Annotated in this window: 108 protein-coding genes, 3 tRNA genes and 1 other RNA gene (2 of these 112 running past the window's edge); 61 read left to right on the top strand and 51 right to left on the bottom strand. The window is 61.7% G+C overall.

The window, feature by feature from the left end:
* A protein-coding gene (locus tag JYU29_RS01365) for a c-type cytochrome (RefSeq protein WP_213982991.1) crosses the window boundary here: on the bottom strand, positions 1-60 show its start. The gene continues 924 nt to the left of window position 1, outside the view; only the first 60 of its 984 coding nucleotides appear in the window; its start codon is at positions 58-60; its stop codon lies off the left edge, out of view.
* A 196-nt stretch (positions 61-256) separates the two neighbouring features.
* On the opposite strand from JYU29_RS01365, the gene JYU29_RS01370 reads away from it, so the two are divergent.
* A complete protein-coding gene (locus JYU29_RS01370) occupies positions 257-988 on the top strand; it encodes a 3-deoxy-manno-octulosonate cytidylyltransferase (protein WP_213982992.1) in 732 nt (243 codons plus the stop codon).
* 5 nt (positions 989-993) lie between these two features.
* Positions 994-1,857 carry a prephenate dehydratase gene (locus tag JYU29_RS01375; RefSeq protein ID WP_213982993.1) on the top strand — a complete coding sequence of 288 codons (864 nt, stop codon included), beginning with the start codon at positions 994-996 and terminating at the stop codon, positions 1,855-1,857.
* Positions 1,858-1,872: 15 nt separating this feature from the next.
* Here JYU29_RS01375 and nudC read toward each other — a convergent pair whose 3' ends face one another.
* Both nudC and JYU29_RS01385 read right to left on the bottom strand, forming a co-directional pair.
* Positions 1,873-2,814: an NAD(+) diphosphatase gene (gene nudC / locus JYU29_RS01380; protein ID WP_213982994.1), complete on the bottom strand. Its 942-nt coding sequence runs from the start codon at positions 2,812-2,814 to the stop codon at positions 1,873-1,875.
* 20 nt (positions 2,815-2,834) lie between these two features.
* Entirely contained in the window at positions 2,835-3,257 is a 423-nt protein-coding gene (locus JYU29_RS01385) for an HIT domain-containing protein (RefSeq protein WP_213982995.1), read from the bottom strand.
* A gap of 179 nt (positions 3,258-3,436) precedes the next feature.
* On the opposite strand from JYU29_RS01385, the gene ffs reads away from it, so the two are divergent.
* The 5 genes from ffs to JYU29_RS01410 all read left to right on the top strand — a co-directional run bounded on the left by ffs (position 3,437) and on the right by JYU29_RS01410 (position 7,789).
* An RNA gene (gene ffs / locus JYU29_RS01390) (signal recognition particle sRNA small type) lies at positions 3,437-3,532 on the top strand.
* Positions 3,533-3,678: 146 nt separating this feature from the next.
* Positions 3,679-5,508, top strand: coding sequence for a DNA polymerase III subunit gamma/tau (locus tag JYU29_RS01395; RefSeq protein ID WP_213982996.1), 1,830 nt, complete (start codon positions 3,679-3,681; stop codon positions 5,506-5,508).
* Positions 5,509-5,543: 35 nt separating this feature from the next.
* Positions 5,544-5,867 (top strand): YbaB/EbfC family nucleoid-associated protein, encoded by a 324-nt coding sequence (locus JYU29_RS01400; RefSeq protein ID WP_213982997.1) that lies wholly within the window; start codon positions 5,544-5,546, stop codon positions 5,865-5,867.
* A gap of 64 nt (positions 5,868-5,931) precedes the next feature.
* Positions 5,932-6,537: a recombination mediator RecR gene (gene recR / locus JYU29_RS01405; protein ID WP_213982998.1), complete on the top strand. Its 606-nt coding sequence runs from the start codon at positions 5,932-5,934 to the stop codon at positions 6,535-6,537.
* Positions 6,538-6,556: 19 nt separating this feature from the next.
* The gene (locus JYU29_RS01410; RefSeq protein WP_213982999.1) at positions 6,557-7,789 is read left to right on the top strand and encodes a lytic murein transglycosylase; all 1,233 of its coding nucleotides are present in this window, start codon (positions 6,557-6,559) and stop codon (positions 7,787-7,789) included.
* Here the strand turns inward: JYU29_RS01410 and JYU29_RS01415 are convergent.
* The gene (locus JYU29_RS01415; protein ID WP_213983000.1) at positions 7,773-8,978 is read right to left on the bottom strand and encodes an AI-2E family transporter; all 1,206 of its coding nucleotides are present in this window, start codon (positions 8,976-8,978) and stop codon (positions 7,773-7,775) included. The genes JYU29_RS01410 and JYU29_RS01415 overlap by 17 nt on opposite strands.
* A gap of 105 nt (positions 8,979-9,083) precedes the next feature.
* Entirely contained in the window at positions 9,084-10,088 is a 1,005-nt protein-coding gene (locus JYU29_RS01420; protein WP_213984194.1) for an LLM class flavin-dependent oxidoreductase, read from the bottom strand.
* A 137-nt stretch (positions 10,089-10,225) separates the two neighbouring features.
* Between JYU29_RS01420 and JYU29_RS01425 the strand changes: the two genes are divergently transcribed.
* Entirely contained in the window at positions 10,226-10,684 is a 459-nt protein-coding gene (locus JYU29_RS01425) for a Kazal-type serine protease inhibitor domain-containing protein (RefSeq protein WP_213983001.1), read from the top strand.
* A 98-nt stretch (positions 10,685-10,782) separates the two neighbouring features.
* Here the strand turns inward: JYU29_RS01425 and JYU29_RS01430 are convergent, their stop codons facing one another.
* Complete coding sequence (locus JYU29_RS01430) at positions 10,783-11,817, bottom strand: LLM class flavin-dependent oxidoreductase (protein WP_213983002.1); 1,035 nt, start codon at positions 11,815-11,817, stop codon at positions 10,783-10,785.
* A 204-nt stretch (positions 11,818-12,021) separates the two neighbouring features.
* Between JYU29_RS01430 and JYU29_RS01435 the strand changes: the two genes are divergently transcribed.
* Positions 12,022-12,426: a DUF6481 family protein gene (locus JYU29_RS01435; RefSeq protein WP_213983003.1), complete on the top strand. Its 405-nt coding sequence runs from the start codon at positions 12,022-12,024 to the stop codon at positions 12,424-12,426.
* A gap of 53 nt (positions 12,427-12,479) precedes the next feature.
* Here JYU29_RS01435 and JYU29_RS01440 read toward each other — a convergent pair whose 3' ends face one another.
* Complete coding sequence (locus JYU29_RS01440) at positions 12,480-13,757, bottom strand: DNA recombination protein RmuC (RefSeq protein ID WP_213983004.1); 1,278 nt, start codon at positions 13,755-13,757, stop codon at positions 12,480-12,482.
* Positions 13,758-13,859: 102 nt separating this feature from the next.
* On the opposite strand from JYU29_RS01440, the gene def reads away from it, so the two are divergent.
* Genes def through truA form a run of 3 tightly spaced genes read left to right on the top strand, consistent with a single transcriptional unit; the run spans position 13,860 to position 16,110 of the window.
* On the top strand, positions 13,860-14,405 hold the full coding sequence (def, locus tag JYU29_RS01445; protein ID WP_213983005.1) for a peptide deformylase: 546 nt from the start codon (positions 13,860-13,862) through the stop codon (positions 14,403-14,405).
* The gene (gene fmt, locus JYU29_RS01450) at positions 14,405-15,340 is read left to right on the top strand and encodes a methionyl-tRNA formyltransferase (RefSeq protein WP_213983006.1); all 936 of its coding nucleotides are present in this window, start codon (positions 14,405-14,407) and stop codon (positions 15,338-15,340) included. Before def ends, fmt begins: the two co-directional genes overlap by 1 nt.
* 5 nt (positions 15,341-15,345) lie before the next feature.
* Complete coding sequence (gene truA, locus JYU29_RS01455; protein WP_213983007.1) at positions 15,346-16,110, top strand: tRNA pseudouridine(38-40) synthase TruA; 765 nt, start codon at positions 15,346-15,348, stop codon at positions 16,108-16,110.
* On the opposite strand, the gene JYU29_RS01460 is transcribed toward truA, so the two are convergent.
* The 4 genes from JYU29_RS01460 to dapD all read right to left on the bottom strand — a co-directional run bounded on the left by JYU29_RS01460 (position 16,094) and on the right by dapD (position 19,170).
* Positions 16,094-16,687 (bottom strand): transporter, encoded by a 594-nt coding sequence (locus JYU29_RS01460; RefSeq protein ID WP_213983008.1) that lies wholly within the window; start codon positions 16,685-16,687, stop codon positions 16,094-16,096. The genes truA and JYU29_RS01460 overlap by 17 nt on opposite strands.
* A gap of 2 nt (positions 16,688-16,689) precedes the next feature.
* A complete protein-coding gene (dapE, locus tag JYU29_RS01465) occupies positions 16,690-17,877 on the bottom strand; it encodes a succinyl-diaminopimelate desuccinylase (protein WP_213983009.1) in 1,188 nt (395 codons plus the stop codon).
* Between the two features lie 67 nt (positions 17,878-17,944).
* The gene (locus tag JYU29_RS01470) at positions 17,945-18,316 is read right to left on the bottom strand and encodes a DUF805 domain-containing protein (protein WP_250157230.1); all 372 of its coding nucleotides are present in this window, start codon (positions 18,314-18,316) and stop codon (positions 17,945-17,947) included.
* Positions 18,316-19,170, bottom strand: coding sequence for a 2,3,4,5-tetrahydropyridine-2,6-dicarboxylate N-succinyltransferase (dapD, locus tag JYU29_RS01475; protein ID WP_213983011.1), 855 nt, complete (start codon positions 19,168-19,170; stop codon positions 18,316-18,318). The genes JYU29_RS01470 and dapD overlap by 1 nt, the downstream gene beginning before the upstream one ends.
* Positions 19,171-19,346: 176 nt before the next feature.
* On the opposite strand from dapD, the gene JYU29_RS01480 reads away from it, so the two are divergent.
* Positions 19,347-20,210: an LOG family protein gene (locus JYU29_RS01480; RefSeq protein ID WP_213983012.1), complete on the top strand. Its 864-nt coding sequence runs from the start codon at positions 19,347-19,349 to the stop codon at positions 20,208-20,210.
* 104 nt (positions 20,211-20,314) lie between these two features.
* Complete coding sequence (locus JYU29_RS01485) at positions 20,315-20,500, top strand: hypothetical protein (protein WP_213983013.1); 186 nt, start codon at positions 20,315-20,317, stop codon at positions 20,498-20,500.
* A 10-nt stretch (positions 20,501-20,510) separates the two neighbouring features.
* Here the strand turns inward: JYU29_RS01485 and JYU29_RS01490 are convergent, their stop codons facing one another.
* Complete coding sequence (locus tag JYU29_RS01490) at positions 20,511-21,218, bottom strand: pyrimidine 5'-nucleotidase (RefSeq protein WP_213983014.1); 708 nt, start codon at positions 21,216-21,218, stop codon at positions 20,511-20,513.
* 112 nt (positions 21,219-21,330) lie between these two features.
* Here JYU29_RS01490 and JYU29_RS01495 point away from each other — a divergent pair, with 112 nt between their 5' ends.
* Positions 21,331-22,236: an EamA family transporter gene (locus tag JYU29_RS01495; RefSeq protein WP_213983015.1), complete on the top strand. Its 906-nt coding sequence runs from the start codon at positions 21,331-21,333 to the stop codon at positions 22,234-22,236.
* Between the two features lie 3 nt (positions 22,237-22,239).
* Here JYU29_RS01495 and JYU29_RS01500 read toward each other — a convergent pair whose 3' ends face one another.
* From JYU29_RS01500 to argB, 3 genes are read right to left on the bottom strand one after another with little or no spacing between them, the layout of a single operon-like run.
* The gene (locus tag JYU29_RS01500) at positions 22,240-22,491 is read right to left on the bottom strand and encodes a DUF2442 domain-containing protein (protein ID WP_250157133.1); all 252 of its coding nucleotides are present in this window, start codon (positions 22,489-22,491) and stop codon (positions 22,240-22,242) included.
* Complete coding sequence (locus JYU29_RS01505; protein ID WP_213983017.1) at positions 22,475-22,726, bottom strand: DUF4160 domain-containing protein; 252 nt, start codon at positions 22,724-22,726, stop codon at positions 22,475-22,477. The genes JYU29_RS01500 and JYU29_RS01505 overlap by 17 nt, the downstream gene beginning before the upstream one ends.
* A gap of 4 nt (positions 22,727-22,730) precedes the next feature.
* A complete protein-coding gene (argB, locus tag JYU29_RS01510) occupies positions 22,731-23,621 on the bottom strand; it encodes an acetylglutamate kinase (RefSeq protein ID WP_213984195.1) in 891 nt (296 codons plus the stop codon).
* Positions 23,622-23,773: 152 nt separating this feature from the next.
* Between argB and JYU29_RS01515 the strand changes: the two genes are divergently transcribed.
* The 4 genes from JYU29_RS01515 to msrB all read left to right on the top strand — a co-directional run bounded on the left by JYU29_RS01515 (position 23,774) and on the right by msrB (position 26,369).
* The gene (locus tag JYU29_RS01515) at positions 23,774-24,313 is read left to right on the top strand and encodes a sigma-70 family RNA polymerase sigma factor (protein ID WP_213983018.1); all 540 of its coding nucleotides are present in this window, start codon (positions 23,774-23,776) and stop codon (positions 24,311-24,313) included.
* Entirely contained in the window at positions 24,310-25,032 is a 723-nt protein-coding gene (locus JYU29_RS01520) for an anti-sigma factor (RefSeq protein ID WP_213983019.1), read from the top strand. The genes JYU29_RS01515 and JYU29_RS01520 overlap by 4 nt, the downstream gene beginning before the upstream one ends.
* 93 nt (positions 25,033-25,125) lie before the next feature.
* Positions 25,126-25,677: a fasciclin domain-containing protein gene (locus JYU29_RS01525; protein WP_213983020.1), complete on the top strand. Its 552-nt coding sequence runs from the start codon at positions 25,126-25,128 to the stop codon at positions 25,675-25,677.
* Between the two features lie 182 nt (positions 25,678-25,859).
* Positions 25,860-26,369, top strand: coding sequence for a peptide-methionine (R)-S-oxide reductase MsrB (gene msrB, locus JYU29_RS01530; RefSeq protein WP_213983021.1), 510 nt, complete (start codon positions 25,860-25,862; stop codon positions 26,367-26,369).
* Between the two features lie 13 nt (positions 26,370-26,382).
* Here msrB and yihA read toward each other — a convergent pair whose 3' ends face one another.
* The 5 genes from yihA to rpmH all read right to left on the bottom strand — a co-directional run bounded on the left by yihA (position 26,383) and on the right by rpmH (position 30,159).
* A complete protein-coding gene (gene yihA, locus JYU29_RS01535) occupies positions 26,383-27,036 on the bottom strand; it encodes a ribosome biogenesis GTP-binding protein YihA/YsxC (RefSeq protein ID WP_213983022.1) in 654 nt (217 codons plus the stop codon).
* A complete protein-coding gene (locus tag JYU29_RS01540; protein WP_250157231.1) occupies positions 27,033-27,644 on the bottom strand; it encodes a CatB-related O-acetyltransferase in 612 nt (203 codons plus the stop codon). Before JYU29_RS01540 ends, yihA begins: the two co-directional genes overlap by 4 nt.
* 93 nt (positions 27,645-27,737) lie before the next feature.
* A complete protein-coding gene (gene yidC, locus JYU29_RS01545; RefSeq protein ID WP_213983024.1) occupies positions 27,738-29,585 on the bottom strand; it encodes a membrane protein insertase YidC in 1,848 nt (615 codons plus the stop codon).
* Positions 29,569-30,003, bottom strand: a complete 435-nt coding sequence (gene rnpA / locus JYU29_RS01550) for a ribonuclease P protein component (RefSeq protein ID WP_213983025.1) — start codon at positions 30,001-30,003, stop codon at positions 29,569-29,571. Before rnpA ends, yidC begins: the two co-directional genes overlap by 17 nt.
* Positions 30,004-30,024: 21 nt before the next feature.
* Positions 30,025-30,159: a 50S ribosomal protein L34 gene (gene rpmH / locus JYU29_RS01555; RefSeq protein WP_189503577.1), complete on the bottom strand. Its 135-nt coding sequence runs from the start codon at positions 30,157-30,159 to the stop codon at positions 30,025-30,027.
* 417 nt (positions 30,160-30,576) lie between these two features.
* On the opposite strand from rpmH, the gene JYU29_RS01560 reads away from it, so the two are divergent.
* The gene (locus JYU29_RS01560; RefSeq protein ID WP_431192820.1) at positions 30,577-32,073 is read left to right on the top strand and encodes an ATP-binding protein; all 1,497 of its coding nucleotides are present in this window, start codon (positions 30,577-30,579) and stop codon (positions 32,071-32,073) included.
* Between the two features lie 22 nt (positions 32,074-32,095).
* On the opposite strand, the gene JYU29_RS01565 is transcribed toward JYU29_RS01560, so the two are convergent.
* From JYU29_RS01565 to JYU29_RS01575, 3 genes are all read right to left on the bottom strand, one after another.
* Entirely contained in the window at positions 32,096-32,557 is a 462-nt protein-coding gene (locus JYU29_RS01565; RefSeq protein ID WP_347879828.1) for an NUDIX hydrolase, read from the bottom strand.
* 71 nt (positions 32,558-32,628) lie between these two features.
* Positions 32,629-33,633: an inorganic phosphate transporter gene (locus JYU29_RS01570; RefSeq protein WP_213983027.1), complete on the bottom strand. Its 1,005-nt coding sequence runs from the start codon at positions 33,631-33,633 to the stop codon at positions 32,629-32,631.
* Complete coding sequence (locus JYU29_RS01575) at positions 33,634-34,275, bottom strand: DUF47 domain-containing protein (protein WP_213983028.1); 642 nt, start codon at positions 34,273-34,275, stop codon at positions 33,634-33,636.
* 241 nt (positions 34,276-34,516) lie between these two features.
* Between JYU29_RS01575 and JYU29_RS01580 the strand changes: the two genes are divergently transcribed.
* From JYU29_RS01580 to JYU29_RS01595, 4 genes are all read left to right on the top strand, one after another.
* A complete protein-coding gene (locus JYU29_RS01580) occupies positions 34,517-35,035 on the top strand; it encodes a DUF3597 domain-containing protein (protein WP_213983029.1) in 519 nt (172 codons plus the stop codon).
* 245 nt (positions 35,036-35,280) lie between these two features.
* Complete coding sequence (locus tag JYU29_RS01585; protein ID WP_213983030.1) at positions 35,281-38,418, top strand: autotransporter outer membrane beta-barrel domain-containing protein; 3,138 nt, start codon at positions 35,281-35,283, stop codon at positions 38,416-38,418.
* 116 nt (positions 38,419-38,534) lie between these two features.
* Positions 38,535-39,506 carry an ABC transporter substrate-binding protein gene (locus tag JYU29_RS01590; RefSeq protein ID WP_213983031.1) on the top strand — a complete coding sequence of 324 codons (972 nt, stop codon included), beginning with the start codon at positions 38,535-38,537 and terminating at the stop codon, positions 39,504-39,506.
* Positions 39,507-39,662: 156 nt separating this feature from the next.
* A complete protein-coding gene (locus JYU29_RS01595; RefSeq protein ID WP_213984197.1) occupies positions 39,663-41,264 on the top strand; it encodes an ABC transporter permease in 1,602 nt (533 codons plus the stop codon).
* A gap of 1 nt (position 41,265) precedes the next feature.
* Here the strand turns inward: JYU29_RS01595 and JYU29_RS01600 are convergent, their stop codons facing one another.
* The 3 genes from JYU29_RS01600 to JYU29_RS01610 form a co-directional block, all read right to left on the bottom strand.
* Positions 41,266-42,315, bottom strand: a complete 1,050-nt coding sequence (locus tag JYU29_RS01600) for an ABC transporter ATP-binding protein (protein WP_213983032.1) — start codon at positions 42,313-42,315, stop codon at positions 41,266-41,268.
* A gap of 171 nt (positions 42,316-42,486) precedes the next feature.
* A complete protein-coding gene (locus JYU29_RS01605) occupies positions 42,487-42,729 on the bottom strand; it encodes an Atu4866 domain-containing protein (RefSeq protein WP_213983033.1) in 243 nt (80 codons plus the stop codon).
* A 12-nt stretch (positions 42,730-42,741) separates the two neighbouring features.
* Positions 42,742-43,482, bottom strand: coding sequence for an SDR family oxidoreductase (locus tag JYU29_RS01610; RefSeq protein WP_213983034.1), 741 nt, complete (start codon positions 43,480-43,482; stop codon positions 42,742-42,744).
* A 94-nt stretch (positions 43,483-43,576) separates the two neighbouring features.
* Here JYU29_RS01610 and JYU29_RS01615 point away from each other — a divergent pair, with 94 nt between their 5' ends.
* Together JYU29_RS01615 and bla are read left to right on the top strand one after the other, a co-directional pair.
* Positions 43,577-44,467: a LysR family transcriptional regulator gene (locus tag JYU29_RS01615; RefSeq protein WP_213983035.1), complete on the top strand. Its 891-nt coding sequence runs from the start codon at positions 43,577-43,579 to the stop codon at positions 44,465-44,467.
* A gap of 87 nt (positions 44,468-44,554) precedes the next feature.
* Positions 44,555-45,421, top strand: a complete 867-nt coding sequence (gene bla / locus JYU29_RS01620) for a class A beta-lactamase (protein ID WP_250157135.1) — start codon at positions 44,555-44,557, stop codon at positions 45,419-45,421.
* 28 nt (positions 45,422-45,449) lie between these two features.
* Here bla and JYU29_RS01625 read toward each other — a convergent pair whose 3' ends face one another.
* Both JYU29_RS01625 and JYU29_RS01630 read right to left on the bottom strand, forming a co-directional pair.
* A complete protein-coding gene (locus JYU29_RS01625; RefSeq protein ID WP_213983036.1) occupies positions 45,450-46,961 on the bottom strand; it encodes a helicase HerA domain-containing protein in 1,512 nt (503 codons plus the stop codon).
* A gap of 219 nt (positions 46,962-47,180) precedes the next feature.
* A tRNA-Arg gene (locus JYU29_RS01630) sits at positions 47,181-47,257 on the bottom strand.
* A gap of 528 nt (positions 47,258-47,785) precedes the next feature.
* Between JYU29_RS01630 and JYU29_RS01635 the strand changes: the two genes are divergently transcribed.
* The 3 genes from JYU29_RS01635 to JYU29_RS01645 all read left to right on the top strand — a co-directional run bounded on the left by JYU29_RS01635 (position 47,786) and on the right by JYU29_RS01645 (position 51,911).
* Positions 47,786-49,765: a glycosyltransferase family 2 protein gene (locus JYU29_RS01635; protein WP_213983037.1), complete on the top strand. Its 1,980-nt coding sequence runs from the start codon at positions 47,786-47,788 to the stop codon at positions 49,763-49,765.
* Positions 49,766-49,843: 78 nt separating this feature from the next.
* Complete coding sequence (locus tag JYU29_RS01640) at positions 49,844-50,299, top strand: DUF2231 domain-containing protein (protein WP_213983038.1); 456 nt, start codon at positions 49,844-49,846, stop codon at positions 50,297-50,299.
* Positions 50,292-51,911: a PQQ-dependent sugar dehydrogenase gene (locus tag JYU29_RS01645; RefSeq protein ID WP_213983039.1), complete on the top strand. Its 1,620-nt coding sequence runs from the start codon at positions 50,292-50,294 to the stop codon at positions 51,909-51,911. Before JYU29_RS01640 ends, JYU29_RS01645 begins: the two co-directional genes overlap by 8 nt.
* Before the next feature lie 48 nt (positions 51,912-51,959).
* On the opposite strand, the gene ppk2 is transcribed toward JYU29_RS01645, so the two are convergent.
* Positions 51,960-52,862: a polyphosphate kinase 2 gene (ppk2, locus tag JYU29_RS01650; RefSeq protein WP_213983040.1), complete on the bottom strand. Its 903-nt coding sequence runs from the start codon at positions 52,860-52,862 to the stop codon at positions 51,960-51,962.
* A 109-nt stretch (positions 52,863-52,971) separates the two neighbouring features.
* On the opposite strand from ppk2, the gene JYU29_RS01655 reads away from it, so the two are divergent.
* The 3 genes from JYU29_RS01655 to JYU29_RS01665 all read left to right on the top strand — a co-directional run bounded on the left by JYU29_RS01655 (position 52,972) and on the right by JYU29_RS01665 (position 55,869).
* Complete coding sequence (locus JYU29_RS01655) at positions 52,972-54,252, top strand: ATP-binding protein (RefSeq protein ID WP_347879829.1); 1,281 nt, start codon at positions 52,972-52,974, stop codon at positions 54,250-54,252.
* Between the two features lie 100 nt (positions 54,253-54,352).
* Positions 54,353-55,078: a phosphate signaling complex protein PhoU gene (phoU, locus tag JYU29_RS01660; protein WP_213983041.1), complete on the top strand. Its 726-nt coding sequence runs from the start codon at positions 54,353-54,355 to the stop codon at positions 55,076-55,078.
* Between the two features lie 137 nt (positions 55,079-55,215).
* A complete protein-coding gene (locus tag JYU29_RS01665) occupies positions 55,216-55,869 on the top strand; it encodes a response regulator transcription factor (RefSeq protein WP_213983042.1) in 654 nt (217 codons plus the stop codon).
* Here the strand turns inward: JYU29_RS01665 and JYU29_RS01670 are convergent, their stop codons facing one another.
* Positions 55,870-59,358, bottom strand: a complete 3,489-nt coding sequence (locus JYU29_RS01670; protein WP_213983043.1) for a PAS domain-containing hybrid sensor histidine kinase/response regulator — start codon at positions 59,356-59,358, stop codon at positions 55,870-55,872.
* Between the two features lie 149 nt (positions 59,359-59,507).
* Between JYU29_RS01670 and mscL the strand changes: the two genes are divergently transcribed.
* Together mscL and JYU29_RS01680 are read left to right on the top strand one after the other, a co-directional pair.
* A complete protein-coding gene (mscL, locus tag JYU29_RS01675; protein ID WP_213984200.1) occupies positions 59,508-59,939 on the top strand; it encodes a large conductance mechanosensitive channel protein MscL in 432 nt (143 codons plus the stop codon).
* Positions 59,940-60,046: 107 nt separating this feature from the next.
* Complete coding sequence (locus JYU29_RS01680; protein ID WP_213983044.1) at positions 60,047-61,222, top strand: pyridoxal phosphate-dependent aminotransferase; 1,176 nt, start codon at positions 60,047-60,049, stop codon at positions 61,220-61,222.
* A gap of 1,050 nt (positions 61,223-62,272) precedes the next feature.
* On the opposite strand, the gene hemA is transcribed toward JYU29_RS01680, so the two are convergent.
* Both hemA and JYU29_RS01690 read right to left on the bottom strand, forming a co-directional pair.
* Positions 62,273-63,550, bottom strand: coding sequence for a 5-aminolevulinate synthase (gene hemA / locus JYU29_RS01685; RefSeq protein ID WP_213983045.1), 1,278 nt, complete (start codon positions 63,548-63,550; stop codon positions 62,273-62,275).
* A gap of 231 nt (positions 63,551-63,781) precedes the next feature.
* A tRNA-Thr gene (locus JYU29_RS01690) sits at positions 63,782-63,856 on the bottom strand.
* 135 nt (positions 63,857-63,991) lie between these two features.
* On the opposite strand from JYU29_RS01690, the gene JYU29_RS01695 reads away from it, so the two are divergent.
* The 12 genes from JYU29_RS01695 to JYU29_RS01750 all read left to right on the top strand — a co-directional run bounded on the left by JYU29_RS01695 (position 63,992) and on the right by JYU29_RS01750 (position 74,046).
* Complete coding sequence (locus JYU29_RS01695) at positions 63,992-64,165, top strand: hypothetical protein (protein WP_213983046.1); 174 nt, start codon at positions 63,992-63,994, stop codon at positions 64,163-64,165.
* A 152-nt stretch (positions 64,166-64,317) separates the two neighbouring features.
* Positions 64,318-65,607 carry a UDP-N-acetylglucosamine 1-carboxyvinyltransferase gene (gene murA / locus JYU29_RS01700; protein WP_213983047.1) on the top strand — a complete coding sequence of 430 codons (1,290 nt, stop codon included), beginning with the start codon at positions 64,318-64,320 and terminating at the stop codon, positions 65,605-65,607.
* Between the two features lie 105 nt (positions 65,608-65,712).
* Positions 65,713-66,144 (top strand): DUF2948 family protein, encoded by a 432-nt coding sequence (locus JYU29_RS01705; RefSeq protein WP_250157137.1) that lies wholly within the window; start codon positions 65,713-65,715, stop codon positions 66,142-66,144.
* Positions 66,145-66,151: 7 nt separating this feature from the next.
* Positions 66,152-67,441 (top strand): histidinol dehydrogenase, encoded by a 1,290-nt coding sequence (hisD, locus tag JYU29_RS01710; protein ID WP_213983048.1) that lies wholly within the window; start codon positions 66,152-66,154, stop codon positions 67,439-67,441.
* Between the two features lie 2 nt (positions 67,442-67,443).
* Positions 67,444-67,923 (top strand): UPF0262 family protein, encoded by a 480-nt coding sequence (locus JYU29_RS01715; protein ID WP_431192821.1) that lies wholly within the window; start codon positions 67,444-67,446, stop codon positions 67,921-67,923.
* A gap of 4 nt (positions 67,924-67,927) precedes the next feature.
* Positions 67,928-68,431, top strand: a complete 504-nt coding sequence (locus JYU29_RS01720) for an arsenate-mycothiol transferase ArsC (RefSeq protein WP_213983049.1) — start codon at positions 67,928-67,930, stop codon at positions 68,429-68,431.
* A gap of 82 nt (positions 68,432-68,513) precedes the next feature.
* Positions 68,514-68,732, top strand: coding sequence for a translation initiation factor IF-1 (infA, locus tag JYU29_RS01725; RefSeq protein WP_189503489.1), 219 nt, complete (start codon positions 68,514-68,516; stop codon positions 68,730-68,732).
* A 94-nt stretch (positions 68,733-68,826) separates the two neighbouring features.
* On the top strand, positions 68,827-69,450 hold the full coding sequence (locus JYU29_RS01730; protein WP_213983050.1) for a Maf-like protein: 624 nt from the start codon (positions 68,827-68,829) through the stop codon (positions 69,448-69,450).
* A gap of 112 nt (positions 69,451-69,562) precedes the next feature.
* Positions 69,563-69,772 carry a DNA gyrase inhibitor YacG gene (gene yacG / locus JYU29_RS01735; protein ID WP_213983051.1) on the top strand — a complete coding sequence of 70 codons (210 nt, stop codon included), beginning with the start codon at positions 69,563-69,565 and terminating at the stop codon, positions 69,770-69,772.
* Positions 69,773-69,992: 220 nt separating this feature from the next.
* Positions 69,993-70,068 (top strand) — tRNA-Phe (locus JYU29_RS01740).
* A gap of 643 nt (positions 70,069-70,711) precedes the next feature.
* Positions 70,712-71,881 carry an FkbM family methyltransferase gene (locus JYU29_RS01745; RefSeq protein WP_213983052.1) on the top strand — a complete coding sequence of 390 codons (1,170 nt, stop codon included), beginning with the start codon at positions 70,712-70,714 and terminating at the stop codon, positions 71,879-71,881.
* Positions 71,882-71,886: 5 nt separating this feature from the next.
* Positions 71,887-74,046: a glycosyltransferase gene (locus JYU29_RS01750; protein ID WP_213983053.1), complete on the top strand. Its 2,160-nt coding sequence runs from the start codon at positions 71,887-71,889 to the stop codon at positions 74,044-74,046.
* 74 nt (positions 74,047-74,120) lie between these two features.
* Here the strand turns inward: JYU29_RS01750 and rfbD are convergent, their stop codons facing one another.
* The 5 genes from rfbD to JYU29_RS01775 all read right to left on the bottom strand — a co-directional run bounded on the left by rfbD (position 74,121) and on the right by JYU29_RS01775 (position 79,649).
* Positions 74,121-74,996, bottom strand: a complete 876-nt coding sequence (gene rfbD / locus JYU29_RS01755; protein ID WP_213983054.1) for a dTDP-4-dehydrorhamnose reductase — start codon at positions 74,994-74,996, stop codon at positions 74,121-74,123.
* On the bottom strand, positions 74,993-76,057 hold the full coding sequence (gene rfbB / locus JYU29_RS01760; RefSeq protein WP_213983055.1) for a dTDP-glucose 4,6-dehydratase: 1,065 nt from the start codon (positions 76,055-76,057) through the stop codon (positions 74,993-74,995). The genes rfbD and rfbB overlap by 4 nt, the downstream gene beginning before the upstream one ends.
* 12 nt (positions 76,058-76,069) lie before the next feature.
* Positions 76,070-76,624, bottom strand: a complete 555-nt coding sequence (gene rfbC, locus JYU29_RS01765; RefSeq protein WP_213983056.1) for a dTDP-4-dehydrorhamnose 3,5-epimerase — start codon at positions 76,622-76,624, stop codon at positions 76,070-76,072.
* Positions 76,625-76,828: 204 nt separating this feature from the next.
* On the bottom strand, positions 76,829-79,228 hold the full coding sequence (locus tag JYU29_RS01770) for a pyrroloquinoline quinone-dependent dehydrogenase (protein WP_213983057.1): 2,400 nt from the start codon (positions 79,226-79,228) through the stop codon (positions 76,829-76,831).
* A 34-nt stretch (positions 79,229-79,262) separates the two neighbouring features.
* Positions 79,263-79,649 (bottom strand): hypothetical protein, encoded by a 387-nt coding sequence (locus JYU29_RS01775; RefSeq protein ID WP_213983058.1) that lies wholly within the window; start codon positions 79,647-79,649, stop codon positions 79,263-79,265.
* A 255-nt stretch (positions 79,650-79,904) separates the two neighbouring features.
* Between JYU29_RS01775 and JYU29_RS01780 the strand changes: the two genes are divergently transcribed.
* The gene (locus JYU29_RS01780) at positions 79,905-80,210 is read left to right on the top strand and encodes a DUF982 domain-containing protein (protein WP_213983059.1); all 306 of its coding nucleotides are present in this window, start codon (positions 79,905-79,907) and stop codon (positions 80,208-80,210) included.
* A gap of 181 nt (positions 80,211-80,391) precedes the next feature.
* Here the strand turns inward: JYU29_RS01780 and galE are convergent, their stop codons facing one another.
* Positions 80,392-81,411 (bottom strand): UDP-glucose 4-epimerase GalE, encoded by a 1,020-nt coding sequence (galE, locus tag JYU29_RS01785; RefSeq protein WP_213983060.1) that lies wholly within the window; start codon positions 81,409-81,411, stop codon positions 80,392-80,394.
* 569 nt (positions 81,412-81,980) lie between these two features.
* Between galE and JYU29_RS01790 the strand changes: the two genes are divergently transcribed.
* From JYU29_RS01790 to JYU29_RS01805, 4 genes are all read left to right on the top strand, one after another.
* Entirely contained in the window at positions 81,981-83,723 is a 1,743-nt protein-coding gene (locus JYU29_RS01790; RefSeq protein ID WP_213983061.1) for a GumC family protein, read from the top strand.
* A gap of 115 nt (positions 83,724-83,838) precedes the next feature.
* Complete coding sequence (folD, locus tag JYU29_RS01795; protein WP_213983062.1) at positions 83,839-84,732, top strand: bifunctional methylenetetrahydrofolate dehydrogenase/methenyltetrahydrofolate cyclohydrolase FolD; 894 nt, start codon at positions 83,839-83,841, stop codon at positions 84,730-84,732.
* A 54-nt stretch (positions 84,733-84,786) separates the two neighbouring features.
* On the top strand, positions 84,787-85,749 hold the full coding sequence (locus JYU29_RS01800) for a GlxA family transcriptional regulator (RefSeq protein WP_213983063.1): 963 nt from the start codon (positions 84,787-84,789) through the stop codon (positions 85,747-85,749).
* 151 nt (positions 85,750-85,900) lie between these two features.
* Positions 85,901-86,668, top strand: coding sequence for a hypothetical protein (locus JYU29_RS01805; RefSeq protein ID WP_213983064.1), 768 nt, complete (start codon positions 85,901-85,903; stop codon positions 86,666-86,668).
* Here the strand turns inward: JYU29_RS01805 and JYU29_RS01810 are convergent.
* A complete protein-coding gene (locus JYU29_RS01810) occupies positions 86,619-87,947 on the bottom strand; it encodes an NAD(P)H-dependent oxidoreductase (protein WP_213983065.1) in 1,329 nt (442 codons plus the stop codon). The genes JYU29_RS01805 and JYU29_RS01810 overlap by 50 nt on opposite strands.
* A 135-nt stretch (positions 87,948-88,082) precedes the next feature.
* Here JYU29_RS01810 and JYU29_RS01815 point away from each other — a divergent pair, with 135 nt between their 5' ends.
* Complete coding sequence (locus JYU29_RS01815; protein ID WP_250157139.1) at positions 88,083-89,387, top strand: lipopolysaccharide biosynthesis protein; 1,305 nt, start codon at positions 88,083-88,085, stop codon at positions 89,385-89,387.
* Here JYU29_RS01815 and JYU29_RS01820 read toward each other — a convergent pair.
* From JYU29_RS01820 to JYU29_RS01830, 3 genes are read right to left on the bottom strand one after another with little or no spacing between them, the layout of a single operon-like run.
* Complete coding sequence (locus tag JYU29_RS01820) at positions 89,384-90,295, bottom strand: DUF6492 family protein (RefSeq protein WP_213983066.1); 912 nt, start codon at positions 90,293-90,295, stop codon at positions 89,384-89,386. The two genes, JYU29_RS01815 and JYU29_RS01820, sit on opposite strands and share 4 nt — an antisense overlap.
* Complete coding sequence (locus JYU29_RS01825; RefSeq protein WP_347879831.1) at positions 90,292-91,074, bottom strand: WecB/TagA/CpsF family glycosyltransferase; 783 nt, start codon at positions 91,072-91,074, stop codon at positions 90,292-90,294. Before JYU29_RS01825 ends, JYU29_RS01820 begins: the two co-directional genes overlap by 4 nt.
* Complete coding sequence (locus tag JYU29_RS01830; protein ID WP_213983067.1) at positions 91,071-92,246, bottom strand: glycosyltransferase; 1,176 nt, start codon at positions 92,244-92,246, stop codon at positions 91,071-91,073. The genes JYU29_RS01825 and JYU29_RS01830 overlap by 4 nt, the downstream gene beginning before the upstream one ends.
* 226 nt (positions 92,247-92,472) lie before the next feature.
* Here JYU29_RS01830 and JYU29_RS01835 point away from each other — a divergent pair, with 226 nt between their 5' ends.
* From JYU29_RS01835 to proC, 3 genes are read left to right on the top strand one after another with little or no spacing between them, the layout of a single operon-like run.
* Positions 92,473-93,465 (top strand): glycosyltransferase family 2 protein, encoded by a 993-nt coding sequence (locus JYU29_RS01835; protein ID WP_213983068.1) that lies wholly within the window; start codon positions 92,473-92,475, stop codon positions 93,463-93,465.
* Positions 93,434-94,753 (top strand): O-antigen ligase family protein, encoded by a 1,320-nt coding sequence (locus JYU29_RS01840; RefSeq protein ID WP_213983069.1) that lies wholly within the window; start codon positions 93,434-93,436, stop codon positions 94,751-94,753. The genes JYU29_RS01835 and JYU29_RS01840 overlap by 32 nt, the downstream gene beginning before the upstream one ends.
* A gap of 52 nt (positions 94,754-94,805) precedes the next feature.
* On the top strand, positions 94,806-95,621 hold the full coding sequence (gene proC / locus JYU29_RS01845) for a pyrroline-5-carboxylate reductase (protein ID WP_213983070.1): 816 nt from the start codon (positions 94,806-94,808) through the stop codon (positions 95,619-95,621).
* Between the two features lie 9 nt (positions 95,622-95,630).
* Here the strand turns inward: proC and edd are convergent, their stop codons facing one another.
* From edd to zwf, 3 genes are read right to left on the bottom strand one after another with little or no spacing between them, the layout of a single operon-like run.
* Positions 95,631-97,457, bottom strand: a complete 1,827-nt coding sequence (gene edd, locus JYU29_RS01850) for a phosphogluconate dehydratase (protein WP_213983071.1) — start codon at positions 97,455-97,457, stop codon at positions 95,631-95,633.
* Complete coding sequence (gene pgl / locus JYU29_RS01855; protein WP_431192832.1) at positions 97,454-98,170, bottom strand: 6-phosphogluconolactonase; 717 nt, start codon at positions 98,168-98,170, stop codon at positions 97,454-97,456. The genes edd and pgl overlap by 4 nt, the downstream gene beginning before the upstream one ends.
* 9 nt (positions 98,171-98,179) lie before the next feature.
* Positions 98,180-99,652, bottom strand: coding sequence for a glucose-6-phosphate dehydrogenase (gene zwf / locus JYU29_RS01860; RefSeq protein WP_213983073.1), 1,473 nt, complete (start codon positions 99,650-99,652; stop codon positions 98,180-98,182).
* Between the two features lie 212 nt (positions 99,653-99,864).
* On the opposite strand from zwf, the gene JYU29_RS01865 reads away from it, so the two are divergent.
* Positions 99,865-101,340, top strand: coding sequence for an aldehyde dehydrogenase family protein (locus JYU29_RS01865; RefSeq protein WP_213983074.1), 1,476 nt, complete (start codon positions 99,865-99,867; stop codon positions 101,338-101,340).
* A gap of 54 nt (positions 101,341-101,394) precedes the next feature.
* Here JYU29_RS01865 and JYU29_RS18250 read toward each other — a convergent pair whose 3' ends face one another.
* From JYU29_RS18250 to JYU29_RS01890, 5 genes are all read right to left on the bottom strand, one after another.
* Complete coding sequence (locus tag JYU29_RS18250) at positions 101,395-101,892, bottom strand: hypothetical protein (protein ID WP_250157141.1); 498 nt, start codon at positions 101,890-101,892, stop codon at positions 101,395-101,397.
* Between the two features lie 60 nt (positions 101,893-101,952).
* Positions 101,953-103,236: an NAD(P)/FAD-dependent oxidoreductase gene (locus tag JYU29_RS01875; protein WP_213983075.1), complete on the bottom strand. Its 1,284-nt coding sequence runs from the start codon at positions 103,234-103,236 to the stop codon at positions 101,953-101,955.
* 43 nt (positions 103,237-103,279) lie between these two features.
* Positions 103,280-103,654, bottom strand: a complete 375-nt coding sequence (locus tag JYU29_RS01880; protein ID WP_213983076.1) for a four helix bundle protein — start codon at positions 103,652-103,654, stop codon at positions 103,280-103,282.
* A gap of 70 nt (positions 103,655-103,724) precedes the next feature.
* Entirely contained in the window at positions 103,725-105,158 is a 1,434-nt protein-coding gene (locus JYU29_RS01885; protein ID WP_213983077.1) for a glutamine synthetase family protein, read from the bottom strand.
* A 132-nt stretch (positions 105,159-105,290) separates the two neighbouring features.
* The gene (locus tag JYU29_RS01890; protein ID WP_213983078.1) at positions 105,291-105,740 is read right to left on the bottom strand and encodes a hypothetical protein; all 450 of its coding nucleotides are present in this window, start codon (positions 105,738-105,740) and stop codon (positions 105,291-105,293) included.
* Between the two features lie 422 nt (positions 105,741-106,162).
* On the opposite strand from JYU29_RS01890, the gene JYU29_RS01895 reads away from it, so the two are divergent.
* The 4 genes from JYU29_RS01895 to JYU29_RS01910 all read left to right on the top strand — a co-directional run bounded on the left by JYU29_RS01895 (position 106,163) and on the right by JYU29_RS01910 (position 110,320).
* Entirely contained in the window at positions 106,163-107,254 is a 1,092-nt protein-coding gene (locus JYU29_RS01895) for a polyamine ABC transporter substrate-binding protein (RefSeq protein WP_213983079.1), read from the top strand.
* Between the two features lie 120 nt (positions 107,255-107,374).
* Positions 107,375-108,523 carry an ABC transporter ATP-binding protein gene (locus JYU29_RS01900; protein WP_250157142.1) on the top strand — a complete coding sequence of 383 codons (1,149 nt, stop codon included), beginning with the start codon at positions 107,375-107,377 and terminating at the stop codon, positions 108,521-108,523.
* A 46-nt stretch (positions 108,524-108,569) separates the two neighbouring features.
* The gene (locus tag JYU29_RS01905; protein WP_213984207.1) at positions 108,570-109,502 is read left to right on the top strand and encodes an ABC transporter permease subunit; all 933 of its coding nucleotides are present in this window, start codon (positions 108,570-108,572) and stop codon (positions 109,500-109,502) included.
* Positions 109,499-110,320 (top strand): ABC transporter permease subunit, encoded by an 822-nt coding sequence (locus tag JYU29_RS01910; protein ID WP_213983080.1) that lies wholly within the window; start codon positions 109,499-109,501, stop codon positions 110,318-110,320. The genes JYU29_RS01905 and JYU29_RS01910 overlap by 4 nt, the downstream gene beginning before the upstream one ends.
* 16 nt (positions 110,321-110,336) lie before the next feature.
* Here the strand turns inward: JYU29_RS01910 and JYU29_RS01915 are convergent, their stop codons facing one another.
* Positions 110,337-112,199: an AsmA family protein gene (locus JYU29_RS01915; RefSeq protein ID WP_213983081.1), complete on the bottom strand. Its 1,863-nt coding sequence runs from the start codon at positions 112,197-112,199 to the stop codon at positions 110,337-110,339.
* 202 nt (positions 112,200-112,401) lie between these two features.
* On the opposite strand from JYU29_RS01915, the gene JYU29_RS01920 reads away from it, so the two are divergent.
* On the top strand, positions 112,402-113,311 hold the start of the coding sequence (locus tag JYU29_RS01920; RefSeq protein WP_213983082.1) for an acetoacetate--CoA ligase. The gene runs 1,049 nt beyond the window's last position; 910 of the gene's 1,959 nt are visible here — the first part of the coding sequence; the start codon lies at positions 112,402-112,404; the stop codon falls past the right edge of the window.

Below are 113,311 nucleotides of genomic sequence, written 5' to 3' on the forward strand. Positions count from 1 at the left end.
GACGATGAACACGGTCCCCAGCAGAGCGCCGATGATCTTGTTCATTTCAAAAGAATCCATGCGGATACCGCTCCCTGCCTCGATCTCCCGGTCGGCGCATTTTTGTTGCCCGCGCCGAATCCCCATACCGGCAGCAAAGCCGGTAAAATCGGCGGGAAACTAGGTCTTTTGCGGAAGGGTTGCAACACCTATAAGAACGCCGCCGCATGTGGCGATTTGACACTTTCATGCCCTCGAACCGGACTGTTCAGCTTCCATGTCGATCCTTGTTCTGATCCCCGCGCGACTGGCTTCCACCCGCCTGCCGGGCAAGCCTTTATCCGACATAGCTGGAAAGCCGATGGTCGTGCGCGTCGCCGAACAGGCCACTTCGGCCAATCTCGGCCGTGTGGTTGTGGCGGTGGATGCGCAGGAAACCTTCGATGTTGTGACCGCGCATGGCTTCGAAGCCGTGATGACGCGGATCGACCATGAATCCGGTTCTGACCGCATTTTCGAGGCGCAGACCCTTCTCGATCCTGACGGCAGCGTCGACACGATCGTCAATGTTCAGGGCGATCTGCCGACGGTGGAACCGGAGATCATCCGCGCCGCCGTCGATCTTCTGCAGGACGCGGCCGTGGACATCGGCACGCTCGGCGTGGAAATCACCCGCGAAGAAGAAAAGACCAACAAGAACGTCGTGAAGATCGTCGGCTCGCCCAACACACAGGGCGGATTGCGCGCGCTGTATTTTACCCGCGCGACGGCGCCCTGGGGGCAGGGACCGCTTTACCACCATGTCGGCCTTTACGCTTACCGCCGCCGCGCTCTGGAGCGCTTCGTGTCCTTGCCACCCTCTACCCTTGAGCGTCGCGAAAGCCTGGAGCAGCTGCGTGCGCTGGAAGATGGCATGCGCATCGATGTCGCGCTCGTGGATGCCGTACCGCTTGGCGTGGACACCGCCGAAGATCTCGAACGCGCCCGTGAACTCCTGTCCCGGAACTGATTGATATGATTGCTCGAACCAACCGCATCTCGTTTCAGGGCGAGCCCGGCGCCAATTCGGATACTGCCTGCCGTGACATGTTTCCGGACATGGAGCCGCTGCCGTGCCCGACCTTCGAGGATGCGTTCAACGCCGTTGAATCCGGCGCTGCCGATCTCGCGATGATCCCGATCGAAAACACGATCGCGGGCCGCGTCGCCGACATCCACCATCTTCTGCCTGAATCGCGGCTGCATATCGTCGGCGAATATTTCCTGCCGATCCATTTTCAGCTGATGGTGCTGCCCGGTGTGGCGCGCGAGGAGATCAAATCGGTCCACAGCCATATTCATGCGCTGGGCCAATGCCGCAAATATATCCGTTCCAACAGCTGGAAGCCGGTGATTGCCGGCGATACGGCGGGTGCGGCCAAGCTCGTGGCTGAAACGGCGGATCGTACGATGGCCGCCCTGTCGCCTCGGCTTGCCGCAAGCCTTTATGGTCTCGATATCCTTGAAGAGAATGTCGAAGACACCGACACCAATGTCACCCGCTTCGTGGTGCTGTCGAAGGAAGACAAGCGCGCGCCGCGCCTTGCTGCCGACGAGCGCATGATGACGACGTTCATGTTCCGCGTCCGCAACGTGCCGGCCGCCCTTTACAAGGCGATGGGTGGCTTTGCGACCAACGGCGTCAACATGACCAAGCTCGAAAGCTACCAACTCGGCGAATTCACCGCGACGCTGTTTTACGCCGATATTGAAGGGCATCCCGACGATTACAACGTGACGCTCGCGCTGGAAGAGCTGCAGTTCTTCTCGCGCGAAGTGCGCATTCTCGGTGTTTATCCGGCCAGCCAGTCCCGCGACGAGTGGAAGCTGGCCGACTAAGCGCCGGGCAAGACTTCAATCCTGATCCGCCCAGAAGCGGATCAGGTGGCTGGCGATCGCACCTTGCGGCGGCACGAGCAGACCCTCGGGGTGGCCCCCGGCAATCATGGCGCGGACCTCCGTCCGGCTGAACCAGCGGCAGTCCTCCAGTTCCGTCAGATCGGGCTGAATGTCGTCGTTCAAGGCTTCACCGAAGCAGCCGATCATCAGCGAATGCGGAAACGGCCAGGGCTGGCTTGCATGATAAGCGACGCGCCCGATCCGGATACCGGATTCCTCCAGCGTTTCGCGCCGCACGGCATTCTCGATCGTTTCGCCCGGCTCGATGAAGCCCGCCAGTGTGGAAAACATGCCGGGCGCGAAATGTGGGCTGCGGCCTAACAGACAACGATCATCCCTGACGGTCAGCATGATCGCCACGGGATCGGTGCGCGGGAAATGCTCGGCAGCGCAGTTTGAACAAACACGCTTGTAGCCGCCGATGCGGCTTTCGGTCTGATGGCCGCAACGGCCACAAAAGCGATGCGTGCGGTTCCAGATGGCCAGCGAAGCGGCCTGTGCCAGAGCGCCGAGCGTAGCTGAATCGAGCAGGCCTTGCGAATAGATCGAGCGATGATCGATCGCCTTGAGGTTGGCCGGCAAAGTCTCGGGATCAAGCTCGGTGTCCAGCGCAAGCAGTGGACCTCCATCGTCATGCCCGAGCAGGATCGCGTCGGCAGGCTTCTGTTCAAGCGCCTCGACTTCCTGACGTGTGAAGAAGGGTGCGACCGTCTCGCCTTCCAGGCGCAGCACCAGCCTTGAGCCGGAAAGCAGCATCAGCCGTGTATGCGGGTCCTGCAGGGCACGTGGAACGCAATCATCGTCGCGTGTTTCGGATTGCCGGTCGAGCACATTGCCGGCAAAGCCGACAAAGGCGCTGGGCTCACGCTCGGGGCGGTCGAACAGAAAGAAAGCCATAGGTGCTCCGGCTCGAGATTTCAGAGTGCGGCCTGCACCCGAGCCGACAGGTCGTGAATGGCTTCGCGACGATAGGGTTCGCGCAGACCATGGCCCCAAACGGGGCCGGGCCAGGCGGGATCGCCGGGGTTGCGTGCAATCACATGGATATGCAGCTGGCGCACGATGTTGCCCAGCGCGCCCGTATTGATCTTTTCGCAGCCGGTAAGCTTCTTCAGCCCTTCCGCAACCATGTTGGTTTCGAAGGTGAGCATGGTTTGGTCGAGCGGGGTGAGCTCGTGCACCTCGGCGATCCTTTGCCGCTGCGGAATGAGGATCAGCCAAGGCCAGCGACTGTCGTTCATGAGCCGCAGCTCGCACAGGCTCAGCCACATCACGTGCTCGCTATCGCCTTCAAGACGCGCGTCGAGCGCAAACCCGACCGTGCGGTGCGGCGTGTCCATGAAACAATCCCCGTAAACTGCAAAGAGCTTGAAACAATGAGGCTAGTCCCGCCCGTGAAAGCTCGCAAGCCATGGCGCGGCATGGGGTAAAGATTCATTTTCTGCATCACACATTTGCCACGCCGCGATCGACACTCACCGCTTGCAAAACCCGTTCTGATTGACGATATGAGCCCCGGGAGGTTGGCTGGTGGACGATCCACTCGCCAACCGGGTCAGGTCCGGAAGGAAGCAGCCCTAACGATTCTGGAACGGGTCATCGTGTCAGCCTCCCACCGTCTTGCCCTTCAAGGTCGGGCAAGCATCGTCCGCATTGACGCGGCGTATCAAAGAATGTCCGCGTTGACGCGGCGTATCTGGCGCAGGACAATCGGCGCGCCGTGAGTCGAACAGCCCGTTTCAAAAGGAAGAGCGCGAGCGCATGAGCGAAGCTGGACAAGGGTCGTCGAGCGCCGCGGGCTACCGCGTTCTTGCCCGCAAGTACCGGCCGGCCGATTTCACCACGCTGATCGGCCAGGAGCCGATGGTGCGCACCCTCACCAACGCTTTCGACACTGGCCGCGTCGCCCAGGCCTGGATGCTGACAGGTGTGCGTGGTGTCGGCAAAACTACCACCGCCCGCATTCTCGCCCGTGCGCTGAACTACAAGACAGCTGAGATCGATCGGCCATCCGTGGCACTGGAAGCGCTGGGCGAGCATTGCCAGGCCATTATGGAAGGCCGCCATGTCGACGTGATCGAGATGGATGCGGCGTCTCATACCGGCATCGACGATATCCGCGAGATCATCGAGCAGGTGCGTTATGCGCCGGTTTCCGCGCGCTACAAAGTCTACATCATCGACGAAGTTCACATGCTGTCGACGCAGGCCTTCAACGGCCTGTTGAAGACGCTTGAAGAACCGCCGCCGCATGTGAAATTCATCTTCGCGACAACTGAAATCCGCAAGGTGCCGATCACGGTGCTGTCGCGCACGCAGCGCTTCGACCTGCGCCGCGTCGATGCCGCATTGCTGACGGGCCACCTCGGCTCCATTGCTGAGAAAGAAACGATCACCGTCGAGCCGGAAGCGCTGGCGATGATTGCACGCGCGGCTGAAGGCTCGGTGCGTGACTCGCTGTCGATCTTCGATCAGGCGATCGCCCATGGCTCCGGCACGGTGACGGCAGAGGCTGTTCGCGCCATGCTCGGTCTGGCCGACCGTACGCGCGTGATCGACCTGTTCGAGCACATCATGCAAGGCGATGTCGCGGCGGCTTTGGGCGAGCTGCGCGCGCAATATGACACCGGCGCTGATCCGGCGACCGTGCTCACCGATCTCGCCGAGTTCACCCATCTTGTGACGCGCCTGCGCTATGTGCCGGAAGCGTCAGAAGATGCCTCGCTATCCGAAGCGGAGCGCATGCGCGGTTCGGCGCTGTCGCAGACCCTGTCGGTGCGGGTGTTGTCGCGCGCCTGGCAGATGCTCTTGAAGGGCATCACGGAGGTTCAGACTGCCGCTCGCCCGGTGAGTGCGGCCGAAATGGTGTTGATCCGCTTGGCGCATGCCGCCGAACTGCCGACGCTGGATGACGTGCTCAAAGGCAATGGCGCTGCGCCGTCTGAAACGCGACCGTCCGGCAATGGTGGTGGACGCCCGTCGCTTCCTTCCGGCGGCAATGGCGGTGGGGGAGCGGCTTCGGCTGTATCGACCGCGCGCATGATGCCGGCAGGTGGTGGCGCGCAAACGATGCGGCTGGTGCAGACCGAGGCATCGCCAGCACCGGCGATGCAGACGGCTGTTCAGCCTGCGCCTGAGCCGACCGTCAAGGTTGCCTCGCTCAACGATATCGTTGCGCTGGCCGAAGCGGCGCGCGACATGCCGTTCAAGATCGGCGTCAAGGGTTGCGTTCGGCTGGTTCGCATCGAGCCGGGCAAACTCGAGATCAACCTCACCGAAGATGCGCCGCGCACGCTCCTGACCGACATCCAGAATCGTCTGTCGAAATGGACGGGTATGCGCTGGCTGGTCACGGTTTCGCGCGAAGAAGGCGGTCAGACGCTGGCCGAGATCGAAACGCAGAAGCGCGAAAGCGCAAGGATGGAAGCGGAGGCGGATCCGACCGTGGCCGCCATTCTCGCCGCGTTCCCGCGTTCCAAGATCATCGATATCCGCATTCCGGAAGCCGCAGACGATGTCGAGCTCGATCTGGACAATCCCGTGATCGATCCGGGGATTGATCCGGGCCTCGACGATCCCGACGAACTCTAGAAACAAGCCTCACGAACTCTAACAAGGATGTCCGTATGAAGGATCTCATGGGCCTTATGAGCAAGGCCAAGGAAATGCAGGCCAAATTCCAGACGATGCAGGAAGAGATGGCGACGATCGAGGCGACCGGTCAGTCCGGTGGCGGCCTCGTTTCGATCACGCTGTCGGGCAAGTCCGAGATGAAGGCGCTCAAGATCGATCCGTCGCTCATCAAGGCTGAGGAAGCCGAGATTCTCGAGGACCTGATCCTTGCCGCGCACAACGACGCGCGCGCCAAGGTCGAGGCCATCACGCAGGAAAAGACCCGCGAGATGACGTCCGGCCTGCCGCTGCCGCCCGGCATGAAGCTGCCTTTCTAAGCTGAAACGCTTGATTTTTTTCGGGGCTGGCATCTGCCGGCCCCTTGGCTTTTGGTGACGCACCATGTCGAAACGTATCGTCGGACCCGAGATCGAGAAGCTGATCCAGCTCCTGGCCAAAGTGCCGGGGCTCGGGCCTCGCTCGGCCCGCCGTGCGGCCCTGCACCTGATCAAGAAGAAGGAGCAGCTGCTCGGACCGCTGACGGTTGCGATGGGCGATGCACTCGAGAGAGTGCGGATCTGCTCGCGTTGCGGCAATATCGATACGGTCGATCCCTGCATGATCTGCTCCGATCCGCGCCGCGATACCGGCACGATCATTCTGGTTGAAGACGTGTCGGATCTCTGGGCGCTGGAGCGGGCAGGGGCCATGAACGCGCAGTTTCATGTTCTGGGCGGCACGCTGTCGCCGCTGGATGGTGTCGGACCGGACGATCTCAACATCCGCGGCCTTGTTTCGCGTGTGGCAGAAGGCGGGGTGAGCGAGGTCATCATCGCCGTGAATGCCACGGTCGAAGGCCAGACCACGGCGCATTACGTGACTGATCAGCTGGCTGACATGAACGTGAAGATCACGCGGCTCGCGCATGGCGTACCGGTGGGGGGCGAGCTGGATTATCTCGACGAAGGCACGCTGACGGCGGCGCTGCGCTCGCGAACAGCATTCTGAACGCTTGGAGGATAGATCGATGAAGACACGGCTTTCCATAGTCATCGCATTGATCCTGTTGAGCTTTTCGGGTGCGGCGCAAGCGCAGAGCGTTGATGCGCAGTATCGCACCTGGCTCGATCAGAGCCTTTGGCCGGATGCCAAGGCGGCGGGTGTGTCGCGCGCGACCTTCGATGCGGCCTTCAAGGGTGTCACGCCGAACCTGAAGCTGCCGGACCTCGTTTTGCCAGGGCAGAAACCGGCAACGCCGAAAAACCAGCATCAAGCGGAGTTCGGTGCGCCCGGCGCATATTTCGCTGAGAAAACAATTGGTTCGGTGCAGGCCGGTGGGCGGGCGCGGGCAAGCGAACATGCGCGGACGCTGCGTGCGGTGGAACAGCGTTTCGGCGTTCCGTCTGGTATCGTGCTGGCGATCTGGGGGCGTGAATCCGGTTTCGGGCGCGCCAAGATCCCCTATGACGCCATCGAGGTTCTGAGCACCAAGGCGTTTTTGTCGACCCGTAAGGACTTGTTTCGAAAGGAAACTCTGGCGGCGCTCCAGGTTCTGGAGAAGGGTTGGGCGGCCAAGTCCGACATGAAATCCTCATGGGCCGGCGCACTTGGGCAGCCGCAGTTTCTGCCGTCATCCCTGATCAACCATGCGGTGGATATGGATGGCGACGGTAGGCGCGATATCTGGACTTCGGTGCCGGATACGCTGGGTTCGATCGCCAATTACTTGGCACATCATGGCTGGCAGACAGGGCGCGACTGGGGTTTCGAAGTCACGCTGCCGCGGTCGATTGCGTGCTCTTTGGAGGGGCCGGACCGGGGTAAAAGCTTCGCAGATTGGGCGAAACTTGGCGCAAAACGGGTGAGTGGCAGCGCATTTCCGGCAAAAGAAATGTCCAAAGAGGGCTTTTTGCTGCTTCCAGCGGGCACCAACGGGCCAGCTTTCATCGTCACGCCGAACTTCTACGTGTTGAAGGACTACAACACGAGCGACCTGTATGCGCTCTTCGTCGGCAACGCTGCCGATCGAATCACGGCAGGCGGCAGCGCCTTCAAAGGCAAATGGGGGAGCGTGGACAAACTATATCGCTCCGACGTCGCCGCCATGCAGCGCGGGCTCGAAAAACAGGGCTACGATGTCGGCGGTGCGGATGGCTTACCGGGCTACAAGACGCGGCGCTCGATCGGCGAGTGGCAGGCCAAGAACGGCATGACGCCGACCTGCTTCCCGAGCGCCGATCTCGTCAAGGCTGTGCACTAGTCACCACATCGAGAACGGCAGGACCGGATTTGGGCGCCTCGGGCAGCGCTGGATCCGGTGCCGTTTCCGCCGGCTCCATGCTCTGCTGCGCGGCAAGGAAATTGCCCATCGACTGCAGGCTTTCGAAGTTGTCGCAGAAGACCTTGATCACCACCAGCAGCGGCACGGCGATCAGCGCGCCGACGAGGCCCCAGAGCCACGACCAGAAGGCAACGGCGATGAAGATGGCGACGGCATTCAGTTCCAGCCGGCGTCCGAGGATCAGCGGTGTCAGCAGCTGACCTTCCATGAGGTTGCAGAACAGAACGAAGCCCGGACCAAGCAGCGCGTAAGACAGCGAGTCGAAGCTGACGATCGAAATCACGCCCACAACCAGCATGGTGGTCAGCGCGCCGATATAGGGCAGGAAGTTGAACAAGGCGGCCATGACGCCCCAGAGGATGGCGTTCGGCACGCCGATGATCCAAAGGCCGGTACCGATGGCGACGCCGAGGCCGCTGTTGATCAGAGCGATGGTCAGAAGGTAGCGCGAAATCTCGCGCTCGACGTCATAGACCACGCGCAAGGCGCGCTTCTTGTCGGACATGCGGCCGAAGGACTGGACGATCTTTTCGTAGAACATCTGGCCCGAGGCCAGGAGAAACAGCGCCAAAACGAGCGTGATACCGATAGAGGTTCCGATCGACAGCACCGACCCGGCAGCACGGCTGACGACGCCGGGTTGGGCGAGGGCGACCTGCTCGATGTTCGGATCGGTGACCTGACCGGTCATCGTGTCGAACTGCTGCATGATGTCGTTGATGCGCTCGATCGGCCGCTGAAGCTGACGCAAACGTTCCGCCAGGGTGCGGCCGATGCTCGGCGCATCGTTCACCAGCGTAATGGCGGGACCGCTGACCACATAGGCGAGCAAGCCGAACACGGTGGCGAATGCCACCACGAGCAGGGTTGCCGAAAGAGCCGACGGCACACCACGCTTGCGCAGGAAGCGCACGATCGGCGTGAGCGTCATGGCAACGAGAAAGGCCAGAACCACTGGCATGAAAAAGTCGCGGGCGAAATACAAGGCACTGCACGCGGATATGAGGAACAGACCCAACACGAGCCGGCGCAGTTTGGCGAGGTCACTCGATGCAGTTTCGGCGATCGAGGCTTCATCCGTAGAAACCGCGGCTGGCGTATTGCTCATAAAAGATCCCGGCCCCCGCTTGTCGCGAAATGCGAGCGCCGGGATTGGCACCTAACGCAAAGCGTCCCTGCAGGTTCCCCTGGAGGAGCCTGCAAGGACCGATGATCAGGCGGCTGCGGCCGGCAGAGCTTGGTAAAGGTCCGACATAAGGCCGAACGAGCGCTTGCGCGCCTCGTGATCGTGGATCATCGCGGTGACCATCAGCTCATCGGCACCGGTGCGCTGGATAAAGGCTTCCAATCCGCGCTTCACCGTGTCCGGCGAGCCCACAAGGGCGGCTGCCAGTGCATGATCGAGCACCATGCGGCCGTTCATGTCGAGCTGGTCTTCGTAATCGCGCACGGGTGCCGGCAGAAGGCCGGGGCGACCGGAGCGCAGATTGACGAATGACTGTTGCTGCGAACTGAACAGGTATTTCGCTTCCTCATCCGTGTCGGCCACCACGACGTTGACGCCAAGCATCAGGTAAGGCTTCGCCAGGGTTTCGGACGGCTCGAAGCGCTGGCGGTAGATGGCGATCGCGTTGTCGAGTTCGGCCGGCGCGAAATGCGAGGCGAAGGCATAGGGACGACCCAGCATGGCGGCGAGCTGCGCGCCGTAAAGGCTGGAGCCGAGGATCCACACTGGTACATCGAGCCCGGCACCGGGCACGGCCTGAACGCGCTGGCCTTCCTGTACGGGCTGGAAATAGTTCATCAGTTCCACGACGTCGTTCGGGAAGCTGTCGACGCCATTTTCGAGATTGCGGCGCAGAGCGCGGGCAGTCAGCATGTCCGTTCCCGGCGCGCGGCCGAGACCGAGATCGATGCGCTCGCCATACAGCGCGGCCAGCGTGCCGAACTGTTCGGCAATTACCAATGGCGCATGGTTCGGTAGCATGATGCCGCCGGCGCCCACGCGAATGGTGGACGTGCCGTTGGCGATGTGGCCGATCACCACGGCCGTCGCCGCGCTGGCGATGCCCGGCATGTTGTGATGCTCGGCCAGCCAATAGCGGTTGTAGCCAAGCGCCTCGGCATGACGGGCGAGATCGAGTGAGTTTTTCAGTGACTGGGCGGCAGTGCTGCCGGACGGCACGGGCGAAAGATCGAGAACGGAGAGCAGGGTCATGCTGCTGATATAGGTATGCCGGATTTCAGGTCCAAGATGGGTAGGCAATCGCGCCGCATTGCCTTGTTGATGGTCATCCGGCAAAGTGTGGCAACGAAGCTGCGCAGTCTTGCAGCCGATTCTTTGAAGGAGACGGGATGTCGCTCAACGGAAAAGCTGTTGCACGCTGTGCGCGGATTGCTGTGCTTGGACTGGCTGCGTTTGCAGCAAGCTGCACGGCGGGCGGCGTTGTTTACGAGGCTCACACTGTGCCGGTTCGTCCCGGCCCTCCATCGCGTCCGGATCAGGTCTGCACGCGTGAATTCGCACCGGTCTGCGGCGAGCGCCGCGGCGATCGCCGGACCTTCCCCAATGCCTGCGTCGCCGATACGTCCGGCTTCCGCGTCGCTTACGGCGGCGAATGCCGTCGTGGACCGCAAAGCGGACCGCGCCCCGGCTTTGGACCGGGACCATCGCGTCCGCCGCAGTCCGACCGTTTCTGCACGCGCGAGTTCAAGCCTGTTTGTGCGCGTCGCGGTGGCCGCGAACGGACCTTCCCGAATGCTTGCGAAGCCGACAATGCAGGCTTCCGCATCGTCGATCGCGGACCTTGCTGATCGGCTGAAACAAAGTGAAAAGGGCTTCGCCTCAAAGCGGAGCCCTTTTTTGTTGCCGGCCACGGGAGCATGGCCTTGCCAATCGGTGCCGCGCCGCCTCAGCCTGCGGAAACGGCCTTGCGCACTTCCGGTGCGACCTTGGTTCCAAACAGCTCGATCGCCTTCATGATCTGGTGATGCGGCATCAGGCCGATCGCCATCTGGATCAGGAAACGATCGAACTTGAACAGCGCGTGGTTGGCGAGGATCTTGTCGACCACCTCGGCTGGACTGCCCACGAAGGCCGCACCGCGTGGTGACCGGGCCGCTTCGAAATGCTCGCGGTTTGTCGGACCCCAGCCGCGTTCGCGACCAATGCGGTTCATCACCTCGGCCTGCGGACCATACCACTCATCGGCAGCCGCCTGACTGGTTTCGGCGACATAGCCATGCACGTTGATGCTGGTGGGCAAGGACGCGGCGTCGTGGCCGGCGCGCTGGGCGGCCTGACGGTAGAGGTTGAACAAGGGCGCGAAGCGATGCGGTTCCCCACCGATGATGGCGAGCGCCAGCGGCAGAGCGAGATGACCGGCGCGCGCCACCGACTGCGGCGTGCCGCCAACGGCAATCCAGATCGGCAGCTTTTCCTGCAAGGGGCGGGGATAAACGGCGCGGCCATGGATCGACGGCCGCATCTTGCCTTCCCAGGTGATCTCGACTTCGTCGCGCAGCTTGATCAGGAGATCGAGCTTTTCGGAATACAGCTCGTCGTAGTCTTCCAGCTGATAACCGAACAAGGGAAAGGACTCGATGAAGGAACCGCGTCCGGCCATGATCTCGGCGCGGCCGTTCGACAGAAGATCGAGCGTGGCATATTGCTGGAACACCCGCACCGGATCGTCGGAGGACAAAACGGTAACCGCGCTCGAGAGGCGGATCTGCTTCGTGCTGCGCGCTGCGGCGGCGAGGATCACGGCGGGCGCGGAGGCCGCGTAGTCAGGCCGGTGATGTTCGCCCAGGCCGAACACGTCGAGACCGACCTGATCGGCCAGTTCGATCTCCTCCATCAGGTTCTTCAAGCGCTCGGCCGGTGCTTCGCCGGAGTTGGCGCGGGCGGGATCGACATCGGCGAATGTGTAGAGACCAAGCTGCATGGCGCATCTCCTTCTTGTCGTGCCAGATCTATGATGCCGGCTTGGCAGAGGCCAGATGGTGCTGGTGAACAGTCTTTCTTGCGATTCAAAGCGCAACAAAGCGGCAGTGTGACCCAAAAGCCGCGTCTAGGGTCTTGAAACTGACGGCGCGAGTCCTCATTACACACCTATCCCCAAGATAGATTGTATGGAGAGGCGGCGGCATTGGCTCGCTTTAAGGAACAGGATTTCGCGGATCGTCAAAAGGCAGCCAACGAGGCAAAGCAGGCTATGCTTGCGCGCTTCAAGGCAAAGCCGGCTGAGGACGATCCGGCAGTACAGGCTCGCAAGGCCGAACGACAGGCAATCGTTGAAGCCCGCGCCAAGCGCGAGGAAGAAAAAGCGCGCATGAAGCGCGAGCGTGAAGAGCAGGAAGCAGCCGAGCGCGTCGCGCGCGAAGCAGCCGAAGCCGAAGCGCTGCGCCTGGCCGAGGAAGAAGCCCAGCGCGAAGCGCTCGCAAAGGCCGAAGCCGAGAAGGACCAGATCGCACGCCTTCTGGCCGACGAAGCCGATCGCAAGGCCAAGCGCGATGCGAAATACGCAGCCCGCAAGGCTCGCGTGAACCGCTAAACGGTTCTCAGAAGATAAGAAAAAAGGCGGTCCGATGGGCCGCCTTTTTTTGTTCAGTCTTCATCCACCACGCGCAGATGCAGCTGCGCCGATCGCACATCGCTGCCGGCTCTTGGCTCCGGGCCCGATTTCGGCTCGTGAATGGTGCGCCCCTGGCGCGGCGGCGCGGGCGCGTCCTCGCCGACGGTCTCGCTGCCAAGCTCGAGCGCTTCGATCTTCGCGCCGCGGCTGGTGAGCTTCTTGGTGGATACGAGGATGTCGTCAATGTCCTTTGTTGTTTGGCCGAAATGGCCCTGCAGCTTGCGCACGCGATCGTCCAAGCGACCCACATCTTCCATCAAGCGCACGACCTCGCGCTGGATGAGGTGGGCTTGTTCGCGCATGCGGGCATCCTTCAGGATCGCCTGCACGACCTGGATCGACAGCATCAGGAGCGAGGGCGACACGATCACCACGCGGGCACGATGCGCCTTTTGCACGATCGCCTCAAAGTGCTCGTGGATCTCTGCGAAGATCGATTCCGAAGGCACGAACATGAAGGCTGTGTCCTGCGTTTCCTGCGGGATCAGGTACTTGTCGGCGATCGCGCGCACATGGATCTCGATGTCGCGCCGGAACGCCTGTGTGGCCATGCGCTTTGCCGTGTCGTCTTCGGCCGCGCGGATCGCGTTCCAGGCTTCCAGCGGAAACTTGGCGTCGATCACGAGCGACGGCGTGTTGTTGGGCATGCGGATGAGGCAATCCGGGCGGTTGCCGTTGGAGAGCGTCGCCTGAAACTCGTAGCCGCCTTGCGGCAGCCCATCGGCCACGATCGCTTCCATGCGGCTTTGGCCAAAGGCGCCGCGCGTCTGCTTGTTGGACAGGATCGCCTGCAGCTGCACGACCTGGCCGGCGAGCGACTGGATGTTGTTTTGCGCTGTGTCGATCGCCACCAGCCGCTCCTGCAGGCGGGCGAGGTTTTCGTGCGTGGCGCGGGTTTGTTCGGTGAGCGAATGGCCGAGCCGGTTGGTCATGCCGTCGAGCCGCTCGCCGATCGAGCGGTTGAGCTCGGCCTGACGGGAAGAAAACACCTCCGCCAGCGCGCCCATGCGGCCCTGCATCTCGGATTGTGCTTGAAGAAGGGCGGCCATGCGCTGTTCGTTCTGCCGCGCGCGCTCCAGCGCTTCGGCCTGCAGCGCGGCCTGTCCGCCGGTGGCGCGGCGCAGAGCGAGCACGAACAGGAACACCAGAACGCCCACCAGAATGGCACCCACAACCAGCGCCATTCCCAATGAAACGGTGCTGGCGCCCAGGCGAAACAGCGGTGTGGACAGGTCGGGAACACGGTTCATCGGAGAAGCCTATGCGATTCGAAGGATCTGCATAAGATCAAAACATGAACATTGCGTTTGGGATCGTTGACGGCGATGATGCGAAGACTTAGGTGAACACCCATGTCTCTCCGTCCTCTTGTTATCCTTCCCGACCCGTTGCTGCGCCAGGTTTCCACGCCGGTGGAGCGTTTCGACGCCGACCTGAAACGCTTTTCCGACGATATGTTCGAAACCATGTATGACGCGCCGGGCATCGGGCTCGCCGCCATCCAGGTTGCCGAACCGATCCGTATGCTGGTGATCGACCTTGCCAAGGAAGACGAGCCGAAGCTGCCGCAGGTCTTCATCAACCCGCAGATCCTCACGCGTTCGAACGAGATCAACGTGCATGAGGAAGGCTGTCTTTCAATCCCCGACTACTATGCCGACGTGGAGCGCCCCGCCGCCATCACCGTCGCGTATCAGGATCTCGACGGCAAGAAGCACGAGATCAACGCGGACGGCCTGCTCGCGACCTGTTTGCAGCATGAGATCGACCATCTCGATGGCGTTCTGTTTATCGACCATATCTCGCGCCTGAAGCGCGACATGGTGGTGCGCAAGTTCAAGAAGCTCGCCAAGGATCGCCCGCCGGTGGCCCGCTCATCGTCGCCCATGGTTGGCTGATGGCGCTGCGCCTCATCTTCATGGGCACGCCGGTTTTTTCGGCGGCCACGCTTGAGGCGATTGCCGAGGCCGGGCACGTGATATCAGCCGTTTATACCCAGCCGCCGCGGCCTGCCGGTCGTCGCGGTCTGGAACTGGTTGCTTCCCCCGTGCAGACCGTGGCCGAGCGCCTCGGGTTCGAGGTTCGCAGCCCCGTATCCCTGAAAAGCGAGAGCGAACAGGCGGCCTTTGCCGAACTGAAGGCCGATGTCGCCGTGGTGGTGGCGTATGGCCTTCTTTTGCCGATGCCGATCTTGCTCGGCACGCGGCTCGGCTGCTTCAACGGCCATGCCTCGCTTCTGCCGCGTTGGCGCGGGGCGGCTCCGATCCAGCGTGCGATCATGGCGGGCGATGCGCAAACCGGCATGATGATCATGAAGATGGATGAAGGGCTGGATACCGGCCCGATTTGTCTGGAACAGCGCGTTCCGATCACGCCCGAAATGACGGCCGGCGATCTGCATGACCGCTTGATGCAGGTTGGCGCGCCCTTGATGGTGGACGCGCTGAAACAGCTCGAAGCGGGCACGCTGCCGATGCGCTCGCAGCCCGCCGAAGGCACGACCTATGCCGCCAAGATCTCGAAGACCGAAACGCGTATAGACTGGACGCGTGCGGCAAGCGAGATCGACGCCACGATCCGTGGTTTGGCGCCTTTCCCCGGCGCGTGGTGCGAGGTGGAGCTCGGCGGCAAGGTCGAGCGGCTGAAACTGCTGCGCTCGGTAAAGGCTGATGGGTCGGGCGCGCCCGGCACGATCTTCGACGGCGACGGTCTCGTTGCCTGCGGTGACGGTGCGGTGCGCTTGATCGAGGTGCAGAAAGCGGGCGGCAAGCCGATGGCGGCGCGCGATTTCCTCAGCGGTCATCGTTTCGGTGCCGGCACCCGGCTCGTTTGACGGCGATGCCGCGCTACCGCCTCGATATCGAATATGACGGCAGCGCCTTTGCCGGCTGGCAGATGCAAACGGGCCTGCCCAGCGTTCAGGGCGCGATCCAGGACGCGATCCAGGCTTATTCCGGCGAAGAGGTGCGCATTCAGGGTGCAGGGCGCACCGATGCCGGCGTGCACGCAACGGGACAGGTCGCGCATGTCGATCTGAGCGAGCCGTGGCCGGCGCGCACCGTGATGGGAGCGATCAACGCGCATCTGCGCATGGCCGGCCACCGGGTCGCGATCCTCAGCGCAACAGAGGTGGATGAAAGCTTCAACGCGCGCTTTTCCGCAACCGGACGGCATTACCGCTATCGCATCATCAACCGTCGCGCGCCGCTGGCGCTCGATGTCGGTCAGGCCTGGCTCGTGCCGCGCATGCTGGATGCGGACGCAATGGCGCAGGCTGCGCAGCGGCTCGTCGGCCGGCACGATTTCACGACCTTCCGATCCGTGCATTGCCAGGCCAAGAACCCCGAACGCACGCTGGACAGGCTGGATGTGGTGCGCAGCGGCGAGGCGATCGACTTCATCGTGTCCGCGCGCGCCTTTCTTCATAATCAGGTGCGCTCGATGGTGGGCACGCTGAAACGCGTGGGCGAGGGTGCCTGGACGGCCGACATGGTTCAGGATGCGCTGGAAGCGTGCGACCGCAAGCGCTGCGGGGCGATGGCGCCGGCAGACGGGTTGTTTCTGACCGGGGTGGATTACGACGCGGTCACGCCGGGATCGTAAGACCGAGCATCGGCTGCAACAGGATCACGAGCAGGATCGACAAGAAGGTCATTCCCACGAAAACCGCGATCGTGGTGCCGACTTCGGTGTTGAGCGACGCCTGGGTGATGCGCCAGGAAAACAGAAGCGATGCGAGAAACAGCATGAAGCCGAGCACATCGGCGAAGCTCCTCGAATCCGGCGAAAACAGCGACATCAGCATGATCGGCAAACCGAGCCACATCATGATCAGCGTGCCCCAGTTCGACACCACGACATAAGGCGCAAAGCGCTTCGAGATGCCGATAGGGCGGGCAATCAGCGCCAAAGCGATCAGCGGCACCAGCCAGTTGGCGAAATCAACAAAAGCGAGCCGCAGGACGATCGAGAGCTTGCTCTGGTCGATACCGCCCTCGGTCAACATCGCGGCACTCGTGACCCAGGCTAGAAGCAGAGGTGGGAGGGTCAGCGGGATCGCCCAGAAGGAATCCCAAAAGCCGTCGGCCGATACGTCGAGACGGTTCAGCGCATCCTTGCGGCCGAGCATGACGGACCAGGCGCCGGCAACCGAATTCTGGATTGCCTCGCCGCTCAGCATGATCAGGCAAACCAGTCCTGGAGGAAGCGTTCGTAGATCTTGGTGAGACCTTCAAGGTCGGACAAGGCGACGCGCTCATCCACCATATGCATGGTCTTGCCGACGAGGCCGAATTCCACGACCGGGCAATAATCCTTGATGAAGCGCGCATCCGACGTGCCACCGGACGTGGACAGAACGGGCTTGGCACCGGTCACGGCCTCGATCGAACCGGACAAGGCGGCAATCAGCTTCTCGTCACGGGTAAGGAAGACGTGGCTTGGCCGGTCGGTCCAGGCGAGATCGAAGGAAACGGGATCTTCCTTGCCGGGGCGCAGCCGCAGGTCTTCGGCAGCACGATCGAGCCGGTTATGCACTTCGGCCTGCAGGCTTTCGGCGCTCCAAGTGTCGTTGAAGCGGATGTTGAAGGATGCGATGGCGCGCGCCGGAATGACGTTGGTGGCACGGTTGCCGACATCGATCGTGGTGATTTCCAGATTGGTTGCCTGGAAGTCGGTTGTGCCTTCATCGAAGGCGGGATCGAGCAGGGCATCGCACAGCGTGACGAGGCCGCGAACCGGATTGTCGGCGAGATGGGGATAAGCGGCGTGGCCCTGGCGGCCATGAACGGTGATCGTGCCCGAGATCGAGCCGCGCCGGCCGATCTTGATCATGTCGCCGAGCGCGTCGGGATTGGTCGGCTCGCCAACAATGGCGGCATCCCAGGTCTCGCCCTTGGCGGCCGCCCATTCGAGCAGCTTGCCCGATCCGTTGATGGACGGGCCTTCCTCGTCGCCGGTGATCAACAGCGAGACCGAGCCCTTAGGTGCGCCATGGCGCTCGATGTGACGGGCAAGGGCTGCCACGAAACAGGCGATGCCGCCCTTCATGTCGACGGCGCCGCGGCCATACATCTCGCCACCGGCAATGGCTGCCGCGAAGGGCGGATGCGTCCAGTCGGCTTCATCGCCCACCGGCACGACGTCGGTATGCCCGGCAAACATCAGATGCGGTCCGTTGCCGGACAAGCGCGCATAGAGATTTTCGACATCCGGCGTGCCGGCTTCCGAAAAGACCGGGCGTTCCACGCCGAAGCCCATCGGCGCGATCATGGCTTGAAGCGCGCTCAGCGCGCCGCCTTCTGCCGGCGTGACAGACGGGCAGCGGATCAGGGTTGCGAGATTGGCGACGGGATCAGTGGGCAGGCTCATAGACCGATGGAATATGGAAGAGCCTGCCCGCCTGCAAGAGGCTGCCTGGTTGAAAGATGCAGGCGTGTCAGTTCGGCAGATTGGTGGTCGGGCCGAACCGGTTTTCACCGGGCGTGCCTTTCAGGATGCACAAGGCGATGAAGGCAAAGAAGTTCAGGATTGGCACGAACATGCTGACGGCCCAAAAGCCGGGCTGATCCATGTCATGAAGGCGCTTGGCGGCAAGCGCTGCCTGGCACCAAAGCGACACGAACACGACAACAGCGAGGATCGTGCTCCAGAAATCCAGACCCCGCGCCAGTTCCTGGGCGATGCTGACGCGATACAGCACGAACATCGTGACCACCACCATCGCAAGGCCGCCGAGAAGAAAGGCCTTGCGATTGATGCGGCCACGAAAGCCGAAAAACAGCCAGAGAATAGAGGCGTCGCTGCCCATCACGCGCGCAGCAACTCGTTGATGGATGTCTTGGAGCGGGTCTTTTCATCGACGCGCTTGACGATCACGGCGCAGTAAAGAGCCGGGCCGGGCTCGCCATTGCCCATCGCCTTGCCGGGCAGGGCGCCTGCGACAACCACCGAATAAGGCGGCACTTCGCCATAGGTGATCGAACCGGTTTCGCGGTCCACGATCTTCGTGGACTTGCCGATGAAGACGCCCATGCCAAGGACGGATCCCTCGCGGATGATGCAGCCTTCCACGACTTCGGAGCGCGCGCCGATGAAGCAGTTGTCTTCGATGATGGTGGGGCCAGCCTGCATCGGCTCCAGCACGCCGCCGATGCCCACGCCGCCCGACAGATGGACGTTCTTGCCGATCTGGGCGCAGGAGCCGACGGTTGCCCAGGTGTCGACCATCGTGCCTTCACCGACATACGCGCCGAGATTGACAAAAGACGGCATCAGGATCGCGCCCGGTGCAACGAAAGCGGAGCGGCGCACGATGGCGCCGGGAACGGAGCGGAAGCCGGCTTTCTCGAATTCGTTGGCGCTCCAGCCGTCGAACTTGGATGCGACCTTGTCCCACCACACGGCTTCGCCCGGACCACCCCGGATGATCTCCATCGGGTTGAGGCGGAATGACAGGAGCACGGCCTTCTTCAGCCACTGGTTGACGGTCCAGGAGCCGTCGGCCTGACGCTCGGCGACGCGGGCTTCGCCGCGATCAAGCAGATCGAGCGCTTCATTCACGGCCTCGCGAACGGGGCCGCGCGTTTCTATATGAACGGTGTCGCGGGCCTCGAAAGCCTGTTCGATCGTGGTTTCAAGACCCGACAAGTCGGCTTTCGTCATGGCGTCAACTCCGTTACACCAGCCCTATGAAAGACGCTGGCACTGGTTCTGCAGGAAGGCGCGCGGAACCTATGGCAAGGCACAACAAGGGTCAATCACGCGCATGCCCGCAGGGTGGCGCTATCCAAAACAAGCGGTTCAACCAGCGAAACCGCAGCAAAGGCTAGAACGAGACGATGACGCCCAAAGAAAATGCGGGTTGGACCGCGCTTGCCCATTCCGATGAAGATCTGCAGCGGATGAAGTCCACCCCGGACACGCCTCAAACGCGTGCGCCGAGCTTCCGCCTTGCCTGGAACGATCAGGACTTCCTCACCAAGCGCGATCTGCGCTCCGTTCGCCTGCAGCTGGAATTGCTCAAGCCGGAAATGATCCTGGCGGAAGCCGGTATCTGCTCGACCGTGATCCTGTTCGGCGGCGCGCGAATTCCCGAACCGGGTGGCGACGCCTGGGCGGCCAAGAACGAGACGCAGAAAGCCAACCTGCTCGCCAACGCCAAATACTACGAGGAAGCGCGTGAGTTCGCGCGGTTGGTGTCGCAGCATTCTGCGAGCTACGATCATACCGAATATGTCGTGGTGACAGGTGGCGGCCCAGGCGTGATGGAAGCGGGCAACCGTGGTGCGGCGGATGTCGGCGCGCCCTCGATCGGCCTCAACATCGTGTTGCCGCATGAACAAGCACCCAACCTTTATGTGACGCCGGAGCTTTGCTTCAACTTCCATTATTTCGCTGTTCGCAAGATGCATTTCATCATGCGCGCCAAGGCGGTTGCCGTGTTCCCCGGCGGTTTCGGCACGATGGACGAACTGTTCGAAACGCTGACGCTGATCCAGACCGGCCGCATGGAGCGCGTGCCGGTTATCCTGTTCGGCAAGGAGTTCTGGAAGAACGCCGTCAACATCGACTATCTGGCCGAACAAGGCACGATCTCGCCCAATGACGGCGATCTGCTGACCTTTGTGGATACGGCACAGGAAGCGTGGTCCGTGATCAGCGATTTCTATAAAGATGAAGACAAGGAACGAGCCGCGGAATAAGAACCCGCGCGCTTGGTGGGCCTGTTTGCCAAACGGCAAGGCTTTCTTCACCGGAACCAGGCTTGGTGTCCGGCATTGGCCCTTTGGTAGAAGGAAAGGTTTCGATGTCTGAAGGAACGAACCGGGATAGCGGGTCAACCGGCCGGCAGGATGGCGAACACAGCGCTTCGGCCGATCGCAAGGCCGAACCAGCCCCGTCTTATGGCCGCAGCCGCGGCCTGCATCCGCAAACGCGCGAAGCTTTGGCGCAAGCCGTAAAGCGCGCGGCCACGCAGTTCAAGCGGCGCTGATCAGCGCCGTTCAGTCGAGCTGAGGCAGCAGATCCCGCAGAAAGCTGCCGAGATCGTCGGTGACGAAATCGACGTCATCCGTTTGGTCGGGATCGCGCTCCCAGACTTCCGCAAAGGTCGGCTCGAAATTGTTGGGCACGATCAGCACCGTGGTCATGCCCATAGCCTTCGGAACATGGAGGTTGCGCGCGATGTCCTCGAACATCGCGGCATTGCTGCCTGCGATCTTGTGCAGGCCGACAAAGGCGTCATAGGGCTTGCGATCGGGCTTGGGTGTCAAACCGCCGGCCACGATGTCGAAGATATCCTCGAAATGCTCGAGAATGCCGAGCTGGGTCGCGGTGCGTTCGGCATGGCGGCGATCGCCATTGGTGAAGATGAACTTGCGCCCCGGCAGCGCCTTGATGGCTTCGCCGAGATCGGGATCGGGCTTCAGCCCGGAATAATCGATGTCGTGCGCCTTGGCGAGGAAGTCGTCGGGATCGATGTCATAGCGCGCCATCAAGCCGGCGAGCGTCGTGCCGTAGTCGCGATACAGATCCTTCTGCAGCTTGCGCGCTTCGTCACGCGGCAGGTTTACGAGCGCCTGCACATAAGCTGTCATGTTCACGTCGACCTGCGCAAACAGGTTCGAGTGATGCGGGTAAAGCGTGTTGTCGAGATCAAACACCCAGTCACGGATGTGGGCGAAGCGGGCGGGATCGGGCTGTGTGGACATGGGGGATGTCTAGCCGAACAAGCCGCCGCCTGAAAGCCGCATCTTCGCTGGCCCAAGACCTTGCCGCCGAAACGCCTTGCCGATCGGCCGGGCGTGGGACTAGGGGTGGCTCATGGAACTCTGGATCCCCATCACGCTCGTCGCGGCCTTTTTGCAGAACCTGCGCTCGGTCGGGCAGAAGCATCTCAAGGCGTCGATGGGAACGCTCGGCGCAACCTTCGTGCGCTTCGCCTTCGGTTTGCCCTTCGCGCTCGTCTTCGTGGCCATTCTGCACTGGGGCATGGATATGCGGCTGCCCGCTCTCAACGGCAGCTTCGTTTTGTGGGCCAGTCTGGCAGGGGGCAGCCAGATCCTGGCGCAGTTCCTGCTGATCCACCTGTTTTCCTTCCGCAACTTCGCGGTGGGAACCGCTTATTCGCGCACCGAACCGGCGCAGGCCGCCTTGTTTGGCCTCCTGTTTCTGTCTGAAACGATCAGCTTCGGCGTGCTGGTGGCGATCGCAATCTGCGTCATCGGTGTGATGCTGATTTCGGTTGCACATACGCCGGTCAACCCGCGCTCGCTCGTCACCTCCGTGTTCCAGAAGACTTCGCTGATCGGCCTTGCTTCCGGCATGGGGTTCGGCGTTGCCGCCGTTGGCTACCGCGCCGCGTCCTTGTCACTAGGCGGGCCGAATTTCATGATGCAGGCAGCGGTGACGCTCGTTTTCACGCTCACCATGCAAACGCTGGTGATGTTTGCCTGGATGATCTTCGTTGATCGCGGCGAATTCGAGCGGATGCGCCGGGCCTGGAAGCCCGGTCTATTCGTGGGCGCAACGGGCGCCACCGCATCCTTCGGCTGGTTTTCGGCCATGACCCTGCAGCAGGCCGCCGTGGTGAAGGCGCTGGCGCAGGTGGAAATGATCTTCGCCTTTGCGGCGGCCGTGTTCTTCTTCCGCGAGAAAATCAACCGACTGGAAGTCGCCGGCTGTTTCCTGATCGTAGCGGGGATCGTGGTGCTGGTGCTGTTGGGCTGAAGCTCAGGCCGCGTGCTCGCTTTTGCGAGGCCGTGTGCGATCGCCACGCCCCTCCAACAGCCCTTCAACCAGGATGTCTTCGTCGAGATCTTCCCAATGCAGCCCGCGCGTACTGAGCGTAACAGCTTCGCGCTGCGACTGTGACGCCTTGAGAAGACGGGGGAACCAGGCAAGCGGAACGCCGATCACGCGACCATCCGACAAGGACACCCAGAAGCTGTCCTCATCAAACCTGACCTCAGTTGCTTTCACCAAAGAACGCATTCCACTCGCTCGCAATCAATTGCCGACGATGGGTGATCAATTCGATCAACTCACGCAAGGTTCTCGCGCTGTAGCCATCATTATACGCGACGGAGACTTCAGGCCAAAGCCAGAATTTGGCATCAAGTCCGTCTTTGAGCGCGTGAACATGCATCGGCTCACGAGGGTCGCCTTCGTTCGAATAGAACAGGAACCGAAATCCCTTGTGTCGGAAGACGACCGGCATGGTCTCACGGCACGATCAGCGTGCCGGCACCGTGTTCGGTGAAGAGTTCCAGCAGCACCGAATGGGCGGTCTTGCCGTTGAGGATGACGACGCCCTGAACGCCGCGCTTGATGGCGTCGATGCAGGTTTCGACCTTGGGGATCATGCCGCCCGAGATCGTGCCGTCTTCGATCAGCCGCAGCGCTTCCGCCACCGTCAGTTCGGGGATCAGGTTCTTGTCGGCATCGAGAACGCCTGGCACGTCGGTCAGGAACAACAAGCGCTTTGCCTGCAGCGCGCCGGCGATGGCGCCCGCGAAAGTGTCGGCGTTGATGTTGTAGGTGTTGCCGTCGCGTCCCGGCGCCACCGGCGCAATCACGGGGATCATTTCGGAACGGGCGAGGAGGTCGAGCAGCGTGCGGTCGACTTCAACCGGTTCGCCGACAAAGCCGAGATCGAGCAGTTCGGTTTCGCCCGTTGCCGGGTTGCGATGGGTTTTGGCCGCCTGTTCGGCGAACACCATGTTGCCGTCCTTGCCGGACAGGCCGATCGCCCACTCGCCTTCCTTGTTGATGAGGGCGACGATTTCCTTGTTGATCGAACCGGCCAGAACCATCTCGACGACTTCAACCGTTTCCTTGTCGGTCACGCGCAGGCCGCCGCGGAATTCCGACTGGATGCCGAGCCGCGTCAGCATGGAGCCGATCTGCGGACCGCCGCCATGCACCACGATCGGGTTGACGCCCGATTGCTTGAGCAGGGCGATGTCGCGCGCAAAGGCCTGGCCGAGCGCTGCGTTGCCCATGGCATGGCCGCCATATTTCACGACAACGGTCTTGTTTTCGTAGCGCTGCATGTAGGGCAGGGCTGCCGAAAGAAGACGGGCCTGCTCTTCGGGATTGTTATCCATCGTGATGCTCTGTTTCGCGTGACCGTTGGGAGCGGCTTCTAGCCTTGAAACCGCAGGCGATCAAACCGTTCTGTAATTGTCATGGTGGATGCCGAGCGGCGTTGCCAAAAAGCATAGTGGCTCTATAAATACCTCATGCGCCTTCAGGACCTTGGCGGATGACGCCACAAGACATCACCAAGCTCATTGTTCGGACCTCGATGCGGGATCGGGAGGCGTTTGATCTTCTTTACCGCAACACGTCCGCGAAACTTTTCGGCGTTTGTCTGCGTGTCTTAGGTGATCGTGCGGAAGCCGAAGAGGCGCTTCAGGAAGTTTTCGTCAAGATCTGGACCAAGGCGGATCGTTTTGCGGTTTCCGACCTGAGCCCGATTTCATGGCTGGTTGCGGTTGCGCGCAATCATGCGGTGGACCGGGTGAGGGGACGCAAGCACAAAACGACCGACATCGACGCGGCACTCGACGTGGCTGATCCCAGCCCGACGCCGGAAGCCATGGTCGTCGCCGGCGGACAGCGCGAGCAGGTGTATGTCTGTCTCGATGAGCTGGAAGCGGATCGTGCGGCGGCTGTTCGTGGGGCCTATCTCGATGGCGACAGCTATCTCGATCTGGCGGCGCGCCATAACGTGCCGCTCAACACAATGCGGACCTGGCTGCGGCGCAGCCTTATGAAGTTGAGAGAGTGTCTGGAACGATGAGCGGCGCAGGCGAGATGGAGCGGGAACCGGAGGGCGACGACGTGCTCGCCGCCGAATATGTTCTCGGCCTCCAAACGGCTGAAGAACGCGCTGCTGCCCAGCGTCGCGTGGAGGAAAGCCGCGACTTCGCCCGTCTGGTGGACGGGTGGGAGATGCGGTTCTGGCCATTGGCCGCCGAATTTGTTGAAGTGACGCCGCCGGCCGGCATCAAGGCGCAGATCGACAGGCGGCTGTTTTCGTCGAGCGCGCCAGCCACTGTAAAGCAGGGCTCCGGCTTCTGGAGCAGCCTGGCCGTGTGGCGCACGCTGGCGCTTGGTTCGTTGGCCGCGCTCGTTGCCTTTGTGGCACTGCCCTTTATCGATCCGCCCGCTCCGCAAAGCCGCGAGCAGATGGTGGCATCGCTCGCCGCAGAAGGCAGCAATGTCCAGTATATCGTGATGTATGACAGCCAGACCGGCGAGGTCGGGCTTTCCCACCTGTCGGGTGAGCCTGCGACCGGTCGCGATTTCCAGCTCTGGGTCATCAAGGGAACGAACGCGCCCAAGTCCGTCGGCATCGTGCCGGGCGGCCAGACGGCGCGCATCGCTCTGCCCGACGCCATGACAAAGGCCATGGAAATCGGCGACGTTTTTGCGATCAGTGTTGAACCAGCCGGTGGTTCGCCCACCGGGCAGCCAACCGGACCGGTTGTTGCTGCTGGCGGTTTGACAGAAATCTAGAATAAAAATTTGCGTGGGTGAAACTCACAGCGAAACATCCTCGTATTTCCCTGTACCTTGCCCAATAAAGGGAAAGTGAGAGGAGACTACAAGATGCGTAAGATCACCGCTTCTATCATGACGGCTGCTGTTCTATTTGCCGGCACCGCCTTTGCGCAAGACAATCCGATGGTCGGCGGCGCTCCGATGTATGCTGAAAAGAACATCGTCGAGAATGCCGTTAATTCCAAGGACCACACCACGCTCGTTGCCGCAGTGAAGGCAGCCGGTCTGGTCGACACGCTTTCCGGCAAGGGGCCGTTCACCGTTTTCGCTCCGACCAATGCCGCTTTCGAAATGCTTCCGGCCGGCACCGTCGACACGCTGCTGAAGCCTGAAAACAAGGAAAAGCTCACCAAGGTCCTGACCTGCCACGTCGTTGCCGCTGACGCGATGTCGTCGGCCATCGGCAAGATGATCAAGGACGATGGCGGCGAGCACGACGTGAAGACGGTTGGCGGCTGCGTGTTGAAGGCCAAGATGGACGGCGACAAGCTGACGCTGACCGACGAAAACGGTGGTGTCGCAACCGTGACCATCGCCGACGTGAAGCAGTCCAACGGTGTGATCCACGTGATCGACCACGTTCTTCTGCCAAAGATGTAAGCTTGTAAGGCTTCCTGATGCGCGCGGCTGTTTTGTAAGCTCGCCGCGCGCCCCTTGCCCTGCAGGCCGCCAATGGCCTTGCAGGGTTTTTTGTGTTTCGCGTTATCCTCACCACATGAGAGGGGAGCGGCGAACACGCTGCGCGCATACGTGCCGTCCCCAATGCTTCAGCGAGGTGTCCCATGCCACGACGCGATTTTCTCAGAGGAACCGCAGCCTTTGCTCTTCTGGCTGCTGCCGGATCGTCGCTTTACGCACGCTTCACCGGTGCAGCCAGCGCAGCGGAGCCCCGTTCAAGCTTTCCCGTGCAGAAAAGCGAGGCTGAATGGCGGTCGCAACTGACGCCGCAGCAGTTCACCGTCTTGCGCAAGGAAGGCACGGAGCGTGCTTATACGAGCCCTTTGAACGATGAGCATCGCCGTGGCACGTTTTCATGCGCCGGCTGCGGTCAGGCGGTTTATGCCTCGGACACAAAGTTCGATTCCGGAACGGGCTGGCCGAGCTTCTGGGACGCGGTGCCGAATGCGGTGGGCACGAGCGTGGATCGCTCCTTCATGATGGTGCGCACCGAATGTCATTGCTCCCGCTGCGGCGGGCATCTCGGCCATATCTTCGACGATGGACCGCAGCCCACCGGCAAGCGCCATTGCATCAACGGCGTTGCCATGAGCTTCAAGCCGGCAGCGGCTTGAAGGTCTCGCGGGCTTAGCTGCGCGCGGCGGTCAGGATGGCGTCGCGCACCTCGTCGAGACCCTCGCCCTTTTCCGAAGAGGTCGCGAGCACGCCGGGAAACGCGGCCGGATGCTTCTTGACCTTTTCCGTGGTTTCGCCGAGCAGGCGCCCGACGCCGGGCGTCTTCAGCTTGTCGGCCTTGGTCAGCACGACCTGATAGGACACGGCGGCCTTGTCGAGCAGCGCCATGACTTCCTCGTCGCGCTTCATGATGCCGTGACGGCCGTCGATCAGAAGATACACGCGCTTCAGCGTCACGCGGCCCTTGAGATAATCGAACACGAGCTTGGTCCAGCGATCGACCTGCTCCTTCGGCGCCTGGGCAAAGCCATAGCCGGGCATATCCACCACCGCGATCGGGGGCAGGTTGCCGTTTTCGCCCGAAAAGCCTTCCGGCACGAAGTAGTTGAGCTCCTGCGTGCGGCCGGGCGTGTTGGACGTGCGCGCCAGGCCCTTCTGTTCCAGAAGCGCATTGATCAGGGAGGACTTGCCGACATTGGAGCGGCCGGCAAAGGCCACTTCCGGCGGACCTTCCGGCGGCAGGAACTTCATGTCCGGCACGCCGCGAATGAACACCCAGGGCCGCTTGAACAGGCCGGGCTCGAGGGTGGCGACGGTTTCGGTCATTGTGCGGCCTCCAGGCGGTCGAGGTCGGCGCCTCGGATTGCATCCAGGTTTCGGCTGATCTTGTCGAGCGGCCAGTCCCACCAGGCGATTGCCAGCAGCCGCTCGATCACGGTGTCGTCGAAACGCTGCCGGATCGGCCGGGCCGGATTGCCGCCAACGATCGTGTAGGGCGCAACGTCGGAAACCACAACCGCGCGGGCAGCAATGATCGCCCCGCTGCCGATCGAAACACCCGGCATGATCATGGCCTGCGTGCCGATCCAGACATCGTGGCCGATCGTGGTGTCGCCGCGGTTCTCGGCCGTCCACGTCGCGGGATCGAAGCCGTCTTCCCAGCCATGGCCGAAGATGTTGAACGGGAAGGTCGAAAAGCCCGCCATTGCATGATTGGCGCCGTTCATGATGAAGCTGACGCCTTCGGCCAACGCGCAGAAGCGGCCGATCACCAGCCGGTCGCCGACAAACGGGTAGTGGTAAAGAACGCAGCGCTCGCGGAAATGCTCGGGACCTTGCGGATCGTCGTAATAGGTGAAGTCGCCGATCTCAATGTTCTCGGCGTCTTCCAGCAACGGCTTGAGGAAACCGACGCGCTTATGCGCCGGCGCCATCGGATGCTTGATGTTGGGATTGGGACCCGTCACGGCACGTGTCTCCCTGGCTTGAAAAAGGAAAAGGCCGGTCGGAACCGGCCTTTCGCATGCTTATTCCGCTGCTTTGGGTTTTCGCTTGAACAAGCCGGTGAGATTGTCCCACAGCTCGATCTTGGCGCCCTGGCGCTTCATGATGATCGCCTGCTGGGTCACCGACAGCGTGTTGTTCCAGGCCCAGTAGATCACGAGACCCGCGGGGAAGCCGGCCATCATGAAGGTGAAGATGATCGGCATGTAGTTGAAGATCATCGCCTGGGTTGGATCGGGCGGGGTCGGGTTCATGCGCATCTGCAGGAACATCGTGATGCCCATGATCAACGGCCAGACGCCGATCATCAGGAAGGCAGGCACGGCGTAGGGCAGCAAACCGAACAGGTTGAACACCGAGGTCGGATCGGGTGCCGCCAGATCCTGGATCCAGCCAAAGAACGGCGCATGGCGCATTTCGATGGTGATATACAGAACCTTGTAGAGCGCGAAGAACACCGGGATCTGGATCAGCACCGGCCAGCAGCCCGCCAGCGGATTGATCTTTTCGGTCTTGTAGAGCTGCATCATCGCCTGCTGCTGCTTCATCTTGTCGTCCGCATACTTCTCGCGGATCTCAAGCAGCTTCGGCTGCACCTTCTTCATGTTCGCCATCGACTTGTAGCTCTTGTTGGCGAGCGGGAAGAAGATGGCCTTGACGATCACGGTGGTCGCCAGAATGGCGAGGCCGAAATTGCCGAGCAGCTTGAACAGGTGGTCGATCAGCCAGAACATCGGCTTGGTGATGAAGTGGAACCAGCCCCAGTCGATCAGAAGATCGAAACGGCGAATCTGGCGATCTTCCTCATAGGCGTTGATCGTCTCGACCTGCTTGGCGCCGGCGAAAACGAGCGTTTCCTGCGTGTCGGTGGCGCCGGGCGCGATCGTGACGGCGTCAGACAGGAAGTCCGACTGGTAGCTTGGACGGCCGCTGTCGAAATAGGCATAGCGCGGCTGGAAGGCCTGCTTGCTCGACGGCACCATGGCCGTTGCCCAGTATTTGTCGGTGATGCCGAGCCAGCCATCCGTGGACTTGCCGGGCACGAACTGCTTGTCGTCTTCGAGCGCGGCGTATTTGTGCTCCTGCAGGCCTTCTTCGCCGGTCACGCCGATCAGGCCTTCATGCAGAACATAGGTGCTGGCAACCAGCGGCTTGTCGAAGCGCGTGACGCGGCCATAGGACGCCAGGCTCACCGGCTCGCCGCCATTGTTGGCGACCATGTCGCTGACGGTGAACATGTAGTTCGGGTCCACCGAGATCGTGCGGCGGAAAACCAGACCCTGGCCGTTGTCGTAAACGAGCGTAACGGGCGTTGACGGGGTCAGCGAAGCGTTTCCGCCTTCAACCTGCCAGATCGTGTCGGCACCCGGAAGCGGGCCGACATTGCTGTTTGAAGGTGCGCTGTAGCCGAGTTCAACGAAATAGCCGTTGGGCAGACCGGCGGGGTTCAACAGCTCGATCAGCGGTGAGCTGTCGTCCACCGTAAGATGGTAATCCTTGAGCTTGACGTCATCGATGCGCGCGCCGCGCAGATTGATCGAGCCGCTGAGGCGTGGGGTGTCGACGGGCACGCGGGCGGTGGCGGCGAGCGCCTGTTCGCGCGTCTGCGGCGTTGCACCATCGGTGCCTGGAACGGCCAGATTGCCGCCTGTGGTCGGCGCCAAGGCCGCGCCGCCGATGCCGGTGCCCGATTGCGGAACATTGTCGACCGTGGAGGCCGGCTGACCCTGCTGCACGGCCTGCTGTTCAGCCTCGATCTGGGCGGCCTCGCGCTGCGCTTCCATGCGCGGGTTCATGTAGAACACCTGCCAAAGCGTCAGGATCAGCACCGAAAGGGCGATCGTGATGAAGAAATTACGATTTGTTTGCATGGGAGGTCCTGACCCTGGCTCCGCCCGGATGGGTGCCGGATTGCGGATAATCGCGCGTGGCACGCGAGGCTGGCTTGGCGATACGGCGCGACAGTTCGCCAGCGAGGTCTTCAAAGGGTGCGGCAAGACAATCCTGCCGTCCAACGATCACATAATCGGTGCCGGGCGCCATGCCTTGTGCGGCATGAACCCGAACCGCTTCGCGCAACCGGCGCTTGACCCGATTGCGCACCACGGCATTGCCGACCTTCTTGGTCACCGTGAAGCCGACCCGGGGTGGTTGATCACCCCTGTGGGTCAGCACTTCGAGCAGGAAAAAAGGCCCGCGGCGCTTTTCTCCCTGGCGCACGGCCAGGAATTCGGCGCGCTTCTTGAGCCGAACCGGCGCCGTAGCTCCGGCCCGACCTTTGCCGGACATGGTTTGCCTGCTCTTAGCTGATTAAGCCGAGAGACGTGCGCGACCGCGATTGCGGCGAGCAGCAACAACGGCGCGACCACCCTTGGTGGCCATGCGCGCGCGGAAACCGTGACGACGCTTACGAACGAGCTTGGACGGCTGATAGGTACGCTTCATTTTTTTAATACCGCGGTGTGCGGCCCTTCTTATGGTCCATCATGGATACGAACACCGGTCGTTGCCGGCGCCGCTTAACACGCAATTCTCATTGTTGCGGCGAACCGCATATGAAAAAGGGCAAAGCCACCGGCGCACGAAAATGCGTCGGAGCGAAGCCCGAGCGTTGCGCGCCTTCTAGGGAAGGCCTCCCGTTAAGTCAATCCGCCCGCAGCCTTCGCGGGCATTTGCACAAGCGGTTTTGCAGGCGCTCTGTGGTAGTTTCGGTGGCATGCGAAATTGGCAAATGCGCGGCACTCGCCTATTTTGTTTCTTGAACGCGCAAGCCTGCTTGGTGTCTATCCGCCTGGCGGAGCGGACCTGTCGGCCTGGAGCGCTGCCGCAGGCACCAATCGTCGCGCTGGGAAAGGGATCTTGATGGCGGATGTCGCCGCCGACACCGGGATGGTTGATGCCGCCGGCGCCGCTGCCGCCGAGCGCATTCCTTTTCTGCGTCGTTTGTCGACCAAGCTCCTCGTTCTGACGATCCTGTTCGTGATGACGGCCGAAGTGCTGATCTTCCCGCCCACCATCGCCAGTTTCCGCATGCAATGGTTCGAGCAGCGCTTGAGCACGGCCGCCGCCGTCAGCCTGGTTCTTCTGCGCGCCGATCCCGGCCCGCTGGAAGATGCTGCGCAGGAAGACGTGCTTCGCTCCGTAGGCGCGATCGCCATTGCCGTTCGCGAAGAAGGCGAGTCGCAACTTCTTCTGGCCTCCGAAATGCCGACCACGGTGGATGAGCATGTCGACCTCGATACGCTGGGTCCCGTGGCTGCGATCAGCCGGGCCTTCGACACGCTGCTCTTCGGCGGCAACCGCGTTTTGCGCGTTTATGGCCATGTCGGTGAAAGCGAAAAGCAGTTCGAGCTGATCATCCGCGACAAGGATCTGCGGCGCGCGATGCTGGTTTACGCGCGCAACATCGTTCTCCTGTCCTTGCTGATCTCGGTGTTCACCGCCGGTCTCGTGTTCTTCACCATCCTGCAGATGATGGTGCATCCCATTCGCCGCATGCGCAATTCGATGCGCGACTTTGCCGACCAGCCCGACAATCCCGGTCGCATCATCCAGCCACGTGAGCGCGACGACGAGCTGGGATCGGCCGAACGCGGATTGTCGGCCATGCAAAGCCAGTTGCAGCGCCAGCTCGGCGAGCAAAAGCATCTGGCCGATCTTGGCCTCGCCGTGTCGAAGATCAATCACGACATGCGCAACATCCTGGCATCCGCGCAGCTGATGTCGGATCGTCTTCGCGGCGTGGATGATCCAGCCGTGCAGGCCTTTGCGCCCAAGCTGGTGCGCACGCTGGACCGCGCGGTGTCTTATTCCGAGGATGTGCTGGCCTATGGCCGCGCCCAGGAAGCCGCGCCGACCCGTCGCCTCGTTCGCCTGCACCAGCTGGTGGAAGATGTCAGCGAATTGCTCGGCATCGAGCCGGATGGTCAGCTCGACTTCATCAATGCCGTCGACCCCGCCTTTGAAGTCGATGCGGATGCCGATCAGCTGTTTCGCATCCTCAACAATCTTTGCCGCAATGCCGTGCAGGCCATGGCGGCCGATGCGTCGGCGGCGGTTGTTTCACGGCTGACGGTTTCGGCCGAGCGTATCGGGACCGTGTCGCGCATCATCGTTGCGGACACAGGACCCGGCCTTCCGGAAAAAGCACGGCAGAACCTGTTCGCCGCTTTCCGCGGGTCTGCACGCAGTGGCGGCACAGGCCTCGGCCTCGCCATTGCGCAGGAACTGGCGCGCGCCCATGGCGGCGCGATCGAACTGGTGGAAAGCCTGAGCGGGCGCACCGTGTTCGCCATCAGCATTCCCGACCAGCCGGTGCGGCTGCACGATGTGCGCGCGGCCCTGCGCAACAGCGGCTAGGCCCACGGTTCATAAGGGGAGATCAGGCCGCTTGGCCGGCCAGCTGCTCTTCGAACAAGGCGATCAAGCTGATCAGATGCGGCTCGTCCACCAGCATGCGCGCTTGTTGCGGCGTCACCCAGGCGCGCTCGCGCTGGTCTTTCTCGCGAAACTCAGCCAGTTCCTGCGTGACGCGCAAACCATAAACGGTCACGGTCACGGGTATGAAGATGGTCTTCAAGCGTTTCCAGTAGGAATAGCTGCCATAAGGCTTATCATCGACCTTGCCGACAAGGCCGGCTTCCTGCTTGGCTTCAACAACGGCCGCTTCCCAATCGGACAGGCCTTTCATCGGCCAGCCCTTGGGAATTACGAAGCGCTTCGTTTGGCGCGACGTCAGCAGAAGCACCTGCAGATCACCGTCGCGCTTCCGATATGGAAGCACGGCCACCTGCCGGATCGTCTTGCCTTTCTTGACGAGCGCCTTGGCCCGTTTCTCTTTCATGCTCGCCATCGAATCTTAACCGGCTAAGGACTCCTTCTCGCGATCTTGTGTGTGTCTTGCAAGCGTTCATGTTAAACGATGAATGCGGTGACCGCGTAAAAAATTGCGGCAATCAGGGCGGTAACCGGAATGGTGATCACCCATGCGATCACGATGTTGCCTGCAATGCCCCAGCGCACCGCCGAAACGCGTCGCGCGGCACCGACGCCGACGATCGCGCCGGTGATCGTATGGGTGGTGGAAACGGGAATGCCGAGCCAGGTTGCCATGAAGATGGTGATCGCACCGCCGGTTTCCGCGCAAAAGCCCTGCATGGGGTTCAGCCGCGTGATCTTCGAGCCCATCGTGTGCACGATGCGCCAGCCGCCGAACAGGGTGCCCAGCGCCAGAACGCTCTGGCACGACAGAACGACCCAGAGCGGCACATAGAAAGTGTCGCCGAGCAGCCCTTGCGAATAAAGCAGCACGGCGATGATCCCCATCGTCTTTTGCGCATCATTGCCGCCATGGCCCAGCGAATAAAGTGAGGCGGAAATGAACTGAAGGATGCGGAAGGTGCGGTCCACGGCAAAGGGTGTGCTGCGCACGAACACCCAGGCGACGATCAGAACAAGCGCCAGCGCCAGAACGAAGCCGGTGGCGGGCGAAAGCACGATGGCGGCCGAGGTCTTCAACAGGCCCGACCAGACGATCGCGCCACCACCGGACTTGGCGACGCCGGCACCCACCAGGCCACCGATCAGCGCATGCGAACTGCTCGAGGGAATGCCGAGCCGCCAGGTCAAGACGTTCCACACGATCGCACCCATAAGGGCTGCAAACACCACGGTCGCATCGATCGTGTCGGCATCGATGATGCCGGTGCCGAGCGTTTCGGCCACATGCAGGCCAAAGAACAGGAAAGCGATGAAGTTGAAGGTCGCGGCCCAGAACACTGCATATTGCGGCCGCAGCACGCGGGTCGAAACGATCGTTGCGATCGAGTTGGCGGCGTCATGCAACCCGTTCAGGAAGTCGAACAGAAGCGCGACGCCGATCAGGCCGACCAGCAAGGGGAAAGCGAGTGTGGCGTCCATCTAGACGTTCTCGATGACGATGCCGCTGATCTCGTTGGCGACATCCTCGAACCGGTCCGCCACCTTTTCCAGCTGGCTGTAAATCTCGTTGCCGATAAAGAAGCGCATCGGTTCGGTGCGGCCATAGGTCTGGTAAAGGAGCTTGAGGCCACGATCCTGCAGATCGTCGGACTCGCCCTCGGCCGCCAGGATCTGTTCGGCCAGTTCATTGAGCCGCTGCGCATTGGCGCTGACATTGTTGAGGAGCGGGATGGCTTCGGCGGTGAGTTCGGCGGCCCGAACGATGGTCTTGCCCATGTCCTGCATCAGCGGCTCGAACGAGCGCTGCTCGAACAGCGTGACGGTCTTCACCGTCTTGCGCATCGTGTCGATCGCGTCATCCATGGCCTGGATGAGATCCTTGATGTCGTTGCGGTCGAACGGTGTGATGAAGCTCTTGCGGGTGGCTTCCAGCACGTCATGGGTGATGACGTCGGCTTCTTCTTCGAGCCGCATGATTTCCGCGCAGTGATGGTCGATATCGTTGCCGGACAAAAGCGCGTCGAGCGACTTGGCCCCGCCAATCAGGGTTCGCGAATGCGCCGCAAAGAGATCGAAAAAGCGATCTTCCCGGGGAAGAAGGCGTCTGTACCAGCTCAGCATCGGCATTCAGTCCTTGTGTGGTCGGCCTGTGGTTTGGCCGCCCCATGTTTTTTGCTGTCGTGTTCTGCAATGCGAGGATAGCGTCAAGCCGGAACACACCTCAAACTCATTTTCCGGCTAAATTCTTGCTTTCTGCAGGCAAAGACCTTGGTTCGCGCTGTTTGCAGCGAACCCTTTCCGTCTTGTTGCGTTCTTCTGCCGACCGATCCGCATCGGACAATGCAAGTTGAGGAAAAACGCCATGAGTGTTTTCGACAAGATCAAGAACGCAATCTGGGGATCAAAGGCTGAAGCAGCCCCCGCACCGAAGCCCGCTGCTGCTCCGGCGCCCGCCACACCATCTGCCGCACCGGCAACGCCAAGCGCCGCACCATCAGCAGGCGCTGGTTCTGCCGCCGCTACACCGGCAGCTGCCCCCGCCGCTCCAGCAGCCACGCCTGCCGCCGCTCCGAGTGCAGCACCGTCTGCCGCACCGCAGGCGGGTGGCGCATCGCAGCATGAACAGGTCGATGTCGCGGCGATCCTGGACTCGGCCGTTGCCGCCAAGGGCGAGAAGCTCGATTGGCGCCATTCGATCGTCGACATGATGAAGGCGCTCGATCTCGACAGCAGCCTGGCGAACCGCAAGGAACTCGCCAAGGAGCTGAACTACACCGGCGACACCAATGATTCCGCCACGATGAACATCTGGCTGCACAAGGCGCTGATGAAGAAGCTCGCCGACAATGGCGGCAAGGTTCCGGCCGATCTGACGGACTGATCCCGTCATAGCCAAGCGTTGAACACGCGGGCGTGGCCATCGAGGTCGCGCCCGCTTTTCGTATGGTGAAACCACGGCAAGGAAGTGTTGGCGCAAGCTTTGGCAGGTACAACCGCGTTCGATCAGGCATGCGGTGGCGCGAACTTTGATAAAGTTTTCATCACTTCCTGATTTGAGGAGGATGGCGCTGCAGGGGTGAACCTGCGTCGTGCGACATTGAGTGGAACTCTGTTCTGGGCGAAGCGATGCACAAGGTGGTTCAGCCTGCCGGTCCTGTCGACCGCCGCGTGCCTTTCCGTGCCGTTCTGCTTGCCTGCACCAGCCTTGCCGCGCTGAACGTTTCCGGCTTCAGCGCAGCACGTGCCGAACCTTTCACGATGCTGCCTTCCGACAGCCAGACAACTGCGGCCGCACCAGCCGCGATGATGCCCTTTGCCATGCAGGCCTCCGATGTATCGGTGATGGCTGCGGGCACCGAGACGATCTATCAGGGCACCGACTCTGCCGGATCGGCGTCGCTGGCGACAAGCGGCGACGACGCCGTGATCTTCCGCGACCAGGCGACCGCGTCTTCCGCAGAAATCATCAACAATGGCGGGTCCACCCGCTTCGAGGATAACAGCACCGCGGCATCGGCTGCGCTAACAGCCAACGATACGGGCGCGATCCGCTTCAATGACGCCGCCACGGCGGCCGACAGCCGGATCGTCGTGAATGGCGGCGGTTCGCTCGGCTTCGCAGATCAGGCCACCGCGGGCGACGCTTTCGTGACCACCAATGATGCCGTGCGCTTCGATAACCAGTCCACGGCCGGCAATGCGCAGATCACCGTTAATCAAAGCGGCACCGTGACGTTTGCAGACCAGGCTGACGGTGGCATCGCGCGCATCGCCAACAGTGGCGCGACCGTTTTGGAAGGCAATGCCTCGCTGGCGGGCGGGCAGATCACCAACAACGAGACGGGCAGCGTCACCTTCCGCGACCAGGCAAGCGCCGGCACGACAGCCTTTATCGGCAACTCCGGTTCGGTGCGCTTTGAAGACGCAAGCACGCTCGGCACGGGCTCGCTGACCAACAACACGGCCGGTTCGATCGCCTTTACCGGGACCTCCACGGCTGCGGACGGCTTCATTTCCAACAGCGGCGCGCTGTCTTTCGCGGATGCGAGTTCGGCAGGCACGTCGGAAATCGTCGGCAATGCCAGTGGTGCGATCAGCTTTGCCGGCAACAGCACGGCCGCGCAGGCGGTAATCGCCAGCGCAGGTAATGTCAGCTTTTCCGATCAAGCAACGGCAGGGGCGGCGTCGATCACGATCGGCGATGGCGCAACCGTCGCTTTCTCGGACGCGACATCCGGCGGAACGGCGATTGTGCAGCTCGACGACGGCGCGACGCTCGACATCCGCAATGCGCAAAATACGATCGGCCTCAACCAGCTGACGGGCGCGGGCGATGCAAGGCTCGGCGCCAACACGCTGGCGCTGGGCGACGCCACGCCGCTCACCAATTTCGACGGTACGATCACCGATGACGGTGCCGGCGGTGGATTGATCAAGCGCGGCACCGGAACGCTCAACCTGTCCGTCACCAGTGCCTATCGCGGTGCGACCCTCGTGCAGGACGGCACGCTTGAAGCCGGCCGCGAAAACGCCTTTGCCGCGCAATCCGCCTTTACGGTCGAAGCACCGGCAACACTGGCCTTGGCAGATTTCGACCAGACGATAGGCTCGCTGGCAGGTGCCGGCACGGTTGATCTCGTGAATGCCGTTCTGACCACCGGCGGCAATGATGGCTCGACCACCTTCTCCGGTGTTCTGTCCGGCACTGGTGGCGTGGTGAAGGATGGCACGGGCATCTTCACCCTGTCCGGCATCAACTCCTATTCCGGCGAAACGCTGGTGCGCGCCGGCCGCTTGACCGTTGATGGCAGCATCGCGGCGTCCGACGTCACCGTGGACGCCGGTGCCAGCCTGTCCGGTCTTGGCACGGTTGGATCCGCCGAGGTGGCCGGTACGCTGGTGGCGCAGGCTGCCGGGCCGTTCACGGTTGCCGGCGATTTGACGCTCGATCCCGGCGCGATCTTTGCCGTGGAACTGGATGGCGCGCGCGCAGGCCTCGTGAATGTCGGCGGCGATGTTTTCGTCAATGGCGAGCTGCAGCTCACCAACGAGAACCGCGCAGCCGCCGGGGATTACCGTTTTCTTGCAGCAGGCGGCACGATCAGCGGCAGCTTCGACACGATCACGGCCAGCTTCGCTTTTCTTGATCCAAGCGTGCTGTATGGCGCGTCCGATCTCACCTTGCGCCTCGAACGCAATGCGATCGCCTTCCCCGATGTGGCGCGAACCCGCAACCAGCGCGCGACCGCCCGGGCGATTGAGGCCGGCGGTGTCGGCAATGGGCTCTACGATGCCACCGTGGCGTTGACGGAAACGGAGGCGCTCACCGCGTTTGATCTCCTGTCGGGCGAAGCGCATGCGCAGGTGCTGGACACAATTGCCGGCATTCAGCGCAACAGCCGCTGGGCGGTGCGCAGCCATCTGGCACAGGCCGACGGACCGGGCCTATGGGGCGAAAGCGGGTATAGCCGCGATGAGGTTTCGGGCGATGGCAATGCTGCGGACGCACGCTCGCGCGGTCCCTGGCTGACGGCCGGCGTGGATTTCCAACCTGTCGAAGATGTCCGATTGGGTGTCGCCGGGCATTACAACAGTACCGACTTCGACAATCGCGCCCGCGTCAGTTCCGCTGACATTACCAGCATCGGCATCACCGCTTATGGCGACTGGCGGCACGGCCCCTGGCGCTTGTCGGGCGGTGCCGATTACACCAACCACGACATCGACCTGAAACGCTTCACGGCGGTTGGCGACCTGTCAGGCACGGCTCGCAGCGACACTTCCAGCTGGACGGGCGGCGCCTTTGGCGAGCTCGCTTACACGGCAGAGCTCGGCGGCGTTGATGTGGAGCCCTTTGTCGGGGTGTCCTGGACAACGGCGCAGGGCGGCAGCTTTGCCGAAACCGGCGCCGGTGCCGCCAACCTGGTTTCCGGTGGCTCGGATATCGATCGGACCGATACCGATATCGGCCTACGCATCAGCCGCGCCTGGCAGATGAACAGCGATCTGGTGGTCAAGCCCAGCCTTTATGCCGCCTACAGCCGGCGCTTGAGCGGCGATGCGCCATTCAGCACGCATGCCTATGCGGCCGGCATGCCGTTCACGGTTTACGGGAGCGACAGCAACGAAAATGCCGGAACGGTGGAAGCCCGTCTCGATCTCGCCTTCCGCCAGCAGGTCGATGCCGCCGTGTTTTATCGCGGCAGCTTTTCGGGCGATGACCAGCTGCATACGGTCGGTGGTGCGCTCAAGATCGGCTTTTAGCCGACAGACTAATCGTTCCCATCTGTCATGAAATCGTGTTGAAGCGGCGGTAGGAGAACCTATCCGGCTTCTGTATGGTCAAGCCGCCATTGCCACCGATGACATGGATATTACCGATGCGTCTGCTTCTCGCCACTGCCTTTCTCGCCGCCGCAGCGCTGCCCGCCTTTGCCGCAGACGGCAAGCTCGTGCTGTATACAAGCCAGCCGAACACGGATGCACAGGAAACGGTTGATGCCTTCAAGGCCGCCAATCCCGGCGTCGAGGTTGAATGGGTGCGCGACGGCACGCCGAAGATCATGGCCAAGCTGCGCGCCGAAATCGAAGCCGGTCAGCCGCAGCCCGATCTGCTCTTGATCGCCGATGTCGTTACGATGGAAGGCTTGAAAGAGGAGGGCCGCTTGATGGCCTATCCGCAAGCCAAGACCGACGGTATCGATGCGTCCCTGATCGACGGGGACAAAACCTATTTTTCCACCAAGCTGATCACCACCGGCATCGTTTACAACACCAACGCGCCGATGAAGCCGACCAGTTGGGAAGACCTGACCAAGCCGGAAGCCAAGGGGCAGGTCGTGATGCCGAGCCCGCTGACCTCGGGTGCGGCCATGATCCACACCGTCACGCTCACCGGCAATCTCGCCGAGGGCTGGGACTTCTATTCCGCTCTGGCTGAAAACGGCGCACAGGCGGCCGGCGGCAATGGCGACGTCTTGAAGTCGGTTGCGGGCGGCGACAAGCTCTACGGCATGATCGTCGACTACATGCCGATCCGCGAAAAGGCCAAGGGCGCACCGGTGGAGTTCGTGTTCCCGAGCGAAGGCGTGTCGGCTGTGACCGAGCCGGTTGCGATCCTGTCCACCGCCAAGAACCCCGATGCCGCCAAGGCCTTTGTTGATTTCATGCTGTCGGAAGACGGCCAGAAGCTTGCCGTTAGCCAGGGCTATATCCCGGCGCGTGCCGATGCCGGTTTGCCGGATGGTTATCCGGATCGCGCTTCCATCAAGGTGTTGAATTACGACGCCGCTGCCGCCCTCAAGGACGACATGGCGAACAAGGAAAAGTTCAGCGACGTGATGAGCCAGTAAAGCGGAATCGCGGCTCTGTCACAGGCGTCTTCCCCCGTTGAAACGGGCGCTGTTTCATCGCAGCGCCCCTCCGGCTTTTCTGCATGGTCGCGGCTGGGCGGCTGGGCGCCGGTGGTGCTCGTGCTGCTTGTTGTCGGCGTTCTCAGCATCCTGCCAATGGCGCGGCTTGTTGTGGCAGCCATCGCGCCCGGTGGTGAGCTCGACCTTACCGCCTTCTGGGAGCGCCTGACCAAGACGGCGACGCAGCGCGCCTTGTGGCGCACGCTGGACACGGCCTTTTTCGGTGCCGTTGCCGCCATGGTGATCGGCGCGCCGTTTGCGGTGGCCATTGCGCTGACCGACATTCCCGGGCGCAAGATCCTCGGCTTCCTGCTTCTCCTGCCCTTGATGATCGCGCCGCAGGTGACGGCTTTGTCGTGGCTGCATCTGTTCGGCCCGTCTTCGACGCTGCTCGGCATGTTGGGTCTGGCGCCGGAACCGGGCACGCAGAATCCGATCTTGGGCCGCAACGGCATCATTCTCCTTTACGGCGTGCAGCATGCACCGATCGTGTTCGTGACGCTGCGCGCGGGTCTCTCCCGCATTCCCGGCGACCTGGTTGAAGCGGGACAGGCATCCGGTGCGGCGCAAGGGCGCGTGCTGATGACGATCGTCTTGCCCCTTATGCGGCCTTATCTGCTGGCGGCGGCAGCGCTCGCCTTTGTGTCGGGCGTTGGAAATTTCGGCATTCCGGCGCTGCTTGGCATGCCCGTGAACTACCTGACCTTGCCCACCTTGATCTACCGACAGATGGCGAGCTTCGGGCCCGGCGTCCTGCCGCAGATGGCAAGCCTGTCCGTGCTGATCGCTGGACTTGCCTTGGCTGGCGTCGCCCTGCAGGCGCTGGCCTCGCGCCATCGCGCGGCTCGCTATGCCGGCGGCAAGCCAGCGCGGTTCGCGCTCGGCCGATGGCGGGTTGCCGCGGCAGTCTTTGCCTGGCTGGTGATCGCGGCCATTCTCGTTTTGCCGATGCTGGCGCTGATCACCACCGCGCTCGTTCCCGCTTTCGGCGTGCCGCTGACGGCGGAAACTGCGACGCTCGCCAATTTCGCGGAAGTGCTGACGCGGCAGGCTTCCACCATGCGGGCTTTTCGCAATTCGGTTCTCCTGTCGGGTGCTGCCGCTTTCTTGCTGGCGCTCGGCGTCATCCCGGTTGCGCTGGTGATGGAGCGGTTCAGTCGCGGCAAACAGCGTGTTCTGCAAGGCGCGATCGACCTGCCTTATGCCGTGCCTGGCATCGTACTGGCGATTGCCTGCATTCTGCTTTTCCTGCGCCCGCTGCCCTTGATCGGCAGCTTGTATGCGACGGCCGCCATCATCCTCATCGCCTATCTCATGCGCTTCTTCACCTTGGCGCTAAAGCCCGTCACCACCGCCGTTGCCCAGATCCCCGCCGATCTCACCGAAGCTGCAGCCAGTGCGGGTGCGGGATCGCTGCGAAGGCTGATCACCATCGTCGTGCCGCTGGTGGCACCGGCGGCCGTTGCCGGCGCGCTGCTCGTGTTCATGAGCGCCTTCAACGAGCTGACGGTGTCGGCCCTGTTATGGTCGAGCGGCAATGAAACGCTGGGTGTGGTGCTGTTCAGCCTGGAAGAAGCGGGTCTGGGTACGCATGCGGCGGCGGTTGCGGTCGCCAGCATCGTGATGGTGGTGGCGATGCTCGTTGCGCTGGACCGGTTCGCTAGGCGTCTGCCGGCCGGCGTTCTGCCCTGGCGCTGATCTAGAGGCGTGCCGCCGGGATGATCCAGGCGTCCTGAACCGCGATCTTCACGACCGTTCCCGGTGCGATCGCCGTGCGGTGATCCACCGTGACCTCGCCGCCATCCTTGGCAAGCTTGATCCTGAGTTCATGAACAGGGCCGCGATAGGTCGAGGCGAGAACGGTGCCCGGCACGCCATCATCGGCAAGCGCCAGTCCTTCGGGCCGCAGCAGAACATTCACGGCCCCTTCCGGCACGCCGCTCGAACGGGCAACGATCGTGTGCCCGCCGATTTGAACACGGCTTTGGGTCTGGTCGCTATCCCAGGCAAAGGTCGGCACGATCGCGCCACGGCCGACAAAGCGCGCCACGGCGACATCGGAAGGCTGGTGGTAGACGTCGGTGGGTGCCGCAAACTGCAGCACGCGGCCTTTGTCCAGCACCGCGACGCGATCCGCCATGGCGAGCGCTTCCGCCTGATCATGCGTGACATAAACAATGGTTGCGCCGGTGCGCTGATGAATGTCGCGAAACACGTCCACCATCGTTGCGCGCAGATGCATGTCGAGATTGGCGAGCGGCTCGTCGAACAGGATGATGCCGGAATTGGCGATCAAGCAGCGTGCCAGCGCCACGCGCTGTCGCTGACCGCCCGAAAGCTCATCGATGCGCCGGCTTTGGAACCCGCCGAGGCCGACGATGTCGAGCACCTCGGCCACCCGCGTCTTGATCGTGTCGCGCGGCGCACGTTGGGTTTGCAGGGGATAAGCGACGTTGCCTGCCACATCCATATGCGGCCACAGCGCATAGGACTGAAACACGATGCCGATGCCGCGCTGTTCCGGCGGCACCATCGTCTTGGCGTCGGCGATCACCTTCCCATCGAAGGAGATGGAGCCCTCATCCGGTGCTTCGAACCCGGCGATCAGCCGCAGCAAGGTCGTCTTGCCGCAACCGGACGGACCGAGCAGGGCCGTAAACGAGCCGGGCGCCAGCGCCATCGAAACATGATCAACCGCCCGGGTCGTTCCAAAGATGCGCGTCAGGCCATCGAGGCGAAGTGTCGTCAAAACGGATCCATCCGGCTGAAAGAAAGGTGCAGCTATGACCGCCGCGTTTGACGGTCACATGACAGGAGGCGATGCCGCAGCGTTGCGGCGGCATCGGTCGCGTCCTGCACTTAATCTTGGCAGAGACGGTTGTCGACGTTGGACACACTGCGCTCATGCCAGCCAGGCTGCTTATCGCTGTCGGCGCAGAACCATGCCGGCGTGGTGGAGGGTGTTCATATCAACGAAGTCGCCATCGGCCGTGAAGCCGGTGTCGTCCCAATAGTCGATATGCGTGCCGCGAACTTCGTAACGGCCCTGATATACGCTATGGCGCGAGCCGCGTGCTTCGTCGTAGCGATTGTCTGCAAGGAGTTCGTGGCGAATATGACCGTCCGCCGTGACCCACATGCCGACATAAGGATGATGAGACATTGCTCGCCTCCATCAATGCGGCGAGCGCGTCGGGCGTACGACGATCTCGCTGACGTCAACATCTTCCGGTTGTTCCAGGACAAAGCGAACAGTGCGGCCGATCGCGTCGGGGGTCAGCGCCACGGAACGAAAGGTTTTCATGGCGTCTGCGGCTACGGGATCGGTGATGGTGTCGGCCAATTCGCTTTCAACCACGCCCGGATGAATGCAGGTGACGCGAAGATCAGGTGATTCCTGTCGCAGCCCGTCCGAAATGGCGCGCACCGCAAATTTGGTGGCGCAATAAACCGCTGCAGTCGGCGACACGGTCAGCGCGCCGACCGATGCGATATTGATGATGTGGCCCGAGCGCCGTGCGGTCATCTCCGGCAAAACGGCGGCAATGCCGTAAAGGACGCCCTTGATGTTTACATCAACCATGCGGTCCCATTCCTCCACTTTGAGCGAAGCCATGAGGGAAAGCGGCATGATGCCCGCATTGTTGATGATGGCGTCGATTGGACCGAACGCATCCCGCGCCGCCGCGGCAAAGGCTTCAACGTCTGCGCGGCTGGTGACATCGAGCCGGTGAGTGAGAACCTTTGCACCGGTGGCGCGCAACTCTTCGGCCAAGGCTTCTAGCCGATCTGTGCGGCGTGCGCCGAGAACGAGCGTTGCGCCTGCAGCCGCCAACTCCCTTGCGATGCCCGCGCCGATGCCGCTCGAAGCACCTGTGATGAGGACTGTTTTGTTTGAAAGAACCGAGTTGGTCATGATGATCTCCTGTTGGTGAGCACAGGAGGTAGACCAAACAGGGTGGTGCAACTATTTGCCGGATCGTGACGTCACTGGTAACATGTGCTTACCAATGAACATCGATCTTGCAGGCATAACCACCTTTCTTGCCGTGGCTGAAGCTGGCAGCCTCACCGCTGCCGCCAAACGACTTGGCGTGTCGCGCCCGGCCGTCAGTCAATCCCTGCGTCGCCTTGAAGATCGGCTTGGCATAACGTTGGTTCAGCGCACCACGCGAAGCGGCAGCCTGACCGAAGCGGGCGCAGAACTCTACGAGCGTCTGACGCCGGCGATCGCCGATGTCACGCTGGCGCTGGACGATGCCCGAGATAATCTGAAGCGGCCGAACGGGCTTCTGCGCCTTGCCGTGTCGTCGATCGCCGAGCGCTTCCTCTCAGGTCCGCTGCTGGCTGACTTCGTAGAAGCTTATCCGGACATTCAGGTCGACGTAACGGTGACGGACGAGGAGTTCGATATCGTGGCGCGCGGCTTCGATGCCGGCGTGCGGCTGGGCGAGGTGCTTGAACAGGACATGATCGCCATTCCGGTTTCAGCCGATCAGCGCCATGTCGTAGTCGCCGCGCCGTCTTACCTTCAACACCATGGCACCCCCGTGCATCCGCGTGATCTCGCGGATCATCGTTGCATCGGGTGGCGGCCGCAGCCGGACATTGCACCCTATCGCTGGGAGTTCACGGAAAATGGGCGCGACTTCGATGTTACGGTTGCGCCTACGATCACCACCAACGACATGGGGCTGATGCTGCGCACTGCCCGCGCCGGTGGCGGCCTGACCTTCGGCGTCGAAGAAACCTTCCGGCCTCATCTTCAGAGCGGCGAGCTCGTCGCCATTATGGAAGAGTTCTGCCCGCCCTTTCCGGGCTTCTTTCTGTATTTTCCGCAACGCCGCAATCTCGCACCCAAACTGCGCGCGCTGGTGGATCACATGCGCTTCCGGGGATGAGGAGGAGCGGCCCCGCTGCTGACATAATGAACGGGAAAGGCGGTTGGCGGGGCCGGTGGGGATCGTCGGCTGGAATGGAGAGAGTGCATGAACCGTTTAGCTTCACTCGTTTGCGCAGCCATGATGGCGCTGTCGTTCAACACCGCCGCGCAGGCTGCCGACGATGCGGTGGTGAGCAAGGCGCGTGAGATCGAGGGGCGCTTGCAGGCGCGGGTCGGTGTGGCGATCGTCGACACAGGAAGCGGAAAGAGCTGGAGTTACAAGGCTGACGAGCGGTTCCCGATGGCGAGCACGTTCAAGGTGCTTGCTTGCGGTGCTTTGCTGCAGAAGGCGGACAAAGGCGAACTGAAGCTGCGTGATACGGTCACTATCAAAAAGGCCGATATGGTGCCTTATGCGCCGGTGACGGAAAAGCTGATCGGCGCAAAGATCAGCCTCGGCGATTTGTGTGCCGCGACCATGCGCACCAGCGACAATGTCGCGGCCAACAAGGTGCTGGAGGCTATCGGCGGTCCTGAAGCCGTTACGGCCTTTCTGCGGGACACGAATGATCAAATTACGCGGCTTGATCGCAATGAGCCGGAGCTGAACGAGGGCAAACCGGGTGACGAGAAGGATACGACCACGCCGGCCGCCATGGCCGACACCTTGCGCAAGCTGGTTCTGGGCGACGCGCTGTCTTCGGGGTCGCGCAAGCAGCTGACCACCTGGCTGGTCGAGAACGAAGTCGGTGGACCGCTCTTGCGCGCCGGCCTGCCGAAAAGCTGGCGCATCGGTGACCGCACTGGAGCGGGCGGTTATGGCACGCGCGGTGTGGTGGCGGTGATCTGGCCGCCAAAGCATGAGCCGATCGTGGCGGCTATCTACATCACGCAAACGAAGGCCACGATGGACGAGCGCAACGCAGCCATTGCCGAACTTGGCAAAGTGATCGCGTCAGCCATCGCCGAGTAAAATTTGCGGCTGGAGGGGTTAGGGAAGCCTACTCCGCCGCATCGCGCTGAACGTCGTCCGGCGCGTCGGGATGGCCCGGTGCCGTCTCGCAGTCGAGATCGGGGAAAGCGAGCACGCGGCGGTTGTGGAAATCGGTGCGCACCACCAGCAAGCCGCGCTCCTCGAAATAGCTCAGCAAGCGTCGTGCCCGTCGCGCCGAATGGGTGCCATAGGCGCGGGCAAGGGTGGCGTCGGACGGGGAGGGGTCCTTGTTGACGGCTGCGCGCGCGATCATCAGGAACACGCCCTGCAGATCGTCGGGCAGTCCTTCCGACAAGGTCAGCGCCGTTGCCCAGGCTTCACCGCCCGAACGTTCATCGACGCCAGCGCGTGCCACCGCAAGCCGCCGGCGGAAGCCCGACAGCGGCAAGGGTTCGCCGGGGACGCGGCGGATGCGGCAGCGCACAAGGAAATCCTGGTACAGAACCGCATCGGAGCGGAAGGCGGCGTCCGGGTCTTCGATGATTTCGCGCAGCACTGTTTCGAGGCCTGCTTCGCGTTCGGCCTCGTCGATAATCGCGAACACCGGCTCGGCAACCGGTTCCGGCGCAGGCTTCGGCCGCGACAGCTGCGCCAGAAGGTCGGCGGTGGGGATCGGCTTCGGGGGCTGTTTGCGCAGGATCGGGCTGGCTTCATCTGGCCCGGGCGTAAAGATCAGATCGCTCGCATCTTCCGGCGCTTCCGGCAGCGGCGTCAGCTTCGGGCTGGAGGAGCGTGCCGAGGTTTCCACGGCGCCGATGGTGATCGGCAGCGGGCGGCGCGACAAAGCCGGTCCGAGCGCGATGAAATTGCCGCGCGCCAGATCGCGGAACTGCTCGGCCTGACGACGATCCATGCCCAGAAGATCGGCGGCACGCGCCATGTCGATATCGAGAAAGGTGCGGCCCATCAGGAAGTTCGAGGCTTCCGCCGCAACGTTCTTGGCGAGCTTGGCCAGACGCTGGGTGGCAATAACGCCGGCGAGACCACGCTTGCGGCCGCGGCACATCAGGTTGGTCATGGCGCCGAGTGAAAGCTTGCGCGCTTCGTCGGACACCTCGCCGCCAACGGCCGGTGCGAACAGCTGCGCTTCGTCCACCACAACAAGTACGGGATACCAGTGATCGCGCTCGGCATCGAACATGCCGCCGAGAAAGGCAGCTGCGGCACGCATCTGCTGGTCGACATCGAGGCCTTCCAGATTGAGCACCACGGAAACGCGGTGTTCACGCACGCGGCCGGCAATGCGGGTCAGTTCGGCTTCGGTGCGCGCGGCATCCACGACCTGATGGCCGAATCGCTCCGCCAGCGTCACGAAGTCTCCTTCGGGATCGATGATGCACTGCTGCACCCAGGGCGCGCTTTGTTCCAGCAAACGGCGCAGAAGATGCGACTTGCCGGAGCCGGAATTGCCCTGCACCAGCAGGCGCGTCGCCAGCAGTTCTTCGAGATCCAGTTCGGCAACGGGCCCACGAGCCGCAGAACCGCGAACCGCAGATCCCAAATCGATGTTGACCTTCATCCAGCGCCCTTTCCGAGACCGGTCTTTTAGCACCGCGAGCCGACAAGGCGAAAGCTCGCTGCGGGATTCCCACAGGCACGATGGCGCAGGGGGATGCTGACCTGTTGACGGGAGGATCTGCATACCCGGTGTGCAGCGCCGTTCAAGCGACGCAGGGATCCTGCATCAGACCAAAGCGTCAGATGATTCCTGAAGTCAGCGATGTGAACGAGAAGAAAGTGGCGCGCCCGAAGAGATTCGAACTCCTGACCCCCAGATTCGTAGTCTGGTGCTCTATCCAGCTGAGCTACGGGCGCGCATCAGGCAAAGCTGCCTGCCGACGAAGGAGATCGCTCCGTCGTCGTTGGGCGCTAACTAGCCACTTGCTGGAGGAAAGGCAAGCGCTTCCTCGACGATTTTGTCATGAATTTGCAATGCTGCAGCGATGATCCACAACCAGCTGCAATCAACGTGCGGCATGAGGGATCAAAGCGCCTGGTTGGATGCATCTTGGTGAAACGGCGCCGCCTTTTAAGTGGACAGTGCGTGTGCTCGGTGGATGTCAGCAAGCTGATCAGGCACCAGGCCGAAAGGCCATAAGGCAAGTCGCATCTTCTTTTCGCAGGACGATTGCGCATTCGTCGCGATCAACTACAATCGGGATGGGGATTGTAAGTTGTGCGGCGTTGTGGGGAAGTTGCGTTCATGGATTACGCAGCGGGGAGTGCGATCCGGTCGAGATCGAAAAAGCATACCATTGTCGGGATGCTTTTGACGGCAAGGGATAGTCTTTCGGCTTACTCTGATTTGGGCCGGCGTTGTCTTTGCCGATTGAGCGTGCTCTCATGAGCGCCGTCGAGAAGATCCGAGAGCCGGACCTGAACGACAATAGCCCGCAGCGGCAGCCGCAAGCGCTGGAGCATCGGGGTTCACGGCTCGATCCGTTCGAGGAAGCCTGCGAGTGGCTGCCGATCTTGCATCGCCTGGGCATCCAGGTGGATCGTCTCGTGCCGATCGCCACCCGGGCGCGTGCCAACAAGACATCGTTTCACGTCGAGTTTCTTGCGGCCGATCTGTGCTCTGAAGACCAGCTTTACCGCGCGATCGCCGATGATCTGCAGCTGACCTTTTTGCCTGCCGTCGAACCCGCGCGGCTGGCTGTTCGCGATAACGACAGTTTCAGGCTTCTCGGCTCGTCCTTCGCTACCAGGCAGGCGCGGCCGATCCTTTATGTCGAGCCGGACCGTGCGCCCACGCAGCTTGTTGGCGCAGTCGTGCTTGATCTTCGCGGGTTGCGCCGGATGCTGCGGGAACATCCCGAGCGCGCAGGCCGCATGGCCGTGGCGGCACCTTCCGTGTTGCGCCGGGCGCTGATTGCGCGCAACGAACCGCGCCTGACCACACGCGCCTGCGATGCGCTTGCAAACAACGTGCCCGATTGCTCCGCTAACATCGTCGCAACCGTGAGCCAGGGCTTTGCCATCGGCGCAGTGCTTGTGTCTCTGCCGCTTGGATTTGTGCTGTGGCCAAGCGCAACGATGCTCGCTCTGCATCTCGTGTTCTCGCTTTTCTTCCTCGGCTGCGTGACCTTGCGCATGCTGGCTGCGCGTCACGCCGAGCCGCCTTACCTCGCCAAGCTGCCGCCCGTCATACCCGCCGAACTGCCGACCTATACGATCATGATCGCGCTTTATCGTGAGGCCGTGGTCGTGCCTGAGTTGCTGGCGTCGCTCGGGCGGATCGTCTGGCCGCGCGCAAAGCTCGAAATCAAGCTTGTGTGCGAAGCCGATGATGCGGAAACGCTCGCAGCTCTTCGCGCGCATACCTTACGGCCCTGGGTGGAGGTCATCGAAGTGCCCGCGCAAGGGCCGCGGACCAAGCCGAAGGCGCTGACCTATGCATTGCCGCTGACCTCTGGTGCGTTGGTGGCGATCTATGATGCCGAGGACAAACCGCATCCGTTACAGCTGCTCGAAGCCTGGCAGACCTTCCGCGATGCTCCGCCGGAGCTTGCCTGCCTGCAAGCGCCGCTCGTGATGACCAATGCGGGCGAAGGCATGATCCAGCGGCTGTTTGCTTTCGAATATGCTGCCTTGTTTCGCGGGCTGCTGCCCTGGCTGTCGAGCAAGGGGCTTGTTCTGCCGCTTGGCGGCACGTCGAATCATTTCCGCCGCGATGCGCTGGAAGCGGTGGGTGCCTGGGATCCGTTCAACGTCACGGAAGATGCTGATCTCGGCTTGCGGCTGACGCGCTTCGGCTATCGCTGCGGCACCATCACCTATCCAACCTTCGAAGAAGCGCCGCATCGGCTGGGTGACTGGGTGCCGCAGCGCACCCGCTGGTTCAAGGGCTGGCTGCAAACCTGGCTCGTTCATATGCGCAATCCCTTGCAGCTGCGCCGTGAGATCGGCACCGCTTCCTTTCTGATCGTGCAGGTTCTTTTCGCGGGCATGGTGATTTCGGCCTTGGCGCATCCGCTGATGCTGGTCACGCTGGTTGGCATCGTCCTGGAGATGCTTGATCCAGCCACGCCGCAGGCGCATTCGGCTTTGTTTGCGATCGATGCGGTGAACATCGCCTGTGGCTACGCGGCTTTCCTCGTTCTCGGCGCGGCCACGCTGGTGAAGCGTGAACGCAAGAGCTTGTGGAAGACGGTGCTGGCTACGCCGGTGTACTGGATGATGATCTCCTACGCCGCCTGGCGCGCGGCCTGGCATCTCTATTCCAAACCATTTCATTGGGAGAAAACACCCCATCGCATAAGTGGCAGCCGCTGGGTGAAACGCGTGCGGCAGCTCCGCGAGCAGGGATCCGTAGAAGCTTAATTCTCGATGTGATGGAACAAGTCGAGCTGGCGTTTGTATCGTTACGTCATTCCGCTTTCATCCGATTGAGGTTCTCCAATGGATACGACCCATCCCACAGCGGTTGCGTTGGCGGTTGAGCGGCCTTTCTACACCGCCTTCTCGCAGTTTCCCGCTGTTTGCTTCACGCTCACGCTTCTGACGGATATCGCTTACTACCTGTCGGCCAATCTGTTGTGGCAGAACTTTTCCTCATGGCTGCTCTTTGCCGGACTTGTGTTCGGCGGCTTTGCATTGGTCGTGGCGATCATAGAATTCCTGGCACGTTCGGGCTTGGCTTTGCTTCGACCCACATGGCCGGTGATCGTCGGTTATCTTGTTGTGCTGCTGTTGGCCCTGTTGAACAGCTTCATCCACGCGGGCGACGGATGGACCGCCGTTGTGCCCTACGGTCTCGCAACATCCGCGGTGACCTTTGTCGTGATGCTGGTCGTGGCCGGCATGAACCGGTCGATGAAAACCCGCCGCCTCGTGGGAGTGAACCATCATGCATAATCGTTCCGCATTCGGGCGCCGCAGCGCGCTCATGGGCAGCGCCTTGGGTCTTCTCCTTCTTGCCGGTTGCAGCGACAACGGCGGCGATTTCGATACGACGCAGCAGATCGGCCCCGATCCTATGCTGCCTGAGCCAAGCTCCTCGCTTCTGCCCGACCTGAAGGTAGCCAGCGTGATTGGCTGGGACGAGGGTGCCACGCCGAAGGTGCCGAACGGCCTCACCATCACCGCTTATGCCAAGGACCTTGCCAATCCGCGCACAGTCCACACGCTGCCCAACGGCGATGTCCTGGTTATTCAGGGGCGCGGGCCGGGGGTGGAACCCTTGTCGCGGCCCAAGGACATGATCCGCGGCTGGATCATGTCGATCGCGCATGGCGGCGGCGGTGGCGAGCAGAAGGAAAGCAACCTCATCACGCTGCTGCGCGACACCAATCGCGATGGGCAGGTGGACGAACGCAGCGATCTCCTGAAAGGCCTCAACTCACCATTTGGCGTGGCCTTTGCAGATAACACGCTTTACGTGGCCACCACGGATGCAATCCTGGCTTATCCCTATGAGCTTGGCCAAACGGAGATCACCGCTGAGCCCAAGCTGCTGACGGCGCTGCCCGGTGGCCCGATCGACCATCACTGGACGAAGGATCTGGCGCTCAGCCCCGATGGCCGCATGCTTTATGCCTCTGTTGGCTCGAACTCCAACATCGTGGAAAACGGTCTCGAGGCCGAAAAAGGCCGCGCGGCGATCTGGCAGGTCGACCGTCAGACGGGCGCCGCACGCGTTTACGCGTCTGGCCTGCGCAACCCCAACGGCCTGGCCTTCAATCCGCAGTCGGGCGCCTTGTGGACCGTCGTGAACGAACGTGATGAGCTCGGACCCAACCTTGTGCCGGATTACATGACGTCGGTGCAGGACGGCGCATTTTATGGCTGGCCATGGAGCTATTATGGCGGCCATGTCGATGAACGTGTGTATCCGCAGCGGCCCGACATGATCGAAAAGGCCATTGCGCCGGATTATGCGCTGTCGAGCCACGTGGCAGCACTCGGCCTGACCTTTTCCATGAACTCGGCCATGCCGGCCGCCTTTGCCAGTGGCGCCTTTATTGGTGAACATGGCAGCTGGAACCGCAGCGCCTTCAACGGCTACAAGGTGGTTTACGTGCCCTTCGTGGATGGTGCTCCGGTGGGCAAGGCGCAGGACTTCGTCACAGGCTTCATTGAAGGCGATGAGGCGCATGGCCGTCCGGTTGGCGTCGGCATCGACGGGACTGGAGCGCTTCTGGTGGCCGATGATGCCGGCAACACAGTCTGGCGCGTTGCGGCCGCCGATGGATCGGTCTCGCCCCAGCCGATCGGCACCGACCAGATGCCCGGCGGCAATGCGACCGCCAGTACGGCATTGCCTGCCGATAACAGAACGCTGCCGAATGCCGGAACACGCGGCGATGCGCCTTCGCAAGACGGTGGCGCATCACCCTCTACCGACGAACAGCTGACTGGGCAGGAGCCTAGCCCGTCGTCGCAGCAAGGACAGTCTGGAACGGCGTCACCATCCCAGACCCAGATTGCGCCGGCCGTGCTGCCGGGTGCGACAGGGCAGCAGAACTAGCTGGCGAAAGCTGAAGCCGAGGTCAGGACCGTTCGCCCGGTTCTGACCTCACGGCGTCAGAAGCTTCGGCCCTTCGCCGACGATCTTCTTGTCCGGCTCGCCGATCGCATCGAGGTCGCGGCCGGTGTAAGGGATCGCCAGGAGCACATGGCGGATCGCTTCAATACGGGCGCGGCGCTTGTCGTTGGAGCGCACCACGACCCAGGGCGCGTGTTTGGTATGCGTGGCCTCGAACATCTCGTTGCGCGCGCGGGTGTAGGCATCCCAGCGGCTCAGGCCGGCAATGTCGATCGGTGAGAACTTCCAGCTTTTCAGGATGCTGTGACGCCGGTCGTGAAAACGCTTGAGCTGCGTTTCCTGGCCGATATCGAGCCAGATCTTGAAGAAGTGGATGCCGTCATTGACGATCATCTGCTCCAGCAAAGGCGCTTCGTGAAGAAAGCGCTCGTGCTCTTCTTCGGTACAAAAGCCCATCACGCGCTCCACGCCGGCCCGGTTATACCAGGAGCGGTCAAAGGTCACGAATTCGCTGTGGCTTGGAAACTGCTGGATGTAGCGCTGGAAATACCATTGCCCGCGTTCGGTTTCTGTCGGCTTGGGAAGCGCGACGTTGCGGGCCGTGCGGGGATTGAGGTTCTCGCGAAAGGCATGGATCGTGCCGCCCTTGCCGGCCGCATCGCGCCCTTCAAACACGATCATCACGCGCTTGCCGGTTGTCGCCAACCAGTCCTGCAAGCGTACCAATTCAACCTGAAGCTTGTCGAACTCTTCCTTGAAGGCCTTCTTCTTCATGGCCTTGTCGTACGGATAGTCGCCTGCGCTGAGTTCGTTGTCCTTGATCCAATCGGCCAGATCCGGCTCATCGATATCGAACAAACGGGTCGTGCCATCGATATCGAGCGTCACCGCCGCGGTATCGGGAAAATTTGCCGGCGCTATTTTTTCGCTCATCCCGTTCTCCTGCAATCAGCCTGTCATGATATCTGATGCAATGGAGATAGTTCCTGAGCCGGTTTTGGAAACAGGACTTGGCGCAACGGCAAAAAGAGGAGGGTGCATCGTGGCAGCCGAAGGGCTTGAAAGGCGGCAGGACCGACCTTCGCATCTGTCGATGCTGGCCATCCTCATCGTCGCCTTGCTGGCCATTGCAGTCCTGTGCGCGCTGCAGCCGGTGCTGTTGTGGCCGGGGCTCGGCTTTGCATTGGCGCTGATCGTGGTAGCTCTGGTGACATCCGGCCGGGCTGCCGAGCGCATCGCCTTGCCCGATAGCGGCCCCTGGTCGAGACAGGATGTTCAAACGCCGCCGAGCTTTTCGCAGCTCGATCTTGCGCGCGCCGTCGCTGATCCCCTGATCGTCTTCGATCGCAACGGCGTCGTGGTTCATGCCAACCCGGCGGCCTTGTCGGCCTTTGATCCGGTGACCCCCGGGACGATGCTTCAGCTGCGCTTTCGCGCACCCGAACTGCAAAGCCTTGTTGAGCATGCGCTCAACGGCACCGATGATCGCGAGCCCGTTGATTATGCCGAGCGCTTTCCGGTGGAACGAATGTACCGCGTCAGCGTCGCCCGGCTCGACACGACACGCGGTCTGTTTGCGCTGATCTTTCGCGATCACAGTGAAGCGCGCCGCATCGATCGTATGCGGGCCGACTTCATCGCCAATGCCAGTCACGAGTTGCGAACTCCCCTGGCTTCCATCTCGGGCTTCATCGAAACGCTACGCGGTCCGGCTCGCAACGACGCCGCGGCGCGCGATCGCTTTCTCGGCATCATGCAGGACCAGACCGGGCGCATGGCGCGGCTGATCGACGATCTTCTGTCCTTGTCGCGCGTGGAAATGAAGCCGATGTTGAAGCCCGGTGAAACGGCCGACCTGCGTCCGATCCTTGAAGCGGTGATCGCCACCATCGGCCCTCGCGCCAAGGAAGCCGGTGTGACGATCGAAACGGATTTGGAGGAAGGCGAGGCGAAGGTTCTGGGCGACCGCGACGAGCTCTTCCAGGTGTTCGAGAACCTGCTGGAGAACGCCTGCAAATATGGTCGTTCCGGTAAGCAGGTGGATATCGGCCTGCACCGGATCACAGATGGCGGCCAGACGGGCATTGCTGCATCGGTCCGCGATCACGGGCAGGGCATTCCCGCCGAACACATTCCGCGCATCACGGAGCGTTTCTATCGGATCGATGCCGAAGCCAGCCGCAACCAGAAAGGAACGGGATTGGGCTTAGCGATCGTCAAGCACATCGTGACCCGTCACAATGCGCGCCTGCTGATCCGATCAAAGATCGGCGAAGGCACGGAATTCACCGTTTTCTTCCCCGACCAGCCTGCTATGTCCTAGGAACGGGCCGGATCGGTCCTGATATTCGTCGTTTTGTCATGCAAAACAGGTATTTCACAGGGAATCATCGGACTTCCCTCTGCATCGGACAAGAACCGCAATGGTCGCTCAGCAGCATATCGTTCGCGCCTATGACGAGGAACTGAAGTTCCTTTCGGCGCGCATTGGCGCGATGGGCGGCCATGCCGAGCGCATGGTGGAGCGCGCGGTTCAGGCGCTGGTGACCTCGGACACGGCGCTGGCACAGCGCATCATCGTTGACGACAAGATGCTGGACGACGCCCAGCGCGAGATCGACGAAAAGGCGATCATCATCATCGCCCGACGCCAGCCCCTGGCGCATGATCTGCGCGAAATCATCGGCTCGATCCGTATCTCCAGCGATCTCGAACGGATCGGCGATCTCGGCAAGAACATCGCCAAGCGTGTGGTTGCCGTCAGTGAGGCACGTCAGCCTTTGCGCGTGTTTCGCGGCATGGAAGCGCTATCCGGCCTGGCTTTGGCGCAGCTGAAGGAAGTGCTGGACATCTTTGCCAGCCGTTCGGTGGATCGCATCGCCTCCTTGCGCGACCGCGACGATCAGATCGATCAGATGTATACCTCGCTGTTTCGCGAGCTTCTGACCTACATGATGGAAGATCCGCGCAACATCGCGCCCTGCACGCATCTTCTGTTCTGTGCCAAGAATATCGAGCGCATCGGCGATCACGCCACCAATATCGCGGAAACGGTTTATTACACGGCGACCGGCCGCCAGCTTCCGGCCGAGCGCCCGAAGGACGATCTCAGTCATGACGTCATCGCGCCGATGGCCGGTTCTCAGTGAGCCCGCGACTTCGGGGCGTCTGACAGACTAGCATCAAGCGCTTCAATCGGTTACCCGCGAATAGGTCTTTGCCTCGGGGGCACTTCTCCGCATAATAGGTGGAGATCAACACGCTTCACTTGGGAGACCGGCTGCTTTTGGAATCCAGCCTGAAATTTGTCGTTGCTGACGATCATCCATTGTTTCGCGGCGCGCTTCGTCATGCGCTGGTGGGACTTGGAGAGGACATCCGAATACTGGAAGCTGGCGACTTCGAGGCCGCTCAGGCAATCGTTGCAGCCGAAGACGACATCGATCTCCTCCTGCTCGACCTGTCGATGCCTGGTGCCAGCGGTTTGTCCGGACTGGTGGCCATGCGCGCTGCCTTTCCAGCAACGCCGGTGATTGTCGTATCCGCTCATGATGCCGCGCAAACGGTGCGTCGTGCGCTTGAGCTCGGCGCATCCGGCTTCATCTCGAAATCCGCCAGCATGGAGGAGATCCGCGGCGCGGTTCGTCAGGTGCTGGAAGGCGACGTCGCCACGCCTGCGCATCTCGACCTCGGCACGGAGGGCGATGCGGAAGTCTCTCAGCTCATCCGCCGCCTGCAAAGCCTGACGCCGCAGCAGACACGCGTTCTGACGATGCTGTCATCCGGCCTCCTCAACAAGCAGATCGCGTTCGAGCTCGATGTTTCGGAAGCAACGGTGAAGGCCCATGTTTCCGCCGTGTTGCAGAAGCTCGGCGTCGACAGCCGCACCCAGGCCGTGATCCTTCTTTCGAAGCTGGGCAGCGACCCAACCGCCAGCTGATCACTCGGCTGCTTCTTCCATCCGCTTAAGGCGCGCGAGCGTCATGCGCAAAACCGCAGGCTTTACCGGCTTGTGGATCACTCCCATGTCGAGCGCGGTTGCGCCGCTTCGCGCTTCCGCGCCTCGGTCGGCCGTCACCAGCACGGCTGGAATAAAGAGCTTATGCTTGGCCCGCATGGCTTGAACGGCATCCAGGCCGGTTTCCCCGTCGAGATGGTAATCTACCAGGATGATGTCGGGCGCTTCTTCGGCGTCCAGCGCATCCCGTGACGTCGAGGCAATCCGCACGCTGCAGTTCCAGCCTTCGAGCAGCCGCTTCATGGCGTCGAGGATATGCGGATCGTTGTCGATGCACAGGATCTGCAGGCCGGCTACATCCGCGGCATGCGAAACGGGCGCAGCGATCGCGGCCTGATCGGCTGAAAGCAACGATGGCTCTGCCTGCGGGAGGATCACAGAGAAACGAGTGCCGCGCCCTTTGTGCGACTCGATCTGGATTTCGAGCCGCAGCACGCGCGCGATACGATCCACGATCGACAGGCCAAGCCCAAGCCCCTGCGCTTCGCGTGCACCTTCATCCAGGCGCAGAAACTCCTGGAAAACGCTGGTGAGATCCGTACTGGCGATGCCGATACCGGAATCGAGGACCTGGATCTCGAGCAGTTTGCCGCGCCGGCGCACCCCGATCAGAATGCGGCCCGAGCGGGTGTATTTGATCGCGTTGGACACGAGGTTCTGGATGACCCGGCGCAGCATGTTGCGGTCGGTGTGAACGGTGAGCGTCGAGGGCAGGACGCGCAGCTGCAGCTGCTTTTCGCTCGCCATGGGCGAGAAGTCGGTCTGAATCTGCTTCAACAAGGCGTCGAGCCGGAACGTGGTTTCGTTCGGCTTCTGCGCGCCCGCATCGAGGCGGGAGATGTCGAGCACCGCGCCAAGGATCGTTTCCACCGATTCTAGCGAGGACTCGATGTTGCTGGCGGATTGGCGCAGGTCGTTATCCTGCGCGCGCTCGATAAGCGACGAGCAGTAAAGCCGTGCGGCATTGAGCGGCTGCAGGATGTCGTGGCCGGCACCCGCCAGAAAGCGCGTCTTGGACAGGTTGGCTTCCTCGGCCACCTCCTGTGCCAGCGCAAGCTCCTGGTTCACACGCGTCAGCTCGGCGGTGCGGCTGGCGACGCGCTGTTCCAGCGTTTCATTGACCCGCTTGAGGGCGAGATCTGCGGCCACCGCAGCCGTCACGTCGGAATAGGTCGCGACGGTTCCGCCATTCGGCATCGGGTTGGAGCGAAGCTCGATGATGCGGCCGGACGTCTTGAGTTCGATGCGCCACGGTGTGCCGAAGCTGCTCAGCCGGTTCAGTGCGGTGAGTTCGAGATCGGCTGGAATATCGCCGCGGTCGGCCAGATAGCGCAGGATATGATGCAGCGACACGCCGACCTGACCTAGGAAATCGGGCAGGTCGAACAAGGATCGGAATTGGCGGTTCCAGTTCGTCAGCCGCAGATCCGTGTCGAACACGGTGATGCCCTGATCCATCTGATCGAGTGCCGTTTGCAGAAGGTCGCGATTGTGCTGCAGCGCTTCGGATGCATCATCGAGAAGTCGTAGCGCGTCTTTCTGGCTGCGGTCGTTGCGCTGGAACAGAAGGGACAGGATGAGGCGCGCCGAGGAGGAGCCGACGGCACTTGCAAGCAGCTGCTCGGAAAAGCGCACGACCGTCATGCTGGCCGGTTCCTTGCCAGCGGGTATGGGCGCGTTGCCGGCAGCCGCAAAGCTTTGGAAGGAGCGTTCGGTGCGTTCGACGCCGAGATAGCGCGCGATCGTGTCCTTGAGTTCGTCCACGGTGACGGTGGTGCGAAACCGGCGCAGGCTCGGCATGGGGTTCATGTCGCGCGGCACGAAGATGGCCGCCTGGATGCGCTCGAGCGGCATGGCCGAGCGCGACAAGGAGCCGAGCACGAAGAACAGCGTATTGATCGCCAGGCTCCACAACACGCCGTGGTTCAGCGGTTCGCCCACTGTGCCGAACAGTGCTTGCGGCCGCAGCGCTTCCATGCCGAACAGGCCATGCGTCAGGATCGCAGTATCCGGAGGAGCGAGCGAGGGGAGCAGAAGCGTGTAGGCCCACACGATGATGCCGGTGAGCATGCCGAGAACCGCGCCGCGACCGTTCGCACGGCGCCAGATCAGGCCGCCCAGGAAAGACGGCGCGAATTGCGCGACGGCGGCAAAGGAGATCAGGCCGATCGAGGCCAGGCGCGTGTTGTTGGTGGTTTCGCGATAATAAAAGAAGGCTGCGAGCAGCACGATGAAGATGGATGCGCGGCGCACATTGAGGATCAGGCGCGACCAGTCTTCCACGCCACGCCGGTCGGGCTGCACGAGGCGGCGAACGAAAAGCGGGATGACCAGATCGTTCGAGATCATCACCGACAAAGCGACGCTTGCCACGATCACCATGGCGGTTGCCGCAGACAGGCCGCCGATGAAGGCCAGCATGGCCAAAGCGTCATGCCCGGCTAGGAGCGGCAGGGCCACGACGTAGAGATCAGCGCTCGTGGCGCTGCCAACGAAGGTCAGGCCCGCAAAGGCGATCGGCAGAACGAAGATGTTGATCGCGATCAGATAAAGCGGAAACACGCGCGTTGCCGTGCGCAACTCGGCCTCGGTGCGGTTTTCGACAACCGTGACATGGAACTGGCGCGGCAGCATCACGACGGCAAAAGCCGAAAGCAGCGTGGTGACGATCCAGGTCGGCAGGGACGTGTTGTAGCTCGCCGCTTCCTGAACGGCTGGATTGTTGCCGATGGCTTCGACGATCGGCCCGATGCCGCCATATAAGAAGAAGGTCACGGCAATCCCGACGGCGAGGAAGGAGGCGAGCTTGACGATCGATTCCACCGCGACCGCCAGGATAAGCCCGTTCTGATGCTCGGTCGCATCGGCATGGCGTGTGCCGAACAACACCGCGAACAAGGCGAGCAGAAGGGCGATGGTGAGCGAAATGTCGCCGACGAAAAACTGCACGTCAGGCGGACGCGTATTGTAGTGCTCGACCAGCAAGCCGACCGTTTCGGAAATCGCCTTCAGCTGCAGCGCGATATAGGGGATGGTGCCCAAGGTCGCGATCAGCGTGGCAAGCGAGGCGACCGCAAAGCTCTTGCCGTAGCGGGCTGCCAGGAAGTCGGCGATCGAGGTGATCTTTTCGGATTTGGCAATCCGCAGGATGCGTCGCAGCAGCGGATAGCCGAACACGAAGACCAGGATCGGACCGATATAGATCGCTAGAAATTCGAGGTTTCGCTCGGAAGCAAGGCCGACCGAGCCGAAGAAGGTCCAGGACGTGCAGTAGATCGCAAGGCTGAACGCATAGGTCAGCGGCTGGCCTGCGCTGGCAGCGGCCACGCGCCGGCGGTCGCCCAGGCTCGCCACCCCGAACAACAGCGTCACATAGGTCAGTGCTGCAACAACAACGGACCAGCCCTGCACGTCTTTTTCTCCCCATCCTCAGCCGAAACCAAAGCATGCGGCAGGGATGCTGTCCAATCGGGAGTCAGGAGAAAAAGCAGTCTGGCTTTGATGACGCAGCGTCGATTATGATAGGAAGCTAGCACTTTCGTCAGGGGACAAGAGCGATGATTTTGAAGGAATTCCAGGAGTTCATTGCACGCGGCAATGTCATGGATTTGGCTGTGGGTGTGATCATCGGTGCCGCGTTCGGCAAGATCGTCACCTCCCTAGTCGAAGACATCATCATGCCGGTGATCGGCGCGATCTTTGGCGGCTTTGATTTTTCGAACTACTTCCTCCCTCTCTCTTCTGCCGTGACGGCACCGACGCTGGCGCAGGCCCGCGAGCAGGGCGCGGTGTTCGCTTATGGCAGCTTCATCACGGTCGTGATCAACTTCCTTATCCTGGCCTTCATCATCTTCCTGATGGTCAAGGCCGTGAACAATCTGCGCCGCCGCATCGAGCGTGAAGAAAAGGTTGCAGCGCCTGCAGCTCCGCCACCGGCCGATGTTCAGCTCCTTACCGAAATCCGCGATCTGCTGGCTACCCGTAGCGTTTGATCCTGGCTCTTTCGCTGCGGCGACACACCGATTATCCAACCAGGGCACGGCGGCTGAGTCGTGCTTTGTTCGCCTTTCGTTTGTGAGTCGCCCCGGAGATTGCGGTTGTGAGCCTGTTTGATGATCTGCGTGGCGATGCCCGCAACGTACCTGAAAGCGATATTGTCGCGGCGATCAACTATGGCCGCATGCGCGAGGGTATTATTCCGCTTTGGGCGGGCGAAGGCGATTTGCCGACGCCCGGCTTCATTACGCAGGCGGCACAGGCCGGTCTAGCCGGTGGCGAGACCTTCTACACCTGGCAGCGCGGCATTCCCGAACTGCGCCAGGCGCTCGCCCGCTGGTATGAGCGGCATTTCGACCACACGTTCCAGCCGGAAGAGTTCATCGTCACCGCCAGCGGCATGCATGCGATCCAGCTGGCGCTGCAGGCGACCACGGGTGCCGGCGAAGAAGCGATCTTTCTTTCACCGGCCTGGCCGAACTTCGCGGGCGCCGTTGGCGTGTCCGGTGCCAAGCCCGTGCCGGTGCCACTGATCGAGACCAGCAATGGCTGGGTCTGCGATCTCGAACGCGTTGAAGCGGCGGTGACCGAGCGCACGCGCGCTTTGTTCATCAACACGCCGTCCAACCCCACTGGCTGGACCGCCGATCATGAGACCCTGCGCGGATTGCTCGATCTCGCCCGGCGCAAGAACCTCTGGATCATCGCCGACGAGATTTATTCGCAGTTCCATTATTCCGGCAGCCGTGCGCCGTCTTTTCTCGATGTCATGGAGCCGGAAGACCGCATCCTGTTCGTGAACAGCTTTTCCAAGAACTGGGCGATGACCGGCTGGCGCATGGGATGGCTGCGCATTCATCCCCATCTGCAGCAGGTGTTCGAAAACCTGATCCAGTATTCGACCTCCGGCGTGGCGCAGTTCATGCAGCGCGGCGCGGTGGCGGCTCTCGATGACGGCGACGCCTTTGTTGCCGAACAGGTGGAACGCGCCCACAAGGCCCGCGATCTGGTTTGCAGCACGCTGCTCGATACCGGCCGGGTGCGCATGAACGTGCCGCAGGGTGCGTTCTACGCCTTCTTCGCGGTGGACGGCATCAGCGATTCGCGCAACGCCACCTTCGACATCATCGACAAGGCCAATGTCGGCCTCGCACCGGGTACCGCCTTCGGTGCTGCCGGCGCCGGCCACTTCCGCTTGTGCTTCCACCGCCGGCTGGACCAGCTGGAAGATGCGGCGAACCGGCTGGCGGAGTATTTCCGGGCGTTGCCTGCGGGGTGAGGGGGGCTGAGATGTGCGTGAAGCGCGGGCACCTCATCTCGACGCTTCCTTATGTGGTCAAAGACCGCAGGGCTTCCTTTTGCTGTCAAAGACCGCAGGCGCGCCGAAGCACGCCTGATCATGGGTTGAGTTGCAGGCACGGCTTCGCGCCTTCCCGTCCGTGAAGGTTCGGGAAGCGGACGCAAGTTTCCGCGCCTTCGATTGATTATATATACGGCGCGGCGAACTCGCGTCCGTCGGTGCTTTCGCCCCGTTGCCGGTGGGCGGGCTCGGTGCAGACTAGTCGCCACCTCACCGAGTGCTCCCGCACTGACCGACCCGAGGCCCGGGTTTGGGGAGGGACTGATTACCCTCCAAGTCGAACTACCGTAGTTCAACCAACCCGGACACCGCCGCCCTCCTCCGATCCCCGGTGCGCACCAGAGTTCCCGGCAAGGGCGATGAGGGGAGAATAGGGGAGAGGTTGGGGACGTGGATAGATTTCGGTTGAGGTTTGCAGCGGGTTGCAACAACAACAGGGACTTAGCGACATCCGTCCCGCTTCGTCATCCTCGGACTTGATCCGAGGATCCATGCCCGTGACAGCCAATGAGGCTCCGCTGGCTGATTTGAACAAATGGCATGTGGGAACCGTTCAGGCTTGGATCCTCGGGTCTGCGCCTCCGCTTGCGCGGCGGCTTCGCCCAAGGATGACGAAGAGTGTGCAAGGCTGATGCAGTTGTAGCTTGGGTCCCTTGTGGGCGACGAGACGGATGAGGGGTGAGCGCCGACAGTGCCAAGCTGGAGCACCCCTCATCCGACTTCGCCTTTGGCTCAGCCACAGCCCGATCCATGCCACGCAAGAACAGGCCGAATGCATCGGGCCATTCGTTTGTTGGCGGTGCCGAAGCGTTCAGGCATGGATCCTCGGATCAAGTCCGAGGATGACGACGGCTTTGCGGTGACTGCGTTTATGATGACGCTGATCGTTGGCAGCAAGCAGGTGGCTGTTTGCTGCCCTGGAAGCAGGAACTTGGGCGCTTAGATCTTTGAACGCCCGGGATCGCCGGCTTAGCCGCCCGCGCTCGATGTTACCAGCGGGATGATGCGGTTGGTGCGCTGTTGGGCCGGGCGCTGGTCGCTGGCGAAGGGGATGCCGAGGGCTTCCCAGGTTTCGCGCAAAGCGGATGCCAGTTCGCCGATCAGGGCATCCGAATGGAACGGCGTTGGCGTGATGCGCAGGCGCTCGGTGCCGCGCGGTACGGTGGGATAGTTGATCGGCTGGATGTAAAGGCCGTGCACTTCGAGCAGACGGTCGCTTGCCATCTTGCAAAGTTCGGGATCGCCAACCAGCACCGGCACGATATGGGTCTGCGACGACATCACCGGAAGGCCGGCGGCGGCGAGCTGATCCTTGGTCTGCTGCGCCTGGCGCTGATGTTCTTCGCGCTCGATGGTCGACGCCTTCAGATGCCGGATCGAGGCGGTGGCAGCGGCTGCGATCGCAGGCGGCAAAGCGGTGGTGAAGATGAAGCCCGGCGCATAGGAGCGCACGGCATCGATCACCGAACGCGGACCGGCGATATAACCGCCAAGCGTCCCGAACGCCTTGGCCAGCGTACCCTCGATGACGTCGATCTCGCCTGCGAGATTGTCGCGATCCGAAATACCGCCGCCGCGATTGCCATACATGCCGACGGCGTGGACCTCGTCGATATAGGTCATCGCATTGTAGCGGCGCGCGAGTGCCGTGATCTCGGCGATCGGCGCGATGTCGCCATCCATGGAATATACGGATTCGAACACGATCAGCTTGGCGCGTTCACGCGGCGCGACGGCCAAAAGCTGCTCGAGATGCGCCAGATCGTTGTGACGGAACACCTTTTTGTCGGCGCCCGAACGCCGCACGCCTTCGATCATCGATGCGTGGTTCAACTCGTCCGACAGGATCAGGCAATCGGGCAAAAGCCGCGCGATGGTCGAGATACCCGCCTCGTTCGACACGAAACCGGAAGTGAAAACGAGGGCGGCTTCCTTGCCATGCAGGTCGGCGAGCTCGCGCTCAAGCTCGACGAGCGGATGGTTGGTGCCGGAGATATTGCGGGTGCCGCCGGCGCCCGAGCCCATGCGGCCCGCAGCGGTCTGCATGGCGGAAATCACATCGGGATGCTGGCCCATCCCGAGATAATCGTTGGAGCACCAGACGGTGATTTCGCGTGCTTCACCTTCCGAGCGCCAGATCGCGCGGGGAAATTCGCCCACGATTCGCTCGAGATCGGCGAAAACGCGATAGCGCTTTTCCGCATGGACCTGGTCGACTGCTTCTTCGAAAAACCGCTCGTAGTTCATTCCATCCGCCCTGTTCGGTTGGTGGCAAGAGTATAGGCCTGCGCGCCAAACCCGTAAACTTCAAGGACTTGGTCATTTTGCCCCACGGCTTTGCTCGACCAAGTGCGGGTGTTCTAGCCCGGGTGACTCGCAAGCCCTTTGATCTCGATCAAATGGTTTGATCTGTCTTCGACGGCAGGATTGCGCTGGATCAACAGAACCGGAAGAGGGGCAGGTCGGCCGGATATAAGATGGTGCTGCGAGAGAGGATTGAACTCTCGACCTCTCCCTTACCAAGGGAGTGCTCTACCACTGAGCTACCGCAGCTGGCCGACGAATGCGGCTGGCTTCTGCCATAGGTCTTTGCAAAGCGCAAGCGAGGCTTGCACTTTCCTTGGACAGGTTTTTAACAGATGCAGCGCAAACCGGGCGATAGGCGCTGGAATCAGGCTGGGTAAAGTCATGGCGGATGACAAAAAGGCGGTGAAAACGCGCGAAGACCGGCTGGCGGAGCAGCTGCGGGCCAATCTGGCGCGTCGCAAGGAGCAAACGCGCTCGCGTCGGCAGGGCGAAGCGGATCTGCGCCGCGAAGGCGTGGCGGTGGAAAACGGCGACGCGACGGGCGAGAACGAATAGAAGCGCGCAGGGCCGATCCTCATCCGAGGAACCGCAGCGGGTTCCTTGATGTGGCCACCTTGATCGTCTAGGGAACGGGTTTAACCCCTCGCCGTTTGAAGCCGCGTTCGTCCGCGGGCGTCCGGCGTCATCTAGAGAAAGCCAGGGCTCGCATGGACCGCATCAGACTCGTGGGTGGTAACACGCTCAACGGCACGATTCCCATTTCGGGCGCCAAGAACGCTGCCTTGCCGCTGATGATCGCGTCGCTTCTGACCGATGATACGTTGACGCTGGAAAACGTGCCGCATCTCGCCGATGTCGAGCAGCTGATCCGCATTCTCGGCAATCATGGCGTGGATTACACCGTCAGCGGCCGCCGCGAAAAGCAGGCCGAAGGTTACTCGCGCACGATCAGCTTCACCGCGCGCAACGTGGTGTCCACCACGGCACCCTATGAACTCGTGTCCAAGATGCGCGCGAGCTTCTGGGTGATCGGACCGCTTCTGGCGCGTTGCCACGAAGCCCGCGTGTCCTTGCCGGGCGGCTGCGCCATCGGCACGCGGCCGGTGGATCTCTTTATCGAAGGCCTTGAAGCGCTGGGCGCGACGCTCGACGTCGACGCCGGTTACATCAACGCCAAGGCGCCGGGTGGTCTCGTCGGCACACGCTATGCCTTTCCCAAGGTTTCCGTTGGTGCGACCCATGTGCTGATGATGGCGGCCTCGCTCGCCAAGGGCGAGACCGTTCTCGAAAACGCTGCCCGCGAGCCGGAAATCGTCAACCTCGCCGATTGCCTGAACGCCATGGGCGCGCGCATCACGGGTGCCGGCACGTCCACGATCACGATCGAAGGCGTTGAAGCGCTGCATGGCGCGCGTCATGCGGTGATTCCCGATCGCATCGAAACCGGCACCTATGCGATGGCCGTCGCGATGGCCGGCGGTGATGTGCTTCTGGAAGGCGCCAAGCCGGATTACCTGCAGGCAGCGCTCGACACGCTGGTGCAGGCGGGCGTCGAGGTGACGCCGGGCGCAAGCGGCATCCGCATTCGCCGCAACGGCAACGGCATTCTACCGGTTGATGTCACCACCGAGCCGTTCCCCGGCTTTCCCACCGATCTGCAGGCGCAGTTCATGGGTCTGATGACGATGGCCAACGGGCAATCGCGCATCACCGAAACGATCTTCGAAAACCGCTTCATGCATGTGCAGGAACTCGCCCGCCTCGGTGCGCAGATCCACCTGTCGGGACAGACCGCGATCGTGGATGGCGTGTCCAAGCTGAAGGGCGCACCGGTGATGGCAACCGATCTTCGCGCGTCCGTATCCTTGGTGATCGCGGGTCTCGCGGCCGAAGGCGAAACGGTGGTGAACCGCGTGTATCACCTTGATCGCGGCTTCGAGCGGCTGGAAGAAAAGCTGTCGCGCTGCGGCGCCGACATCGAACGCGTATCGGGCTGAAACCACTCGCCACGCGGCTCGTTGAGGGGATCACAAGCGCGGGACGCATTGCTCTCCCGCGCTTGAACGCCTACACGAAACCGTCCTTTGATGAACGAGATCGCCATGCTCAAACTTGCAGCGCTCGATGAAGACGATCTGAAGATCGTATCCGTCCATGTGCAGGATGCCGTGATCCGCGTCGGCGACATGCATTGGGACAAGGCGGCCCGTCGTTTCCTTCTGGAAATGAACCGCTTTGCCTGGGAAAGCCCGTCCGGGTCCGTTCTCAACAAGCGCTACGAGCGCCGCCGCGCCGTTCTGCACTTCGACGGGGTGCAGGCCGTGCGGGCAAACGGCATTTCGCGCGACAAGCTCGACGAGGTGCTCGTTCTTCTTTCGATCCGCTTCACGCCCGAGGATGCGCCGGCGGGCACGATCGAGCTGATCTTTGCCGGCGACATCGCCTTGCGCCTCGACGTCGAATACGTCGAAAGCCGCCTGGCCGACCTGGGCGCAGCCTGGGAAGCGGGCGCGAAGCCGTCCCATTTCGGATGATGTGCTCGTGGTAAAACGTCTTGACCAGAAGCAGACCGATTTCGAGGAAAGCTTCGCCGCCTTCTTGTCCACCAAGCGCGAAGTGTCCGAGGATGTGGATCACACGGTGCGCGCCATCATCGCGGATATTCGCGAACGCGGCGATGCGGGTCTGATCGAATATACGCAGAGGTTCGACCGGGCGGATATTACCGGACGGCTGCGGGTTACGCGGGAAGAGATCGCGCAGGCCTATGAGAGCGCCGACCCGCAGGTGATCGACGCGCTGCGCTTTGCGCGCGACCGCATCGCCTCGCACCATGCCCGCCAGAAGCCGCAGGACGATCGTTATACCGATGCTGCGGGTGTTGAACTCGGCTCGCGCTGGACGGCGGTGGAATCGGTTGGCCTTTATGTGCCGGGCGGCACTGCCAGTTATCCCAGTTCCGTTTTGATGAACGCCGTGCCGGCCGTTGTGGCTGGCGTTGAGCGCATCGCCATGGTGGTGCCGGCGCCTGATGGCGTGTTGAACCCGCTGGTGCTGGTTGCGGCCGACATTGCCGGTGTCAGCGAGATCTACCGCATCGGCGGCGCACAGGCCGTGGCGGCACTCGCCTATGGCACCGAAACTATTCTCCCGGTCGCCAAGATCGTTGGACCGGGCAACGCCTTTGTCGCGGCTGCCAAGCGCCAGGTTTTCGGCACGGTCGGCATCGACATGATCGCCGGCCCCTCCGAAGTGCTCGTGGTGGCCGATAAGGAGAACAACCCCGATTGGATCGCCGCCGATCTTCTGGCGCAGGCCGAGCACGATGCGTCCGCGCAATCGATCCTGATCACGGACGATGCTCCTTTCGCCGAAGCCGTTGCCGATGCCGTTGATCGCCAGCTGAAGCTTCTGCCGCGTGGCGAGATTGCTGCAAAGTCCTGGGCGGATTTCGGCGCGCTGATCCTGGTGGACAGCATCGCCGCCGCGATCCCGCTGATCAACCGCATTGCCGCCGAGCATCTCGAACTCGCCGTTGCCGATCCGGATGCGCTTCTGCCCCGGATCCGCAATGCCGGCGCGATCTTCCTCGGCGCATATACGCCGGAAGTGATCGGCGATTATGTCGGTGGGTCGAACCATGTTCTGCCGACCGCCCGCTCGGCGCGTTTCTCGTCGGGCCTGTCGGTGCTCGATTTCGTGAAGCGGACCTCCATCCTGAAGCTTGGGCCTGACCAGCTGCGCGCCCTTGCACCGGCCGCGATTGCGCTGGCGACGGCCGAAGGGCTGGACGCGCATGGCCGATCCGTTTCGATCCGCTTGAATAGCTGACCATGGTGTTGCCGCCGAACTGCCGATTGATCGAAGTCGAACTCGACGAATCGATCGGCCGTTCGACGCCTGATGTCGAGCATGAGCGCGCGGTGGCGATCTTCGACCTGGTGGAGGAAAACAGTTTTCGCCCGCTCGGCGACGACGCTGGCGGCCCTTATCGGCTGAAGCTTTCCCTCGTGGAAAACAAGCTCCTCTTCGCCATCAACCGCGAAGATGGCGAGCAGGTCGTTCTTCATATCCTGTCGCTGACGCCGTTGCGGCGGATCGTGAAGGATTACTACATGATCTGCGAAAGCTATTACGAGGCGATCCGATCGGCGACGCCGAGCAAGATCGAGGCCATCGACATGGGTCGGCGCGGGCTGCACAACGACGGCTCACAAACGCTGCTCGACAGGCTGAACGGCAAGATCGAAGTGGATTTCGGCACCGCGCGCCGCTTGTTCACGCTGATCTGCGTTCTGCATTGGCGCGGCTGATCGCATGGAAACCGCGCAGGAGCACGTGCCGGAAAGCCTTGGCGAAGCGGATGAGCCCGCCAAGACGCCGCCACGCTCGGTGCTGTTCCTGTGCGGCATGAACGCGGTGCGCTCGCCCATGGCCGAACAGATCGCGCGCAGGCTGCTGCCAGCTTCCACCTTCGTGGCGTCCGCGGGTGTGCGGGCAGGGGAGCGGGATCCCTTCGTGGATGCCATTCTGGCTGAAAAAGGCCTGACGCTCGCCGAGCGCCAGCCGATGACGCTCGACCAGCTGGAAGACGATTATTTCGACCTCATCATCACGCTGGCACCCGAAGCGCATCACCGCGCTTTGGAGCTGACGCGCACGCTTGCGGTGGACGTGGAATATTGGCCGACAGCCGATCCAACCACGGTGGGCGGACGGCGCGACCAGATCCTTGCAGCCTATCGTGATGTGCGTGATCGGCTGGAAGCGCGAATAATCAACCGCTTCGGCTCGAAAAGCGCGCCCCTGCACCCCAAATAACACGTTCACAACACGCGCAGCATCATATAGGTGTTGCCCCAGATTACAGGTCCTTTCTCGAAGGACCGCAGAAAGGATACGTATGGCGAAGGAAGAAGTCCTCGAATTTCCCGGCACGGTCACCGAACTGCTGCCGAATGCGATGTTCCGGGTGAAGTTGGAAAACGAGCACGAGATCATTGCTCACACGGCTGGCCGCATGCGCAAGAACCGCATCCGCGTGCTGACGGGTGACAAGATCCTGGTGGAAATGACGCCCTATGATCTGAGCAAGGGCCGCATTACCTACCGCTTCAAGTAAGCGGCCGTTTCGAACAGAACGGCCGTTCCGGCACCTGCCAGGCATGGTGCTGTTTGAAGCCGCCATTTTCCGCTGATATTGCCGGGTTTGATCGATGAGCGACGGTGCAAAGCTTGTTCTGGCGTCCGGCTCGCCGCGGCGCATTGAACTTCTGCAACAGGCAGGCATCGAGCCCTGCCGTATCTTGCCGGCGGATGTGGATGAAACGCCCGCCAAGAACGAGATCCCGCGTTCGCTCGCCAAGCGTTTGTCGCGCGAAAAGGCCGAGCGGGCCGCAGCAATCATGGCGGAAGACAAAACGGCAGCCGGCGCCTTTATTCTGGCCGCCGATACCGCTGTGGCCGTTGGTCGCCGCATTCTGCCCAAGGCAACGATCTCCGACGAAGCCGTGGACTGCCTGCAGCTTCTGTCCGGCCGTTCCCACCGCGTCTACACCGGCGTTTGCGTGATCACGCCATCGGGCAAGATGCGCCAGAAGCTCGTGGAAACGCGCGTGCGCTTCAAGCGCCTGTCGCGGCGCGAGATCGACCGCTACGTCGCATCCGGCGAATGGCGCGGCAAGGCCGGTGGCTACGCCATCCAGGGCCTTGCAGGCAGCTGGGTGGTGAAACTGGTCGGTTCCTACACCAATGTCGTGGGCCTGCCGCTTTACGAAACCACGGGGCTCCTGGCTGGCGACGGCTTCGACGTGCATGCCGGCTGGAACGCGGGCGCTTAAAAAGCAGGGCTTAGCTCTTCGACGATGGCAGACAGCGCCAGGCGATCTTTTCGCGACGCGCTGGTGCCCCTATCTTTCCATTTTCCTGCAGACCTGATTGGAGCCGCCAGCCATGGCTGAGACGATCGTCACCCCTTTGCGCCCCAAGCGCCCATGCCCGGAATGCGGCCGCCCCTCCCAGCGCGCCACGTTCCCCTTCTGCTCGCCACGCTGCAAGGACATCGACCTCAACCGCTGGCTATCCGGCGCCTACGCGATCCCCGTGCGCGACGACGAGGAAGACGAGCAGGAAGCGACAACCGGGACCGGCGACCGTAGCTAAAGGGGCGCAGCTAAGGGGCATTGAGAGCCTTTCTGCCGCGGTTTTGGGCGTGACAATCCCGCTCGGGCCTGCTGTTGCGCGGTGGCCTGTGGGTAAGCTGACGAATGTTTTCGGAAATGTCATTGGGGTGCTGGACAGGGCCGAAACCCATGCTATAACCCCGCTGCTTCCGGCGGAGCACCAACCCCGCCGACCCAAGGCTTTTGCCTCGGACCTGGATGCCCAAGTAGCTCAGTTGGTAGAGCATGCGACTGAAAATCGTAGTGTCGGTGGTTCGATTCCGCCCTTGGGCACCATTTTTATTCCCTTAAGAGTTGTTGTTTGGTAGCTAGTCAGCTTCGGGTTGCGGTCTGGCGGATGCAATGTGACGACCTGCAAAGGTGCATGGCCGTGGCGCCTCAAACTGTCATTACAAAGGCTCAGAGATATGTGTTTGCCTGACGGTATAATGGCTATAGGGTATTGAAGTTGGTCTATAGTCCGATTGCGCCCGCACTTAAATGTGGTGCAAACGTCAGAACGAGCAGGCTTTCCATTATCCTGAGTGGAAGGAAAGTCGCTCATTATACTCAAGGTTGTGCCGAATTGAGCCTGCGCTTCATACGGGCGATCTAAACTCTGGGAGCTTCAAACATGTGACCCATGCGGCCGCAGTTTGTTTTTCGGCAGCATTTGAACGATGTTAGCGACATTTATCCTGGCTTGGTCTTGAGACAGACGAGCAAAAAACGTTTCAGTATGTCACCATCGAAGATGACTTGTCTTAAGGGGTGCCAGTTTCGAGCCGAGTGCCGTTGCTGATACCGTATAGATCGTAGGGGAGGGCTAGCTCGGTTCTTCGCCAGCTTCACTCTTACGCTTGCTTCGGGACCCAAGTGTGCGCTGGCAGGCATAGCCTGTCAATTGAATAGTGTTCCTTCGAATTTGTGTGTGCTTTAGATGGTTCATCGAGAATTGCCTGTTACTCAAACTCCTTGGGGTTCTATAACCTACCTACCCAAGGATGGCCCGATAGGAGTATCGCTCGACAGGTTGGGGGCATGGGCCGCGTGCGAGATCCGCTTTCTTCGCTCGCTAATAGGTCCTGGGGCTACTGTCATAGACGTTGGGGCGAATATCGGGACACATGCTATCGCTTTAGCTGGCCGGATTGGGCCTAAGGGGTCTCTGATCGCGTTTGAGCCGCAGAGCTTTATAGCGGAAATTTTAGAGAGAAATATTTCTGCCAACCATTTGAGCAACTGCCAAGTCGTTCGATCGGCAGCGGGCAACAAAGATGATGTTGCTTGGATAGGGGAGCAGAGCTTTTTTTCACAAGCAAATATTGCAGCCGTGCCCCTGCGCAAGGAAACGTACAGTAAGGGCGGCGAGACTCGGGTAAAAACGATCGACGCTTTGTCGCTCTCTCAATGCGACCTCATTAAGATTGACGCTGAGGGTATGGGGGCTGAGGTCCTGCAGGGGGCAATAGACACCCTGAGACATTGCCAGCCGATAATCTATCTGGAAGCGAATAATCTGGAGCATGCGATACCTGCTGTCATGCAACTGGATCGTGACGTGTACGAGTTCTTTGTTGTGACCAGTCCAGCACAGGTCGGCAGTGCTGATGATGTGTTTGGCTTTGCAACCGAGACTTCGATCCTCGCGCTTCCGAAAGCACTTAGAAAAACGTTGGTCGATACTGGCTCGGAGTGCCAAATCCAGCCCTTCTCTACCTTGGACCAGTTGGCCGATGCGGTTCTGAAAGCGCCGCGCTTTGGGGATCCCGACAAATTCTTTCGCAATGCAGAGGCTGTCCGACAGCATTACCAAGCTTTGGTCGACAGCTCCAAGATCGAGAACGAGCATCTGAATTCTGAACTCACGAGAGCACGCTACAGAGAAGCGCTGTACTATAATCAGCTCACGTCGTTGAAAGCCAAAGTAGAGGCCGGAGCATATTTGGGCGTTCAATCCACTGGTCGGCTGCGAAGTGAGGAGAGCCGGGCCAGCGAGGCTGAAAAGCAGGTTGTGGAACTACGAAATTCAACCTCTTGGCTGGTTACCGCACCTATGCGGTGGGTGGCTATCATCTCCAGGAAGCTCCTTGAGAAGCTGAGGGGCTGACGATCATGTTGAACCGCAATCGAAAACCATTGGACGTTACGCCTGCAGAATGGAGCCGCATTCTTGAAGGTGGCCGCATCCAACCGAGCTCAGCAGAGAAGGCTTCAGTTGATATCATCGTACCAGTGTATTCTGGCTATCAGGAAACGCTACGGTGTATTGCAAGTGTTCTGACAAGTACCAATACAACTGTCTATCGGCTTGTTCTGGTCGATGACTGTGGACCTGACGCGGAACTAAGGCGGCGTATTGGTGAACTGGCTGATCACCCGCAGGTCACAATCTTGGTCATGGAACGTAATTCCGGCTTCGTTGCTTCCTGTAACCGCGCTATGTCCCAGCGAAACGGACGGGACGTCGTCCTCTTGAATTCCGATGCCGAAGTTTATGGGAATTGGCTCGATCGTCTACGTTCAGCCTGTTACTCAGATGACGATATTGGAACGGTGACGCCGCTGACCAACAACGGCGAAATCTGCAGTTATCCTCACTTTATCCGTGACAATTTCCGGCCCCTGGAGATTTCCGACGCGGAACTCGATCGTTTTGCATCAGAAGAAAACCCTGGATTTATCGTGGATGCCCCGACAGGCGTGGGCTTTTGTATGTACATCCGGAATGCTCTCCTGGACGCTGTCGGATTGTTCGACCTCGTTTTCGGCGCCGGTTACGGGGAAGAAAATGACCTTTGTCAGCGGGGCCTTGCGGCTGGTTTCCGTAGCACGATTACCGCTGATACTTTTGTTACTCACTACGGCGGCGTTTCTTTCGGTGCGAGTAAGGCTAAGCGGATCGATAACGCGATCCGCTTGATCTCAGAGAGACACCCCAACTACTTAGCCGAAGTGGGAGATTTCATACGTGAAGACCCGTTGCGTCCTGCTCGTATACGCTTGGATGAGCGCAGGCTGCAGAACGAGAATATAAAGCCTGCTGTCTTCATTGTTACGCACGCGCTTGGTGGAGGTACCCAAAAGCATGTTGAGGAGTTGGATAACCGCCTGATCGAAGCTGGGCTTCGGGTTGTAATAGCGGCGCCTGTTGAGGGAGATTCAGCGTCCTTTGCACTGCATGGCGATGTAATTGAAACGCCAAACCTCGCCGCGACGTCGTCCTTTCCGCTCACGCGCGAAGGCCTCCGCGAAGCAATAACAGCGCAAAGAACTGGTTTTGGTCATGTTCAGCATACGATTCGCTTTGGGAACTCGCATCCGAGCCTGTTCGGCGGAGCTTTCAAAGCAGCAGGTGTTCCATACTATGTAACTCTTCACGACTATTTCGCGATATGTCCTCGGGTGACCATGATTGATGGTTCTGGAGTTTTCTGCGGAGAACCGGCGGTATCTGTCTGCGAAGAATGTGTGGCGATGAATGGCTCATCGGTAAGCGTGAAAAGTGTGCCTGTTTGGCGAAAAGAGTGGGCTGCTTTCATACAAGGCGCTGTATCAACCTATGTGCCGGACGAGGATGTGGCTGAACGTTTGAGGCGGAATCTGCCGCAAGTATCATTGAGTGTCAGGCCCCACTTTGAGGCTGCATTTCGGTCTTCCATCAAAGCTAATAAGGTCAATAATCCTGAGGGGATCGTCAGAATTGGCATCATTGGGGCGATTGGACCCCACAAGGGATCGCGTATCTTGCGTGATCTTGCTCAAATCAGCCAGTTGAGTGAGCTTCGCATCGAATTTTCACTTATCGGTTATAGCGATATTGACGAAGAGCTTTGCTCCTACGAGAACTTCAGCGTATCAGGACCTTATAAACGGGCTGATCTTCCAAGATTGATAGACGCAGCGAATATCGACAGGATTCTCTTGCCTGCAGTATGGCCGGAAACTTATAGTTATGCTCTTACAGAAATACTTCGGGCCGGCTGTCTTCCTGTTGCCTTCGAGATAGGCGCGGTCGCCAACCGTTTGCGCCGGTACGGGGTCGGCAGACTTGTTCCCCTGATCTACGCTTTTGATCCGGTCAGTCTTCTTGATGAGTTGGTTCGGCCGATCGCTCAAGATGAGGTCGGGGAAATCGACACATTTAAAGATGCTGCGTATAGTAACTTTTTAAGTGAGTACTACAGCCTTGAGGTGCCACAAGGGGTTAATTCCGGCTTGCACGGCGATAATCAGGTCAGGCTCGGCCTTGCATCAAGACATGTTTTTGCCTGATGTTAATATCGCAAAGAACTGAAAAGCGGGGTCAAGAGATCGCGGATCTTGTATCGCTTCCTTTGTTAGGGCAATTATGCAAGCGCCTGTATGCCGGCGCTTGCAGCATCCCGCCACGCCGGTAGACCAAAGCCGAACACAGCCTCGACCTTTCCATTCGCCAACCGCGAATTGGCAGGCCGCTTTGCCGGGGTCGGGTAGCCCGCCGTTGTGATCCGTTCGACCTTGGCCGACGGTCCGCCGCGTTCGGCCGATTGGCGGAAGATTTCTTCGGCGAAGTCGGCCCAGGTGCAGGTGCCCTGGGAGGTCATGTGGAAGATGCCGCGCCAGCTTGGATTGGTGGGGGAGGCGAGGGCTTTGTCGAGGACGCGTGACAGGCCTTCCGCGATGTCGGGCGCATAGGTGGGGCTGCCCCATTGGTCGGAAACGACGCGCACGGTGTCGCGGTCGGCGGCGAGGCGCAGCATCGTTTTTACGAAGTTGTTGCCGTAGGGGCTGAAGACCCAGGCAGTGCGCAGGATGACGTGGTTGGGGTTGGCTTCGGCCACGGCGCGCTCGCCGGCGAGCTTGGAGCGGCCGTAAACGCTTTGGGGATCGACGGGGTCGTCTTCGGTGTAGAAGCCGTCCTTGTCGCCTGCGAAAACGTAATCGGTGGAGATGTGCAGGATCGGGAAGCCGGCCTGGTGCGCAGCTGTCGCGAGAACGCGTGGGCCGGTCTCGTTGGCTGCAAAGGCCGCTTCCGGTTCGGACTCCGCCTTGTCGACAGCCGTATAGGCTGCGGCGTTGATGAGTGCGGCGGGCTGGTGCGCGCGGATAGCGGCTTCAACGGAAGCGGGGTCGCAGATGTCGAGCTCGGGACGCCCGAGCGTCACGAACTGACGATCAGGTGTGGAGATCGCGGCAAGCGATTGGGCGACCTGGCCGGAGCGGCCTGCGACGAGGATCTTCACAAGGCTTTCCGCTGTCCAAGGCGCTCGCCGGAATACTTCTTGGCGCGGATCGGACCCCACCATGCCTGATTGTCGAGGAACCATTGCACGGTCTTTTCCAGACCGGTCTCAAAGGTCTCCTGCGCCTGCCAGCCGAGTTCCGTTTCGATGCGGCTGGCGTCGATCGCATAGCGCAGATCATGGCCCGGGCGGTCCGTCACAAAGGTGATGAGGTCGCGGCGCGAAGAGGCGTTGGGGAGGGGCTGCAGGCGATCCAGCACGTCGCAGATGGTGTGCACGACAGTGAGGTTGGAGCGCTCGTTGCGGCCGCCGATATTATAGGAACGGCCGAGTTCACCCTTCGTGGCGACGAGCACCAGCGCGCGCGCATGATCGTCGACGTAAAGCCAGTCGCGCACATTCTCGCCATTGCCGTAAACCGGCAGCGGCAGGCCTTCCAGTGCGTTCAGGATCACCAGTGGGATGAGCTTTTCGGGGAAATGGTAGGGGCCGTAATTGTTCGAGCAATTGGACAGAACGACCGGAAGCCCGAACGTATGATGCCAGGCATTCACAAGATGATCGGACGAAGCCTTGGATGCCGAATAGGGCGAGGACGGCGCATAGGGCGTGTCCTCGGTGAACATCTGGTCGTCGAAACCAAGCGTTCCGAACACTTCGTCGGTGGAGATGTGGTGGAAGCGGAAGGCATCGCGCTTGGCGCCCGACAGGCTGTTCCAGTAATCGCGCACCGCTTCGAGCAGGCGGTAGGTGCCGACGATATTGGTCTGGATGAACTCGGCCGGACCGTCGATCGAGCGGTCGACATGGCTTTCGGCAGCCAGATGCATCACGATGTCGATGTCGTGCTTGCGCAGGATCTCACCGACCTTGGCGCTGTCTGCGATATCGGCCTGAACGAAGCTGTAGCGCGGGTCGGCGTCGATCGAGGCGAGCGTCTCGAGGTTTGCTGCATAGGTCAGCTTGTCGAGGTTGACGACGGTGTGTTCGGTTTCGTTGATGAGGTAGCGGCAAACGGCTGAACCGATAAAGCCGGCTCCACCTGTTACGAGGATGTTCATCGCAAGCGATCCTTAGAAAACGAGAGAAACGTCGCGCAGCAACGGCGCAACCTTGTCCTTGTCGGACAGATGCGGGGCCTGTCCCTCGATCGGCCAATCCACGGCGATCTCGGGGTCGTCCCAGCGGATGTTGCGGTCATGCTGAGGGGAATAAGGGGCGGTCACCTTGTAGAAGACTTCGGTGTCTTCCTCGAGCGTGAGGAAGCCGTGTGCGAAGCCTTCCGGCACGAGGATCTGGTTAAAGCTGTCGGCCGACAGAACGAGGCTCGCCCATTTGCCGAAGGTCGGCGAATCCTTGCGGATATCCACCGCAACGTCGAAGATGCTGCCACGCAATACCCGAACCAGCTTGGCCTGGGCAAAGGGCGGCTCCTGATAATGCAGCCCACGCAGCGTGTACTTTTCGCGCGAAAGCGACTGATTATCCTGGATCCACTGACCGGGAAGACCGGCATCGATCAGTCGCTGCTGGTTGAAGGTTTCAGAGAAGAACCCACGATTGTCACCGAACTTGCGCGGCGTGAGCTCGACAACATCGGCAATCGAAAGCGGGGTAACGGTCAACATGAAAACTCAGCCTGAACGAGCGAATGGATGGTCGAGCTATTAAGGGAATGCGCTATGCCTGTCGACCGGGGCCTAGCGGGGCACATCAAAAACGTTTCGTTGTTGCTATTCGAAGCACCGTCGGTCCCCACGGCGCAATGTGCCAAGCACACGAAAACGGCGGACCCGAAGGTCCGCCGTGATCGTTGTTCCAAGTGCCCAGGCTCAGTTCTGAGGCAGAGCATAAGCGACGTAGTAGTCGCCGACCGGCGTTTCCATGAAGTGGTGGCCGCCGGCCTGGATCACGAGATATTCGCGTCCGTTCTGCTCGTAAACGATCGGGTTTGCCTGGCCGCCGGCCGGCAACACGTCCGACCATACAACCTCGCCGGTCTTCACGTCGATGGCGCGGATCAGGTCATCCGTGGCTGCGGCGATGAAGATCAGGCCACCTTTGGTGACAACGGAACCGCCATTGTTGGGCGTGCCGATGGTCAAAGGCAGGAAGGACGGGATGCCGAAGGGGCCGTTGCGACGGGCAGTGCCGATCGGCTTGTCCCACAGCGTTTCACCGGTCGCGAGATCGATGGCGCGGATGCCGCCGAGCGGAGGCTTTTTGCAGGGAATGCCGGTGAACGGCGCGCGCCATCCGGCATTCACGTCGATCGCGTAAGGCGCGCCGGCCTGCGGATCGCCCGAGCCTTCGGCGTTCGAGCCGGACTTCGATCCACCCTGCGTCTCGTTGATCGGCTTCAAGCCGCGCTCGTCGGCTTCTTCGCGGGGGATTAGGCGGTTGTGGTTCGGCACGTCATTGTAGTTGGCGATGATGATGCCGCGTTCGGGATCGATCGCCACGCTGCCCCAGTCCGAACCGCCATTATAGCCGGGATACTGGATCCAGTAGGTGTCGGAGGTCGGATGGGTGTAGATCCCCTTATAGGTCGACTTGCGGAAGGCGATGCGGCAGAACAGCTGATCGAGCGGCGTCACGCCCCACATATCGGCTTCGGTCAGATCGTCCTTGCGCAGCGTATGATAGCCGGAAGCCGGCTGCGTTGCCGCATAGTTGCCGTCCTCGACGCCACCGGATGGGGTCTTGATTTCCTCCATCGGCACCAGCGATTCACCGGTTTCGCGATCGAGAATGTAGATGTCGCCTTGCTTCGACGGCAACACAACGGCGGGTCGGTTTCCGCCCTCGGCGGGGAAGTCGATCAGCGTCACCTGGCTGCCGAGATCATAATCCCAGACATCCTGGCGCACCGTCTGGAAGCGCCAGCGCGGCTTGCCGGTGGTGACATCAAGTGCCACGAGCGAGGTTGACCACTCGTTTTCGGCTTCGGACCGGTTGCCGCTCCAGTAATCCACGGAAGAATTGCCGAGCGGCAGGAAGACGAGGCCGGACTGTTCGTCACCGGTTGCGGTGGTCCACATGTTCGGCGTGCCGCGCGTATAGGTCTCGCCGTCTGCTGGAAGGCCGGTGAGTTCGGGGTTGGCGAGATCCCAGGCCCAGGCGAGTTCGCCGGTCACGGCATCGAAGCCGCGGATCACGCCCGAGGGCGCATCTTCGGCCTGGCCGTCCTTCACCTGCGCGCCGGTAACAACGATGCCGCGCACAATAGCCGGAGGAGCGGTGACCGCATACCAGCCCGGCACTTTCTCGCCGATGCCGGTCCACAGATCAACGGTGCCGTTCTCGCCAAAATCTTCGCAAGGCTGGCCGTTCTTGGCATCCACGGCGATCAAGCGTGCATCGATGGTGGCCTCGATCACGCGTGCAGCGCAGGCCTGTTCGGGTGCTGCGTCGGGAACTTCGTAATAGGAGACGCCGCGGCAGGATGCGCCATAGGGAATGGCCTCGGCGGGCACCTTCGGATCATAGCGCCAGCGCTCTTCGCCCGTTGCGGCATCCACGGCGGTCATGATGTTCATGGCCGAGCAGATATAAAGCGTGTTGCCGATCTTGAGCGGCGTGCCTTCAGGCGAATACTTGTCCTTTGTCGCACCTGTCGGCATGTCGCCGGTGCGGTAGGTCCAGACCTTCTCCAGGTTGGATACGTTTTCGGGCGTGATCTGGCTCAGCGGGGAATAGCGGGTCGCCTGTTCGCTGCCGCCCCAGAAAGGCCAATCGGCGCCGACTTCGCGCTGCGGCGTGACCGGACGCGCCGCCTGAACGGGAGCGGCGTTGCCTGCATCCGTTGCGCTGCCTGGACCCGCGTCGCTCGCATCGCCGGGCTGCTCGGGCGCGCTTCCTGGTTCGGTGGAGGGGGTCGCCGGCATCGCTTGCGGCTGCTCGTCGCCACCTTCGGCAGGCTGCGTTGGCGTTGGCTGGACGCTTTCGCCTGCAGGCGCAGCGGGTTCTGCCGGCGTGCTGGGCTCGGCTGACCTAGGCGCTGTTTGGGGCGCAGCCGGCTCTGCGGGTGTTGCAGGCGTCGTTTCGGGTGCGGTCGGTGCAGCAGGTGCTTCTGGTGCCGGCGTTGCGGGAAAAGCAGGTGCCGGCTCGTTTTGATCGGTCCCGGTTTGTGGCGGCGTCGTGTCCTGCGCGAAAGCGGGCAGCACGGACAGGGCAGTGGAAAGACCGAACAGTCCCGCTGCTGCGGAGCGCGTCAAGCGTTTCATAGGCATGAGCGATATCCTCGAATGAGCGAAAGGGCGACGATCAACGCCGACGGCGCGGGCGCGACAACCGGGACAGAACCGGCATCGTTGCAAGCACCAGGATCAGGATCACGGTCGGCGCCACGAGGCGCGGCACCTGGGCCCACCAGTCGAACCCGGCTTCCCAGAAGGCCCAGATCACCGTTCCGATATAGGTGAGGAGGTAGATCGACACGGCGGCAAGCGAGCCGCGGAACAGGTAAAGGGCCGTCATGAGCAACCCGAAGCCTGCGAAAACGTAGTACCAGGAGCCGCCAAGCGCCATCAGATAGGCGCCGCCGCCGAAGATCGGCAGGCCGAAGAGAATGAGAACGATGCCGAGCGCTACAACCGCCCAGTAGCCTGCGCCGCGCTGGCGCGTGACGGATCTCGATTGAAGAGAACTCACCGCTTCCTCCATTTCCCGTTTACTTGAAGAGCCTGTTGCCCAGCCGCTGCCAGGCTCGCCCCTAGCCTTGGTACAAGAACGACTTAAGTCAAGGAACGGTCACGGCAATGGTGATCCCCAAACAAACTGCGGGCGCGGCATTCAGCGTGGTTGCATGCGATTTCGGTTGGGACGTTAAGATTTGCGTCGGTGGTGGAACATTCTCTTCATTGTGGACTTCTAAGGAAAGTTTCTGAACGCGTGTAAGGAAGACCCATGAACGCCCAGTCATTCGATAAACCTGTTGCGGTGCTTGTTGGTCTCGGATTCGTTCGCGTCGTGCCAACGGTTATGGCCGCCTATGAGATGGTCGCGGAGTGGCCGGCTTCTCCGCGTAGCCTGCCGCATGCAGCGGCGCTGGATGCCTGCCGTGCTGCACTGAACGGTGAAGGTAAGCCGGAAGACGCCCATGCCGCGTTTCTGCGCTTCGCCGAGCACACCGGAATTTTGATGGATGACACAGCAGCGATGCTGCCGGCCGCAACGCAGGCGACGCTCCGCCGCGCGCCGGGTTTGAACTAAGCGCCAGGCAACTTCCAGGGGCGCTTAGGAATTAAGCAACTTTCCAGTTGCGCAATAATCGGGCATCGTCTATACAGACGTCACGGTCGCTCAACCTCCTCCCTGAGTGATCGCATCGAACAAGCGCCTGCCGCACCTCCTCCCGCGGCAGGCGTTTTTCGTTTGCGATCCGAGTGGATGATCAGACGGTCATTGCGGCGGTCGGGGCAGGGGTAAAGGCATTGCGCCGCCCGAGCGTGGTTTCCCAGGCCAGTGCGTGTCCAACGATCGTATCGAGATCGTCGTAGTTCGGCTGCCAGCCGAGCTCCGCGCGCGCCAAGGACGCATTGGCGACGATCGCGGCCGTGTCGCCTGGACGCCGACCCGCTAGTTCAACCTTGAAGTCGACCCCGCTCAAACGCTTCACGCTGTCGATCACGTCGAGCACGGAATAGCCATGGCCGTAACCGCAATTGGCGATGATGCTGTCGGCGCCGGATCGAAGCCGCTTCAGGGCGAGGCGATGCGCCGCCACAAGATCCGAGACATGGATGAAATCACGCACGCAGGTGCCGTCCGCCGTGTCGTAGTCGGTGCCGAACACGCTCATCTTTTCGCGCTTGCCGAGCGCCGTTTCGCAGGCGACCTTGATCAGGTGCGTTGCGCCGGGCGTTGATTGCCCGGTCCGCGCTTTCGGATCAGCGCCCGCCACGTTGAAGTAGCGCAGGGCTGTGAAGGTGAGGGGATGAGCGGCAGCGGTGTCGCGCAGCATCCATTCGGTCATCAGCTTGGAACGGCCGTAGGGCGATTCCGGATCCTTCGCCATGTCCTCGCTGACCGGTTCCTTGCCGGTGCCGCCATAAACGGCAGCCGTGGAGGAAAAGATGAAGTGCGGAACGTTGCCGCGAACGGCACTTTCGATGAGTGTACGGGATTTGGAGGTGTTGTTTTCGTAGTAGCCGAGCGGATCTGCGACCGATTCCGGCACCACAACGGAGCCGGCAAAGTGGATGATGGCGTCGATGTCGTGTTCGCCGATCAGTCTTGCCAGCAGGTCCTTGTCGGCAACGTCACCTTCCACGAGAACGGCTTCGGGCGCGACGGCCCATTCGTAGCCGGTGGACAGGTGGTCCAGAACGACGACATCCTCTCCGTCGTCAAGCAACTCCCAGACCATGTGACTGCCGATGTAACCCGCTCCGCCCGTAACCAGTACCGCCATCTGAGCCTGTCCTTGCAGCTTGTGGTGACCTCTATAATGGGTGTTGGGGGCACGTGCGAGCCACATCCATCAAGATGGTGACATTCGCGTTATCTGGCTTAACCTTTTCTTTTCCAAGCTTGTTCAAGGTGCTTTAACTTCACGAGCCCGAGGCCGGAACTGCGCGCGCGATGTTTGATGCCGATGACGATCATCGCGGGAACGCCAGTTCCCGGACGCGCACAGCGTCATCGCTTCTGAGCATCCGTGGCTCATCCGCTTCCCATCCTTCGACGTCACGAACCAGCGACCATGCGGCCGCGAACGCTGCAGACGCGCATGCCGCGACTTCGGACGCCGGTGAACCGTCTGCCGTCCCGCGCGACGATGCGTCGAGGCGAAAGGGGCCGCTCGGGCGTTTGCGTGAGCGGTTCTCGCGGAAGAAAGAGCGCGCGGAGAGCAAACCTGCTTTCCGAGCCCCTTCGGCTGCACCAGGAGCCCTGCTGCCGCGCTCGTCCCTTGCTACGCCCGTTGCCGCCCCGGCTGACGACGACGCATGGCGTCCGCTGATCGATCCGGGCACCGTTCTGATGCGGGTGGTCCGCTCGCCTTGGACCATTCTCCTATGCACGGTCGCGGGAACCGCGCTCGGTGTTCTGATCGCGCTGAACACGCCGAAAATTTATGAAGCCGCAACCGACCTGCTGATCGATCCGCGCGATCTCCAGATCGTGGATCGTGAAATCAGCCAGTCCGGATTGTCGTCCGATGCCGCCTTGGCGCTGATCCAGAACCAGATGCGGATCATGACCTCGGGCAATGTCCTGAACAAGGTCGTGGACGAGCTCGGCCTTCAAAACGATCCCGAGTTCAACGGACAAGACGGCGGCATCGATCTTAACCCGTTGAACCAGCTGCGTGCTCTTCTGGCGCCGCCAAGCGATGGCGCGCCGAACCCGCGCATTCAGCGAACCATTACGGTCGAAAACCTGTCGCGCCATGTGTCGGTTACGCGCGACAGCAGCACCTTCGTGGTGACGATCTGGGCGCGGGCGCGCGATCCCGAGAAGGCGGCGGACATTGCCAATGCGATGTCGGCGGCGTTTCTCGAAACCAGCGCGCAGTTCCAGGCTGAAACGGCTGGCCGTGCAACCAGCGAGCTGACCGGTCGGCTGGATGAGTTACGCGGTTCGGTTGAAGATGCGGAACGCAAGGTCGAAGCGTTCAAGGCCGAAAACGGCATTGTCGACGCGCAAGGCCGTTTGATCACCGACGACGAGATCCTCAAGCTGAACGACCAGCTTTCGGTCGCGCGCGCCCGGACATCGGAACTGCGAGCCCGTGCGGCAACCGTCGGCACGCTGAATGTCGATGCCGTTGTTGGCGGTATCCTGCCGGAGCAGGTCAACTCGCCGGTGCTGGGCCAGCTGCGCGGCCAATATGCGGCCTTGAGCCAGGAAGCGGACCGTCTCGCCGTACGGCTCGGGCCGCGCCATCCCCAGCGCCTGGCGGCGGATGTTCAGCTGCGAAGCGCGCGCGACCAGATCGCGCAGGAGCTGCGGCGCATCAACAGCTCCGTTCAGGTCGAACTCAGCCGCGCCGAGCGGCTCGAAAGCGATCTTGCCGAGCGGCTCGAAACGCTGAAAACCCGCCAAGGCGATCTCAGCAGCGAGCGCGTGACCTTGCGCGAACTCGAGCGCGACGCGGCATCGAAGCGGGCCGTGTATGAAGCCTACCTGCTGCGCAGCCGCGAAACGGGCGAACAGGAAAACATCAACACCGCCAACATCAACATCATCTCGCCGGCCACCGCGCCGCTGCAATCAAGCGGCCTGTCGCGTTCCAAGATCGTGATCATCGGGCTGATCATGGGACTGGCCGCCGGTATCGGCTTGGCGCTGCTGCGCGGCGTGTGGGACAGTTTGCGCCAGAACACGGTTGTCCGCTCGCGCCAACGTCGCGGTGTCAGGCCGGCGGTTGTTTCCGCGTTGCCGGTGACGCGTTCATCGGCGCGCCCGGTTGAAGAAGCACGGCCCGCTCCCGCATCCACGCCCACTCAACGAGCCGAAGCGCCGCAGTTTCCGTGGCAGGGAGCGCAAAGGCAGGGGCAGAGAGGACAAGGGGCGGCATCGGCGCAAACCGGATGGCGTCGTCCGGAAACGGTTCCACCTCTTTCGGCCTATGCTGCGCAGTCCGCGCAGCGGGTTGATCCTCCGCAACGCGCGCAACCCGCCAACAGCTTCGAGCGCTCGGCGGTTGAAGAAATCCGCGCCAGCCTGCGCGAGTTTCGGGAAGCGGTAGAAGAGCTGAAGCAGAACCGTCAGCGGCCGTAAAAACAAGCAGGCAAGGGCTCAGCATTGCGGAAGCGGCATATCGCGCCGTTGCCGTGGAAGTGCTATCGCCCATGACACGCTAAATCGAATAGGCGGTCTGCAGGTGGAGAAGGTTATGGCTGAAGTCATAAACGGCAAGCTGGTTGGCGAAGAGGTCGTCGCCAAGGTGAAGGACGCAACAACGAGCCTTCTTGAAGGTGGTGGCGTGCAACCGGGCCTGGCCGTGGTGATCGTAGGCGAAGATCCCGCCTCCCAGGTTTACGTGAATTCCAAATCCCGCAAGGCCAAGGAATGCGGCTTCCATTCCGAGCAGCACACGCTGCCGGCTGAAACGTCCGAAGCCGATCTTCTCCAACTGGTGGAAAAGCTCAACGCCGATCCGGCAATCCACGGCATCCTCGTTCAGCTTCCGCTTCCCGCCCATATCGACGCAGCGAAGGTGATCCAGACGATCGACGCCGAGAAGGATGTCGACGGGTTCAACTTCACCAATGTCGGCAAGATCGGCGTCGGCGAGTTGGACACCGCCTTCGTGCCCTGCACGCCGGCCGGCTGCATGATCCTGATCGAACGCGTTCATGGCAAGGACCTGTCCGGTCTGAACGCCGTGGTGATCGGGCGCTCCAACATCGTCGGCAAGCCGATGGCCAATCTGCTGCTCGCCGCTAATTGCACGGTCACGATCGCCCACAGCCGCACCAAAGATCTCGCAGCACTCGCCCGCACCGCCGATATTTTGGTGGCCGCCGTTGGTCGGCCGGAGATCGTCAAGGGCGACTGGGTCAAGCCGGGTGCGACCGTGGTGGATGTCGGCATCAACCGCGTGGTTGCGGCTGAAGGCGAGAAAGCGCGCCTGGTAGGCGACGTCGCCTTTGCCGAGGCTTCCGAGCATGCGGGTGCGATCACGCCGGTTCCCGGTGGCGTCGGTCCGATGACGATCGCTATGCTGATGGCGAACACACTGGCCTCCGCTTACCGGTCTTGCGGCAAGCCAGCACCGCAGTTCTGAGCGCCTCACCTCCAATCATGTCGCCGCACCAAGAGCGGCTTAGGATGCACTGGAATGTCTGATCCCGCTGGCGGTGGCCGGCACTTCGCTTTTCTGCTGGTCGACAAGTTCGCGATGTTTTCGTTGGCGGCAGCCATCGACACCGTGCGTTCGGCCAACCGGATGCTGGGCCATGACTTCTATCGCTGGACCACCATTTCCGCCGATGGCGAAGGCGTAATCGCTTCCAACGGTTTGCCGTTGAAGGTGGATTACAGCGTCGCCGACATTCCGCCGGCCGACATCCTGTTCGTCTGCCTTGGTCTCAGCACCGATTTTCCCGGCAAGAGCAAAATTCTTGCGGCGCTGCGCAGCTGGGGACGTCGAGGCGGCGCCATGGGCGCACTGTCGGCCGGCTCGTTTCTTCTCGCGGAAGCCGGGCAGCTCGAGGGGCATCGCTGCACCATTCATTGGGAAAACCGCGCCGGCTTTCGCGAGCGCTTTCCCGACATCGAATGTACCGGCAATGTTTATGAGATCGACCGTAAGCGCTACAGCTGTGCCGGCGGGACGACCTCGATCGACCTGATGCTGGAGATCCTGCGTAGCGACTTCGGGCAGGGCTTGGCCAATGAAGTGGCCAACCAGTTCCAGCACGAGCGCATTCGTTCTGCCGGCGACCGCCAGCGCATCGGCCCCGAACGCGATCTGACAGGCAAATCCGAAAAGCTGCGCAAGATCGTCGAACTCATGGCCGACAAGCTGGACGAGCCGCTTTCGGCCGTTCAGCTCGCAAAGGCGGCAGGCCTGTCCGTGCGCCAGGTGGAACGGCTGTTCTTACGTCACCTCAACATGACGCCCGGCCGCTACTACATGCGCCTACGTCTGGAACGCGCCCGCGAACTGCTGCGCCAAACCAACATGCCGATCCTCGACGTGGCCATCGCGACCGGCTTTACCTCCCACTCCTACTTCGCCCAGAGCTACCGCCTGCAATTCGGGCGACCGCCGAGCGAGGAGCGACGCACGACTTATTGAACAAGCTGGTCCCCGGGCTCACCTGCTTCGACCATGCTGTTCGCGTAAGGGAGCCTTGTGGATTCATGTGGGCGAGCGACCTGCGCGCCTTGTGTTGAGTAACTAATATACCCTAGGGCCCTTCATGACAGTTACATGAAGGAAATACGACGTGTTGCAGATGGGACGTCCAGGCCGATTTTTGCAAGGTACTTGCCTCGCATTGCTTCTCGGCTTGGTGGTGACGATGATCGCTGTGAGCTTTGCTTTGCATCGCGACAGGGAGCTTGCGGCCTATCTCATGAAAGAGAATGGTCCATTTGAACTGATTGGATTTGCGTCCTGCATCGGAGCGACAATTATGCTTGCTCTTGCTTGTGCCAGATACTTCAAGCGCCAGGCAAAGGCTCTGGCTTTCTGGTGCGGCCTTCTGGCGCTCGGCTTCTTCATGATCGGAATGGAAGAGATCAGCTGGGGGCAGAGCTTCTTCGCCTGGACGACCCCGGAAGTCTTTTCGGCCAATCAGCAGTCGGAAACCAACCTGCACAACATGGGCTTCATCCATTTGCGGGCACATGACATCGGCATCACGCTGCTCGCGCTTTACTTTGTCGTACTGCCGACGGCCTATGCGGGTGTTAAGGCCGTTCAGACGACGATCGACCGCATTGAACTGCCGGTGCCGCCGCTAGCGGTGTCGATGCTGTTCGCCGCCTGTTTCGTTTTCTTCCAAATCCTGTTTTCCGTGAACTACCACAACTCCCAAGGCGTCCCGATCAACTACGGTGAGATGCAGGAATTCGTGTACCAGATCTGCTTCCTTGTTTTCGCCTGGTCGGAATTTGCGAGGGCGGGAAGCGCGATTGCAGATCCAGCCTGGCGAAAATCGACTAACCCGCAACAGAGCTCCCGAACACCATCTCGTCCTGTTTTTGCCTGAGCTCGAACAGGCGCGTCGTGCGGTCGGGATTGGCGTTGGCGTAGGTGATCAGCTCGCCTTTCTTGATCGGCGTGAGCACCGTGCCGCCTTCTAGCAATCCGCAAGGAACGGCGCGGGCGTCGCGCGCATCTTCGGCCGTCATGATCCAGGAGCGGTAGGTGTATTCGCCGATGGCGTCGAAGTGTTCGCCTGCTGCCAAGTCGCGCTTGGCGACGGCGCAGACTTCAGCCACCGGGCGGTCGAGCGGCACCATGTCGGCCTTGCCGTAGAGCACGACGCGGGCGCAGGTCAGCGGCACTTCGAGGCTGGTGAGGTGGAACGGGCGGTAGAAGGTGAAGTAGGGACCTTCACCGAGCTTGAGGTCTTCCATGCGCTCGCTGAGGCGCGGATGCGCCATTTCGGCGATCACGAACACGCCGGGCGCGACGCCCTTGCCGATGGAGAAATCGACGACGCCCTTCTTCGACAGAACGCCGCCGTCTTCGACCGGACACAGCACCTTCGGCAGGTCTTCGAGCGTAGCGGCTGGGCCGTGCATGCCGGCCTTATCTGGAACGAGGCCCGTGGCGTTGGCGATGGCGCACATCTCGACCATGGTCTTGGAGCCGTCGACGAACTCCACCAGCATGCGCGGGTTCATGTTGCGGCGCTCGGCTTCGGCGCGATAATCGTCCGGCACGGCGTCGTGGTTGAGCGGATTGTTCTTGCCCTTGCCGGCGGCGACCACCGTGTAGCCAAGAGCGGAAACCAGCTCGATCAGCTCCATGCAGGAAGAGGGCTCGTCGCCGGCGCCCACGGAATAGATCACGCCGAGCCGGTCGGCGGTCTGGCGCAGATAAGCGCCGATCGTGACATCGGCTTCCACATTCATCATAACGAGATGCTTGCCATGTTCCATCGCGCGCATGCCTAGGTCGGCCCCCGCAGTGGGTTTGCCGGTAGCATCCACCACGACATCGACGAGCGCACAGGACAAAGCCAGTTCGGCATCCCGCACGATTGCCATCTTGCCGGCTTCCACCACACGCGTCACGCTTGCCGCATCACCGGCTTCTTCGGCGCTGGTCCGGTCGAGTTCGGCGATCCGCACCGCATCCCAGGCGCGCGTGCCGCTGCGGTCCACGACGACCGCCACCTCGATCCCCTTCATCAGCGCGACCTGCGTGATGATGTCGGTGCCCATTTCGCCGCAGCCGATCAGCCCGATGCGAACGGGTCGGCCTTCTTCGGCGCGTTTTGCGAGATCGCGGGCAAGGCCGGTTGGCGCGACATTGAGCATGGGGGGCATCCTTGGGCGGGCTTCAAGATGCCGTTGATAGAGAGCGCCCGATCCTGTTTGTCAACGCGAGCGCCTAGTGGAACAGAGGCTTAGCTGCCAAACCGCGCGTTAAGCACCGCCTGCTAAAGACGGCCGATGGTTCAACGCCTTTCCCCACGCGGACAACAACGGGTCGCCGGCGCCGTGTCACGGCTTTGGGCGCAGCGTGCCGTTGCGCGCGATTATCTCACCGCCATCAGCGGTTCGGCCGGGCGTCTGGTGTTTTCGCTGATCTACTTCGTGGCGCTGGCCAACACCCTGACCATCGCGGAATTCGGCCTGTTCGCCACGGCGTCGGCGGCCGGCGTGATGTTGTCGCGTATTCTCGGCTTCGGCTTCACAGCGCCCTTATACCGCGTGGCGACAGTGCGGCCCCGTTTGATCGGCATCTTTGCCGGTGGTTTCCTCATGATGGGCGCGCTATCCCTGCCGGTCCTGGCGCTGAGCAGTGCTCTTGTGTTCGCACTGTTCTTCGGCGGTGATCTCAACCCGATCATCTTTGCCGAGATCGTGATTGCCGAAGCGCTGTTGTGGCGGCCAGCGGAAACGATCGTGATCGTCAACAATGGCATGAACCGGTTCGGCCGCGCTTCGCTGCTGGTGATCCTCGGAACCGTGCTGCGAGCCGCGGCGGCAGGTATGTTCGCACTGACGGCAGCCGGACATGGACTTGCTCTGGCGGAGTGGGTGCACTTCTATCTTGCCGCCAATGCCGCTGCGCTGCTGATCGCCATCTTGGTTTTCACCCCACCGATGCGGCTGCAGATCCGTCCGCGCTATTACTGGAAGCGCCTGCCGGACGCGCTTTACGTCGCCGGCGCGGAGCTGCTGTTTTACCTGCAGATGGAGTTCGACAAGCTGCTCGTTCTTTCGCTGGGCGGCGCGGAACTCGCTGGCATCTACGCGATCCTGATGCGGCTGGTGGATCTGACCGCCATTCCCATCCGCACCTTCACGATGATGCTGGTGCAGCGCCTGATGCGGCTTCCGGACATGATGAAGCGTTGGCGTGTCAGGATCGGTCTGGAGGCCGGTGTGTTCCTGTTATCCACCGCAGCGCTTTTCGTTCTGGCCTTGATCCTTGCTGTCGCCCCCAACGCGCTTGGCAGCAATGTCGCGGCGGCGGCGGGTCTCGTGATGCTGGCGCTCGCAATACCCGGCTTCCGCAATCTCACCGAATATCATTCCGAACTGCTGTTTGCCCGCGGGCAAACGCTGCGCCGCGCGATCAACCTCCTGATCCTGACCGGAGCAAAGCTCGCAATCCTGACCGTGCTGATTGCCGAAGCCGCTGACCCCGCTATCCTCACGCTGTGGTTGAACGGCGGGTTTGCGCTGCTTTACGGGATCTCGGCCGTGCTGACCTACACGGCACTGCGCAAACCCGCCAAGCTGATCTAGGCGAGGTCGAGCGTTGCGCGGATCTGGTTGATGTCCGTGCCGGTAAAGGACTGGATGCCGATCGCCACCTGATGTGCGGCCATGCCCCGCACGAAATCCCGCAGACCGCCGGCCGAGAGTTCCGGCCCGAACCAGTATACACGGCAAAGCTCGCGGTCGCTGTGGTAGTGGTGCTCCAGGCCCTCAATCTCGTCGACATAGCGGCCATAGATCGTGCATTCGGAAAACTGGCGCTGCGAGCCCAGCACCTCCACCCAATGGCGGCCATGAACGGCTTCGATCCGCTCGCACATCGCGCGGATGCTTTGCCGGCGCCATGAAATCAGCGTGACGATGTAGTCATGTGGTGACAGGGTCGGCGGCTCGATGCCGAGCGCAAGGGCTGCGTTGGGCGACCAGCGGAAATGCTCGCGCCGCTTGCTCTTGGCAAGACCGTCATCGCGGCGGAACAACTGGAGCTTGCTTCCGCGCCACATGCTCCGGCAATCGAAGTCCCTGATGAAGGCGACATCGGAATCGACATAGATCAGCGCATCTTCTTCGATCGCCGCGTGCAAAGCGATGCGGCGAAGCTGCTGCACATGCCAGCCGCGAAGCGGCATGGTGCGGGTGCTCAGCCAGATGCGCTTGGTGAAAAGGCTGGTGGGATCGGGCAGCGCATGCAGCCAGGATGGCAGCAGATCGCGTTCATCGACAATCGTGCGCTTCGGTCCCTGCAGCTGCCGGAATAGCTGAACGTCGTTATGCGCTACCAGAATGTAGTGATGCGCCATGTTGGTGACATGCGCGTCGATCGTTTCGCAAAGCAGACGACAGCGTTCGAAGTCCGGCCCGTAGCTCGCCGTTACGATGGCAGCGCTTTGACCCGGTGCTGTCGTGTTCACGATGCCAGGCTGGCTGTTGGTCACGAGCGCCCACCAAGCGGCAGACGCTGCCGCATCACGCGCCAAAGAAAGGCCGGCACGCCCAGAACATAGCGCCGGAACAGGCGGCGCGGCTCCACGGCGAGGCGATAAACCCATTCCATCCGCATGTTGCGCACCATCACCGGTGCGCGCGGCACCGCACCGCTGACGAGATCAAACAGTGCACCCACCGCGATCGGCAGGGTGCAATGATCCGCCGTGAGATGATCGGCGATCCACAGCTCCTGACGGGGCACGCCCATAGCGACGAACAGCACGTCCGGCTTCAGCGCGGCGAGATCGGCGAGGATGGTTTGTTCCTGCTTCTTGTCAAAGAAGCCATCATGGATGAACACATAGCGGTGCTGCGGCGCCAGCTTGGTGAAGTAAACCACCGCGCTTTCGGCACTCTTGCGGCTGGCCCCGAGCAGCGCCACCGTCATTGGCGTCTTTGCTTTCACCAGCCAGTCCGGCACGAAGTCGGTGCCATTGAGATTGGCCGGAAACGCCGAGCCGTGCAGAACGGATGAGGCGATGTCGACACCGATGCCATCCGGCAAAACCACGAAGTCCCTGAGGATGGCGGCATAGCGGGTGTTGCCAGCAGTCAGGTTCGCGTTATGCGCGTTCATGAAGCCGACGCGGGTGAAGCGTTTCTCGCTGACGGCCCGATCGAGCAGGTCGATCGCTTCCTGCCAGCCGAGTGCCGCAACGGGCGTGCCCAGGATGTCGCGGGTCGGCAGGGTGGCAAGGAAAGCAGGCGAGGAAGGTAGGATTGTCACGCTGCCTGTCTCCGGAGGGCGAACGACAAGGCGGCCAATCCTCGTAGGATCTGCCGGTCCATCGCTGTCATCTGCGCTGCATGGAAGCCGCGCCCGTCACCCTCTGGCAGGCGCAGACGCGTGGCATGGGTGAGGGCAAGCGCAAAGGCTGCTGGATCATCAGCCACGGTGCAGTTTTCCGGCACATCGGCAATGCCGCGCAGGGAAGAGCGCGTGGCTACCGCCGGCATTCCGAGTTCGAAGGTCTCGATCGTCTTCAACTGCACTCCGCTTCCTGCCTGGCTGATCAGCGGAATGACCTTGGCGCCGCGCACGAAGTCGGTCGCGTCCTTAACCCGCCCGACGAATTGCACACCGGGATGATCGGAGCGCAAGCCTGGCGGTGCATGGCCGGCGATCTTCACCGTCATATCGTCGGGCAGATGAGGCACGACGCGCTGGAGGAACCAGTCGAGGCCGATCCGGTTCGGCTGCCATGTCCAGGTGCCGATCAGCGCCAGATCATAGGTGGGCTGGCGTGAGGGGAGCGGGGCGGGCGCCGTTTTGCGTGTGGTCAGCGGCAGGGTGGCGGATAGACGATCATCCGCTATCCCGAGCGGCGCACGATCGTCTTCGGCGAGCGTGAACACGAAATCGGCCTGGCCGCACAGCTTTGCTTCAAGCTGCTTCAGGAGCCGGGCCTCGCGCGTGTAAAGCAGCCGTTCCACAAGGGAGCGGGCCGCCGCCGCGTTTTCCGTCGCGGATTGATGCTCGACATTATGCGCCACGAAGATCGATGGCTTGTTTCGAAACAGCTCCGGATAAGCGCCGGCAAGCGTCACGCCGTTCAGCACATAGCCGTCGAAAGGCTCCAGCTTCTGCAAGGCCTGGCGCACACGCGCTTCACCGGCCTTGCGCAGTTTCACCGAAGAGAAGGTGTGGCCTTCAACGATGGCGCGCCCCAGCCATAAAAGGCGCTGTTTGGCGGAGGCTGTATGGGTCTGCACATCCACGGAGCCGAGAAGCACGGTGTTGTCCGGATCGATCGGTTGCTTGCCCGGCCAGGTGAAGCCCACGACACTGACCTTGACGCCCGCGCGACGCAGACCATCGATGATCGCGGCATTCGCGATCTCATAGCCGGTTGTGAGTGTTCCATCGGGAACGAGCGACGTCACGAAGACCAGATGCATTCCACTCGTCCTGTTTCCACCGTCCTATTTTGGCGCAATGAACGCTTGTTTAAACCATAGCTGCAAAAAGACTGCCAATCGCAGAACTTACCTGTTGGCAGGGCTTCTGTCGTTTGTTGTTTAACCCTTCCTCAAGGGAAGCGGGTGCATGCACCTTGAGCAAGGGTTTGCCATTGTGCCGGACGGCGGAGATATGCCCGAGCCAGAGGCAAAGAGGAGTTGGGGTATGAACGCGTCCGGAATCCTGCCTGGCATTTCGCTCGTCGCGCGCTCGCCTCACCCCGTTGAAGGCATCGAGGCGGTCGTGATCTGCCCGACCTTTCGCCGTCCCGACCATGTTCTGAAGACACTGCAATCCCTCAAGGCGCAGGAAACCGTACGCCGCTTCGCCGTGATCATCATGGAAAACGAGGCGGAAGGCCGCGAAGGCGCTGCCGTGGCCGCGCCCTTGTTTGAAGCCGGCGACATGCAGGGCATGGTGGTGATCGCGCATGATCGCGGCAATTGCTGCGCCTACAATGCCGGTCTTCAAACCGCGCTCCAGCATTATCCCGACTTCCGTCATGTCCTGATAATCGACGATGATGAAGTCGCCGATATTCATTGGGTCGAACGCATGATTGCTGCGGCCGATCGCTTCGGTGCAGATCTCGTGGGCGGTCCGCAGCATCCGGTTTTCGTCAATCCCGGCAAGAGCCGCTTCGAAAAGCACCCGGTGTTCAAGCCGACGCATCAAAAAAGCGGGCTCGTTCCGGTGCTGTATTCCTCCGGCAACCTGCTGATCGGCAAGCATGTGCTGCAGGCGCTCGACCAGCCCTTCTTCGATCCGCGCTTCAACTTCCTGGGCGGTGGCGACTCCGATCTGCTCAGCCGCTGCGCCGCCAAGGGCTTCAAGCTCGCCTGGTGCGAGGAAGCCTGCGTGTATGAAACGGTTCCCGAACGCCGCCTTCAGGCTGACTGGATCCGAGCGCGCTCCTTGCGTAACGGCGTGATCTCCACCTTGGTGGAAAAGCGCAAGCGCGCCGAAGAGCCGTTCGGCGAGGCAAGGACCTTTGCCAAGAGCACGGCGCTGCTTGCTGCCGCTCCGTTTCGGGCCGCACGCGATGTCGCGAAAGGCTCGGTGGTGACGGGACAATACCGGCTTTACATTGCACTTGGCCGCGTGCTGGCTCATTTTGGCTATCAGAATGAGCAATATCGGCAGCCTGAAAAGAACTGATCCTTCTTTCGCGACCATTCGCGAAGAGATCGTCCACGCCTTTCCGGCTCATCGCATCGCAATGCTGCTGGCGATGGCGATCTTTGCCGCGCTTCTCATTTCGTTCAGGCCGTTCACGCCGGCCGGCCAGGCGGATGCGGGTGGCGATTTCGTCAATCAGGCGGGTTACGGCTGCGTGGCGCTTGGCGCGATCTTCGGCTTGTTCTGTTATGTGGATCGACGTGTCGCATCCGCGCTGCTCAGTCCCTGGTGGTTGATCCTTCTCGCGTTGTTGTTCGTTTCCGTGTCCAACGCGCTCGATCCAGGACAGGCCCTGCGCGCCGTGTTGTTCACGATCGTGGGCATTCTCGGCATGGCGGCGGTGCTGACCTTGCCGCGTGGTGCCGATGCCTTTTCCCATGTTCTGGCCTGGGTCAGCCTCGGCGTTGTCGCGTATTGCTACATCGGCCTTGTGATCTATCCGGATATCGCGATCACGCCGGTGGACAATTTCGAGCCGCAGAATGCGGGCTCATGGCGCGGTTTGTATGCGCACAAGAACATCGCCGGCCCGGTGATGGCCTGTTTGAGCTTTGCCGGCATCTACCTCTTTCGGCGCGGCTGGCAGGCGGCGGGTGCGGTTCTCTTCGTCACGGCCTTCTTCTTTTTGTTCAAGACGGACTCCAAGACCACCACCGGCCTTGCACCCATCGCCATCCTGTTCGTTGCCGGTCCGACTCTGTTCGGACTGCGCGGATTGACGACGTTTCTACTGGTCGGCTCCGTCGCAAGTGCCGCTCTCCTGACGCTCGGCATGGTGTTCATCGAACCGGTCAAGGCGCTGATGCAGCAGCTCTTTCCGGATCTGACCTATACCGGCCGCACCACGATCTGGGAGTTCGCCGGCCAGATGATCGCCAAGCGGCCTTGGAGCGGCTACGGGCTGGAAAGCTTCTGGACGACGCGCATCGTGTCCGAGCAGTTCCAACCCTTTGATCGCGCTTGGGATCTCGGCTCCATCGTGCATGGCCATAACGGTTACATCGATGTGGCGCTGTCGATCGGCGTGCCCGGGCTTCTGATCGCAATCGTCGCCTTCGTTCTGGCGCCGGCGCGTGATTTCGCCCGCACGCCTTTGAAGCGCGAAAACGTCTTGCTCGCCGATTTCTTCATGATGATCGTGCTTTTCACCTGCCTCAACGCCTTTCTTGAAAGCTTCTTTTTCCGCCGTGCCGATCCGGTCTGGCTGTTGTTCGTGTTCGGGGTGCTTGGGTTGCGGATGACGGCGCGGTTTCCCGTAAAGGCGTGACACGAAGGGTTGTTCGCGGTTATTGCCGCTGAAACAAACGGGAGTTCTTGGAATGGCGATCGACCTCATCCTCGCCGGTTGCGGCAATATGGGCTATGCGATGCTCGCGGGTTGGGTGAAGGCCGGCCGCATTCCGGCGGCGCGGGTTGCGGTGGTCGAACCCAATGAAAGCCTGCGGGCGCGGGCTCAGATGCTGGGCGTCTCGGTTTACGCGGATGCCGTTGAAATTCCTGCGGATTGTCAGCCCAAGCTGGTGATTTTCGCGGTAAAGCCGCAGGTCATGAAAGCTGTTGTGCCGGCCTATCAGCGCTTCGCGGAAATGGGCGCGGCGATCCTCAGCATTGCGGCCGGAACGCCGGTTGCCGTGTTCGAAAGCCTGCTCGGATCGGATGCTGCGGTGATCCGCTGCATGCCCAACACGCCGGCTGCCATCGGCAAAGGCATGCTGGTTCTGTTCTCCAACGCGCATGTGACGGAAGACCAGGACACCTTCGTGCGCGACCTGATTTCGGCAAATGGCGCGGTCGCAACGATCCCAAATGAGGATTTGATGGACGCGGTTACGGCCGTTTCGGGGTCCGGCCCGGCCTATATCTTCCACTTCATCGAAGCTTTGACGGCAGCCGGGGAAGCCGCCGGGCTTCCATCCGATGTCGCCAAGCTTCTCGCCATGCAGACGGTTTATGGCGCGGGCGCACTGGCAGCCGACAGCGAGGAAGAACCGGGCAAGCTGCGCGAAAACGTCACCAGCCCGAATGGGACGACGGCCGCCGCACTCGACGTGCTGATGGGAGGCGACCGGTTGAAGACGCTTCTGGTGGAAGCGGTCGATGCCGCCAAGAAGCGCAGCATCGAGCTGCGCGACTAGGCTCGTGTTCTAGGCGGCGACGCCGAAGCTCGAGGCACCTTCGTCGGCGCGCAAAGCGAGCTGGCGGAAGCCGGCGAACAGGTCGCGGCCCATCCCGAAGCTGTTGGCGCTGAGGTCCGGCACTTCGACCGGGCGTTCCGCCAGATCTTCGGCTGAAACGAGCACTTCCAGCGTTCCGGCTTCGCCGTCGAGCCGGATCATGTCGCCGTTCTGGATGCGGCCGATCACACCGCCATCGAGCGCTTCCGGCGTGACGTGGATCGCCGCCGGCACCTTGCCGGAGGCGCCCGACATGCGGCCGTCGGTGACGAGCGCGACATGACGACCGCGATCCTGCAGAACGCCGAGCACGGTGGTGAGGCGGTGCAGTTCCGGCATGCCGTTGGCCTTGGGGCCCTGGAAGCGCACCACCGCGATGAAGTCGCGGTCGAGTTCGCCGGTCTTGAAGGCCTGGTTCAACTCTTCCTGGCTGTCGAACACGATGGCCGGCGCTTCAACGAAGCGCTTTTCCGGCTTCACGGCCGAAGTCTTGATGATCGCGTGGCCAAGATTGCCCTTGAGCACTTTGAGGCCACCGGTTGCCTGGAACGGCTTCGGAGCGGTGGTCAGCACCTTTTCGTTGCCGCTGACGGCAGGCGCCGGTTCGCGCGACACGGTGCCATCGGCATTGAGCTTAGGATCGATCGTGTAGGACCGCAGACCTTCTCCCCAGACGGTGCGGACATCCTCGTGGAGATAGCCGGCATCGAGCAGTTCGCGGATCAGGAAGCCCATGCCTCCGGCTGCGTGGAAGTGGTTGATGTCGGCCAGACCGTTCGGATAAACGCGCGCCAAAAGCGGCACCGTGTCCGAAAGGTCCGAGATGTCCTGCCAGGTCAGCTTGATGCCGGCAGCCGCGGCCATCGCGATCAGGTGGATCGTGTGGTTGGTGGAGCCGCCGGTCGCATGGAGGCCGACGATCGCGTTCACGATCGAGCGTTCATCGATCATCTTGCCGGCCGGCGTGAAGTCGTTGCCGAGTGCCGTGATCGCAAGAGCGCGCTGGGCGGCTTCGCGGGTCATCGCGTCACGCAGCGGCGTGCCGGGATTGACGAAAGACGAGCCTGGAATATGCAGGCCCATGATCTCCATCATCATCTGATTGGAGTTGGCGGTGCCGTAGAAGGTGCAGGTGCCGGGGCTATGATAGGACTTGGATTCCGCTTCGAGCAGCTCGGCGCGGCCGACCTTGCCTTCGGCATAAAGCTGGCGCGTCTTCGCCTTTTCGTCGTTGGGCAGACCGGAAGGCATCGGGCCGGCGGGAATGAACACGGCCGGCAGATGGCCGAAGGTCATGGCCGCAATCATCAGACCGGGCACGATCTTGTCGCAGATGCCGAGGTAAACGGCCGCATCGAACATGTTGTGCGACAGGCCGATACCGGCGGCCATCGCAATCACGTCGCGCGAAAACAAGGACAGTTCCATGCCGGGCTGGCCTTGCGTGACGCCGTCGCACATGGCGGGAACGCCACCAGCGACCTGCGCCACGCCACCGGCGTCAGTGGCGGCCTGGCGGATGAGCTGCGGATAGGTCTCGTAAGGCGCATGCGCCGACAGCATGTCGTTATAGGCGGTGATGATACCGAGATTGGCGACCGTGTCGCCCTTCAGGGCGTTTTTGGGCGAGGGGGCGCAGGCGGCAAAGCCATGCGCGAGGTTGCCGCAAGACAGGACGGAGCGGTTCACGCCCTTGCTGACGGCTGCATCGAGGCGGTCGAGATAGGGTTCGCGGCTCGGCTTGGAGCGTTCGCGGATGCGGTCGGTGATGGCTGCGACGTCGCTGCGGACAGTCATGACACTTCGCCTTTCTTTGGCGCCCAGTAGATGTGGAGCGGCGTGGCCGCATGAAGAAGCACGGCGCTGATGGGCTTCTCCTGCGGGTTGGGTTGCGCCAGGGCCGCTTCGAAAACGCCGCGCTTTTCCTGGCCTTCGATGTGCAGGGCGAGAAGACCGGCTGAAAGCAGAAGCGGCAGGGTAAGGGTGAGACGCGGTTCATCCGCGCTGGGAGCCGTAACAGCCGCCACGCGGCGCGTTGCGGAGGGATCGGTGACATCAACCAGTTCGGGCGAGTCCGGGAAAAACGAGGCCGTATGGCCATCGCCGCCCATTCCAAGCACTACCACGTCGAAGGGCAGCGACAGGTCGGCCACCGCACGGTCTGCCTGATCGGCGGCTTCATTCGGGGTGGCCGTGTCGTGGTAAAGCGGCGTGAAGCGAGCATCCGCCGCCTTGCCCGTCAACAGATTGTCGCGGATGAGCTTTTCGTTGGAGCGCTCCGAGGAAACCGGCACGAAGCGCTCATCCACCGGCACCACCACGACCTTCGACCAATCGAGATCGTGCTGCGCCAAGCGGCGGAAGAAGGGTGCCGGTGTGGTGCCGCCGGACAGGGCAAGCAGCGCATGACCGCGCTGGCTGATCGCGACCTTCAGGAAATTCGCGACGTCCTCGGCGAACTGCTCGGCGAGCTGTTCGGGCGATGCGAAATCGTGCCAGCGTGGATCCACTGTCATGGTTCAGGTGCTCTCATGCCAGGTGCGGCCATCGCGCTCGATCAGCGCGATCGCGGAGGACGGGCCCCAGGTGCCGGAGGTGTAGCCCTGGACGTCCTGATTGTTGTCGGCCCAGGATTCCAGGATTGGGTCGATCCAGTTCCATGCGGCCTCGACCTCGTCGCGGCGCATGAACAGGGTTTGGTTGCCGCGCACGACATCCATGATCAGCCGTTCATAGGCGTCGGGGTTCCGCACGTTGAAGGCTTCCGCAAAGCTCATGTCGAGCGGGACGTGCTTCAGGCGCATGCCGCCGGGACCCGGGTCCTTGATCATCAGCCAGAGCTTGACGCCTTCATCCGGCTGCAGGCGGATCACCAGCTGGTTGGCGACGACCTGCCCGGCATGCTCGCCGAAGATCGAATAAGGGATCGGCTTGAACTCGATGACGAGCTCGGACACGCGCGATGCCAGGCGCTTGCCGGTGCGCAGATAGAAGGGCACGCCGGCCCAGCGCCAGTTGGCGATCTCGGCCTTAATAGCAACAAAGGTCTCGGTGTTGCTTTCGCCGCCTTCGAGCTCTTCCAGATAGCCCTTCACCGGACCGCCGGCGGAAGCGCCTGCACGGTACTGGCCACGCACGGTGAGCTTGCCGGCCGTTTGGCCGTTGATGCGCTGGAGCGAGCGCAGCACCTTCAGCTTTTCATCGCGCACGCCATCGGCGTCCATCGTCGGCGGCGCTTCCATCGCGACGAGACAAAGGAGCTGCAGCATGTGGTTCTGGACCATGTCGCGCAGCGCGCCGGCCTTGTCATAATAGCCCGCGCGGCCTTCCAGACCGACCTGTTCGGCCACCGTGATCTGGACGTGGTCGATATGGGCGTTGTTCCAAAGCGGCTCGAACAGGGCATTGGCGAAGCGTAGCGCCATCAGGTTCTGCACCGTTTCCTTGCCGAGGTAATGGTCGATGCGGAAGATCTGGCGTTCCTTGAACACGCTGCCGATCGTGTCGTTGAGCTGCTTGGCGGAAGCGAGATCGCGACCGATCGGCTTTTCAACCACGATGCGCGCCTTGTCGTTGACGAGGCCGTGCTCGGCGATCTGCTTGGCGAGAAGGCCGAACAGGGATGGGGCAACCGCGAGGTAGAAGACGCGGATCACATCGTCTTCGCCGATCGAGGTCTTGAGCGCGTCGAAGCCTTCGCCGGTGGTTGCGTCGGCCGCCACATAGCTCAAGCGCTTGAGGAAGGTATCGAGCGCTTCGTCGCTGAGTTCTTCGGCAGACACATGCTCCTGCAGCGCCTTTTTCGCGTAGTCGCGATACTCCTCGTCGCTCATCTTGGTTCGCGAGGACCCGATGATGCGGCTGGGATCAAGGAACTGGCCGGCAACCTGGCGCTGGAACAGCGCGGGCAGGAGTTTTCGCTCGGCGAGGTCGCCTGTTGCACCGAAAATGATGAAGTCGAATGGTTCGACCGGAATGGTTTGGCTGGTCATGGGCAAAGCTTTCCAAGAATGTCTGACGTCTAATCTAATCGATTAAAAATTGCTAGAGGCCGCCTGGGAGGAGACATAAGGTCGAGATGCCTGATAGCCAACCGGTCTGGCCCCACATTTCCGCGAGACTGGCCAGGGCGAAGGTGAAGTTGCGGATGACAGGCCGCTTGTTTTGTTGCACCAGAAGCCAGCAAACACAGGAGACGAGCCCCATGGGTCAGCATCCCTCACGCACGGTCGCGGAAGGCCGCGCCTTCATGCAAGTGATCAACGGCCAGCCGGCCGACGCAATGAGCGGCGCGCGCATCGACGTCGTTTCGCCATCCGACGGCAAGGTGTTCGCATCGATCCCGGCCGCCGGTGCCGCCGATGTGGATCGTGCCGTCCAGTCTTCGCGCCAAGCCTTTGAGACCGGCCCGTGGAGCCGCATGCCGGCCTTCGAACGTGGCCGTTTGCTGACCAAGCTCGGACAGTTGATCGAGAAGAATGGCGACGAGCTTGCGGCGCTGGAATCGCGCGACACCGGCAAGCCGATCCGCCAGGGCAAGGCGGATGTGAACGCCACCATGCGCTATTATGAATTCTATGGCGGCGCGGCCGACAAGATCCATGGCGATACGATCCCGTTTCTCGATGGCTATACGGCGCTGACGCTTCGCGAACCGCATGGCGTGGTGGCCGGCATCATTCCCTGGAACTACCCGATGCAGATCCTGGCGCGCGTTGCGGGTGCCGCACTCGCCATGGGCAACACGCTGGTGGTGAAGCCGGCCGAAGACGCATCGCTCACCACGATCCGCATTGCGGAACTCGCACTCGAAGCCGGTTTTCCCGAAGGCGTGTTCAACGTCGTGACCGGCTATGGCCGCGATGCGGGCGCGGCCTTGTCCGCCCATCCCGACATCGACTACGTGACCTTTACCGGCTCGACCCTGACCGGAACGGCGATCCAGCAGGCGGCGGCGATCAACAATCGCGGCGTGACGATGGAGCTCGGCGGCAAGTCGCCCCAGATCGTGTTCGCCGATGCCGATCTGGAAAAGGCGCTGCCGGTTCTCGTCAACGCCATCATCCAGAACGGTGGCCAGACCTGTTCGGCCGGCAGCCGGGTTCTGATCGAAAAGCCGATCTATGAAGCCGTTGCCACCGAACTCGCGGCACGCTTCAGCAAGCTCGTCGCCGGTCCGCATGATGCGGATGGCGATCTTGGACCGATGGTCAACAAGAAGCAGCAGACGCAGGTGAAGGCTTTCATTGCGGCGGCTGAAGAAGCGGGTGTGTCGGTGCTTGCACGCGGCAGCGTCGATGCTTCGGCGCCCGAAGACGGCTTCTATGTCGCGCCGGCTCTGTTCGGATCGGTGGATCCATCCGCCAACATCGCACAACAGGAAGTGTTCGGCCCGGTGCTGACCTTGTTTGCGTTTGAAGGCGAGGAAGAAGCGGTGCGGCTTGCCAACGGCACGGATTACGGTCTCGTTGCCGGCATCTGGACGGCCGATGGCGGTCGCCAGCATCGCATGGCCAAACGCGTGCGCGCCGGACAGGTCTTCGTCAACGGATATGGCGCGGGCGGCGGCATCGAACTGCCATTCGGTGGCTTCAAGAAGTCCGGTCATGGCCGCGAAAAGGGCTTCGAAGCGCTCTACGACATGTCCGCAACCAAGACGATCGTGTTCAACCACGGTTGAAAACAAAAAGGCTGAGGCGCGGAGCCTCAGCCTTTTCTTTCGAGCAGGACGGGCTCAGCCCATGCGGGGCTGCGTGTCCTTGACGTCGGTATGCGGGCGATCGCGACCGTCGGATTCTTCCTGGCGCCATTTGCCGGCTTCGTCCTGATATTCGATCGGCTCGGGCTCGCCCGCCTGTTCCTGCGCGCGCGCAGCCGCTTCGGCGGCTTGCTTGGCGGCGTCATGGGTCGGGAAGGTTTCGGAGAACACGTCGCCGACCTTGTAGGCCCAGCCTTCATCATGCTCGACCACGCGATAGGTCACGTCACCGGTATTGCCCTGGTGTTCGGGTGTGCCCTGGGGGTTGAAGCCGCCGGACTTGGAGCGGGCATCTTGCTCGTCTCGCTCGCGCTGGCGACGCTCGCGTCTGCGCTCGCGCGACGACAGGCTGGCGTCGAAATCGCTGTTGGGCGAGCGATCACGCTCGACAGGGCCGGTAGAAGATTGGCTCGATGGTGCGGAGAGCCAGCGATAGGCGGCATATCCGAGCGCGGCGAAGATCAGTTTTTTCATGGAAGCACTCCGAAAATTGGGTCGTTCGGATAAGCTTCAAACCTGCCAAAACGTTCCCGATCAGATCCTGTCGCGCAGCGCGTACCAGTTGAGCGCGAGAAACAGGAGCGGGGCGCGGAAGCGTCGTCCGCCGGGAAAGGCCGGGATCTTGAGATCGGCCATCATCTTCAGCCGATCGCGATTGCCGGCGACCGCCTCGGCATAAAGCTTGCCCATGAAGTTCGACAGCATCACGCCATGACCGGAATAACCGCCGGAATAGATGATGTTCGGCATGACTTCGCGGATAAACGGTTTGCGCGGCATGGTGATGCCGACATAGCCGCCCCAGGCATGGGTGATCTCGACATCGCGCAGGGCGGGATAAAGCTCGGCGATCTGGCGCCGGATGCCGGATCCCAGGTCCGACGGATCCTGCTTGCCGTAGACCTCGCGGCCGCCGAACAAAAGCCGGCCATCCGCGGAGCGGCGGAAGTAGCGCACCACGAAGCGGGAATCGTCCACGGACTCGCCGCCGGGCAGAACGGGGCTGTCGTCGCCGAGCGGCGGCGTGGCGCCAATGAACGAGCCGATCGGCATGACATGCGCCGCACTCTTCGCCTCGAGATCGCCGCCATAGGCGTTGACGCCGAGCAGGCCCTTGGCGGCTGTGATCGTGCCATGCGCTGTTTTGACGATGACCTTGCCGTTCTCGCTCGAAACGCCGGTTGCACGCGTAGTCTCAAACAACTGCGCTCCGGCTTGCGCTGCCGCGCGCGCGGTGCCGACCACCAGTTTCAGGGGATTGATGTGGCCCGTGCCGGTGTCGCGCGCGCCGCCGAAATAGGCCTTGCTGCCAAGCCTGCGCGCCGTCTCGGCTTCGTCCATGAAAGTGAGATGCGGATAACCGAAGCGCTCGCCCATGAGATCGACATGCTTCTTGTAGACGTCGGCATAGCGCGGCTTGTGCGCCACCGAGAGCTGGCCCGGACGATAATCGATGTCGATCGCGTTGGCGGAAGCAAAATCCAGCAGATGCGCCTTGGCTTCTTCAGCTAGATCAAACAGCGCCTTGGCACGGGTAAAGCCGAGCTCTGCTTCCATCTCCTCCGGCCAGGATCGCTGACCCGTTCCAAGCTGTCCGCCATTGCGCCCCGAAGCGCCATCACCGAAGCGATGCGCTTCGATGAGCACGACATCGACACCGGCTTTAGCGAGATGTGCGGCTGCCGACAGACCGGTAAAGCCGCCGCCGACGATGACGACATCGGCAGTCTTGTCGCCGTCGAGCTGGGGATAGCTCGGTCGGTCAGGAAGGCTCGCTTCGTACCAGGAGAGGCCGGGGGAGATGGGGGAAGAGGTCATTGCGCGGGCAATATGGCAGTAAGGCAATAGGGCAGTATGTTCGTCATGACCTTGGCTCCGAGAGCTTACGGATAAGAAGGCGAATTAGCTTGCCGACACTTTCGGCCTGTTGGAGCAACGGCTCAATTTGCATGCGAGGTGACATTTGGACGCGTTGTGCAATCTGCAGGTGGGTTTCCAGCTCCTTCAAGGATCCTTGCGCGATCCGTAGGAACTGCTGGTATGAACCTCGATTCTCACGTCCGAAGCCCTCCGCGATGTTTGCAGGAACCGAAGTCGCTGCTCGTCTTGCTTGCGAGGTTAGACCGAACGTCTCGTCCCTTGGCCATGTCTTGGTAAGCGTATAAACAGCGACCACAAGATCCATTGCCTGCTGCCAAACAAGCAAATCCTTGTAGGACTGTATCGTTCCAGACATGTTCCTACTGCCCTACTGCCCTACTGCCCTACTCACCTATTCGCCTATTCGCCTATTCGCCTCACCCACCTCACACATTCAACAACAGATATTCCCGCTCCCAGGGGCTGATCACTTCCATGAAGGTCTCGAACTCGGCCTTCTTGATGGCGGCATAGGTGGTGACGAACTGGGCGCCGAGCAGGGCTTTCAGTTCCTCGTCGGCTTCGAACAGCTGAACGGATTCCAAGAGGCTGCGCGGCAGTTCGATGCGGTCGTCGTTGACGGTGCGGCCGACCGGTGCATCCGGTTTGATCTGGTTGCGCAGGCCGATCAAACCGCAGGCGAGCGAACCGGCCAGCGCGAGATAGGGGTTTGCGTCGGATGACGGGATGCGGTTTTCGACGCGGCGCGCGCCGGGATCCGAGCGCGGCACACGGAAGGCCGTGGTGCGGTTGTCGTAGCCCCACTTGGTGTTGACGGGGGCGGACGCCGCCTGCGTCAAACGGCGATACGAGTTCACATAAGGCGCAAACATTACCAGCGCGTTCGGCACATGCCGCTGCATGCCGCCGATGAAGTGGTGGAAGGCATCCGTTTCCGCGCCGTCGGCGGCGGCAAAGATGTTCTTGCCGGTTTTCCTGTCGATGATCGACTGATGGATATGCATGGCCGAACCCGGCTGGCCCTGAATGGGCTTGGCCATGAAGGTCGCATAGGTCTCGTGCTTAAGGGCTGCCTCGCGGATCGTGCGCTTGAACAGGAAGACCTGATCCGCCAGTTCCACGGGATCGCCATGGCGCAGATTGATCTCCAGCTGGCCCGCGCCTTCTTCGTGGATCAGCGTATCGATTTCGAGGCCCTGGCCTTCGGAGAAGTGGTAGATGTCGTCGATCAGCTCGTCGAACTCGTTGACGCCCGCGATCGAATAGCCCTGACCGCCGCCGATCGGTCGTCCCGAACGTCCAACTGGCGGGGTCAGCGGATAGTCGGGATCGGGGTTTTTGCGGACGAGGTAGAACTCGATTTCGGGCGCCACCACCGGTTTCCAGCCGAGTTCGGCATAAGCTTCCACCACGCGCTTCAACACGTTACGCGGCGTGAATTCCACGGCACGACCGTCCTGATGCACGAGATCGCAGATCACCTGCGCCGTTTGGTCGGTTTCCCAGGGCACGGCCGAAAGCGTGCTGAGATCGGGCATCAGCTTCAGGTCGCCATCATCTTCCGGATAGGTGAAGCCATTGCCGTCTTCGGGATAACCACCGGAGATCGTCGCCATGAACACGGCCGAGGGCAGGGCCAGCGACGTGTTGGAGGTGAACTTCTTCGACGGCATCATCTTGCCGCGCGCCACGCCGGCCTGATCGGGCGTGATGCACTCGATGTCCTCGATTCCACGCCATTCCAGCCAGTCCGTGGCTTCTTTCCAGGTCTTCACACCACGAAGGTTCTTCAGGAAGGCAGGCGGTTCGATGCGGCTGGCCTTTTTGGAGGACCTGGCATCTTTCTTGGCAACGGGCATCAATCACCGATCAGTTGGACTTGGCGACACTATAGCGGACGCGCGTCGGTGAATGGAAGGCGTGGCGACGCGCAAGGCAAACGGCGCGTTATCGAGGCGAGCGGATGGTGTCGGCTCGGGCCGCGCGCGGACTTACCGGCTTTGCCCGGCCAACTGGGATAAAGCCGCTTCCAGCCGCTCCGGCAGGATTGGCTTGCTCACCACCGCGTCGAACACGGGATGGCGGCGCGACTGCGCTTCCTTTGCCTGACCGGCGGACAGGTAAAGCAGGCGCGGATGACCCTGGCCGTTCTTCTGGCGGTTGTCGCGGATCACATCCAGAAGAGCATCATATTGGCGATCGTCGACGCCGCCATCGAGGATCACGATCATCGGCTTTAGAACCGGCAAACTGCGGATGGCGTCGTTCGGCGACAAGGCGACGGCGTGCAGCCTGGCACGCTGGGCGATGCGGGTGACGACAACCAGGTTCACTGGCACATCGCCCACGGCCACCACCGAAGGCTGAATCTCTGCTTTCGCATCATCGGGGAATCGGGCGGTCACCGGGAAGGTGGGTGCCACCAACTTGTCTTCAGACATACAGCAGGATCAGCCTTGCAATGGATGCGGTGCCGGCTGTTGCTGGCAGATCCGCTGAATGGAAGGCCGGAACTCTATTGAACAACAGTTGATCGTCAAGTGCGACAAAGGAATAAGGCTATTCAGGAAGTTCTAAAACACGGCAGCCTGCTGTATGTCTGCTCGTTTTACCGGTGGTTCAACTTCCCTGAACGTTCTCAACTCTTGGTGAATGTGGTCTGGTCAAGTGAAATGTCTTGCACCTCGACACCATCGCGCTCGCGCCTGGTCTCCAGGCGGATCGCTCGAACTCCTATGCGAAGGTTTAGTGAAAGGGGCGGAAATGCGGCGATTGGTTCTTGCCGCACCCGGCAAACGCCAATAGGCTCGGGTCAACGGATCCTTGAATGGAAGCGCTTCTACGCGGAAGGAATTGGAGAATCATGATGCATAAAACCCTCTGGCTTGCGGCTGCCGCTGTCCTTTTCACTGTGCCGGCCGGCGCCCAGGAGCGGGTTGTCAACGTTTACAACTGGTCGGACTATATCGATTCCTCGATCATCGATGAGTTCACCAAGGAAACGGGCATCAAGGTCGTTTACGACGTCTATGACTCCAACGAGATCCTGGAAACCAAGCTGCTGGCGGGCGGCAGCGGTTATGATGTGGTGGTGCCGACGGCCAGCCCGTTCCTGGCGCGCCAGATCCAGTCCGGCGTTTACCAGAAGCTCGACAAGTCGAAGCTGCCCAACCTCAAGAACATGTGGGACGTGGTGGAACAGCGCGTGGCCGCGTTTGATCCCGGCAACGAATATTCCGTCAGCTATATGTGGGGCACGACCGGCATCGGCTACAATGTCGAGAAGATCAAGGAAGCGCTCGGCACGGACACGATCGACAGCTGGGATGTGGTGTTCAAGCCGGAAACCATCGCCAAGCTGGCAGACTGCGGCGTGTATTTCATGGATTCGCCGACCGACGTTCTGCCGACGGTTCTGAACTATCTCGGTCTGGCGCCCGACAGCACCAACAGCGGAGACATCGCCAAGGCGCAGGAGCTGATGCTGTCGATCCGTCCGTCGATCCGCAAGTTCCATTCCTCGGAATACATCAACGCGCTGGCCAATGGCGACATCTGCCTGGCCGTGGGCTTTTCCGGCGATCTGTTCCAGGCCCGCGACCGTGCGGCCGAGGCCGGGCAGGGCGTCGAGATCAACTACGTCATCCCCAACGAAGGCGCGGAAATGTGGTTCGACCAGATGGCGATCCCTGCCGACGCCAGGCATGTCGACGAAGCGCATGAGTTCATCAACTACATGATGAAGCCGGAAGTGGCTGCAAAGGCGTCGAACTACGTGTTCTACGCCAATGGCAACAAGGCTTCGCAGCCGCTGCTCGACAAGGAAATCCTGGATGATCCCGCGATCTATCCGGATGAAGCCATGCTTGAGAAGCTGTTCACGGTGCAGCCCTATGATCCGCGCGCGCAGCGTCTCGTAACGCGCGCCTGGACGGCGATCGTTACGGGTCAATAAGACCACGTTTCGGGCGCGGCCGCCTTTCTGGCTGCCGCCCCAGTGACAAGGGCAATTGGTTGAGGTCGCGGACTTCAACCTCGCTGTCCGGCACTCTCGTGCCGGGAAGGTAGGACGTGCATGGCCGTGAAGTCGCTGAACAGTATCCGCCGCAACTTTTCGCCGTGGAACGATCCGGCTGCAAAGCCTTACATCCAGTTCGAAAACGTCACCAAGCGGTTCGGCGACTTCACGGCCGTCAACAACCTGTCGCTGACGATCTACGAGCGCGAATTCTACGCGCTGCTGGGTGCCTCGGGCTGCGGCAAGTCCACGCTTTTGCGGATGCTGGCTGGCTTCGACGAGCCGACGTCCGGGCGCATCCTGCTGGATGGACAGGATCTGCGCGGCGTGCCGCCGCACAAGCGGCCGGTGAACATGATGTTCCAGTCCTATGCGCTGTTTCCGCATATGAGTGTGGAAAAGAACATCGCCTTCGGTTTGAAGCAGGACGGCATGGCATCGGCCGATATCGCCAAGCGCGTGGCGGAGATGCTGAAGCTGGTGAAGCTCGAGCCTTTCGCCGAGCGCAAGCCGCATCAGCTGTCCGGTGGTCAGCGCCAGCGTGTGGCTTTGGCGCGATCGGTTGCCAAACGACCGAAGGTTCTTCTTCTGGATGAGCCGCTTGGCGCGCTGGACAAGAAGCTGCGCGAAGAAACGCAGTTCGAACTGATGGACCTGCAGCAGGATCTCGGTTTGACCTTTGTCGTGGTGACGCACGACCAGGAAGAAGCCATGACCATGGCCGACCGCATCGCCATTCTGGACAAGGGCGAGGTCATGCAGGTGGCGACGCCGCCCGAAATCTATGAAGCGCCGGCTTCGCGGTTCGTGGCGGATTTCGTGGGCAGCGTGAACCTGTTCGAGGCTACCGTGACGCAGCGCGATGAGCGCATGGCGGAGCTGCAGGCGGGTCCCGATCTGCGCATTCAAACATCCAATCCGGGTGAAGCGCAGCACAGCGCGACCGTAAACTATGCGGTCAGGCCGGAGAAAATCCGTGTGTCGTCGCGCGCGCCTGAAGATACGAGCGTCAACGCGGCTGAAGGAGAGGTGTTCGACATCGCCTATCTCGGCGACGTGACGATGTATAACGTGAAGCTCGACGATGGGCGGGTGGTAAAGGCGACGGTGATCAACAGCCAGCGCTTGGCGGACGATCCGCTGACCTGGGGTGACCGGGCCTGGATCTCGTTCAAGCCGGATGCCGGCATCGTGCTGACGCGCTGAGGCCGGCACGATGACCCAGACCTTCCCGCCCGGACCGGATCCCGCAATGCAGCCGCTTCCAAGAAAGGGTGCGGGCTTGCGGGGGATCATGCGTGGTTTGACGGCCAAGCTCGTGATCATCATCCCTTATGTCTGGCTGCTGATCCTTTTTCTTGTTCCGTTTCTGATCGTCGCCAAGATCTCGCTGTCGCAGATCGCCACTGCGATGCCGCCGTATCAGCCGGCTTTCGACGGGCTCGACGGTTTGTGGGCAAAGCTGAGCAGCTTCACCGTCGCCAACTATCTCTGGTTGACGGAAGACGCGCTTTACTTCAACGCCTACATATCCAGCCTCGTGATTGCCGGCGTTTCCACCGTTCTGACGCTGCTGGTCGGCTATCCCATGGCCTATGGCATGGCACGGGCACCGGCCACGATCCGGCCGACCTTGCTGATGCTCGTTATTCTGCCGTTCTGGACGAGCTTCCTGATCCGCGTTTACGCCTGGATCGGCATCCTCAAGCCCGAAGGTCTCCTGAACCAGTTCCTGCTTTGGACCGGTGTCATCGACACGCCGCTGCTGATTCTCAACACCCATACGGCGATCTATATCGGCATCGTTTACTCCTACCTGCCCTTCATGGTGCTGCCGCTTTATGCGGCGCTGGAAAAGATGGACCATTCCCTCGTGGAAGCCGCGCAGGATTTGGGCTGCACACCGACCGGCGCGTTCTGGAAGGTGACGTTCCCGCTGTCGCGGCCGGGCATCATCGCCGGCTGCATGCTGGTGTTCATTCCCGCGGTCGGTGAGTTCGTGATCCCCGATCTGCTTGGCGGCTCGCAAACGCTGATGATTGGCCGCACGCTTTGGAACGAGTTCTTCGCCAACCGCGATTGGCCGGTTGCCTCGGCGGTCGCGGTGATCCTGCTTCTTTTGCTGGTGGTGCCGATCATGTTGTTCCAGCAGGCGCAGGCGAAAACGCAGGAGGAGGGTCGATGAACGGGGCTGGCTGGAGCCGTTTCAACATCGCCTCGATCACGGCAGGCTTCGCCTTCCTGTATCTGCCGATCGTGTTGCTGATCATCTATTCCTTCAACGCGTCGCGGCTGGTGACGGTGTGGGCCGGGTTTTCCACGCAGTGGTATGTCGAGCTTTGGCACAACCAGGCGCTGCTCGATGCGGCCTGGGTTACGCTGCGCGTCGGCCTCGTTTCGGCATCGGCGGCGACTGTGCTCGGCACGATGGCAGCCTTGGCGCTCACCCGCTACACCCGCTTTCGCGGTAGGCTGCTGTTTTCGGGCATGGTGTTTGCGCCGCTGGTGATGCCGGAAGTGATTACCGGCCTGTCCCTGCTGCTCCTGTTCGTGGCGATCGGCATCGATCGCGGCATTATGACGGTGACGCTGGCCCACATCACCTTTTCCATGTGCTTCGTGGCGGTGGTCGTGCAATCGCGTTTGCTGACCTTCGACCGCTCCCTGGAAGAAGCGGCGATGGATCTGGGTGCGACGCCGGTGAAGACCTTCTTTGCGATCACTCTGCCGGTGATCGCGCCGGCCATCGTTTCGGGCTGGATGCTGGCTTTTACGCTGTCGCTGGATGATCTGGTGATTGCAAGCTTCACCTCCGGCCCAGGCGCCACGACGCTGCCGATGAAGATCTACAGCCAGGTGCGGCTTGGCGTGACGCCGGAGATCAACGCGATCTGCACCATCCTGATCGCCATCGTGGCAACAGGCGTGTTGATCGCTTCCGTGGTGAACAAGCGCCGCGAGGTTCAGCGCCGGCGCGACGAACAAACGGCACAGCGCGGCTGACAGGAACGCGCCGGTTTTATTGCAGCGGCGCGCGCATCGTCATCGAAGAAATGAAGGGCGCGTTCCAGGATCCGCCGACAAAGAAGCTCGCAAGCGGCATCTGCTGCGGCTCGTCCTGCGGCGGCGGCTCCGACGTCGTTGAAGACAAGGGCGGAGAGGGCCGCACGTCGCCGCTCAAGGCGAGGCCGCCGACATAGGGCACGAAGCCTTCGATCAGGATGCGGCGGTTGGTTGTGTCGACGGTGGCCTGGGTGATTTGTGCCATGCCATCATCCATCGTGGCCTTGAGCTGAGCGCCTTCGATGGCAAGCGTGCCGCTCGACACATCCTGCAGGGCAAAGAAGCCGCTATTGTTCAGGCGCTGGAGAAACTGGTCGAGGTTGAAGCGACGCAGCGTGCCGCGCGCAAAGCCGGCCGAAAAGGTGCCGTCGGCTGTTTGAAGAACGCGCTCCCAGGTTTCGCCTGTGCCCTTGAGCGTCAAGGACAGCGTTCCGAGCGAAGCGGGCAGCAGAGCCTGCAGACCCAGCGCATCACCGGCCGCCGTGCCGTCGAAGCCGGACGCCAGAAGGCTGAGATCAACCACTTCCTTGCCCGGCTCACGCGACGCGCGGATGCCGGCTTGCAGGGTGCCGCCAAAGGCCGTGGAATCGGAAATGTCGAGCACGGCCAAGCCAGGACGCACCTGCGCGGTGGCGGCGATCTCGCTCAGTGAAACAGGTCCGGCGCGCGCGGTGGAGGCCGACAGGCGCAGATCAAGCTTCATCCGGTTGATGGCCGCGGAAGGCTCAGTCCTGCCCGCTTCCATCTGCGGCAGGAGCGGCGAAAACACGCCGAGCATCGTTGGCAGATCAAGCACATCGAAGGCGAACGTGCCGGAGATGGCAGGGACCTCGTCTTCGAAGGACACATCGAAGCCGCCAATGCCCGTATTGCCTTCCAGAACAACCGACGCGCTCGAGAATTTCAGCCGTTCGGCCGAACCCGACAGCTGGCCGGAAAACTCCACCGCGCCCGGCGCCATGCCGGATGCCAGTTCGACCTGGAGCCAGTTCGCGGCACCGCTGGCCGATGGGGTGGAAAACTGCAGGATGCCGGTGATCAGCGCATCGGCGGACAGGCCGGCCGTACCGTCGAAGGACGCGTTCAAGGGTGGCGAGCGGAGTGACGCGCGCAGAACGGTCGTGCCGCCGGCCAGATGAAGCAGCGGCTGACCGGAGGCGAGTTCCAGCGACACGGTTTCGCCGCGCCACAGTCCCTGCGCCCTCAAAGATCCGCCGCGATTGAGCGATGGCCAGTTGAGCGAGCCGTTGAGGCCCGACGCGATCTCGCGTTCGGCGCCGGCTTCCTGCGTAAGCACGCTTGCATCCACGAAGTCGATCGTGCCGAGGTCGTTATCAGGCAGCTTGCTGAGATCGGGCGCGGTGGGATTGGCGTTGAGGGTCTGGCGCGCAGCTTCGATCGCGCGGGCAAGGCGGCCGCCGCGCGGGGTGGGCGGCAGATAGATGCCGGGCGCAACCGGCGCGACGCGCAGAACAGGCCGCACGAGGCGCAGCTGATCGAAGGTGATATCGCCGCGCAGGACATGCCAGGCCGACATTTCCATTTCGATGCGTTCGGCCTGCAGCACGGGCGCGCCATCCGCATCCCAGTCGGTGAAGCGAACATCGTGCAGCACCGCGCGCAATGTGGGCCAAACCTCGATCTCGGGCCGCGATCCCGCTTCCACCCGCATGCCACTCCAGGCGCCGAGTTCCTGCGCGATGCGATCGCGCACCAGATGGTTGGAGGCGGCAAAAGGCAAAGCCAGCACCACTGCGCCCGCAATCACGGCGATGACGAGCACCGTCCAGAGCGTTTTGCGGAGCGTAGGTCTGGGCATTATGCCTCTTGGGAAACGGGATATGCCCAGAAGGTAGGCATGCTTATGATCGTGTTGCGGGTGTAAAGGAGATTGCGGGCTTTTCAAGCAGGCGCTGTGCAAAGTGTTGTTTACGAGGGCGCTGAACCGCTCGCATCACGCTTCTTGCCGCCATTGAAGAGGCTTGGCATAACAGCGCCGATCAAATCCGGGAGCAAAGCAAATGGCAGGATCGCAGCCGCTGTGGAAGCCATCGCCTGAGAGCGTCGAGCATCATCCCGTCACGCGCTTCACCGCCGAGGCTGCCGGTCGCGCCAAGCGTGACCTTCCCGATTTCGACGCCCTGCATCGCTGGTCGATCGAGGAGCCGGAAGCCTTCTGGCAGCTGCTTTGGGATTTCACCGGCGTAGTGGGCGAGCCCGGCGAACGGGTGCTGGTGGATGGCGACAAGATGCCGGGCGCGCGCTTTTTTCCCGATGCGCGGCTGAACTATGCCGAAAACCTGCTGCGCCACACAGGCAGCAGCGAGGCGATCTGTTTTCGCGGCGAAAATAAGGTCGAGCGCCGGATGAGCTGGGACGAACTGCACGCGATGGTATCGCGCCTGCAGCAGTTGTTCGAGGCGCAGGGCGTGAAGACCGGCGACCGCGTGGCGGCGATGATGCCGAACATGCCCGAAACCATTGCCGTGATGCTGGCCGCAAGCTCGATCGGCGCGATCTTTTCGTCCTGTTCGCCCGATTTCGGCGTTCAAGGCGTGCTCGACCGCTTCGGCCAGATCGAGCCGGTGATCTTCGTGGCGCCGGATGCCTACTGGTACAACGGCAAGAAGAATGATCTCGGCGAGAAGGTCACGGCGATCGCGGCGCAGCTGCCGACCGTCAGGAAGATCCTGATCGTGGATTATCTCGGCGGCGCGAGCGATCTGGCCGAGACGATTCCCACGGCCGAGCCGTTCGACACGGCACTTGCCGAATACGCGGCCAAGCCCGTGCGCTTCGAGCGCCTGCCGTTCGCGCAGCCGCTTTACATCCTGTTTTCATCCGGCACGACCGGCATTCCCAAATGCATCGTGCATGGGGCCGGCGGCATTCTGTTGCAGCATCTGAAGGAGCATCAGCTGCATGGCGGCA

This window comes from Tianweitania aestuarii (assembly GCF_018457165.1).
In the GTDB taxonomy this organism is placed as follows: domain Bacteria; phylum Pseudomonadota; class Alphaproteobacteria; order Rhizobiales; family Rhizobiaceae; genus Tianweitania; species Tianweitania aestuarii.

Bases quoted from the DNA above. Each gene is read 5' to 3' on its own strand.
- rnpA (WP_213983025.1), bottom strand. From the start codon at position 30,003: ATGTCCGGCAAAGGTCGGGCCGGAGCTACGGCGCCGGTTCGGCTCAAG.
- dapE (WP_213983009.1), bottom strand. From the start codon at position 17,877: ATGAGCCTGCCCACTGATCCCGTCGCCAATCTCGCAACCCTGATCCGC.
- JYU29_RS01375 (WP_213982993.1), top strand. From the start codon at position 994: ATGATTGCTCGAACCAACCGCATCTCGTTTCAGGGCGAGCCCGGCGCC.
- yihA (WP_213983022.1), bottom strand. From the start codon at position 27,036: ATGACCGAAACCGTCGCCACCCTCGAGCCCGGCCTGTTCAAGCGGCCC.
- JYU29_RS01460 (WP_213983008.1), bottom strand. From the start codon at position 16,687: ATGCTGAGCGGCGAGGCAATCCAGAATTCGGTTGCCGGCGCCTGGTCC.
- JYU29_RS01900 (WP_250157142.1), top strand. From the start codon at position 107,375: ATGGCCGTGAAGTCGCTGAACAGTATCCGCCGCAACTTTTCGCCGTGG.
- JYU29_RS01730 (WP_213983050.1), top strand. From the start codon at position 68,827: ATGAGCGACGGTGCAAAGCTTGTTCTGGCGTCCGGCTCGCCGCGGCGC.
- truA (WP_213983007.1), top strand. From the start codon at position 15,346: ATGCCGCGCTACCGCCTCGATATCGAATATGACGGCAGCGCCTTTGCC.
- JYU29_RS01370 (WP_213982992.1), top strand. From the start codon at position 257: ATGTCGATCCTTGTTCTGATCCCCGCGCGACTGGCTTCCACCCGCCTG.
- JYU29_RS01580 (WP_213983029.1), top strand. From the start codon at position 34,517: ATGAGTGTTTTCGACAAGATCAAGAACGCAATCTGGGGATCAAAGGCT.
- JYU29_RS01590 (WP_213983031.1), top strand. From the start codon at position 38,535: ATGCGTCTGCTTCTCGCCACTGCCTTTCTCGCCGCCGCAGCGCTGCCC.
- rfbB (WP_213983055.1), bottom strand. From the start codon at position 76,057: ATGAACATCCTCGTAACAGGTGGAGCCGGCTTTATCGGTTCAGCCGTT.
- rfbC (WP_213983056.1), bottom strand. From the start codon at position 76,624: ATGTTGACCGTTACCCCGCTTTCGATTGCCGATGTTGTCGAGCTCACG.
- JYU29_RS01915 (WP_213983081.1), bottom strand. From the start codon at position 112,199: ATGCCCAGACCTACGCTCCGCAAAACGCTCTGGACGGTGCTCGTCATC.
- JYU29_RS01410 (WP_213982999.1), top strand. From the start codon at position 6,557: ATGAAGACACGGCTTTCCATAGTCATCGCATTGATCCTGTTGAGCTTT.
- JYU29_RS01885 (WP_213983077.1), bottom strand. From the start codon at position 105,158: ATGCCCGTTGCCAAGAAAGATGCCAGGTCCTCCAAAAAGGCCAGCCGC.
- ppk2 (WP_213983040.1), bottom strand. From the start codon at position 52,862: ATGAGCGAAAAAATAGCGCCGGCAAATTTTCCCGATACCGCGGCGGTG.
- JYU29_RS01790 (WP_213983061.1), top strand. From the start codon at position 81,981: ATGCGGGTGGTCCGCTCGCCTTGGACCATTCTCCTATGCACGGTCGCG.
- edd (WP_213983071.1), bottom strand. From the start codon at position 97,457: ATGACTGTCCGCAGCGACGTCGCAGCCATCACCGACCGCATCCGCGAA.
- hemA (WP_213983045.1), bottom strand. From the start codon at position 63,550: ATGAACTACGAGCGGTTTTTCGAAGAAGCAGTCGACCAGGTCCATGCG.
- JYU29_RS01490 (WP_213983014.1), bottom strand. From the start codon at position 21,218: ATGTCCACACAGCCCGATCCCGCCCGCTTCGCCCACATCCGTGACTGG.
- JYU29_RS01425 (WP_213983001.1), top strand. From the start codon at position 10,226: ATGTCGCTCAACGGAAAAGCTGTTGCACGCTGTGCGCGGATTGCTGTG.
- rpmH (WP_189503577.1), bottom strand. From the start codon at position 30,159: ATGAAGCGTACCTATCAGCCGTCCAAGCTCGTTCGTAAGCGTCGTCAC.
- JYU29_RS01890 (WP_213983078.1), bottom strand. From the start codon at position 105,740: ATGTCTGAAGACAAGTTGGTGGCACCCACCTTCCCGGTGACCGCCCGA.
- JYU29_RS01485 (WP_213983013.1), top strand. From the start codon at position 20,315: ATGTCTGAAGGAACGAACCGGGATAGCGGGTCAACCGGCCGGCAGGAT.
- JYU29_RS01840 (WP_213983069.1), top strand. From the start codon at position 93,434: ATGAGCAATATCGGCAGCCTGAAAAGAACTGATCCTTCTTTCGCGACC.
- JYU29_RS01865 (WP_213983074.1), top strand. From the start codon at position 99,865: ATGGGTCAGCATCCCTCACGCACGGTCGCGGAAGGCCGCGCCTTCATG.
- JYU29_RS01430 (WP_213983002.1), bottom strand. From the start codon at position 11,817: ATGCAGCTTGGTCTCTACACATTCGCCGATGTCGATCCCGCCCGCGCC.
- JYU29_RS01495 (WP_213983015.1), top strand. From the start codon at position 21,331: ATGGAACTCTGGATCCCCATCACGCTCGTCGCGGCCTTTTTGCAGAAC.
- JYU29_RS01705 (WP_250157137.1), top strand. From the start codon at position 65,713: ATGCTCAAACTTGCAGCGCTCGATGAAGACGATCTGAAGATCGTATCC.
- JYU29_RS01560 (WP_431192820.1), top strand. From the start codon at position 30,577: ATGGCGGATGTCGCCGCCGACACCGGGATGGTTGATGCCGCCGGCGCC.
- JYU29_RS01605 (WP_213983033.1), bottom strand. From the start codon at position 42,729: ATGTCTCATCATCCTTATGTCGGCATGTGGGTCACGGCGGACGGTCAT.
- proC (WP_213983070.1), top strand. From the start codon at position 94,806: ATGGCGATCGACCTCATCCTCGCCGGTTGCGGCAATATGGGCTATGCG.
- JYU29_RS01570 (WP_213983027.1), bottom strand. From the start codon at position 33,633: ATGGACGCCACACTCGCTTTCCCCTTGCTGGTCGGCCTGATCGGCGTC.
- JYU29_RS01525 (WP_213983020.1), top strand. From the start codon at position 25,126: ATGCGTAAGATCACCGCTTCTATCATGACGGCTGCTGTTCTATTTGCC.
- JYU29_RS01780 (WP_213983059.1), top strand. From the start codon at position 79,905: ATGAACGCCCAGTCATTCGATAAACCTGTTGCGGTGCTTGTTGGTCTC.
- JYU29_RS01880 (WP_213983076.1), bottom strand. From the start codon at position 103,654: ATGTCTGGAACGATACAGTCCTACAAGGATTTGCTTGTTTGGCAGCAG.
- JYU29_RS01645 (WP_213983039.1), top strand. From the start codon at position 50,292: ATGCATAATCGTTCCGCATTCGGGCGCCGCAGCGCGCTCATGGGCAGC.
- bla (WP_250157135.1), top strand. From the start codon at position 44,555: ATGAACCGTTTAGCTTCACTCGTTTGCGCAGCCATGATGGCGCTGTCG.
- JYU29_RS01905 (WP_213984207.1), top strand. From the start codon at position 108,570: ATGCAGCCGCTTCCAAGAAAGGGTGCGGGCTTGCGGGGGATCATGCGT.
- nudC (WP_213982994.1), bottom strand. From the start codon at position 2,814: ATGGCTTTCTTTCTGTTCGACCGCCCCGAGCGTGAGCCCAGCGCCTTT.
- JYU29_RS01385 (WP_213982995.1), bottom strand. From the start codon at position 3,257: ATGGACACGCCGCACCGCACGGTCGGGTTTGCGCTCGACGCGCGTCTT.
- def (WP_213983005.1), top strand. From the start codon at position 13,860: ATGTCTCTCCGTCCTCTTGTTATCCTTCCCGACCCGTTGCTGCGCCAG.
- JYU29_RS01470 (WP_250157230.1), bottom strand. From the start codon at position 18,316: ATGGGCAGCGACGCCTCTATTCTCTGGCTGTTTTTCGGCTTTCGTGGC.
- JYU29_RS01565 (WP_347879828.1), bottom strand. From the start codon at position 32,557: ATGAAAGAGAAACGGGCCAAGGCGCTCGTCAAGAAAGGCAAGACGATC.
- JYU29_RS01415 (WP_213983000.1), bottom strand. From the start codon at position 8,978: ATGAGCAATACGCCAGCCGCGGTTTCTACGGATGAAGCCTCGATCGCC.
- JYU29_RS01480 (WP_213983012.1), top strand. From the start codon at position 19,347: ATGACGCCCAAAGAAAATGCGGGTTGGACCGCGCTTGCCCATTCCGAT.
- fmt (WP_213983006.1), top strand. From the start codon at position 14,405: ATGGCGCTGCGCCTCATCTTCATGGGCACGCCGGTTTTTTCGGCGGCC.
- JYU29_RS01515 (WP_213983018.1), top strand. From the start codon at position 23,774: ATGACGCCACAAGACATCACCAAGCTCATTGTTCGGACCTCGATGCGG.
- JYU29_RS01835 (WP_213983068.1), top strand. From the start codon at position 92,473: ATGAACGCGTCCGGAATCCTGCCTGGCATTTCGCTCGTCGCGCGCTCG.
- JYU29_RS01615 (WP_213983035.1), top strand. From the start codon at position 43,577: ATGAACATCGATCTTGCAGGCATAACCACCTTTCTTGCCGTGGCTGAA.
- JYU29_RS01770 (WP_213983057.1), bottom strand. From the start codon at position 79,228: ATGCCTATGAAACGCTTGACGCGCTCCGCAGCAGCGGGACTGTTCGGT.
- JYU29_RS01400 (WP_213982997.1), top strand. From the start codon at position 5,544: ATGAAGGATCTCATGGGCCTTATGAGCAAGGCCAAGGAAATGCAGGCC.
- JYU29_RS01505 (WP_213983017.1), bottom strand. From the start codon at position 22,726: ATGCCGGTCGTCTTCCGACACAAGGGATTTCGGTTCCTGTTCTATTCG.
- murA (WP_213983047.1), top strand. From the start codon at position 64,318: ATGGACCGCATCAGACTCGTGGGTGGTAACACGCTCAACGGCACGATT.
- JYU29_RS01910 (WP_213983080.1), top strand. From the start codon at position 109,499: ATGAACGGGGCTGGCTGGAGCCGTTTCAACATCGCCTCGATCACGGCA.
- galE (WP_213983060.1), bottom strand. From the start codon at position 81,411: ATGGCGGTACTGGTTACGGGCGGAGCGGGTTACATCGGCAGTCACATG.
- JYU29_RS01745 (WP_213983052.1), top strand. From the start codon at position 70,712: ATGGTTCATCGAGAATTGCCTGTTACTCAAACTCCTTGGGGTTCTATA.
- msrB (WP_213983021.1), top strand. From the start codon at position 25,860: ATGCCACGACGCGATTTTCTCAGAGGAACCGCAGCCTTTGCTCTTCTG.
- phoU (WP_213983041.1), top strand. From the start codon at position 54,353: ATGGTCGCTCAGCAGCATATCGTTCGCGCCTATGACGAGGAACTGAAG.
- JYU29_RS01800 (WP_213983063.1), top strand. From the start codon at position 84,787: ATGTCTGATCCCGCTGGCGGTGGCCGGCACTTCGCTTTTCTGCTGGTC.
- JYU29_RS01750 (WP_213983053.1), top strand. From the start codon at position 71,887: ATGTTGAACCGCAATCGAAAACCATTGGACGTTACGCCTGCAGAATGG.
- JYU29_RS01635 (WP_213983037.1), top strand. From the start codon at position 47,786: ATGAGCGCCGTCGAGAAGATCCGAGAGCCGGACCTGAACGACAATAGC.
- JYU29_RS01520 (WP_213983019.1), top strand. From the start codon at position 24,310: ATGAGCGGCGCAGGCGAGATGGAGCGGGAACCGGAGGGCGACGACGTG.
- JYU29_RS01610 (WP_213983034.1), bottom strand. From the start codon at position 43,482: ATGACCAACTCGGTTCTTTCAAACAAAACAGTCCTCATCACAGGTGCT.
- recR (WP_213982998.1), top strand. From the start codon at position 5,932: ATGTCGAAACGTATCGTCGGACCCGAGATCGAGAAGCTGATCCAGCTC.
- JYU29_RS01575 (WP_213983028.1), bottom strand. From the start codon at position 34,275: ATGCTGAGCTGGTACAGACGCCTTCTTCCCCGGGAAGATCGCTTTTTC.
- JYU29_RS01815 (WP_250157139.1), top strand. From the start codon at position 88,083: ATGGTTCAACGCCTTTCCCCACGCGGACAACAACGGGTCGCCGGCGCC.
- JYU29_RS01810 (WP_213983065.1), bottom strand. From the start codon at position 87,947: ATGCTCAATGTCGCGCCAACCGGCCTTGCCCGCGATCTCGCAAAACGC.
- JYU29_RS01720 (WP_213983049.1), top strand. From the start codon at position 67,928: ATGGAAACCGCGCAGGAGCACGTGCCGGAAAGCCTTGGCGAAGCGGAT.
- JYU29_RS01585 (WP_213983030.1), top strand. From the start codon at position 35,281: ATGCACAAGGTGGTTCAGCCTGCCGGTCCTGTCGACCGCCGCGTGCCT.
- yidC (WP_213983024.1), bottom strand. From the start codon at position 29,585: ATGCAAACAAATCGTAATTTCTTCATCACGATCGCCCTTTCGGTGCTG.
- JYU29_RS01595 (WP_213984197.1), top strand. From the start codon at position 39,663: ATGGCGCGGCTTGTTGTGGCAGCCATCGCGCCCGGTGGTGAGCTCGAC.
- folD (WP_213983062.1), top strand. From the start codon at position 83,839: ATGGCTGAAGTCATAAACGGCAAGCTGGTTGGCGAAGAGGTCGTCGCC.
- JYU29_RS01640 (WP_213983038.1), top strand. From the start codon at position 49,844: ATGGATACGACCCATCCCACAGCGGTTGCGTTGGCGGTTGAGCGGCCT.
- JYU29_RS01420 (WP_213984194.1), bottom strand. From the start codon at position 10,088: ATGACCCTGCTCTCCGTTCTCGATCTTTCGCCCGTGCCGTCCGGCAGC.
- JYU29_RS01540 (WP_250157231.1), bottom strand. From the start codon at position 27,644: ATGGCGCCGGCGCATAAGCGCGTCGGTTTCCTCAAGCCGTTGCTGGAA.
- JYU29_RS01695 (WP_213983046.1), top strand. From the start codon at position 63,992: ATGGCGGATGACAAAAAGGCGGTGAAAACGCGCGAAGACCGGCTGGCG.
- JYU29_RS01395 (WP_213982996.1), top strand. From the start codon at position 3,679: ATGAGCGAAGCTGGACAAGGGTCGTCGAGCGCCGCGGGCTACCGCGTT.
- JYU29_RS01440 (WP_213983004.1), bottom strand. From the start codon at position 13,757: ATGAACCGTGTTCCCGACCTGTCCACACCGCTGTTTCGCCTGGGCGCC.
- dapD (WP_213983011.1), bottom strand. From the start codon at position 19,170: ATGACGAAAGCCGACTTGTCGGGTCTTGAAACCACGATCGAACAGGCT.
- JYU29_RS01875 (WP_213983075.1), bottom strand. From the start codon at position 103,236: ATGACCTCTTCCCCCATCTCCCCCGGCCTCTCCTGGTACGAAGCGAGC.
- JYU29_RS18250 (WP_250157141.1), bottom strand. From the start codon at position 101,892: ATGAAAAAACTGATCTTCGCCGCGCTCGGATATGCCGCCTATCGCTGG.
- yacG (WP_213983051.1), top strand. From the start codon at position 69,563: ATGGCTGAGACGATCGTCACCCCTTTGCGCCCCAAGCGCCCATGCCCG.
- JYU29_RS01895 (WP_213983079.1), top strand. From the start codon at position 106,163: ATGATGCATAAAACCCTCTGGCTTGCGGCTGCCGCTGTCCTTTTCACT.
- JYU29_RS01625 (WP_213983036.1), bottom strand. From the start codon at position 46,961: ATGAAGGTCAACATCGATTTGGGATCTGCGGTTCGCGGTTCTGCGGCT.
- JYU29_RS01830 (WP_213983067.1), bottom strand. From the start codon at position 92,246: ATGCATCTGGTCTTCGTGACGTCGCTCGTTCCCGATGGAACACTCACA.
- zwf (WP_213983073.1), bottom strand. From the start codon at position 99,652: ATGACCAGCCAAACCATTCCGGTCGAACCATTCGACTTCATCATTTTC.
- infA (WP_189503489.1), top strand. From the start codon at position 68,514: ATGGCGAAGGAAGAAGTCCTCGAATTTCCCGGCACGGTCACCGAACTG.
- JYU29_RS01715 (WP_431192821.1), top strand. From the start codon at position 67,444: ATGGTGTTGCCGCCGAACTGCCGATTGATCGAAGTCGAACTCGACGAA.